Here is a 113,135-nt window from a genome sequence, read left to right as displayed (position 1 = left end):
ACGATCGTCGGCAGCTTCCAGGGCACCGCGCAGGCGTTCCAGCAGTCGATGAACGATCAGCCGATCCTGATCCTCGCCGCGCTGCTGGCCGTCTACATCGTGCTCGGGATCCTGTACGAGAGCTACATCCACCCGATCACGATCCTGTCGACGCTGCCGTCGGCCGGCGTCGGCGCGCTGCTCGCGCTGCTGCTGTTCAAGACCGAGTTCAGCATCATCGCGCTGATCGGCGTGATCCTGCTGATCGGCATCGTGAAGAAGAACGCGATCATGATGGTCGACTTCGCGATCGACCAGACGCGCAACAACGGGAAGTCGTCGTTCGACGCGATCCACGAGGCGTGCCTGCTGCGCTTCCGCCCGATCATGATGACGACGATGGCGGCGCTGCTCGGCGCGCTGCCGCTCGCGTTCGGCAGCGGCGACGGCGCCGAGCTGCGCGCGCCGCTCGGGATCGCGATCGCCGGCGGCCTGATCATGTCGCAAGTGCTGACGCTCTATACGACGCCGGTCGTGTACCTGTACATGGATCGGCTGCGCGTGTGGGCCGAAAAGCGGCGCAATCGCCGCGGCAACAGCGGCGGGCCGGCCGTCGCCGGCGAGTGACGAAAGCGGCCGCCCTCGGGCGGCCGTCTTTTGCGCTTGATTGCCGGGTTTGATTGCAGGACTTGGTGGCCGGACGTGGTGGACGGACTTGTTTGCCGGCCGCGATCGGCTATCGTGTATCCATGCCCACCCCATTCCCGTCCCGGAATCTCGCCATGAACGTCCAGCTCAACCATACGATCGTCTGGTGCCGCGACAAGCATGCGTCGAGCCGCTTCCTCACCGAGTTGCTGGAATTGCCGCCGCCGACGCCGTTCGGCGCGATGCTGGTCGTCGCGCTCGACAACGGCGTGTCGCTCGATTTTTACGAACAGGCGGGGGAGATCCGGTCGCAGCATTACGCGTTCCTGATCGACGAAGCCAGCTTCGATCGCGTGCTCGCGCGCATCCGCGAACGCGGGTTGCCGCACTGGGCCGATCCGGCGAAGCGGCAAGCCGACGACATCTACCGCCACAACGGCGGACGCGGCGTGTACTTCGACGATCCGGACGGCCACTTCCTCGAAGTGATGACGCGACCGTATGCGCTGAACGGTTAGTGGAAGAAGGCCGGCATCGCGCCGGCGACGGGGCGGCGGGCCTCGCAACCGCGCTGCTTCATGCGAACGCGCGGCCTGTGCCTGCGCCCCATCCGGCCCGCACTTCGCGGCGGCGCGACGGATGGCGCTTCATCAGGCAGGTCCTTACTCGGCAGCCTCGGCCGTCTTGCGCGGCCGCCGCGCGCGCGGCGCCGCCTTGCGGGCCGGCTTCTTCGGCTTGGCCGGGGCCGGCGCGTCAGCGACCGCTGCGATCGGTTCGGCGTGTACGGGAGCATCGTGCGCGGGCTGCGCGACGGCATCGCCGCCGGTTTCACCGCGTGCCGGCGCCGCGCCGGCGGCTCGCCCGTCGTCATGTTGCGCGTCGCGATGCATCGCTTCGGCATGCTTGCCGCCGCCGCGCTTCGCGTCGCCCTGCGGGGCCTCGCCTTCCTCCACCGCCGCCTGCCGGCCGGCGCTCTTGCCGTCGCCGCCCTTCTTCGTACCGGCCTTCTTCGCGGGGGTCTTGCGAGCACGCTTGCGTGCGGTCTTCGCATCATCGTGCCCGCCCGCCGGTTCGCCGTGCGCGGCCGCGGCTTCGCCGACGGTCACATCGGCTTCGTCCGCGTCGGTGAATTCGACCGCCGTCTCGACCGGCTCGTTCTCCTGCACGAACGGCGTGCCGAACGGCGTGCCGAATGGCTCGCCAACCGGCTCGCCGTGCCGCCCGCGTCCGCGGTGATGGCGCGGCTCGCGCTCGGCCTGCACCGGCTCCGCCGGGCGCCGGCCGTGCTGGGCCGGTGCGTGTTCGGCCGCCACGGCGTGCTCCACGGCCGACTGGCGGGCCCGCGACACGAACGCGCCCGACTTGTCGTCGCGCCCCACTTCGAGCAGGCCGCGCGCCTGCGCCTCGTCGAGCAGGTTGCCGAACGCACGGAACCCGTAGTACGACTCGTTGAAATCCGGCTTGCGGCGCTTGATCGCGCTCTTGAGCACCGACGCCCAGATCTTGCCGACGTCGTCGCGCTCCGACGCGAGCGCGTCGAACGTCTCGACCGCCAGCGCGATCGCCTCGGCCTTGCGCGCCTCCATGTCGTGCTTGCGCGACGGCTCGTCGGGCCGCTTCGCGCCGCCGTTGCCCGCGCGCTGCTGCTGTTCGCGCTTCGCGAGCGCACGCTGCTGCTCGCGCACCAGATCGTCGTAGAAGATGAATTCGTCGCAGTTCGCGACCAGCAGGTCCGACGTCGATTTCTTCACGCCGACGCCGATCACCTTCTTCGCGTTCTCGCGCAGCTTCGACACGAGCGGGGAAAAATCCGAATCGCCGCTGATGATCACGAACGTATCGACGTGCGACTTCGTGTAGCAGAGGTCGAGCGCGTCCACGACGAGCCGGATGTCGGCCGAATTCTTGCCCGACTGGCGCACGTGCGGAATCTCGATCAGCTCGAAGCTCGCCTCGTGCATCGACGCCTTGAAGCCCTTGTAGCGATCCCAGTCGCAATAGGCCTTCTTCACGACGATGCTGCCTTTCAGCAGCAGGCGCTCCAGCACGGGCTTGATGTCGAATTTCTCGTACTTCGCGTCGCGCACGCCGAGCGCGACGTTCTCGAAGTCGCAGAACACGGCCATGCTGACGTTGTCCAAGGGTAATGCCATGTGTACTCCAACCGGTGGGCCGACGCGTTATTCACGCGTAGCGGCGAAAAATGCATCGCGCACATGATAGCCGGTCGGCGCGTCATTCCCGCATCCGGGCGAACGAATGCACGCCGGCATGCGTCGTGCCGGTACGCCCGCAGCCGGTCGCCCACGCCGGTACGCCCACGCCGGTACGCTCGCGCCGGTACGCCCGCGCCGGTACGCCCCTTATTACGCCCCCACCGCCGGGCCGATTCGACATTACACTTGAGTTATCGGTCGTCCGTCCCTATCTGCACGGATGACGCATCGAGCAAGGAGCGGTTTCATGACGACGAAGGTACTGCTGATTGGCGCGACCGGACGAACGGGCCAGGCCTGCGCGGATCTGCTGCTCAAGCAGCCGGAGTTCGAGGTCACGGCGCTCGTGCGCCGGCACGGCTATGCGCTGGCGGGCGCACGGGTCGTCGAGGCCGATCTGACGAACGATTTCTCGCACGCCTTCCAGGGCATCACGCACGTGATCTACGCGGCCGGCTCCGCCGAATCGGAGGGCGCGATCGAAGAGGAGCAGATCGACCGCGACGCGGTCGCCCGCGCGGCCGACTACGCGCTCGCGTTCAACGTGCAGAAGCTCGTGGTCGTCAGCTCGTTGTCCGCATACCGGCCGGAGCACGGGCCCGACGCGCTGCGCCACTATTCGCAGATGAAGCGCGAAGGCGACGACCGCGTGATCGCGTCGGGCGTCGACTACGTGATCCTGCGCCCGGGCCCGCTCACGGACGATCCGGGCGTCGGCAAGATCGCGCTGACCGACACGTGGCTCGATCCCGCGCCGCCCGTGTCGCGCCAGGACGTTGCATGGGCCGCGATCGAGGCGATCAAGCTCGGCATCTCACGCAAGATCGTCGGCTTCGTCGGCGGCGGCGTGCCGATCGAGCAGGCGCTGCGCGCGTAACGGCAACGGGCGGCCACGCACAGGCCGGGCGTTCCCGTGCCCGCGGCCCGCACGACGGGCCGTTTTCACGCGCGCGGGCAGCCGCCTACTGCTTCGGATGCGCGTCGGCCCACGCCTTCACGGCGGCGAGCGTGTTCTCGACGTGCTTGTCGGGCGACAGGCTCGTGTATTCGTAGAGAACCTTCCCTTCCGGCGAAATCACGTAGGACACGCGGTTCGCCCGGTCGAGCGCCGGCAGCTTCGCGTCGTATTCGCGGATGATCTTCGCGTCCGGGTCGGCCGCTACCGGGAACTTGCTGCGGCATTCGCTCACCGAGAACTTCGTCAGCGTGTCGATGTTGTCGGCCGACACGCCGATCACCGTCGCGCCGTAAGCCTTGTAACGGTCGACCGCGTCCGCGAACGCATGCGCCTCGATCGTGCAGCCCTTCGTGAACGCCGCCGGATAGAAATACAGCACGACCGGCCCCTGCTTCAGCGCGTCCGCGAGCGAGTACGTATACGTCTTGCCGCCCAGCGACGCCTGCGTCGTGAAATCGGGCGCCGCGGCGCCCGGCTTCAGTTGCGCCTGCGCCAGCAGCGCATGGCCGGCCACCAGCGCCGCCATGGCGCCCAGCAACAGTTTTCTCTTCATCTGCGTCCTCATTTCTTATAAAGTCAGCCTCGATGTAGGCCACGTGGGCGTTCGCCTGCCGAACACCGCATCGATGATCCGGACCCGCGGCAGCGCCGCGCGTGGCCGGCCCGTTAAAGATTTCTGCCAGTCTGCCGTTATTCCTTCCGGACAACCGGTTCCAGCCCTTCACGTCAGCGAGAAACATGGAAGCCAACAGGAAACAGACGTCACGCAAGGGCTCCTGGCGCAGCGCCTTGCATACGCTGCGCCGCTTCGCTCGGTCGGGCGGCGCGCTGATGCCCGCGCGCGCCGTGGCGCCGCGCCGCGACGACTCCGTGCGCGACTGGCTGGAACAGACGGTCGGCACGGTGGATTTCCTCGCCCATGTCGACCGCGAGCTGCGCTTTCTGTACGTGTCCGACGCGAGCCTGCGCTTCATCGGCTACCACCGCGACTACCTGCATACGCTGACGCTGCGCGACCTGATCGCCGAACAGGATACCCCGGCGCTCGAAGGCTTGCTCGCCCGCGCCGCACGCTCCGGCCAGGTCGAGAAGGCGACGATGTGCATCGTCAAGTCGCTCACCTACCCGCTGGACGTCGAGGTCCGCGCGTTCAAGAGCCGCCACCACGGCGTCGACGGCTTCGCGATCGCGGCGTTCGACGTGTCGTCGTGGCGCGCGCTCGAGGCACGCCTGACGTACGAAATGCACCATGACCCGATGACGGGGCTCGACAACCTGTCCGCGCTCGTGCCGGCGCTGATGCGCGCGCAGCAGACCGCCGACGAGGACGGCACCTGCGCCGCGCTGCTGCTGCTCGACCTCGACGACTACCAGCGGATCAACCGCGCGCTCGGCTACGACGCGGGCGACACGCTGCTGCGCGAAACCGCGCAGCGGCTGAAGGCGCTCGTCACGCCGAACGAGCAGCTCGCGCGCGTCGCGAGCGACAAGTTCGCGGTCGTGCTGGGCGCACCGGACCGCACGCAGGCGAGCCATGCAGCCGACGCGCTCGCGCGCCGGCTGCAGGCCGCCGTGCGCGAGCCGTACGTATTCCAGGGGCAGACCGTGCACCTGTCCGCGAGCATCGGCATCGCGCTCTACCCCGACGAACGTGCCGCGCCGCATCGGGCGCAGCATCACAGCCCGCTGCTGCGCCGCGCCGACCACGCGCTCGCGCAGGCGAAGGCCTCGGGCGGCAACGCGCTCGCGTTCCACGCGCCCGTCGACGATCCGGCCGACGCCGAACGGCTCAAGCTCGAAGCCGACCTGTACGACGGCGTGCGCAACGGCGAGTTTTCGCTCCATTTCCAGCCGATCACCCATAGCCAGTCGGGCGCGGTGGTCGGCGTCGAGGCGCTGATCCGCTGGCGCCATCCGGTGCACGGCCTCGTGCCGCCGGCCACCTTCATCCCGCTCGCCGAATCGATCGGCCTGATCAACTACCTCGGCAACTGGGTGCTGAAGGCCGCGTGCATGCAGCTCGTCGCCTGGGACGGCCAGGGGCTCGCGCTGCAATACGTGGCGGTCAACGTGTCGCCGCAGCAGTTCCGCGACCCGCGCTTCACGCAGAGCGTGCGCGAGGCGATCGCGCTGACCGGCATCGACCCGCGCCGTATCGTGCTCGAAATCACCGAAAGCCTGCTGATGCACGATCCCGCGCACGCGAAAATGCTGCTCGAGGAGCTGACCGATCTCGGCATCCGCTTCGCGATCGACGATTTCGGCACCGGCTATTCGAGCCTTGCCTATCTGCAGCGCTTCCCGCTCGCGAAGCTGAAGATCGACCGCAGTTTCGTCGAGAACCTGCTGACGTCGCGCAACGACCGCGCGATCGTGTCGGCGGTGGTCGGCCTCGCGCAGACACTCGATCTCGAGCTCGTCGCCGAGGGCGTCGAGACCGAGGCGCAGCGCGAGCTGCTGACGGAGATGGGCTGCAATCACATCCAGGGCTGGCTCGTCTGCCAGGCGCTGCCGTCCGAGGAGCTCGCGCGGCGCTTCGCGGCGCAGCAGCTGCACCTGCACGCCGCCGCCTGACGCGCGCGGCGAACCGGACGGATCCGTATGTCAATCACCGAACACCTGCCCCGCACCGCGCTGCTCGACAAGCTGTGGGCGCGGATGAACGAACGGGGCGATTTCCCGCTGCTGTCGGAATCGCTGCGCGCGACGATGGCCGCGATGAAGAACGACGATCTCGACTTCACCGCGCTCGTGCGCGTCGTGCTGTCGGATTTCGCACTCACGCAGAAAGTGCTGCGGCTCGCGAACTCCGCGATGTACATGGCGTTCGGCGGCAACATCACCACCGTGACCCGCGCGCTGATGGTGCTCGGCATGGATGCCGTCGGCCATCTCGTGGTCGGGCTCAAGCTCGTCGACCATTTCCATCAGAGCACGCCGCGGCGCATCGACGCGAAGCTGGAGCTGAACCGCGCGCTGCTGTCCGGCTGCGTCGCGCGCAAGCTCACCGAGCGCGCCGAACTGCGCGCGGGCGAGGAGGCCGTCGTCTGCACGCTGATGCGCCAGGTCGGCAAGCTGCTGGTGGTCTGCTATCTCGACAGCGAGTGGGACCGCATCCGCCGCCGCGCGGCCGAACTGAACGGCGACGAATCGGCCGCCTGCACCGACGTGCTCGGCGTCGGCTTCGACGAGATCGGTCTCGAGGCAGCCGCGCGCTGGCGGCTGCCCGACGTGATCCGCGCGGGGATGGCCGACGGCGACCACGCGGCGCACGCCGACGCATTCGACGACGAAGACGGCGACGCCCGCCACGCGGGCCCGGCCGCCGACGACGGCCCGGCAGAGCGCATCCGCTGGCTGCGCGCGGTGAGCCGCTGTTCGACCGACGTCGCCGGCGCGCTCGTCATGCCTGCCAGCGCGCAGCGCGACGCGCGCATCGCGGCGCTCGCGCAGCACTACGGCGCTGAGCTCGACATGGAATCCGAGGCGATCGTCGAGATCGCCGAGCGGCTCGCGCGCGAGGAAGCGAGCGACACGGTGATGCGCGAGATCGTCGAGCTGCGCGCGAACGCCGATGCGATCGCGCGCGCGCAGGCCGAACCCGAGGCATGCCTCGAAGCCGGTCTTGCCGACCTGCGTGCGCTGCCGTCCGAGCACGTGCTGACGCCGGTGCTCGCGCTCGCGTCGGAAAGCCTGCTGGCCGGCCTCGCGTTCACGCGCACCGTGATGTTCGTGCGTCACGACGACGGCACGTTCGCCGCGCGCCTGGGCTTCGGCCCCGGCGTCGATACGGCGCTCGACCGGCTGCGCTTCGACGAGCGCTTCGAGCCGGACGTGTTCCATCTCGCGATCACGAATTCGGTCGGCATCTTCATCGAGCAGGCACGGGAGCCGAAGATGGTGAAGCGCCTGCCTGCGTGGTATCTCGACGCGTTCGACGACACGCGCGCATTCGTGCTGCTGCCCGTACGCGTCGGCGCGACGAGCGTCGCGCTGCTGTACGGCGACTGGGCCGGCGCGCAGCCCGCGCGCAAGATCTCGCAGCAGGAGATGGCCGTGCTCAACGAGCTCGCACGCGAGCTGGGGCGGTTCTTCGCCGCGCAGCCGGGCTGACGGCCGGCCCGCCGCTGCCGTTTTCGCTGCCGAAAAGCAAACCGGCCGCATCGGCGGCCGGTTTTTTTACATCGTGCGCGCACGAAACGCTTACTTGAGCGTGACGGGCACGCTGAAGTACTTCTTCGCGAGGTTGTCGATCGTACCGTCGGCCTTCAGTTCCTTCAGCGCCTGATCGAGCGCGGTCTTCAGCGCCGCGTCGTTCTTGCGCAGGCCGAAGCCGACGCCCGAGCCGAGGATCTCGGCGTCGCTGACCGTGCCGCCCGCGAACCCGAAGCCCTGGCCTTGCGGCTTCGTCAGGAAGCCCTTCGAGCCGGCTTCCGAATCCTGGAAGGTCGCGTCGAGACGGCCCGACTTCAGGTCGGCATAGGCCAGATCCTGCGTCTGGTACGGCACGACTTCAACGCCGGCCGGCGCCCACTTCTTCTTCGCGTACGCTTCCTGGATCGTGCCCTGCAGCACGCCGACGCGCTTGCCCTTCAGCGCTTGCGGGGTCGGCAGCAGGCCGCTGCCCTGCTTCGCGATCAGCTGGTTCGGAATCGTGTAGATCGGATCGGTGAACGCGATCGCGTGCTTGCGCTGGTCCGTGATCGTCATGTCCGAGTTGATCGCGTCGAACTTGCGCGCCTGCAGCGCCGGGATCAGGCCGTCGAAGTCGTTCTCGACCCACACGCACTTCGTCTTCAGCTTCGCGCACACCGCGTTGCCGATGTCGATGTCGAAGCCGGTCAGCTTGCCGTCGGGCGTCTTGTATTCGAACGGGGCGTACGAGGCCTCGACGCCGAACCGGATCTCCTTCAGATCCCCGGCAAGCGCGCTGCCTGCCGCCACCGCCGATGCCGCCACCACCGCATGCGCGGCCACTTTACGCCAATCCAACTTCATCAGGTGTTCTCCTCGATACTCGAATGTTCCGAAACGACGGGCGCATCCATCATTGCAGGGTCGGATGACACCGGCAATGCCGACGCCGCGCCGTGATGCGGCGCAACAGCCGCAAGGCCGCGATTGTACCAATCCGCGCGGCCCGGCATGGCGGAGCGGGCGTCGGCGCGCGATGCTGCGCCGCGTGCCCGGCGGCCGCCACGCGACCCGCCGAACTTGCAAGACGGTGTCGCAAACCAGCAAGCGCGACGCACTCGCCGTCTGCGCGGCGGGCGGGCGTCATCGCCAAAATGAAGGGGCCGCGGGACGATGCGCGCCGCGCGTCGCCGCGGCCCGCACGATCGCGCCTCGATCAGACGAGTGCGGCCAGCGTCTCGCGCGTCGTGTCGATCACGAGCAGGCCCGCGCGCAGCCCGGGCTTCACGGTCGGGTTCGGAAACACGATCCGTTCCTCGTCGTGCGTCACCGTGTAGCGGTAGTCGCCGTCCCGTGCGAGCACGGTGCCGCGTGCGAATGCGGTGAAGTTCGCGACGTCGGCTGCGACGAACAGCTCGAGCGCGTCGCTCTGCTTCGTGATCTGGTCGATCACGGTGAACACGCGCGGCAGCGGCGGACGGCCGCCCTCGGCCGCGTCTTCACGCCGCTCGCCCGACACGAGCTTGCGCACCGCACGATCGGCCGGCGCGAAACGCGCGAGGTCGTTCTGGCCGAACGGCCGCACCTTGCCGAGCTCCAGCGTGCACGCGAGCGCACCGCACTGCTCGGCCGTGAAATGCGAATACGTGTTGCCCTTCGCGGTGTGCAGCAGCACGGCCGCGATGCGCGCATCGCCGAGCCATTCGACCATCGCGCGCGTGGGCGGCGTGCCCGTGTGCGGCAGCAGCGCGAACTGCTCGAATACCGACGCACGGATCGCCGTATGCATGTCGATGTGCCAGCGCGCGCCGCCCGCCGGCGCCGCCGCGAAGAAGGCGGATGCCGCCGCTTCGAGCCGCGCGGCGCGCGGCGCTTCGCGGCTCGCGGGCGCCTGCGCGTGACGGCCGCCGAACAGGCGGTTCAGGTCGTCGTCGAGATAGCGTTCGCCCGCGCGCATCGCCGGCACGTTGCCGAGCACGACGAGCAGCCGGCACGCGAGCGGCAGCGCGCCCGACGCGAGATCGCGCACGAGCATCGACAGCAGCTCGATCGGCGCGGTCTCGTCGCCGTGCACGCCGGCCGACACGAGCACGCTCGCGCGCGCCGCGGCGTCAGCGGCGGCAGGCTCGAACGCGATCAGCCCGTCGCCGAGCCATTGCCAGCGCACCGCGTCGCCCGCGCAGGCGCCGTGCGTTTCAGCCGGCGCATCTCCCGCCAGCGTGAACGCGAGAAAATCGTCGAGCAGCGCGGCGGCCGGCATCCGTGCCTCAGCGCTGGAAGTCATACAGCGAACCGACGCGCAGGATCTGCGTGAGCTCGTCGAGCGCCGTGCGCGATTCGTCGAGCAGCGCCGGATCGGCGAGGTCCTCCGGTGCGAGGCGATCGCGATAGTGCTTGTCGATCCACGCGTCGAGCGACGCGAACAGCGTGTCGTTGATCCACACGTTCGACGTGACGGCCGCGCGCTCCGCTTCGTTCAGCACGACGCGCAGGCGCAGGCAAGCGGGGCCGCCGCCGTTCTTCATGCTTTCGCGCAGGTCGAACACGAGCACGTCGCGGATCGGGCCGTTGCCGGCCGCGAGATGGTCGAGGTAGGCGGCGACCTTCGCGTTCTCACGGCATTCCTGCGGCACGACGAGCACCTGCGAGCCGTCCGCGCGCGACAGCAACTGGCTGTTGAACAGGTAGGACGTGACGGCATCGTTCACGCTCACGGCCGCGTCCGGCACCTCGATCACGTTCAGGCGCGCGCCGCGCGCGTCGAGCGCGGCGGTCAGCGTGTCGTAGATCGCCTGCTTGTTGACGAACGCGCGTTCGTGCGTGAACAGCGTGTCGCGGTTGCCGACCGAGATCACGTCGTTGTGGAACACGCCCGCGTCGATCACGTCCGGATCCTGCTGCGCGTAGACCGTCGCTTCCTCCGCAAGCCCGTGGCGATGCGCGACCGCGCGGCTCGCCTCGAACGTCTGGCGGGCCGGGAAACGCTTCGGCTCCGGCCCGCGACGGTATTCCGCGCGGCCGTACACGAAGAATTCGACGCCCGGCTTGCCGTACTCGGCGCAGAAGCGCGTATGGTTCGCCGCGCCTTCGTCGCCGAGCGCCGGCGTGCCCGTCAGCGCTTCATGCACCGCGAAGTGCGCGGGGTCCGCGAACAGCGTCGACAGCGTGCGGCGCGTCGCCTCATGCTCGATCGCGCGATGCAGCTTGCTGCACAGGTTCGCCGGCGTGAAGTGCACGCGGCCGTCGTTCGTGTCGGCCGACGGGCTGACGGTGGCCGCGTTCGCGGTCCACATCGCCGACGCCGAGCTCGCCGCGGCGAGCAGTTCGGGTGCCTGCTTCGCGGCCTTCGCGATCACGTCCGCGTCCTTGCCCGAGAAGCCGAGCTCGCGCAACAGGCGCAGCGACGGCCGCTCCTGCGGCGGCAGCACGCCTTGCGCGAAGCCGAGATCCGCGAGCTGCTTCATCTTGCGCAGCCCCTGCTTCGCGGCCGCCTTCGGGTTCGCGGCCGACTTCTCGTTGTTCAGCGACGCCACGTTGCCGAACGACAGCCCGGCGTAGTTGTGGGTCGGGCCGACGAGTCCGTCGAAATTGGCTTCTTGTGCGTTCATCGTCGCTCCCTCGATCAGAAATGCAGGCCCGGCGACAGGCTCGCGGGCAAGGTCAGTTGCGTGCTTTCCACCGACGCCATCGGATACGCGCAATAGTCGGCCGCATAGTACGCGCTCGGGCGATGGTTGCCCGAGCGGCCCGTGCCGCCGAACGGTGCGGCCGACGATGCGCCGTTGGTCGGGCGGTTCCAGTTGACGATGCCGGCGCGGATCGTGCGGCGGAAGTGCTCCCATGCCTTCGCGTCGTCGGCGAGCAGCCCGGCCGACAGGCCGAACGCCGTGTCGTTCGCGCGCTCGATCGCTTCGTCGAACGTCGCGTAGCGGACGATCTGCGCGAGCGGGCCGAAGTGCTCTTCGTCGGGCAGGTTCGCGACGCCCGTCACGTCGACGATCGCCGCATTCACGAAGCCGAGGCGCGGATCGCGCTGCGCCATCGCGATGATCGGCTTCGCGCCCTGCTCGACCAGGCGCGCCTGCGCGTCGACCAGCTTCGCGGCCGCGCGTGCCGAGATCACCGCGCCCATGAACGGCTGCGGATCGGCATCGAACACGTCGGCGGTGATCTTCGACGTGACGTCGGCGAAGCGTGCGAGGAAGCGGTCGCCGAACGCGCCCTGCGGCACGAAGATGCGGCGCGCGCACGTGCAGCGCTGGCCGGCCGACAGGAACGCCGACTGGATCGTGTGATGCACGGCCGCGTCGATGTCCTCGACCTCGCCGATCACGAGGGGATTGTTGCCGCCCATCTCGAGCGCGAGCACGATTTCCGGCCGGCCGCCGAACTGCCTGTGCAGCAGCGTGCCGGTATCCGAGCTGCCGGTGAAGAACAGCCCGTCGATCTGCCGATGGTTCGCGAGCGCGATGCCGGTGTCCTTCTCGCCCTGCACGAGGTTCAGCACGCCGGCCGGCAGCCCGGCTTCGCGCCACACCTCGACCGTCGCGCGCGCGACGCCCGGTGCGAGTTCGGACGGCTTGAACACGACCGTGTTGCCGGCGATCAGCGCCGGCACGATATGACCGTTCGGCAAGTGGCCGGGGAAGTTGTACGGGCCGAACACGGCCACGACGCCGTGCGCGCGATGACGCAGCACCGCGACGCCGTCGGCCATGTCCTGGCGCTTCTCGCCGGTGCGTTCCTGGTAGGCCTGGATCGAGATGGCGACCTTCGCGGCCATCGACGCGACTTCGGTGCGCGCTTCCCACAGCGGCTTGCCGGTTTCGCGGCCGATCGCGGTCGCGATCGCTTCCTTGCGCTCGGTGAGCAGCGCGGCGAAACGCTTGACGATGTCGCAGCGCGCGTCGAAGTCGAGCGCCGACCAGCCGGCGAACGCGCGGCGCGCGCTCGCGACCGCACGGTCGACGTCGGCCGCCGACGCGCTTTCGCCCTGCCATGCGATCGCGTCGGTGCCCGGGTTGCGCGAAGCGAAGACGGGGCCCGAGCCTGCGACCCAGGCGCCGTCGATGAAGAGTTCCGTCATGATTCGTTTATCCCTGTTTGACTTTGAGCGGCAGCACGCGAACCGGATCGCCGGCCTTCACGTCGAGCGCGGCGGCATCGTCGGCCGACAGCACGAACGCGCCGTTCGCGACCACGCCCGGCGCGACGCCGACGCGGAAATCGTCGAGCGACGTGTTCGACACGAGCGACTTCGGTACGTTGTCGGTTGCGTCCGGCGCGCCGATCGCGACCGGCACGACGACGCTCTCGCGCACCGTGCGCAGGTCGTTGACGTGGCATTCGAGCACGGGGCCCGCGTCGAAGATGTCGACGTGATTCTGGTAACGCAGCCCTTCGGCCTCGAGCATCTTGCGGGCCGGCAGCGTGTCGCGGTGCGTGAGGCCGACCGCGTCCTGCGCGTCCTGCGGCAGCAGGTCGACGTACACCGGGTAGCGCGGCATCAGTTCCGCGAGGAACGACTTGCGGCCGTGCGAGCTGAGGTAGTCGGCCGCGTTGAAATCGATCTGGTAGAAGTGCGAACCGACCGCACGCCAGAACGGCGACGTACCGTCCTCGTCGAAGTGGCCGCGCAGTTCCGCGCAGATGCGCTCCGGAAAGCGGTCGCGGAACTGCGCGATGAACATGAAGCGCGAGCGCGACAGCAGGCCGCCGACGCCGCCCGTGCGATAGCGCGGGCTCAGGAACAGCGAGCACACTTCCGCGTAGCCCGTCAGGTCGTGCGAGATGTTCAGCGCGGACATCCGCGTCCACACGCCGAGCTCCTGGCTCGCGTGCACGACCGTGCTCACGCGGTAGTTGTAGAACGGCTGCTCGAGGCCGACCTGCGTCTCGATCCCGCACACGCCCGCGATGTCGCCCGTCTTCGAATCTTCCATCACGAAGAAGTAGCCGGCTTCGCCCGGCGCCGCCTTGCCCTCCAGCGTGCGGCGCGAGCGTTCGATGCGCGCGGCGAGCGCGTCGCGGTCGGGCTTGAACGTGGTCAGGCCCGGCCCGGTTTCCTGCGCGAGCGACACGAGCGCGTCGACGTCGCCCGTTTGTACGACACGAACGACGATCATGCTGCGTCTCCCTTCGATTCTTCATCGTCGCGGCGATGCAGCGGCACGCAGCGCACGACATCGCCTTCCTTCACGTCGAGCGCCGCGCGCACGTCGCCGGCCAGCGGCGCCTCGGCGCCCCGCGCGTCGGCCGTCTCGCCCGGCAGGTCGGCCAGCACGCAGCGGAACGATTCGCCGCTGCCCGTCGACACCAGGTACGCGACGTCGCCCTGCTGATGCGCGGCCTCGCGCACGACGCGCTCCGCGCCGTGCTTCACGCACGCGGTGCGATCGACCTGCGCGGTCAATACCGGGCCCGCGTCGAAGATGTCGACGAAGCGGTCGGGCTCGAAGCCTTCCTCCAGATGGATGTCGTATGCGAGCAGCGCCGTTTCGTTCGGCTCGCCGAGCACGCGCTGTGCGGCTTCCGGCAGCAGCGGCACGTAGAGCGGATAGGCCGGCATCACTTCGGCGATGAACGTGCGGCTGCGGCCGCCCGATGCGATGTCGACGTCGGTGAAATCGCGGCCGAAGAACTTGCGGCCCACCGCTTCCCAGAACGGCGATGCGCCGTTGCCGTCGCTCACGCCGAGCAGCAGCGTGAATACTTCGGGCGTGAAGCGGCGGCGGTTCGCGGCGATGTACATCATCCGGGCGCGCGAGATCAGGTGCGCGGCCGCGTCGCCGCGCAGCGACGGATCGACGTAGAAGCCCGCGAGCCGGCTCTTGCCGGTCAGCTCGTGCGACATCGTGAGCGCATGGATCTTGCGGTTCACGTGCAGCTCGCGCGACGCGTGGATCAGCGCGTCGTTACGGAACGCGTAGAACGGTTCCGAGTAGCCGGCCGCGGCCACGATGCTCGCCGTGCCGAGCAGCTTGCCGGTCGACGAATCCTCGAGTACGAAGAGGTAGAACTCCTCGCCGGCGAAGTCGACGTCCGCGCGAAACGAATCTTCCGAGAGCGCCACACGCGCTTCGAGCGCCGCGCGGTCGTGCGGCAGCGAGTGCAGGACCGGCTGCGCGGTGCGCGCCATGTGCGCGAGCGCATCGAGATCCGTGAGTTTGCCGGGGCGAACAAATAGCATCGTCGTTCCTGTCTGCGATGGGGGCGCCGATCAGCGCGCGGTGGCTTCCTGGGCCGCGACCACCTGCTCGACTGCCTTCTCGAAGCGCTTCACGCCTTCGTCGAGCAGGTCGAACGGGATCACGAGCGACGGCACGAAGCGCAGCACGTTCGGGCCGGCGATCAGCATGATCAGGCCTTGCTCGGCGGCGGCGGTGACGAAGTCCTTCGCGCGGCCGTCGAATGCGGCGGTGAGTTCGGCGCCGACCAGGAGGCCCTTGCCGCGGATGTCCTTGAAGATGCCGAAGCGCGCGTTGATGCGTTCGAGCGCGCCCTTCAGGCGCACGCTGCGTTCGCGCACGCCTTCGAGCAGGGCCGGGTCGCCGATCAGTTCGACGACCTTGTCGGCGATCGCCGATGCGAGCGGGTTGCCGCCGTACGTCGTGCCGTGCACGCCGACCTTGAAGTGCGCGGCCAGTTCGTTCGTCGTCAGCATCGCGCCGATCGGGAAGCCGTTGCCGAGCGCTTTCGCGGTCGTCAGGATGTCGGGCGTGACGCCCGTGTCCATGTAGGCGTAGAACTGGCCCGTGCGGCCGACGCCCGTTTGCACTTCGTCGAAGATCAGCAGGGCGTCGTTCGCGTCGCACGCTTCGCGCAGTGCCTTGAGGAACGCCGGATCGGCGGGAATCACGCCGCCTTCGCCCTGCACCGGCTCGACGATCACCGCGCAGGTTTTCGGGCCGATCGCGGCCTTCGCGGCTTCGATGTCGTTGAACGGCAGGTGCTTGATGCCTTCCGGCACGGGGCCGAAGCCTTCCGAGTATTTCGGCTGGCCGCCGACGCTGACGGTGAAGAACGTGCGGCCGTGGAACGACTGCACGAACGACACGATTTCGACCTTGTCGGCGCCGTGGCGGTCGAAGGCGACGCGGCGCGCGAGCTTCAGTGCGGCTTCGTTCGCTTCCGCGCCCGAGTTCGCGAAGAATGCGCGGTCGGCGAAGGTCAGCGATTCGAGGCGCTTCGCGAGGCGCAGGACCGGTTCGTTCGTGTAGCCGTTGCCGATGTGCCAGAGCTTGCGGCCTTGTTCGTCCAGCACCTTCAGCAGTTCCGGGTGGCCGTGGCCGAGTGACGTGACCGCGATGCCGCACGCGAAGTCGATGTATTCACGGCCGGCCGTGTCCCATACGCGCGAGCCCTCTGCACGGTCCGGCACGAACGGCGCGGGAGAGAATACCGGCACCATCACTTCGTCGAATGTCTGGCGGGTCACGGTCGAGGTCGTCATGGTCGTTCCTTTCGGTTTCGTAAGAGGGTTCAACAGGATCAAGTTTAGGTAAGGGCGACGCAAGCGTCTTGCGCAATTGCGACGGGTTCTATCGGAAGGTTTGGGTTTTGCCCTTCCGGGCAGGTCGGTTGGTTGATGTGGGTCGGTATTTTGCGGCTTTTTCTCGCTGTCTCGGGGGCGCTTCCGGGGTCGTGAAATTCCTGTGATCGTGTCGGTCTATTAGCGTCGCCCCTGCGCGGGGCAGCGGTCACTTTTCTTTGTCTTGCCAAAGAAAAGTAACCAAAAGAAAGGCGCTCAGATAACGCATGACTTACCGGTGCCATGGCGCCCCAGAGTGGTCCGCACAAAAGTGTCCGCGCCAGTCAGGACCCCAGAGTGGTTCGAGCAATGGTTCTGACACCACTGGCCACCCCACGGAGCGGTATACCGTCCGCTAGCTCCGTCCTCGCTTCGCTCGGCCGACAGGTCCATCCATCCCCAGCCAGCTGCCATCGCTCGCCCCTGGACGAAAGACAACTTCCGAAATGCAGGAATTTGCCGCTCCGCCGCGAGAAAATTGGGGCCGCAAACACATCGCGGTCGCGAGAACATCTTCAAGAGATTGGGCTACCAATGCCGCGAAAAAAGTGCCTGGCGGCGGGTAGTCGTGCAGAGAAGCGTGAATGCAACCGCGCCCTTGAAGTACCTGTCGGCCGAGCGAAGCGAGGACGGAGCTAGCGGACGGTATACCGCTCCGTGGGGTGGCCAGTGGTGTCAGAACCATTGCTCGAACCACTCTGGGTTCGTGGCTGGCGCGGACACTTTTGTGCGATCCACTCTGAGTGCCATGGCACCGGGAGGTCATGCGTTTTCGGGCGCCTTTCTTTTGGTTACTTTTCTTTGGCAAGACAAAGAAAAGTGACCGCTGCCCCGCGCAGGGGCGACGCTAATAGACCGACACGATCACAGGTACTTCACGAGAGAGCAAACCGCACGACCGCTCACCACCCCGAACATCACCCCTTCTCGCGCTCGACGAGCGCCCCTCCACGAGGTTCACTGCCGCCGCCAGTCTGCTTCTCGAGCCACGCTCGCCGATCTTCCCGAGGCGTGACTCCGAACCTTTCGCGGTAAGCATTAGAGAAGTGCGCGGCAGAAGAGAACCCACAAGCGAGAGAAACCTGAACGACCGACTTGCTGGTCCGCTGCAACTGCGTCCGAGCCTTGAGCAGCCGAAGATTGAGGTAATACTTCGAGGGCATCGCCCCGAGATACTGCCGAAAGAGCCGCTCCAGTTGCCGGCGTGAAACGCCGACGAGCCCGGCGATCTCATCGGTCGTCAACGGATCTTCGATATTGGCTTCCATCAAAAGCAAAGCATCATTCAACCGAGGATGTCGCTCACCGGGCGCGGTAACAAAAGGAATCCGCTGCCGCTCCTCACCGCTGCGCAGCGTGCCGGCCCCAAGCGCATCGGCAATCCGCTCCGCGAGGTCCGCCCCATGTTCGCGGCCAATCATGGCCAGCATGAAATCGACGGTCGCCTGCCCACCGGCACAGGTCGCCCGATCGCGATCGATCTCGAAGATCTGCTGCGTGACGATCGACCGCTCGAACTGCTCGGCGAACTGCTGATACGTCTCCCAGTTCACGCTCACGCGATACCCGGAAAGCTGCCCCGCCATCGCCAGCCACCACACGCCGTGATGAATGCCGGTCACAACGGGCGTGCGCTGCCCGACCCGCGCGAGACTCGCGAGAAACAACCGATAATCGGCAAACTGCTGAAACCGCTCCGACACGACGATCAGCCAGTCGCACGCGATCGCATCGTTGAACGCCGCATCGGCATGCCACTGCGCGCCGCCCGCGAGCGGCACCGGCCGCCCATCCCACGAACACACCTGCCAGCGGTACAAAAGCCGCCCGTCGATCTCGTTCGCGAGATTCAGCGCATCGACGATCGGCCCCACGCCCGACATCGACACGGGCGGCAATGCAACGATCGCCACCTGCGTCGTGCGGGTGGCGCCTGCGGGACGAGACACCGGTACCACGTTGAAACCCGCCCTGTCGCGTTACTTGAGGCTGCCCGACAGGAACTGCTTGAGCCGCTCGCTCTGCGGACGCACCAGCACCTCCTTCGGATCGCCCTCTTCCTCGGTCCGCCCCTGATGCAGGAACATCACGTGGTTCGACACGTTGCGCGCGAATCCCATCTCGTGCGTGACGACGATCATCGTGCGGCCTTCCTCGGCCAGCTTCTGCATCACCTTCAGCACTTCACCCACCAGCTCCGGATCGAGCGCGGAAGTCGGCTCGTCGAACAGCATCACGTCAGGATGCATCGCCAGCGCCCGCGCGATCGCCACGCGCTGCTGCTGGCCGCCCGACAAATGCGACGGATACTGCTTCTCGACGCGCGGCGGCAAACCGACCTTCTCCAGATACTCGCGCGCACGCTCCTCGGCTTCCTTCTTCGAAATGCCGAGCACGTGCACGGGCGCCTCCATCACGTTCTCGAGCACGTTCATGTGCGCCCACAGATTGAAGTGCTGGAACACCATCGCAAGCTTCGTGCGGATGCGCTGCAACTGCTTGTGATCGGCGACTTCGAGCGCGCCGGCGCGGTCGGTCTTCGTGCGCACGGCCTCGCCGTCGACGACGATCTGCCCCGCATTCGGCCGCTCGAGGAAATTGATGCAGCGCAGAAACGTGCTCTTGCCCGACCCGCTCGCGCCGATGATGCTGATGACGTCGCCGGCCTTCGCGTTCAGCGACACGCCCTTGAGCACCTCGTTGTCGCCATAGCGCTTGTGGATATCGACCGCGGCAAGCTTGACGGAAGCGGACGCGCTCGTTTGAGTGATCTCGGCCAACTGGCTCTCCTCGAAGTAATTCAGTGACGGGCGGCCGCGAGATACGCGAGCCAGTGGCGCTCCGCGCGGCGAAACGCCGCGACGAGTGCGAACGATACCGCAAGATAGATCAGCGCGGCGATCCCGAATGACTGGAACGCCATGTAGGTCGCGGAATTGGCGTCGCGCGCGACCTTCAGGATGTCCGGCACGGTCGCCGTGAACGCGACGGTCGTCGCGTGCAGCATCAGGATCACCTCGTTGCTGTACAGCGGCAGCGCACGGCGCAGCGCCGACGGCAGGATCACGCGGCGGTACATCGTGAACGGCGACATCCCGTACGCGCGCGCCGCCTCGACCTCTCCATGCGGAATCGCACGGATCGCTCCGGCGAAGATCTCGGTGGTGTACGCGCAGGTGTTCAGCGCGAACGCGAGGATCGCGCAGTTGAAACCGCTGCGGAAAAACGCGTCGAGCAGCGAGTGCGAGCGCACGAACTCGAGGCTGTACATGCCCGTGTACATCAGCAGCAACTGCACGTAGAGCGGCGTGCCGCGGAACACGTACGTGTAGAACCGCACGGGCGTCGACACCCACTTGTTTCTCGACACGCGCGCGACCGCGAGCGGCACCGCGCACACGAAGCCGAGCGAAATCGATGCGACGAGCAGCCACAGCGTGACCGCGAGGCCGGACAGGCGCTGGCCGTCCCAGAAAAGGAACGCCTTGCCGAATTCCTGGAGGATCTCGATCATAGTTCTGCGTGCCGCACGCCCATGGAATAACGCTTCTCGAGCTGGATCAGCACGAGGTTGGAAACGGTCGTGATCGCAAGGTAGATCAGCGCCGCGACGAGGATGAAGAAGAACATGTTGAACGTGCTCTTGCCGGCGTCCTGCGCGGCCTTCACGACGTCCGCGAGACCGATGATCGACACCAGCGCGGTCGCCTTCACGAGCACCTGCCAGTTGTTGCCGATGCCCGGCAGCGCAAAGCGCATCATCTGCGGAAACATGATCCGCGCGAACACGCGCGCGCCGCTCATCCCGTAAGCCGCACCGGCTTCGAGCTGGCCGCGCGGCACCGACAGGAACGCGCCGCGAAACGTCTCGGTGAAGTACGCGCCGTAGATGAAGCCGAGCGTCAGCACGCCGGCCACGAACGGATCGATGTCGATCTGGTTCCAGCCGACGAGGTCGGTGAACTGGTTCAGCCAGATCTGGATGCTGTAGAACAGCAGCAGCATCAGCACAAGATCGGGCACCGAGCGGATCAGCGTCGTATAACCGGTCGCGATCGCTCGCAGCACCCGGTTGTGCGACAGCTTCGCCACCGCGCCGATCAGCCCCAGCGCCACCGCGGTGGCGAGCGACAGCACCGACAGCTCGATGGTCTGCACGGTGCCGGCCCAGAGGACGGGACCAAAGCCGTAAAGGAACACGCGCGTCTCCAGAGTTGAATGAATGCCGACGCGCATGCCTGTCCCGCGCCGGAGTGACGCGGATAGTCGCAAGCGAAATTATTTGCCTCAAATCACCATGCGCGCGATTGCTGCGTCGCAACAATTCGTCCCACCATTTCTGCACACGACCTACGCCGCTGTTTCAAAAGGAAAAAAACCGTTCCCTGACAGTCGGATGACATGCCGGGAAGCGGTTTTTTTGCAATTTTCCGGTCGCTTTTTCGATATAGCGCAGGACTGGCCATCGGGCCGAATGGGCAGGTCGGGACACACGCCACACAATCGCTTGCTCATGCCCGCGACGCGCTGCGCGCCGATCCGATGTCACTCGTGGCGGCCTCTACTTTTCGCATCCACAAAAACGGCTTGCCACTTCATGTTTTCGCATCCACAATTAGTCGAAATTCCGTTCGTTTTCGACGACGCCAAGGATCTGTCGAACCGGCTGAAACACGGCATCTCGCTGCGAATGGCGGAATTTGCCGAGTGGGAAGCCGTGCGCGCGTGGCCGGATACCCGCCGGGACTACGGCGAGGCGCGCTGGATCTGTCTGGTGCCGATCGGCCCGCGCCTCTACACGGCGATCGTCGTCCCGCGCGGCCGCACGCTGCGTGTCGTCAGCCTGCGAAAGGCCAACAACCGAGAGATGATTCGATATGAAGAAGGCCGTTAAATTCATCCGCAACACGCCCGAGGAAGAAGCGGCGATCGCACGCGGCATCGCCGCCGATCCGGACGCCCACGAACTCAGCGACGAAGAAATCGATGCGATGGAGCCGTTCGTCGAGGTCGTCGCGAAGAAGTTCGGGCGCCCGAAGCTCGAGCACCCGAAGGAACAGGTCAGCATTCGCTACGACGCGGACATCCTCGCCGCGTTTCGGGCCGACGGCCCCGGCTGGCAGACGCGCATGAACGACGCGCTGCGCGACTGGCTGAAGAAGCGCCGCGCGTGAGCGTCACCGCCCTTTCAGGATGTCGGAGCGCGAAGTCGTGTAGACGAGCCCGTCCGGGCCGAAATGGACGTTGAAGAACGCGTCGGTGTTGACGCCGTCCTCGAGCCAGCGCCAACTCCAGACCGTCTCCGGCTTCAGCGGATACTGCGCGATGTCGCCCGGCTTGCCGAGCAGGCGTCGCACCTCGTCCTCGTCCATCCCCGGGCGCACTTTCGCGAAATTCTCGGCGGTCAGTACCTGCGTCGCGCCCGTGTAGCGCCCGTTCGCATCGAGATCGACGAACCAGGTCTGGTTGCCCATCGGGCCGCGCGGATATTCGAGACGCTTCGAGCCGTCGGTGAACGTGCGCTCGGTCTCGGGCTTGCCCATCGTGCCGCGCACGTCGGCCTCGGTCGATTCGCCGACCTTCAGCCCCTTCAGCAGCAGCGGCGCGGGCTTGATCGCGTTGAAGAAATCCCTGATACGTTGCACGTCGAGATGGCCCTGGTCGTCGCAACCGGTCAGCGCCAGCGCGGCGGCCAGCATCGTCACGGAAAGCAGCCGGAAACGGAAAATCATCGGAAGAATGGCGCGTGGAGAAAACACGCGGCAAGGATACCCGCGCGACGCCAAAAGCGCGAGACGGGCCGCGCGGGCCGTCCGCTGTTCAATGCGTCGTTTCGGTTTCGGTCCGGGTTTCGGGCGCCCGATTCGCCGGCGCCGTCGCGCGCGGCCCGGCCGGCGGCGCGCCCAGGCGGCGGCGCGTGCGCACCAGCTCGGCAAGCTGCCACGAGCCGAGCGCGAGGCAGCCGAACAGCACCTCGCGGCCGCGCTTGACCACCGCGAGCGACAGCGCGGTCTCGCGGTCGACGCCGAACATCTGCGCGAGCAGCACGACGGTCGCCTCCTGCACGCCGAGCCCGCCCGGCACCATGAACGCCGCATGCCGCACGGCCTGCGTCATCGCCTCGATCGCGATCGCGCCGCCGATCGACACCGGGTGGCCGAGCAGCGCGAGCGCCCAGTAGATCTCGAGCGCGCCGAGCACGTAGCCGGCCAGTTGCCAGAAGAACGCGCTGAACAGCAGGCCCGTACGCGACATCAGCGAATCGATGTCGGCGTCGAGCCGGCGGCCGTCGACGCCCTGCAGCAGCCGGTGCGAATCGCCGAGCAAGCGGCCCGCGAAACGCTCGATCGCATGGAAGATGCCGCCGCGCCGCATCAGCACCACGCCGAGCACCGGCAACGGCAGCGTCAGCAGCAGCGCGAGGCCGATCGTGCCGCCGCCCATGTTGTCGGTCGTCGAGAGCAGCAGCACGAGGCCGAGCGCCGCGAACGCATACTGGACGACGATCGTCACGAGCACTTCGACGATCACCGACGCGGTCACACGGCTCGCGTCGGGCACCTGCCAGCGCGCGAGCCGGATGCCGACGATCTCGCCGCCGATGCCGACCACCGGCAGCAGCCGGTTCACCGCCTCGCGCACGGTCGCGATCCACCACAGGAACGGTAGCGAGCCGCGCCGGTCGAGCAGTTGGTGCCATGCGTACGCATCGAGCAACAGCGGCAGCGCGTGGAACGGCACGAGCCACAGCAGCGCGTAGCCGGCGCGCGCGAGCATCTGCGATACGTCATCGACGCCTTCGTGCAGCCCCAGCGCGAGCAGGATGCCGATGCCGATCGGCCAGCCGAGCCACTTGATCCACTTGCTCATGACGGCTGCGCTCCCGCTGCGCGCGACGCGTGCACGCCACGTCGTGCCGCGGGCCCGCCGAACACGTCGGCGAAGCCGCCGGTCGCGACGCCCGCCGCCTTCAGCGCGGCCGCGACGCGCGGCGACAGCAGCGCATCGAGTTCGTCGACCGGGCGATAGCCGGCCATCGTCGGCGTGATCGGGCCATCGCCCGCTTCGGCCGGATGGCAGTAGATCTCGCCGACGCCCGGCGGCAGCTTCGCGAGCGCGTCGAGCAGCACGGCCTCGTCCATCGCGCCCGTATGCTCGATGCCGACCACGTAGTCGTTGTGCGCGAGCCCCGCGCGGTCGAGCCGCGCGCGCACCAGCGCGATCCACGGCTTCAGCAGCGCGGGCGCGCTCGTTTCGTACGGCAGCCGTACCGCGCGCAGCCCGTAGTCGCGGCCGATCTCGACGATCATCGACAGCACGGTCGGATGCAGGTGGAAATGCTTGTGCGCGTTCACGTGGTCGAGCGGCAGGCCGCTCGCCGCGAACGCGTCGAACTGCGCACGGATTTCCCGGCGCAGTTGCGCGCGCACGTGCGGCAGGAAGAAGAAGCGACAACCGTCCTTCGCCATCGCGTCGCCGAAGCGCCCGTCGGGCCCGACGAGCGCGGGAATCTCATGCGCGGGCAGCGTGGCCGGGCCATCCGCGAGCACCAGATGCAGCCCGACCGCGAGCGACGGCAGCCGCCGCGCGCGCTCGATCGCATCCTGCGCGGCGGTTGCGCCCACCATCAGGCTCGCGGCGTTCAGCACGCCGTCGCGGTGCGCGCGCTCGACCGCCGCGTTGACGCGTGGGTGCAGCCCGAAGTCGTCCGCGGTGAAGATCAGCGCCCGCGTCGCCCGCTGCGTCGCCACGGATCAGGCCTCGTGCGCGCGCAGGAAGCGGAAGAACTCGACGCCTTCGCGCAGGCGCCGCTTCATCATGTCCCAGCTCGTCAGCATCTCGCGCACGATTTCCCAGATCTTCGACGGACGGAAGTAGAACTCGCGATAGAACTGTTCGAGGTGGTGATAGATCTCGTCGCGCGACAGGTGCGCATAGCCGATCGCCGCGAGCTGCACGCCCTCCTTGCTGACGAGGTTGATCGTCTTGTTCTCTTCCATCCAGCCGTTTTCGACGGCCTGCTTGTACAGCGTCGTGCCCGGATACGGTGCGGCGAGCGACACCTGGATCGTGTGCGGGTTGATTTCCTTCGCGTACTCGATCGTCTTCTTGATGGTTTCCTTCGTCTCGCCCGGCAGCCCGAGGATGAAGGTGCCGTGGATCTTGATGCCGAGCTTCTTGCAGTCCGCGCTGAAGCGGCGCGCGAAATCGGTGCGCACACCCTTCTTGATGTTCACGAGGATCTGGTCGTCGCCCGATTCGAAGCCGACCAGCAGCAGGCGCAGCCCGTTTTCCTTCATCACCTTCAGCGTCTTGTACGGCACGTTGGCCTTCGCGTTGCACGACCACGTCATGCCGAGCTTGCCCAGGCCGATCGCGATGGCTTCGGCGCGCGGCAGATCGTCGGTGAAGGTGTCGTCATCGAACATCAGCTCCTTCACTTCCGGCATGTTGTCGCGGATCCACTTCGCTTCCGCCAGCACGTTCTCGACCGAGCGCGTGCGGTAGCGATGGCCGCTGACCGTCTGCGGCCACAGGCAGAACGTGCAGCGCGACTTGCAGCCGCGGCCCGTGTAGATCGACACGTACGGATAGTTCAGGTAGCCGATGAAGTAGTTGTCGATCTTCAGGTCGCGCTTGTAGACGGGCGCGACGAACGGCAGTTCGTCCATGTTCTCGAGGATCGGACGCGCTTCGTTGTGCTCGATCGAGCCGTCCTTCGCGCGCCAGCTCAAGCCCTTGATCTCGGCGAACGGCTTGCCTTCGGCGAGCTCCTTGCAGGTGTAGTCGAATTCCTCGCGGCACACGAAGTCGATGGCGTCGCTCGCCGTGAGCGAGTTGTGCGGATCGACCATCACCTTCGCGCCCACCATGCCGACCAGCATCGACGGCTTCATCTTCTTCAGATCCTGCGCGAACATCGCGTCGGTCGGGAACGACGGCGTGCTCGTGTGGATGATCACGAGGTCGTAGTCGTTGGCGATCTTCAGCGTTTCCTCGACCGACAGGCCGTCGGCCGGCGCGTCGACGACGCGGCTGCCCGGCACGAGCGCGGCCGGCTGCGCGAGCCAGGTCGGATACCAGAAGGAACGGATTTCGCGCTTCGCCTGATAGCGCGAGCCGGCTCCGCCGTCGAAGCCGTCATACGAAGGGGCCTGCAAGAACAGCGTTTTCATGAATGCTCCGGTAGCCTGCATAGTTCGTTTCGTTACAACGATTCAGTCAAAAAATCCGCGGGCCGCCATGCCGGCGCCCGCCTCTTCGTCATGTCGCGCCGCGCGGCTGCGCCGTGCGACGCGTGTCGGCCCGCGGGCCGGGTCCGATCGCCAGCCCTAGCGGCCGTCCACTGCTTCCACGGCCGCCGTCGCGCGTTCGCCGCCGACGACCGTCATCCTCGCGCCGCGCCACACGACATGGGTGCCGAACACGGCCGCGAGCCACTCCAGCGCGAGCAGCGTGTCGCGCACCGGGACGAGCGGCAGGTCGCGCCAGAACGCGCGCCAGCCGTCCTCGCCGCGCGCGTGCAGCACGAGCCGCCCGAATGCGCCGAGCGCGGCCGCCCCGCCCGCCAGCGTGCCGGCGAAGGTGCCGTCGAGGCGCCACGCGAGCGCCGCGCCGATCGCGAGCCACGGCGCGGTAAACGTGATGAACAGGAACGCGAAGCCGGCCGGGTTCAGCGAACGGATCGTGCGCAGCCAGCGCGTCTCGCGGCGCCACAGCGGCCCGAACGACGGTTCGATCACGTCAGTCGCGACCTCGACCTCGGACAGCACGGTGCGCCGCCCGAGCCGACGCGGCAGCTCGGCCAGCCAGAAATCGTCCGCCAGTTCGTCCTTCAGTGCGAAGAGGCCGCCGATCCGCTCGAGCGTGTCGCGCGTGAGCGCGAGCGTCGCGCCGAAGCCGAAGCGGCTCGAGCGGCCGAGGTGCGTGATGCGCACCGACGGCGCGAACCAGGCGTCGACGAACTGCGCGCCGATGCGCGTCCAGAAGCCGCCGACGCTGCGCGCATGATACAGGCACGTGACGACCCCGACCGACGCGTCGGCGAGCGGCGCCGTCACGCGCTCCAGATAGTCGGGCTGCACCGCGATGTCGCTGTCCGCGATCACGATGCGTCCGTATTTCGCGCGCTCGGCGAGATTGATCAGGTTGCTGACCTTCAGGTTCTTGCCGTGCACGCGCGCGTCGACCACGAGCGTGATGTCGCACGCCGGATGAGCGGCGCGCAGCCGCTCGACGACGGCGATGGCCGGATCGGCCGGCGATGCGACGCCGAACAGCACCTCGTAGCAAGGATGGCGCTGCGCGCAGAAGGTCGCGAGGTTGTCGTACAGGTGCGGCTCCGCGCCGCACAACGGCTTCAGCACGCTGACCGGCTCGAAGCCGTCGCGCACCGCCGTGCGCGGCGTGCGCGGCCGCGGCGCGAAGGCCGCGACGAGCGCATAGCCGGCCGCGGCGAGCGTGAACGCGATCAGGAGCCAGTCGAGCAGCGTGACGATCGGCGTCATGCGCGACGCCTCCCGGCGACCTGGGCGCCACGGCAAACGCTCGAGCGTGATTGAACGTGATGCGGTATTCCGACTACGACGAACGCGGGCACGACCCGACTCCTTGTTCCTGCAGCGTCTGTAATGGGGGCGGCACGACCCGTCGTTCGGGTGCGGCCATGCCCGGCTTCGCGTGGCGTATCCCCGCGCAGCGCCCGGACGGCATGCGGGAAGACTCGAATGGCTCCATCGGCACAAGATGGGCAGGCGCCGGATTTTAACAGTCGGCGCGCGCCCGGCGCTCGGCGTTCCGGGAAACGGACTAGTGCGATTCCAGCAAAGCTGAGCGGTCGACGAACCCGATCGGCCCGGCCACGTTCACGTTAGCGTAAGTACTTTGCAGGCGTATTGCAGTCTTTAAAATCAGACATTTCGTGCAAATTTGTATGTCGATGCGGTTTCATTTCCAATCGCCGTAAAGTTTGGTAATTAACCAGCGATTAGATTGATTTTTGCAACGATCATCGCAAGGAACCCTGCGTCCCTGTAAGGCGCATGGGTATGCGCGCGCCGCCAGCACGTTCCGGAACCCTTTGGCAAAATCGTTGGCGTTTGTTGCGTCAGCGCATCACCACGCCACCCGTTTCGAAGGTCTTCCGATGACACCGTTTTCCGTACTCGATCTCGCCCCCATCCCGGCCGGCGCCGACGCCTCGCAAGCGTTCCGCAACACCGTCGATCTCGCGCAGCACGCGGAACGCTGGGGCTACCGGCGCTACTGGCTGGCCGAGCATCACAACATGCCGGGCATCGCGAGCGCGGCCACCGCCGTCGTGATCGGCCACGTCGCGGGCGCCACGCGCACGATCCGGGTCGGCTCGGGCGGCATCATGCTGCCGAACCATGCGCCGCTCGTGATCGCCGAACAGTTCGGCACGCTCGCGTCGCTGTATCCGGGGCGCATCGACCTCGGCCTCGGCCGCGCGCCCGGCACCGACCAGACCACGTCGCGCGCGCTGCGCCGCGACCTGATCGGCAGCGCGGATTCGTTTCCGGACGACGTCGCGGAGCTGCAGCGCTACTTCGCGGAGCCGGTGCCCGGCCAGCGCGTGCGGGCGGTGCCCGGCGCGGGGCTCGACGTCCCGGTGTGGCTGCTCGGTTCGAGCCTGTTCAGCGCGCAGCTCGCGGCGATGCTCGGGCTGCCGTTCGCGTTCGCGTCGCACTTCGCGCCGGATTACCTGATGCGCGCGCTCGAGATCTATCGCGCGCAGTACCGGCCGTCGGCCGCGTGGCCGAAGCCGCATGCGATGGTGGGCGTCAACGTGTTCGCGGCCGAGACCGACGACGAGGCACGGCGCCTGTTCACGTCGCTGCAGCAGCAGTTCATCAACCTGCGGCGCGGCACGCCGGGCAAGCTGCCGCCGCCCGTCGACGTGCTCGAGGCGAACGAACTCGAACTCGCGACCGTCGCGCATTCGCTGTCGTTCGCGGCGGTCGGCTCGCGCGACACGGTGCGCGACAAGCTGCGCGAGCGCATCGCGCAGACGGGCGCCGACGAGCTGATCATCACCGCGCAGATCTACGATCACGCCGCGCGGCTGCGCTCGTTCGAACTGGCCGCGCAGATCCGCGACGAGCTCGCGAACGAGGCAGGCTGACCGCCCGACGGTGCGCGGCCGGCGGCGGCCTGCTCCGCGTCACTGCGGGCGCACGGCCTCCAGCCCGTCGAGCAGCGCCTTGTGGAACGCGTCGGGGTCCTGGATCTGCGGCGCGTGCCCGAGCGCCGGGAATTCGACGAGCTGCGCGCCGGGAATCGCGGCCTGCGTGCGCTTCGCGAGCTCCGGATAGCGGCCGAGCTTCGCATGCACGTCGGGCGGCGCGGCGTCCTTGCCGATCGCGGTCGTGTCCTTGTCGCCGATCATCAACAGCGTCGGCACGCGGATCGCGCCGAATTCGTAGACCACCGGCTGCGTGAGGATCATGTCGTAGATCAGCGCGGAGTTCCACGCGACCGCGTCGCGGCCGGCGCCGCGATACATCCCGGCGAGCATCTGCACCCAGCGTTCGTACGACGGCGACCACTTGCCCGCATAGTAGGTCGCCTGCTCGTAGCGGCGGATGCCGTCGGCCGTGGTCTTCTGCTCGCGCGCATACCAGTAGTCGACCGACAGCGGCGGCACGCCGAGCGCCTTCCAGTCCTCGAGGCCGATCGGGTTCACGAGCACGAGCTGGTCGGTCGCCTTCGGATACATCAGCGCGTACCGGATCGCGAGCATCCCGCCCGTCGAATGGCCGATGATCGTCGCCGACTTCACGCCGAGCGATTCGAGCAGCGCGTGCGTGTTGCGCGCGAGTTGCTGGAAGCTGTACTGGTAGCGCTCGGGCTTCGACGACTTGCAGAAACCGATCTGGTCCGGCGCGATCACGCGATAGCCGGCGCGGCTCAGCACGTCGATCGTGTCTTCCCAGGTCGCCGCGCAGAAGTTCTTGCCGTGCAGCAGCACGACGGTGCGGCCGTTCGGGTGCGCGGGCTGCACGTCGAGGTACGCCATCTCGAGGGTTTCCCGCTGCGACACGAACGCGTACGCGTGCACGTGCGCCGGATACGCAAACCCTTCCAGCCGCGGGCCGTACGCGGGCCCGTCGTTGGCGGCGGGCGTCGCGGCAACGCCCGCAACGGGCAGCGCGCACGCGGCGGCGGCGCTCGCGCCGAGCACCGCGGCGCGCGCGACGGACAACATCTTGCAAATCGAAAGCATGGCGATCACGGTGATGGGGGACGCGCGCGGGCCGCCGGAGTGCGGCGGGACGGGCTCGCGCCCCGCGATTCTACGCGCTCGCGTGACGACGGCGCGCAACACTCCGGGGGCGCGCGACTTCCGCGCGTATGACGAACTCGGGTATCGTGTGACGTGACCCTGAAACGCGTGCAGGCGAATTCCCATGAAAAACGTCCTCAGCATTCAGTCGCACGTCATCTACGGCCATGCCGGCAACAGTGCGGCCGTGTTCCCGATGCAGCGCCTCGGCGTCAACGTCTGGCCGCTCAACACCGTCCAGTTGTCGAATCACATGCAGTACGGCCACTGGGCCGGCAGCGCGATCGATGCCGCGAAGATGGAACAGCTCGTCGACGGCATCGCCGCCATCGGCGCGCTCAAGCGTTGCGACGCGGTGCTGTCCGGCTTCCTCGGCTCGCCGCCGCAGGCGCGCGCGGCGGTCGAGATCGTGCGCGCGGTGAAGGCGATGAATCCGAACGCGTGGTACTTCTGCGATCCGGCGATGGGCCAGACGGGCGGCATCCGGCCCGAGCCCGGCGTCGAGGAATTCATCGTCCAGGAGGTGCCCGCGCTCGCCGACGGCATGTCGCCGAACCATACCGAACTGCAGAAGCTCGCCGGGCGGCGCATCGAGACCGTCGCCGAAGCCGTCGACGCCTGCCGCGCGCTGATCCGCCGCGGCCCGCAGATCATCCTCGTCAAGCACCTGCACGACCGCAACAGCCCGGCCGACCGTTTCAACATGCTCGCCGTCACCGAAACCGAAGCGTGGATCGGCCAGCGGCCGCTGTATGCGTTTCCGCGCCACCCGGTCGGCGTCGGCGACCTCACCAGTGCGATCTTCGTCGCGTGCCGGCTGCGCGGCGACTCCGTGCGCGCCGCGTTCGAACACACGCTCGCGGCCGTGCATGCGGTCGTGAAGGCCACCTACGACGCACGCCGTTACGAACTCGAACTCGTCGCCGCGCAGGACGAGATCGCCCGCCCGAGCGAATGGTTCGGCGCGTGGGTGACCGACGCCTGACGCGCCGGCACCGCGTTGCGCTGCTCCGCCGCGCTGCTTTCCTGCTTTCCCCGTTACACCACGACCGCCGGCGATGCGCATCCCGATACCGGTTCGCCGTCCATGCAAACGTTTCCGGACTTCACATGAATGACACCGATTCCTCGCTATGCTCGCGGCGGCACGCACCGACGCAGCCGCATCCTGCGATTCGGTGCGCGCCTTTCCCGCAGGTCCCGCCAATCGGCTCCCCCTTTACCGCACGATAACGACCATGACCCGATCGAACCGTCGTGACTTCCTGCGCGTCGCCGCCGGCACTGCCGGCGCCGCCGCGCTGAACCTGTTTCCGCCCGTGATCCGGGATGCGCTCGCGATTCCCGCGAACCGCCGCACCGGCACGATCCGCGACATCGAACACATCGTGATCCTGATGCAGGAGAACCGCTCGTTCGACCACTACTTCGGCACGATGCGCGGTGTCCGCGGCTTCGGCGACCCGCGCCCGTTGCGCCTCGCGAACGGCAAGTCGGTGTTTCACCAGCCGGTCGGCCCGGCCGAACTGCTGCCGTTCCACCCCGGCGCGGACAAGCTCGGCCTGCAGTTCCTGCAGGACCTGCCGCACGGCTGGCAGGACATGCACGCCGCGTGGAACAAGGGCCGCTACGACCAGTGGGTGCCGAACAAGGGCACCACGACGATGGCGTACCTCAAGCGCGACGACATCCCGTTCCATTACCAGCTCGCCGACGCGTTCACGATCTGCGACGCGTACCACTGCGCGATCCCGAGCTCGACCGACCCGAACCGCTACTACATGTGGACGGGCTACGTCGGCAACGACGGCACGGGCGGCGGCCCGGTGCTCGGCAACGAGGAAAAGGGCTACGGCTGGACGACCTATCCGGAAGTGCTCGAACAGGCCGGCGTGTCGTGGAAGATCTACCAGGACGTCGGCACGGGGCTCGACGCGAACGGCTCGTGGGGCTGGACGCAGAACCCGTACATCGGCAACTACGGCGACAACGCGCTGCTCTACTTCAACCAGTACCGCACCGCGCTGCCCGGCACGCCGCTGTACGACAAGGCGCGCACCGGCACCAACATCAGCGCCGGCGGCACGCTGTTCGACGTGCTGCAACAGGACGTGAAGAACGGCACGCTGCCGCAGGTGTCGTGGATCTGCGCGCCGGAAGCGTATTCCGAGCACCCGAACTGGCCCGCGAACTACGGCGCGTGGTACATCGAGCAGGTGCTGAAGGCGCTCGTGTCGAATCCCGACGTGTGGAGCAAGACCGCCCTCTTCATCACGTACGACGAAAACGACGGTTTCTTCGATCACGTGCCGCCGCCGTTCGCGCCGCAGTCGCGCGAGAACGGGCTGTCGACCGTCGCGACGACCAACGAGGTGTTCGCCGGCGATGCATCGCACATGGCCGGCCCGTACGGGCTCGGGCCGCGCGTGCCGATGCTGGTCGTGTCGCCGTGGACCAAGGGCGGCTGGGTCTGCTCGCAGACCTTCGATCACACGTCGCTGCTGCAATTCATCGAGGCGCGGTTCGGCGCGCAGTATCCGGTCACGGCCGCCAACGTGTCGCCGTGGCGTCGCGCGGTGTGCGGCGACCTGACCGCCGCGTTCGATTTCGCGACGGCCGATGCCGGCTGGCCGACGCTGCCCGATACGAGCGGCTACGCGCCGCCGGATCGCAATCGCCACCCCGATTACATCCCGGTGCCGCCGGTGCTGCAGAAGCTGCCGAAACAGGAAGCCGGGCTGCGCCCGGCGCGCGCGCTGCCGTACGAGCTGTTCGTGCACGGCCGCGTCGAAGCCGCGAACGGCCAGTTCCGGCTGACCTTCGCGAACACGGGCCGCGCGGGCGCCGCGTTCCAGGTCCAGTCGCGCAACCGCGTCGACGGCCCGTGGACGTACACGGTCGAAGCCGGCAAACGCATCGCCGATACGTGGAGCGCGGCCGCGTCGCTCGGCCTGTACGACCTCGACGTGTACGGCCCGAACGGCTTCTACTGCCATTTCCGCGGCCCGTTCGCGACCGGCGTCGGCAGCGCGAACGTGAACCCCGAAGTGATCTACGGCTACGACGTCGCGAACGGCAACATCACGCTGCGCCTGATGAACCGCGGCCACAAGGCCGTGCGGCTCAAGGTCACGAACGCGTACGGCCACGGTCACGCGCGTACGTTCGATCTCGCGCCGGGCGCGCACGTCGACGATTACTGGGACTTGCGCGGCAGCCACGGCTGGTACGACCTGACCGTCAGCGACGGCCGGCAGCTCGGCTTCCTGCGCCGCTTCGCCGGCCACGTCGAAACGGGCCGCCCGAGCACCAGCGACCCGCTGATCCGCACGACCGCGTCGCACGACGACGCCGAGGCCGCATCGGACGCCCTGTCCGACTGACGTCGGCCCACGCGCGGCGCGGCCCCGGCAGGCCGCGCCGCGCCCTTGCCCCGCACCGCTCCCCCCTTCTCCGCACCCGTTCCGTTCGCGACGGGAAACTCCCGATACCGGCCGTGGCCGGTCGCGCGGAAGCTATGCGCAAATCCGCATCGAATGCGCGGCAAATTTCCAAGACCCGCGCATATCGGCGACCTATATATCGAGGCAATCGGGGCTCTTCGCGGAGCCTGCCGGGAGATGTTTCCGAGGATCACGATGCCGACCTCCCCGCCCGATTCCGAGAAGCGGTCGAACCGCCCGCCCGTCGCACGCGCCCGGCCCGTCCTGGTGCGCGCGGTATCCACTCGCCGGTGTCGAACAAGAGGAACAACATGAAATTCCGTCATTCCCTGCTGTCGGTGTCCATCGCATCCGCGCTTGCCCTCCTCTCGCAACAGGCCGCGCAGGCGGCCGACACAACCGACGTGAAGGTCGGCTTCGCCGCGCCGCTCACGGGCGTGAACGCCGGCTACGGCAAGGATCTGCAAAACGGCGTCCAGCTCGCGCTCGACGATGCCGTCGCGCAGAAGGTGCAGATCGCCGGCAAGCCCGCCCGCTTCAATCTCGTCGTGCAGGACGACCAGGCCGACCCGCGCATCGGCGTGCAGGCCGCGCAGGCGCTCGTCGACCAGAACGTGTCGGTCGTGGTCGGTCACTTCAATTCGGGGACGACGATTCCGGCGTCGGTAGTCTACGACAAGGCCGGCATTCCGGTGATCGACCCGGCCGCGACCAACCCGACGCTCACGTCGCGCGGGCTCGCGAACATGTTCATGGTGATCGCGACCGACGGCCAGAATGCCGGCAACGCGGGCAAATACGCGGTCGAGGTGACGAAGGCGAAGCGCATTGCGATCATCGACGACCGCACCGCGTTCGGCCAGGGCGAGGCCGACGAATTCGAGAAGGCCGTGAAGGCCGCGGGCGGCAACCTCATCGGCCGCGAGTTCACCAACAACCAGGCGGTCGATTTCCGCGCGCAGATCACGAGCCTGAAGGCCAAGAATCCCGACCTGATCTTCTTCGGCGGCCTCGATTCGCTCGCCGCGAACTTCATCAAGCAAATGCGCCAGCTCGGGCTGAATGCGCAGTTCGTCGGAGGCGGCGGCGTGAAGGACAACGAGTTCATCAAGATTGCGGGCCCGGCCGCCGAAGGCGCGATGGCATGGGAATACGGCCGTCCGCTCGACGAGCTGCCGCAGGGCAAGGATTTCGAGGCACGCTTCAAGAAGCGCTTCGGCGTCGACGTGCTCTCGTATGCGCAGTTCGGCTATGACGCGGCGTGGGCGGCGATCAAGGCGATGCAGGCGGCCAACTCGACCGACCCGAAGGCCTATCGCCCGGCGCTCAAGAAAATCGACTTCGAAGGCGTGACCGGCCGCATCTCGTTCGCGAACGACGGCTCGCTGAAGAGCGGGATGTCGACGCTGTATCAGGTGAAGAATGGCGCGTGGAAGACAATCGTGACGAAGGGAGGCTGATCGGCGACGGAGGCGGCCGGCGGCGGAAACGCCGCCTCGCCGCTGAGACCGGCGCGGCCCGCATCGAGCTCGTATGACGACTGATGTTGAAGCGATCGAGCAGGTCCGCCGCCGCGCGGACCCCACGCCCAGCCAGCGGTCAGCCGGCCTCGGCCTCCGCCGCCTCGTGTGCGCGGCGTAGCCGCTCGCGACTGTTCGTAAGGTGCGTGCGCATCGCGGCGCGGGCCGCTTCCGGGTCGTGGCGCGCGATCGCCTCGTAGATGTCCTCGTGCTCGTGGTTCAGCCGGCCCACGTAACGCTCGAGGTCGTCGCCGGCAAAGCGCGCCGAGTTCACACGCGTGCGCGGGATGATCGACGTGCCGAGCTGCGTCATGATGTCGACGAAATAGCGGTTGCCGGTGGATTGCGCGATCTGCAGGTGGAACTGGAAGTCGAGCTGCGCGGTGTCGCGGCCGCCGCCCGCGCCCGTCGCGATCGCGTCGAGCGCGCGCCGCAGCGCGGCGAGGTCGGCATCGTTCGCGCGCTGCGCGGCCAGGCTCGCGCACTCGCTTTCGAGGCTGATGCGCAGCTCCAGCACCGCGAGCACGTCGCGCAGCGTCGTGATCGTCGCGGGATCGATGCCGAGCGTCTGGCGGCGCGACGGCTCCAGCACGAAGCTGCCGATGCCGTGGCGCGTCTCGACGAGGCCGCTCGCCTGCATCCGCGAGATCGCCTCGCGCACGACCGTGCGGCTCACGCCCTGCGCCGCCATGACTTCGGTTTCGGTCGGCAGCTTGTCGCCGGGACGCAGCGTGCCGTTTTCGATCTGCGCGGTCAGCGCGTCGACGACATCTTGTGCGAGGCTGCGTGCGCGACGGCGCGGCGCTGCGGGAAGCGTAGGCACGGACATGTGGCCGGTTCCTTTTTGAATGATCGTAATGTGAGCCGAGGGTTTACGCGGGGTTTGAGCGAAAGCCGATGATTCATTATACTGCGTCACAAGTCATCCGACGACTGATGATCGGCGCACGGATCTCCTGTCGACTCAGGTCGGCCGTTCCGCCCCGGTCCCGTGCGTGACAATCGGGCCGCGTTCGCGTTTCGCGCGCCGCCGGCCCGGTTGCCGCTTTCACCCCGTTTCGGGTTGCGTCGACATGCGGGCCTTGCGCGCCGCGCACGTCGGTTGTCGAATGATCGCACCTCCCGCCGCGCGCGGCAAAGCTTTTGCCGCACGGCATCGCCCACTCTCTCGCCATCGCCGCCCATGAACGCCGTCACTGCCTCGCCCTCCCCCGACACGCCGCGCATCGTCGACCTGCAAGCGATTCCGGTCGCCGGCCACGACAGCATGCTGCTCAACCTGAGCGGCGCGCACGGCCCGTTCTTCACCCGCAACCTCGTGATCCTGAAGGACAGCGCGGGTCGCACGGGCGTCGGCGAAGTGCCGGGCGGCGAAAGCATCCGCCGCACGCTCGACGACGCGCGCGCGCTCGTCGTCGGCCAGCCGGTCGGCAACTATCATGCGGTGCTCAACGACGTGCGGCGCACCTTCGCCGACCGCGACGCGAGCGGCCGCGGGCTGCAGACCTTCGACCTGCGCACGACGATCCACGCGGTCACCGCGCTCGAGGCCGCGCTGCTCGACCTGCTCGGTCAGCATCTCGGCGTGCCGGTCGCCGCGCTGCTCGGCGAAGGCCAGCAGCGCGAGCGTGTCGAGATGCTCGGCTACCTGTTCTACATCGGCGATCGCACGAAGACGGCGCTGCCCTATCGCGACGGCCGCGGCGCGACCGACGACTGGACGCGCGTGCGCGACGAAGCCGCGCTGACGCCCGAAGCCGTCGTGCGGCTCGCCGAAGCCGCGCATGCCCGCTACGGCTTCAACGACTTCAAGCTGAAGGGCGGCGTATTCGAAGGGGCAAGCGAGATCGAGGCCGTGACGGCGCTCGCCGAGCGCTTCCCCGACGCGCGCGTGACGCTCGATCCGAACGGCGCATGGTCGCTCGACGAGGCCGTGCGGCTGTGCCGCGACCAGCATCACGTGCTCGCGTACGCGGAAGATCCCTGCGGCGCGGAGAACGGTTACTCGGGCCGCGAGGTGATGGCCGAATTCCGCCGTGCGACGGGGCTGCCGACGGCGACCAACATGATCGCGACCGACTGGCGGCAGATGGGCCATGCGGTGCAGCTGCACGCCGTCGACATCCCGCTCGCCGATCCGCACTTCTGGACGATGCAGGGCTCGGTGCGGGTCGCGCAGATGTGCCGCGACTGGGGCCTCACGTGGGGTTCGCATTCGAACAACCACTTCGACGTGTCGCTCGCGATGTTCACGCACGTCGCGGCCGCGGCGCCGGGCCAGGTCACCGCGATCGATACGCACTGGATCTGGCAGGACGGCGAACGGCTGACGCGCGAGCCGCTGAAGATCGAGAACGGGCTGGTGGACGTGCCGAAGCGGCCGGGGCTCGGCATCGACATCGACATGGATGCGGTCGCGCTCGCGCACGAGCTGTACAAGCAGCACGGCCTCGGCGCCCGCGACGACGCGGTGGCGATGCAGTATCTGATTCCGGGCTGGACGTTCAACAACAAGCGCCCGTGCCTCGTGCGCTGAGCACGGACCGACCGGGCGGCAACGTCGCCCGGTCACGCCCGGGCGGCCGCCTCTAGCCGGGGATCCCCTGAGCGGGCGTCCCTAGCCGGCCGCGCCTAGCCGGCCGCACCAATCCCCCGCGCCATCCCCGACGCGGCGAACACGATGACGATCACCAGCACCGCCTGCCAGTGGCCGATCCGCACATAGGTGCGCGCACGGCCGATATCGGGCATCTGCTGCCGCCGCGCGGCGACACGCCAGCGGATCAGCCCCAGCATCGGCACGACCTCGAGCAGCAGGATCAGCACGAGCGCGGTCATCTTCAGGTGAAAGAGCGGTTCGTGCAGGTAGTACGCGGTCCCTTTTTCGAAACCGCCGAACGCACGCGCGAGGCCCGTCGCGATCAGGACGAGCGCGGACAGCCCCCAGAGCGCATCCGCCTTGAACACGCCGGGCAAATCGGCCGCCTGCGCCGACGCGACGAGCCGGCGCAACGCGCGGTTACGCGCCGCGATCGCGGCAAACGCGACGCCGAACGCACTCAGGTGAATGGCAGCCAGCAACCAACGGACGATCATCGCGCCTCCTTGTCGCCCGCGCCCGTGCGCGGGCCGTGTCAGACGATTTGCTTGAGCGCCGCGTCGAGCGCGAGCACCGCGACGCGGTCGCCTTCGGTCGCGAGCGGCGTGCGCATCACGATCTGCCGGTTGTGGCCGACAGCCGCCGGCGAATCCCACAGCAACTCCACCTTCGGTCGATTGAACAGGCTGCCGCGACGCGGCGGCACGACCGCCGGCTGCGCGCCTTGCACGCCCTGTTCGCCCGCGGCGGGCGCCGCGCGGCCGGGCCAGCGCACCGACAGTTCGCGCGCGTCGTACTGGCCGACCTTGCGGCTTTCCATCCAGACGATCGCGGTGCGCGTCAGCATGTCGAGCGAGATCGCATACCGGCCGACCGCGAAGCGGCGCGCGGCCACGTTGGTCCGCCACAGCGGCCGCGGCCGGCAGATCCACACGATCGCCGCGTACAGCGCCGGCGCGGCGACGAGCCAGCCGTTGGTGGCCGTCACCGCGTGCAGCGCGCGGCGCCAGCCGGCCGCCCACGTGAAGGCGCCGATCGACCACACCGCGAACAGGAAACCGATCAGCGCGAACGCGCGCAGCGCCTGGCGCAGCCACTGCGGCAGCGGATGGAACGGCCGCTCGGCCCGTGCGGCGGCACCCGGCAACGCGAGCAGCAGGAAGATCAGGATGAGGTAGATGAATGCCCACGGCGACGACACCATCGCCGACAGCGACGAGCGATAGCCCATCTGGGACATCGAGAACAGCCAGCGCGCGAGCAGCACGAGACCGATCGCGCGCAACGCGAAGATCACACCGGCGCCGGGGGCCGGCGCTGCGCGCGTGGTTTTCGTTCTCGCCAAGACTGCTCTCCTCTGGATATTCGTACCGGGCCGGATTTCACGGCACGGCCATTATAGGGACATTACCGTCTGGACAGACGGCCGGATGGCGTGCCGGGCCGCTTCGAAGGCGGTTCGCGGCGCCGGGCGCGGCGAGAATACAACACATCCGCGCCGCGGATGTGACAACGCCCCGCCGGAAGACCCGGACGGGGCGTCGTACGGTCGCGCGCCGCCGTGCGGCGGCGGCCCGCAATCAGCTTGCGTTGACTTCGCGGAGCACCGTGCGGCGCTTCTGGCGCAGCAGTTCCTCGTAGCCCTTCACGTAGTTCTGCGCCATCACCTTCGACGAGAAACGGGCTTCGAACGCGGCGCGAACCTTCTCGCGCGGCAGCGTATCGAGGCGCTTGAGCGCGGCGACGGCCGACAGTTCGTCTTCGACGACGAAGCCCGACACGCCGTTGTCGATCACTTCCGGCACCGAGCCGCGCTTGAACGCGATCACCGGCGTGCCGCAGGCCATCGCCTCGATCATCACCAGGCCGAACGGCTCCGGCCAGTCGATCGGGAACAGCAGCGCGTGCGCGTTGCCGAGGAATTCGGTCTTTTCGGCTTCGCTGATTTCACCGATGTACTCGACGTGCGGCAGCGCGAACAGCGGCTTGATCTTCTCTTCGTAGTACGCGCGGTCGGCCTTGTCGAGCTTCGCGGCGATCTTGATCGGCAGGCCGGCCTGCTCGGCGATGCGGATCGCGGTGTCGACGCGCTTTTCCGGCGAGATGCGGCCGAGGAACGCGAGGTAGCTCGGCTTCACGTTCGGGATCGGCGTCAGCAGGTTTTCCGGCAGGCCGTGATACACGGTCGACAGCCAGTTCGCCTGCGGCAGCGGGATGCGCTGGTTGTCGGAGATCGACACGACCGGCACGTCGCTGAATGCGTTGAAGATCGGCTGCAGCTCCGGCAGGTCGAGACGGCCGTGCATCGTCGTCAGATGCGGGACCGGCTGGCGCGAGAACAGCGAGAACGGGTAGTAGTCGATGTGGCAGTGCAGGACATCGAACTCTTCCGCGCGGCGGCGCACCTGCTCGAGGAGCAGCATGTGCGGGGCCATCACGTCGCGGATGGTCGGGTCGAGGCGCAGCGCCTGCGGCCAGCACGCTTCGAGCTTCGCGGAGGTCTGCGAATCGCCGCTCGCGAAGAGCGTGACGTCATGCCCCATCTCGACGAGTGCTTCGGTGAGGTAGGACACCACTCGCTCGGTACCGCCGTACAGTTTCGGGGGCACCGCTTCATGCAACGGAGCGATTTGGGCGATTCGCATGCGTAACTCCTAAAAAATCGGCAAAAAACCAGGTATGGGTCGGCAACCTGCCGGGGGCCGGGATGCATGTCGTCCGAAAGTCGGACGAATCAGCCTGCCGGGGCGTCGAACCCGCGCTGCTCAAGGAGCGTCGTCGACGCGACAGGCATAGAACGTTTGAAACGAAGACCCGTTGACAGGGGTTCGTAAAAAACCTGGAATCGAACCCGGAGCCGATTATCTAGGGTTAATCCCGATACGGCGCACGACATTTCAAACTCTTTACTTTGTTACAAAGGCGCAACACTTTGCAACCCGCGGACTCGGGCGTCCGTTCTAGAGTGGAAGGCCGTTTTGGCGATCCTCGTTAACCCGCAGTTGCCGGCAGCGTGATTTCGGCACACGCGGCAGGACGGGATGCCGGATTTTATCTCAAAATCGAACGCGAGCCCCTGGCCAAGGCAAGATTCGCGCAGCGCGACGCGCGGCCTTGTTTACAATGCCGGATTATTCAGTCCGAGCGCGCCGGCCTGCGATCCAGCCGCCACGCTCAATCACCGAATCACCGCACGCATATTTTGGAATCTCTCACCCCTGCCCAGCGCAACGCCCACAACGCGAAGCTGTCGAGCTACGCGCATCGGCCGATCGCGTTCCTGTTCCGCTACATCCGCCTCCATCCGGTCGCCCACCTGGTGGTGCTCTGCAGCGTGCTGGCCGCCGTCGGCTGCGCGCTCGGCTCCCAATATGCGATCAAGCACCTGATCGACGTGCTGGCGACCGGGCGGCATCATCCCGGCCCGCTGTGGAGCGCGTTCGCGCTGCTCGTCGGCCTGATCGCGGCCGACAACCTGCTGTGGCGCGTCGGCGGCTGGGTCGCCGCGCACACGTTCGTCGCGGTCACCGGCGACCTGCGGCGCGACCTGTTCCAGTACCTGATCGGCCATTCGCCGACGTATTACTCGGAGAAGCAGCCGGGCACGCTCGCCAGCCGCATCACGGCCACGTCGAACGCGGTCTACACGTCGGAGAACACGATGGCGTGGAACGTGCTGCCGCCGTGCATCGCGGTGATGGGCGCGATCCTGATGATCATCGTCGTCAATCCGCTGATGGCGGCCGGCCTGCTCGGCTGTTCGGCCGTGCTGTCCGTCATCCTGTTCAAGCTGGCCGGCCGCGGCTCGGCGCGCCATCACGCGTTCGCGGCGAAGGCCGCGGCGGTCGACGGCGAGCTCGTCGACGTGATCGGCAACATGGGCCTCGTGCGCGCGTTCGGGATGACGCTGCGCGAACAGAAGCGCTTCAGCGCGACGGTCAAGGCGGAGATGGATGCGCGCCAGCAAAGCCTGCTCTATCTCGAAAAGCTGCGCCTGCTGCACGCGGTGATCACCGCGATGCTGTCCGCCGGCCTGCTCGGCTGGGCGCTGTGGCTGTGGGACCAGGGCCGCGCGACGTCGGGCGACATCGTGCTCGTCAGCTCGCTCGACTTCACGATCCTGCACGGCACGCGCGACCTCGCGGTCGCGCTCGTCGACGTCACGCAGCACGTCGCACGCCTGTCCGAAGCGGTGAAGACGCTGCTCGAACCGCACGGGATGCCGGACCGTTCCGACGCGCAACCGCTGTCGGCCACGGGCGGCCGCGTCGACTTCGAGCGCGTGACGTTCGCGTACCCGCACCGCCGCGCGATCCTCGACCATTTCGACCTCCATATCGAGCCGGGCCAGCGCGTCGGCCTGATCGGCAAGTCGGGCGCCGGCAAGTCGACCGTGCTGGCGCTCCTGCAGCGCTTCTACGACACGCAGGACGGTGTCGTGAAGATCGACGGCCAGGACGTGAAGGGCATCACGCAGGACAGCCTGCGCCATGCGATCGCGCTGGTGCCGCAGGACATCTCGCTGCTGCACCGGACGATCTACGACAACATCGCGTACGGCCGCCCCGACGCGACCCGCGAGGAAGTGCTCGCCGCGGCGCGCGACGCGCGCTGCGCGGAATTCATCGAGGCGATGCCGGAAGGCTATGACACGATCGTCGGCGACCGCGGCGTCAAGCTGTCGGGCGGCCAGCGCCAGCGCATCGCGATCGCGCGCGCGATCCTGAAGGATGCGCCGATCCTGCTGCTCGACGAAGCGACGTCGGCGCTCGACAGCGCGTCCGAGGAAGCGATCCAGAGCGCGCTCGACCGCCTGATGGTCGGCCGCACGGTGATCGCGATCGCGCACCGCCTGTCGACGCTGCGCAACTTCGACCGCATCATCGTGATGAGCAACGGCAAGGTGATCGACGACGGCCCGCCCGACGTGCTGCGCAACCGTCCCGGCCTGTACCGCGACCTGCTCGCGAAGCAGCACGGCCGCCATCACGCGGCGCCCGCCGACGGCAACACGCCCACCGGCGAACGCGTGGCCTGACGCGCCGGCATACCGCCGACGAAAAAGCCGCCTTGCTTGCGCACGGCGGCTTTTTCAATTGCAGCGGGGGCAATCCGGTCAGACCTGCTGCAAATCGCGCAGGAAATTGTCCCGCCACACCGACACGTTGTTCTCGCGAAGCTGCGCGATCATGTCCGCGTAGCGCGCGCGCCGCTCGGCGAGCGGCATCGTCAACGCCTGCGACAGCGCATCTGCCATCCCGTCGATATCGATCGGATTGACGATCAGCGCACCGGTAAGCTCGCGTGCGGCGCCCGCGAAGCGCGACAGCACCAGCACGCCCGGATCGTCCGGATTCTGCGCGGACACGTACTCCTTCGCGACGAGGTTCATCCCGTCGCGCAGCGGCGTCACGAAGCCCACGCGCGCGAGCCGGTACAGCGCGGCCAGCAGCTGGCGGTCGTACTGGCGGTGAATGTAGAGGATCGGCGCCCAGTCGAGTTCCGCGTAGCGCCCGTTGATGCGCCCCGATTCCGCCTCGAGTTGCAGGCGGATGTCCTGGTATGCGCGCAGGTCCGCGCGCGTCGACGGCGCGATCTGCAGGAACGACACGCGGTTGCGAATCGACGCCTGGTGCTCGAGCAGCTTCTCGAAGGCCCGGAAGCGCTCGACGAGCCCCTTCGAATAATCGAGCCGGTCGACGCTCATGATCAGTTGCCGCCCGCGTAGCGACGTCGCGAGCGTACGCACCGCCTTGCCGTTTTCGCCCGCCTGCGCGAGCGACGCGATCTCGTCCGGATACACGCCGATCGGATAGGCGGCCGCGCGCAGCGTCTGGCCGAACGCATGCACGCTTACCGTATTCCCGTCGCGCTCGACGTCGCCGCCCGCCTCGAACTCGACGTAGTCGCAGAACGCGCGCAGGTCGGGCTCGGTCTGGAAGCCGAGCAGATCGAACGCGCACAGCGACTCGACGAGCTCGCGGTGCGGCGGCACGTTGACGAGCACCTGCGCGGCCGGAAACGGGATGTGCAGGAAGAAGCCGATGCGGTTCTTCACGCCGGCGTCGCGCAGCGCGCGCGCGAACGGAATCAGGTGATAGTCGTGCACCCAGATCACGTCGTCGTCCTGCAGCAGCGGCACTAGCTGCTGCGCGAGCCACACGTTGACGCGGCGGTAGCCGTCGAATTCGTGGCGATCGTACTGGATCAGGTCCGCGCGGTAATGGAACGCGGGCCACAGCGTCGCGTTCGAGAAACCGCGGTAATACTGGTCGTAATCGCGGCGCGACAGCCCGACGGTCGCGAACGTCACGGGCCCGCGCTCCTCGATGCGGATCTGCGGCTGCGGCGCGCCGGACGCGACCACGTCGCCGCTCCAGCCGAACCACATGCCGCCGGTTTCCTTCAGCGCGTCGTAGACGCCGATCGCGAGGCCGCCCGCCGCCGGTTCGCCTTCCGAGATCGGCGCGACGCGGTTTGAAACGATGATGAGCCGGCTCATGCGTGCGGCTGCCCCGCGCCGAGCCAGCGTGCGATCTGCTCATGCAGGGCATCGACCGAATCGAGCCGCATGCGCGCGGACGTCTCGCCCGCGCCGACCTTGATCGACAGGCCGCCGCGCGCATTGACCACCGCGAAGCCCTTCTCGTCGGTCAGGTCGTCGCCCGCGAACAGCGGCACGCGGCCCGCAAACGGCGGCTCGTCGAGGAACGCGGCCAGCGCGCGGCCCTTGTCGACGCCCTTCGGCTTGATCTCGAACACCATCTTGCCCGGTTGCAGCACGTACGCATCCGCATAGTCGGCGACGAGGCGCTCGGCCGCCTCGCGCGCCACCGCCTCGCGCTCGGGCGCATTGCGAAAGTGCAGCGCGACGGCCGCGCCCTTGATTTCGAGCAACATGCCCGGATGGCGGTCGACCACGTCGGCAAGCTCGCGCTCGATGCGCAGCAGGCGTTCGTCGTTGAAGCCGATGCGCTGCGTGTCGCCGTTCGCATCGCGGCGCTCCGCGCCGTGCAGGCCGGCGATCGGCAGGTCGGGCATCTTCAGGAACGTGTCGAGGTTGTCGATGCCGCGCCCGGACACGATCGCGACCGCGCCGTGCGAGCGGCGCGACAATTCGTCGAGCAGCGTCAGCAGCGACGGCGGAACGCGAATGCTGTCGGGCGTCGGCGCCAGCTCGACGAGCGTGCCGTCGAAGTCGAAGAAGAACGCGGTATCGGTCAGGGACAGGGAAGCCGGAACGGATTGCATCGATTCGATAGTCTGAGGGCCGGCCGGCACACGCCGGCCGCCACTGCGCGAATGGAGTTGTGCGCATCTTACCGCGCCTGCGCCCCCAGATGGGCGAAACCGGGGCAGCGCGAACCTCGCGCCGCCCCACCGCGTCAACTGCGACATATTGCCCCGCTGGCCGGCACCGTACCGGTTTCAAAAGGACGCAGGCGCGCGAATTGCGCTACAGTCGCAACCGCCTGCCGCGCGACGCATGGCATCGCGCCGGCCGGTCACCCATTTCGCCCGATCGAGCCCAGGATGCCGTCTCGCCTCTCCCGCCTCATCCGCAGGTCCGCGGCCCTCGCCGCCGCCGTGGCGCTCGCCGCGTGCACGCGCGACGAGCCGCGCTGGAACCTGACCAACGTCACCGGCCACCTGCCCGACCTGTCGTTCAGGCTGACGGGCGGCGACGGCCGTCCCGTCGACGCCGATGCGTTCCGCGGCCGGGTCGCGCTCGTCTACTTCGGCTACACGCACTGCCCCGATGTCTGCCCCGAAACCTTGGCGCGGCTGATGGACGTGCTCGCGAAGCTCGGCCCCCGGGCGGACAACGTGCGCATCCTGTTCGTATCGGTCGATCCCGCGCGCGATACGCCGCAGGCGATGCAGTCCTATGTCGCCGCGTTCGACCCCGCGCATGCGCGCGGGCTGACCGGCACCGACGGCCAGATCGAGTCGCTCGCCAAGCGCTATCGCGTCGCGTACCAGATGGAAAAACGCGATCCGTCCGGCGGCTACGAAGTCACGCACAGCTCGGCCGTCTACATCTTCGACGCGACCGGCCGCGCACGCCTGCTCGCGACCGATCGCGATTCGCCCGACGCCATCGCCGCCGATGTGCGCCGGATCATCGACACCGCCTCCACGACCTGAACCGCGCCATGACCACGAAAACGACACTCAAGACGTTCGCCCTCCTCGCCGCGCTGTGCGCCGGCGCCCACGCATATGCCGCCGGCGCGATCAGCGCGCAGAACGCGTGGGTGCGCTGGCTGCCGAACAAGCTGCCCGCCGGCGGCTACGTGACGCTCGTGAACACCGGCGACAAGCCGATCGACCTCGTCGACGTCGACAGCCCCGACTACGGGATGGCGATGCTGCACCAGACGGTATCGAACGGCTCGACGCAGAAGATGGAAATGGTCGACAAGCTGACGATCCCCGCGCGCGGCAAAGTCGACATCGCGCCGGGCGGCTATCACTTCATGCTTGAGGAGCCGAAGCACGCGATCAAGCCGGGCGACACCGTGCACCTGCGCCTGAAATTTTCCGACGGCGAAACGGTCGATGCGCCGTTCGCCGTGAAATCGCCGGCCAAGGCGAAGTGATGCGCGCGCGATGAACCTCCTGTACTGGCTCGATCCGTGGGAACCGTCGCCGACCGTGGTCATCGCGGTGCTGACGGCCGCCGTGCTGTTCGCGCGCGGCGTGAAGAAGGCGAAGGTGTCGCCGCTGCGGCAGTTCTCGTTCTGGTTCGGGCTGGCGGCGCTCTACATCGCGCTGCATACGCGGCTCGACTATTTCTTCGAGCACGAATTCTTCCTGCACCGCGCGCAGCACCTCGTGCTGCATCACCTCGGGCCGTTCTTCATCGCGCTGTCCTATCCGGGTGCGGCGATCCGGGCGGGCATTCCATTCCGCTGGCGGCAGCGCTTCGTGCGTCCCGCGCTTGCGTGGGCGCCGGTACGGGCGACGCTCGACGTGGTGTTCCATCCGGTCGTCGCGGTCGTGCTGTTCGTCGGGCTGATCTATTTCTGGCTGCTGTCGCCCATCCATTTCATCGCGATGCTCGACTGGCGCCTGTATCGCGTGATGAACTGGAGCATGGTGATCGACGGGCTGCTGTTCTGGTGGCTCGTCGTCGATCCGCGTCCCGCGCCGCCCGCGCGGCTGTCGCCGGGCCGCCGGATCCTGATCGTCGTCGCGGCGATCCCGCCGCAGATCGCGCTCGGCGCGCTGATCTTCTTCACGCCGCACGAGCTGTATCCGATCTACTCGATCTGCGGCCGCGCGTTCACGTGGCTGAGCCCGATGCGCGACCAGCAGATCGGCGGCCTGCTGCTGTGGATTCCCGGCTCGATGATGAGCGTGATCGGCGCGCTGATCGCGCTGCGGCACTGGCTGCGGCTGTCCGCGCGCGGGCGCCTGATCGGCGAACGGGCCCAGCGTGCGGACGAGCCGCCGGTCGCACGCGCCGCGCACTGACCGCCGCGGCGCGCGTCACGCGCGCGCGCTGCTCATCCACACGTGCGGAATGCCGTCCTCGTCGTGCACGCCCGAACTCGGCGTGAAGCCGAATGCCCCGTAGAAACGCTGCAAGTGGGCCTGCGCATGCAGGCTCACCGGCGTTTCCGGCCACTGCGCACGGATATGCTCGAGCGCGCGCGACAGCAGCCCGTTGCCGAGGCCCGCGCCGCGAAACGCGGCGGTCGTCAGCACGCGGCCGATGCGCACGTCGGTATGCTGCGCGTCGGGCAGCAGCACGCGCAGATAACCGGCCAGGCGGCCGGCCGGATCGAAGGCCGCCAGATGCCACGCGGCCTGATCCGCATCGTCGATGTCGCGATACACGCAGTTCTGTTCGACGACGAAGACGGCGCTGCGCGCTTCGAGGATCGAATAGATTTCGCGCGCCGTCAGCGCGTCGAAGGGTTTCCAGCGCCAGTCGAGATCGGCGGTGCTCGGAAGTGCGGCGGGTGCGGATGCGTTCATGTGGGGTCCTGATTCGGGCGCGCCGGCCGGCGCGCGGCAACCGTCGATTATGCCCCGAAGCACGTATCTCGCGCGACTGCCTGCCCGCACGCGAAAAAAAGGCCCCGCATCGCGCGGGGCCTGCCCGTCATGCCGTCATGCCGGCATCCGACCGAAGCGGCCGTTGTTGAAGTCCTCGATCGCGGTGCGAATCTCCGCTTGCGAGTTCATCACGAACGGGCCGTAACCGACGACCGGCTCGTCGATCGGCTCGCCGCTCAGGATCAGCAGCTTCGCGTCGCCGTTCGCCTCGATCTCGACGTCTCGGCCGTCGCGGCCGAGTTGCACGAACTGCGCTTCGCGCGCCACCGTCTCGCCGTTCACCTGTACGGTGCCGCTCAGCACGACTACCGCGAGCGTCCGCCCTTCGGCGATCGGGAACCGCGCGTGGCCGCCCGCCACGAGCCGCACGTCCCACACGTCGATCGGCGTGTGCGTGCGGGCCGGGCCGCGCCGCCCGTTGAGTTCGCCGGCGATGATCCGCGCCCGCCCGGCGCCTTCCGGCAGCTCGACCACCGGGATATCGGCGTTCAGCAGCGTCTGGTAGCCCGGCGCGCCCATCTTGTCCGCGGCGGGCAGGTTCACCCACAGCTGCACCATCTCGAGCGGGCCGCCCCGCTTCGTGAACGCCTCCGAGTGGAATTCCTCGTGCAGGATCCCGCTCGCGGCCGTCATCCACTGCACGTCGCCCGGGCCGATCGTGCCGCCCGCGCCGGTCGAGTCGCGGTGCGCGACTTCGCCGTCGTAGACGATCGTCACCGTTTCGAAGCCGCGGTGCGGGTGCTGGCCGACCCCGCGCGGCGCCGAAGCCGGCTCGAAGTTCGCGGGGCCGGCGTAGTCGAGCAGCAGGAACGGGCTCAGATGCGCGCCGTGAGACTGGTAGCTGAACATCGAACGCACCGGGAAACCGTCGCCGACCCAATGGCCGCGCGGCGCACTGTAGACACCCTGGATCTTCTTCATTGCCCTTCTCCATATTGCGGCGAAACCCGTGTTTCGCATCCTTGAATAACAATATAGAGATGGAACGATCCATCCGGTAGACTGCCGAAATCGCACTCAGCGTTCCATTTCATGAACGATAAAGCGCGGGATCTCAACGATCTCTACTACTTCGTGCAGGTCGTCGAACACGGCGGCTTCGCGCCGGCCGGACGCGCGCTGGACATGCCGAAGTCGAAGCTGAGCCGCCGCATCGCGCTGCTCGAGGCGCGGCTCGGGATGCGGCTGATCCAGCGTTCGACGCGCCGCTTCACGGTCACCGACGTCGGCCAGACCTATTACGCGCATTGCCGCGCGATGCTCGTCGAGGCCGACGCCGCCGACGAGGCGATCGCGCTGCTGCACGAGGAGCCGCGCGGCATCGTGCGCGTCAGTTGCCCGATCGTGCTGCTCGATTCGCTGGTCGGCACGATGATCGCCGCGTTCATGGCCGCCTGCCCGCGCGTCGAGATCCATCTCGAAGCGACCAACCGGCGCGTCGACGTGGTCGGCGAAGGGATCGACGTCGCGATCCGCGTGCGTCCGCCGCCGCTCGAGGACAGCGATCTCGCGCTGCGCGTGCTCGCCGAGCGCGGCCAGTGTCTCGTCGCGAGCCCTGCGCTGCTGCGCGAGCACGGCGTGCCGGCCGTTCCCGCCGATCTCGCGCGCCTGCCGAGCCTCGATCACGGCGTGCCGCAGTCCACCCACGTGTGGCGGCTGCGCGGGCCCGACGGCGCGCAGGCGGAAATCCATCACCAGCCGCGCCTGGTGACGGGCGGCATGCTCGCGCTGCGCGCGGCGGCCGTCGCAGGCGTCGGCATCGTGCAGCTGCCGACGATGATGGTGCGCGACGAAGTCGCACGCGGCGAACTGACGACCGTCCTGCCCGACTGGGCGCCGCGCCGCGAGATCGTGCACGCGGTGTTCGCATCGCGTCGCGGGCTGCTGCCCGCGGTCCGGGCGCTGCTCGACTTTCTGGCGGAGCGGTTCGCCGCGCTCGAACCCGACTGAGCGCACCGCGTCCCACCACATCGTGCACTGCAGACCGCCCGCGCGTGCCGTAGACTGCGGTACGCGCAGTGCGCCGTCAGTGCGCCTTTTGACAACCCCTATCGCTTTCCCGCCATGTTCACGCTGTCCAACGACCCCACCGCCTCCAAGGCCGATCAATACGCGACGCTCGTCGAGCAGGCCCGCGCGCTCGTCGAATCCGAACGCGACCTGACCGCCAATGCGGCGAATTTCTCCGCGCTCGTCTATCACTCGCTCGATCGCCTGAACTGGGCCGGCTTCTACTTCTTCGACGGCACCGAGCTCGTGGTCGGGCCGTTCCAGGGCAAGCCCGCGTGCGTGCGGATCGCCCTCGGCAAGGGCGTGTGCGGCACGGCCGCGCAAACCCGCGAGACGCAGGTCGTGCGCGACGTGCACGACTTCCCCGGCCATATCGCGTGCGATGCGGCGTCGGAATCGGAAATCGTCGTGCCGCTGGTGGCGGGCGACGGCACGCTGATCGGCGTATGGGATGTCGATAGCCCGGTCGCCGCGCGCTTCGACGACGAAGACCGCAAAGGAATGGAAGCGCTGTGCCGCGTGTTCGTCGAACACGCGTGGCGGAAGGCGCGCGGTTGACCGTCGCTGCGCGGCAGCGCCCGCCGCCGCGAACGACACGGGCCCCGCGAAGGGGCCCGTTTCATTGCAACGCCGCGCCGCCGCATGCGGCGCGCTGGCCGCATCAGGCCGCGTCAGGCTGCGTGCGCGCCGGAAGACGCGGCGAACGCCTGCGGCGTCGCATCCTCGGTCAGCACCTCGAAGCCCGTTTCCGTCACCACGACCATGTGCTCCCACTGCGCGGACAGCGAATGGTCCTTCGTGACGACCGTCCAGCCGTCGGCCAGCACGCGCGTATCGCGCTTGCCCGCGTTGAGCATCGGCTCGATCGTGAAGATCATCCCCGGCCGCAGCGGTACGCCGGTGCCCGGGCGGCCGTAGTGCAGCACCTGCGGCTCGTCGTGATAGACGTCGCCGATGCCGTGCCCGCAATACTCGCGCACCACGCTGAACCCTTCGCGATGCGCGACCTGCTGGATCGCGTAGCCGACGTCGCCGAGCGTCGCGCCCGGACGCACCGCGCGAATGCCGGCATGCATCGCCTCGTAGGTCGCCGCGACGAGCCGCCGCGCGAGTTCGTTCGGTTCGCCGACGAAATACATGCGGCTCGTGTCGCCGAACCAGCCGTCCTTGATCACCGCAATGTCGAGGTTCACGATGTCGCCGTCGCGCATCGGCCGCGACGTCGGAATGCCATGACAGACCACGTGGTTGACCGACGTGCACAGCGTCTTCGGATAGCCGTGGTAGCCGATGTTCGCGGGAATCGCACCCAGCTCGTCGACGATGTACTCGCGACAGCGCGCGTCCAGCTCGTCCGTTGTGACGCCCGGCTTCACATGCTCGGTGATCATCGTCAGCACCTGCGACGCGAGCTTCGCGGCTTCGCGCGATTTCGCGATTTCCGCGGCGCCGCGGATCGGGATTTCTCGCTTCGCCATTACGCCACCTGCTCGATGTGATGCGCGACCGGTTCCGCCGCCCTCGCGTCGCCGCCCCGCGCCTCGGCTTCGATCAACATCTTGCAGATGTCGCCGTAGGACAGCGCCGGGTTGAGTTCCGCCAGCATCCCGACGCGCAGCCAGTGTTCGGCCTGCGCGTTGATCGACCGGCTCAGCGCCGTGCTCGTCGAGCGCAGCCGTTCATGCATGTGCTCGGAAATCTTGATGATGCCCATATATCCCCAATTAAACGAAACGTAGCTGTTTCGTATATTACGCCGCACGCGACGCCCGGGCAAGTCATTCGACTCCCGCCTCGCTCGACGAGCCGCGGCGAATGCCGTTGACATCGAATTCCAGTTTGCTGGAAAATCAATCCATCATGCAAGAATCTGCGATCACCGCAGCCGACGATACCGGCATCAACGAACGCATTGCCCGGCGCGTGCGCGATCTGCGCACCGTTCGAGGCTACACGCTCGACGCGCTCGCCGCGCGCTCCGGCGTCAGCCGTTCGATGATCTCGCTCATCGAACGCGCGTCGGCCAGCCCGACCGCCGTCGTGCTCGACAAGCTCGCGGCCGGCCTCGGCGTATCGCTGGCCGGGCTGTTCGGCGGCGACCGGAACGATGCGCCCGCCCAGCCGCTCGCACGGCGCGCGCAGCAGGTCGAATGGCGCGATCCGGCGTCCGGCTATGTGCGGCGCAACCTGTCGCCGGCCGGCTGGCCGTCGCCGCTCCAGCTCGTCGAAGTCGATTTCCCGCCCGGCGCGCGCGTCGCGTACGACAGCGGCGGGCGCGAAAGCGCGCTGCATCAGCAGGTGTGGATCATCAGCGGCCGCGTCGACGTCACGTTCGGCGACACGCTTCACGAACTTCACGAAGGCGACTGTCTGGCCATGCGGCTCGACCAGCCGCTGATCTTCAGCAATCCGTCGTCGCATGCCGCGCGCTATGTCGTCGCGATCTGCGATGCATCCGCCGCCGTGCGGAGCGCGTGATGCGTGCATCGCGTGCGCAAGCGGTTTAAAGCCAACAGGAAGGAACCCGCATGAATTCCCCGACACCGCGCGACGACGTGCGCCTGATCGATTGCAGCGAGGCCGAACACGCAGCGGCCATCCTCGAGATCCTGAACGACGCGATCCTGAACTCGACCGCGCTGTACGACTACCGGCCGCGCCCGCCGGAAGCGATGGTCGCGTGGTTCGCGACGAAGCGCGCGGGCGGCTTTCCGGTCATCGGCGCCGTCGACGCGGCGGGCACGCTGCTCGGCTTCGCGAGCTGGGGCACGTTCCGCGCATTTCCGGCGTTCAAGTACACGGTCGAACACAGCGTCTACGTGCGCCATGACCAGCGCGGTCGCGGGCTCGGCGAACTGCTGCTGCGCGAAGTGGTCCGGCGTGCACGCGAAGCGCAGGTGCACGTGCTGGTGGGCTGCATCGACGCGGCCAATGCCGGCAGCATCGCACTGCATACGAAGCTGGGGTTCGTGCACGCAGGCACGATCGCGGAAGCGGGATTCAAGTTCGGCCGCTGGCTCGATGCGGCGTTCTATCAGTTGAAGCTCGAGACGCCGGCACAGCCGGCGGACGGGTGATCTCGCCTGGCGTGGCGGCCGTCGCACCCACCGCGACGCGGCAAAGGAAGTGCCCCGCGGGACTTTTCTCGTCCGTAAATGACAAGTCTTCGCGGAGTCACCGACGGCCCGAAACGAAAATAACTTCGACAATCCTCCGCGGGTAGGCCACCGTCAAACCGACGACTGAAAGGTGGAAACCTTGTTCCGACCGGTTGCCTTCGCGCAATACAACGCCTCGTCGGCCGCCTTGATGATCGCTCCAGGCTCGCCGTCCTGATCCGGCACCCAACTCGCCAACCCGATACTGGCGGTCACGCGCCCGTATTCGCTTCCGGCGTGCTCGAGCGCCAGTTCGTTGATCGCCGCGCGTATTCGTTCAGCAGTCTGGGCTGCCCCCGTCTCTGGTGTGTCAGGCAGCAGCACGACGAATTCCTCTCCGCCGTAGCGAGCCGCTGTATCGATCGGTCGGCGAATGTTGTCGCCGATGCAGCGCGCGACTGCAGCCAGCGCATCGTCCCCCGCCTGGTGACCATAGGTATCGTTGTAGGCCTTGAAACGATCGACATCGACGAACAGCAACGAGAAAACGGAATGGGCTCGCCGCGCACGGCGCCACTCCCGGTCCAGAACCTCGCCAAAGGTGCGGCGATTGTTGAGGCCGGTGAGCCCGTCGGTGCGAGCCAGCAGTTCGAGCTCGGATTCAGCGCGCATCCGACGCCGCAGCTGCGCGCTGAGAAATACGGATAGCGCAATGAAGGCTGCGCCGAATGTCGCGACGAGTAGACCGATCGTCGTGGCGCGGCGGCGCCACGCGGCATAAATGTCCTGCTCCGCCTCTGCGACCATGATGATCAGTGGCAGATTCGGAAAATTCTTGAAGTAGTAGAGACGGCGCACGCCGTCGATCGACGACGTTTCCGAGAACGAGCCATCGGGTGCACGCCGGAAGCGCTGAAAGGTTGCGGCCTTGCCGAGATCGCGGCCGATGGTCCGGACGTCGTACGGCTGCCGCATGATCATGATGCCGTCCTTGCCGATCAGCGATATCGAGCCATGTTGTCCCAATGACAATCCGGCGAACAGCTTGTGGAAATATTCGAGGTTGATCGCGATCAGCGCGATACCGGCAAACGAGCCATCCGGATTCGATATGCGCCGCGACAGCGCAATGCTGAGCATGCCGGCGCGCAAGCGCGACGCGAATGGGTCGCTGACATAGAGCCCCACGTTCGGGTTGTCGCGATGGACGGTGAAGTACTTGCGATCGGCAAAATTGCCCTTGCGCGGCACGTCGTTGGCCGAATCCAGAATGATGTTTCCGTCGGCATCGAGCACCAGTTGGGATCCGATGAATTGCGCCGTCATTGCATGATCGAACAACACGCCCCGCCGCAGCGCGGGCGCCGCTGCCATCACGTCGGGACGTTGCAGACCATGGATCAGCGCCTGCAAGGACAGATCGTAGAGTTCGAAGTTGCGCTCGATGTCGCGCTCGGCCATCAGGCCGAGATTGCGCGAGGTTTCGCTGGCCCGCTCCAGTGCGTCATGGCGGCTTTGGAACAGTTGCAGCACGCACAGGCCCATCAGCGCGCATGCGATCACGACACCGACTGCCACAACGAAATAAGGGGCTGCCGTCCGGGGTTGCATGAATCTCCTCGCTGCTCATTGTGCACGCCCGCACCGGGCGTGAGTGCGCATACAGGATCGGCTCGACGCATTGACGGGTGCAGCGCCAAACTGACCGAAAACCGGAAACGGCTAGAGTCTATCGAACGTGAAGCGCCGACAAAACAGTACCGGTGGCCCGCTCTTCCGAGATTATTAAATAATATGAGGAAACCATGTTCCCGACAGAATATGTGAGGCCCGCCACGGTCAGCCGGCCCGTGCGGCGACACATGCCGATCAGCGCATCATTGCACCACGCTTCCACCCTCGTGCAGTTTCGCTTCGCTGTATTTGCGGTGATCAGTTATGTCGGGACTAGCACCCGCAGGCGGGCGCCCATGCTCGGCGCACAAAAAGAAAAAGCCCTGATTTCTCAGGGCTTTTTCTTTTCTTACTTGGAGGCGCGAGCCGGAGTCGAACCGGCCTAAACGGCTTTGCAGGCCGTGGCGAAACTTGCAAATTCAATGATCTACGTTGATTAGCCACTCAAATTAGCCACTTTGCGAATGATCGGCGCAGCCCCCTAGAATGGGACGTCTACTACCGGCGAGTACTCCAGATCAACCCAATGGACGATTTGGGAAGCGCACACCGCCAACAGATCTGTTTCAGCAAGGCACCCGGCCACCGCCCATCATGCACCATCGCTGCGTCTCCTGTTGCGGAGGCGCATACGGTAGTCCGGTCCTCGGGTCGATGTGGTCATACTGCCCCGTGGGGTGTCGAGCCCTCCACGCGGCTTGATCGGCATACTGTTGCTCGATCGCGGCTTGCTCTCGTGCCAGATCGGCCTTCTGCGCATCGTCGAGTTTCTTCGTCATGGTCACGAGCCGCGCGAACTTTGGATCGCGAACATCCTGCAGGGGCGGTAACGGTGGCGCAGGCGGCATGATGAGCACAGGGCCGGTGTATTTCGGTATCGGCAACTTGGATGGTCGCCCGAACTTTGCCGCCATATTCATCTCCCACAAAGCAGCGTCCATTCCGAGCACATGTTCGTAGTCGCGATTGACAACCGCCAGCGTGACCGGCCCCGACGGCGTCGGCAATGGCTGCAGGGAAGGTGGAAGCGTCTGTCGAGCCTCGGGATAAATGGTGCGGGCATAAGCGATTGCTGCGGCGGAGTACTGCTGCAGCACTGCCTCGTACGCTTCCAGTATCTGCGCTCGACCATAGCCGCCAGGATTCTCAAACATCGGCTTATATGCCAACACTTTCTGGCTATACAACGCATTTGCATTCCGCTGCTCTGCGGCAGATCGTTGTTGAGGATCCATCGGCGCAGACGCCGATAGGGGCGCACACCCTGAAAACACGCTGGCGACAAGCAATATCCCGACTGTCGCGCGCACAAGCAACGAGCGTTGACGCGACATATCCGCGATCATCTGGTTGACCAAGGCGAGCGGCGACGAGAGTCGTGGGTTTGAAGGTGTAATCTTGTGGGCCCCTGCCATGTGCGTCCGTCTTTGTGAGATGTTAGTCCGCAGAGTTTAGCGGAAAGGTTGCTCGTACCGATGTAGGGGAAGTCGCCCACTCGCCCCTGCAGCGGCCACCTACACGTTCAGCACGAATGTCCGCAAACGAAATAGTACGGCTGCTCAAATTCTATCTTTCAATGGCGGTTCTTGGCTGAAATGCGAACTTCGCGAGAGAAGATCTGGGCCGACGCGAGCCCCCAAAGTAACTTTTCGCCTGCACCATGACGATCCTCTCGCCCGATGCGATTGCCCCGCTCCGTCAAGCACTTCGCAGACAGACTGGCTCGCACGCGAGGCCCAAAAATCCACGGCAGGTCAGTGGTGCATGTCCGCCGAGCGCTGCGGCTCATGGAAAAAATGGTCTGCGCGGCCGAGCTGGAGCTGAAGAAGAACGGCTATCCCGATCCGTTCGCGCTTGACCAGCTCCGCCGCATGATCGACGGCGCTCGCTTCGATTGACAATAGTTGACTGAGCGCGAGGTGGCCAACGATCAGACGTTCTCCCGGAAATGGTAAATTCATACGAAAACCAAACCTACGAGAGAACATATGGCCAGAGCCATGATCTGCGTCGGCGATACGACGACGCATGGCGGCCGCGTGCTGGAGGGCAGCGCGACCTCGACCATTGATGGAAAGCCCGTTGCCGGCGTCGGACACAAGCCGGGCGTTGGCTGGATGCTATATCTTCCGAAGGTCATCACGGCCCAGCAAGTCCCGGAAGCACGCGAATTGATTCCCGTTCCCGAAGCTGGTCGGCTGCAGACTGGGACGATCATTGTGAGCGTCCCGGATGCCGCTTTTTCAGTGGATAACTCCGAATACGTCGAGGTTGCCAACCGTATCGAAATTCGGCTCGTCGACCAGGATCTTCTGCCGACATTCGCAGATCTGTAAGCAGGATGCACTACGTTCGCTATGAGTGACAATATTGTTTGGGTCGTTGATGTCGAAGCAAGTCTTGATGAAGTGCCGATTCTCGTAGATCGAGGGATTTCATGGCTTGTCGAGAATTCCATCATGCAATCCGTGCCCGAAAGCGCAAATGCGCTGGGTGGTGGCGACCTCTATCGTCCCGGCTCGAAAGCTGCTGCTTGGTCAGAGCAAATTAGCATGGGGAATGTGTGGTGCGGTGTCGAGCTAAAGACGGATCGAACGGTATTTCATTCCGGCCCGGGACCTCACGATGTGCGTTGTCCTCACTGCGGTCGGTCTCATTCACTCGGTGACGTGCCGTGGAGTGACGCCGTCGGCGCGTGGTTCTCGAACGAAGCTGACGACACACTGGCCTGCCCTACATGCCGGCGCTCGGCACGCATCATCGACTGGACTTTCCTTGAGCTCGACTGGGCATTTGGCAATCTTGGCTTCGGCTTTACCAATTGGCTGATCGCTCCACGCCTCGCGGTCGAACTGGGCAAGGTTCTTGGGCATAGAGTCAAGATAGTGCACCAGCACATTTGATGGCGCCGCAAAGAGAGTGTTTCGAAGCAGACGCGGCGCGGTATTGCGAAGAGACGGAACCGATCCGCGCTTGCGCAGGTATTCCCGCACCAGATCCAGTGTCGTCGCGATCGCTTCGCGTTGCTGCACTACGTCGGCTGGCACAATGCCAGCAACGAGCAGATGCTCAAGACGAGCGACATACGCATCGCCCTCTTCCTCGGATTGAAACGTCAGGGAAAGTGGCCTTGGGAGGAGTTTCGAACGTCGCATGATGTATTCCCACGTTCCGGAGAGTCGCGCTCGCGTCGTCGCTATACGCAGATGTGTACTCGCCTATACGGCCAAAGAGCCGACTTAGGCGTGGTTACGCGTGTTTGAAGAACGAGAGCGCCGCAGAAAAAAGAAAAGCCCTGACGAATCAGGGCTTTATCTCGTTCTACTTGGAGGCGCGAGCCGGAGTCGAACCGGCCTAAACGGCTTTGCAGGCCGCTGCATAACCGCTTTGCTATCGCGCCAAAAGCGGACTGTCCGGATGCCGTGAGGCAAGCGACAGATTTTTATTCGAGGACCGGAAGTCCATCAAATAAAAAGGGAAGCGTGGCTTCCCATGACTTGGAGCGGGAGACGAGTCTCGAACTCGCGACCTCAACCTTGGCAAGGTTGCGCTCTACCAACTGAGCTACTCCCGCATTGTCCTGCATCTGCAGCGCTTCGCCGTACCACACGCTGCCGGAAAAATCTGGAGCGGGAGACGAGTCTCGAACTCGCGACCTCAACCTTGGCAAGGTTGCGCTCTACCAACTGAGCTACTCCCGCATGTGTCCTGCATCTGTAGCGCTTCGCCGTACCACGCGCTGCCAGAAAAAATCTGGAGCGGGAGACGAGTCTCGAACTCGCGACCTCAACCTTGGCAAGGTTGCGCTCTACCAACTGAGCTACTCCCGCGTATTGCTGCACTACTGCTTCTCCGTCACACATTCACTTCGTCGTGCAGCGGAGAAGCGAGATTATGTCGAAGGCACATTCGTATGTCAAGGGCTTTTCCAGCCCTTTTTACAAAAACCGCTGCCACCGAGACTGCGCGGAGGCAGACGCGCAGAGGCGACGCGGGTCACGCGCCGCCGCGCTCGCGAATCTGCGGCCACGCGAGCTTCATGTAGTACAGCATCGACCAGATCGTCAGCACCGCCGCGAGATACATCAGCCACTCGCCCCACACGCGCGTATCGATCGTCACGACGCCGAGCGGCAGCGGCCCGTAGAACAGCAGCATCGGAATCGCGACCATCTGGCACGCGGTCTTGAACTTGCCGAGCTGGTTCACCGCGACGCTCTTCGACGCGCCGATCTGCGCCATCCATTCGCGCAGCGCCGAAATCGCGATCTCGCGACCGACGATCACGAGCGCGATCGCCGCGTCGACCCGCGATATCTGCACGAGGATCAGCAGCGCGGCCGTCACCATCAGCTTGTCCGCCACCGGGTCGAGAAATGCGCCGAACGACGACGTCTGGTTCCACTTGCGGGCGAGGAATCCGTCGAACCAGTCGGTCAGCGCGGCGAGGATGAAGATCGCCGCCGCCGCGAGATTGCGGTGCGCGCCGCCCATCACCGTGTCCGGCAGATAGAACACGCCGACGACGAGCGGAATCAGCACGATCCGTACCCACGTCAGGAAAATCGGGAAATTGAACGGCATGGCATGCGGGACAGTAAAGGATTCGCAATTGTGCCGTGTCGACCGGCCTGCCACAAGAACGCTGGCAACGCCGCCGGCCGCACGGCCGCGTCAGTGAAGCTGCTTGTAGATCTGCTCGGCGAGCGCGTGCGAAATGCCTTCGACGCTCGCCAGTTCCTCGACACTCGCGGCCACCACGCCGCGCAACCCGCCGAAGCGCGCGAGCAACCGCTGCCGGCGCTTCGCGCCGACGCCCTCGAGCTCCTCCAGCCGCGACGTCTGGCGCGCCTTCGCCCGCTTCGCCCGCATGCCGGTGATCGCGAAGCGGTGCGCCTCGTCGCGGATCTGCGCGACGAGCATCAGCGCGGCGCTCTCCTTGCCGAGCTCGAGCGGCGCGCGGCCGTCCGCGAACACCAGCGTCTCGAGGCCGACCTTGCGCCCCTCGCCTTTCGCGACGCCGACCAGCATCGACGTATCGAGCCCAAGCTCGGTGAACACCTGACGCGCGATCTCGACCTGGCCCTTGCCGCCGTCGATCAGCACGATGTTCGGCAGCAGGCTCGACGCCTCTGCCTGGCGCGTCGACTCGCCGTCGATGCCGGCCGCTTCGTCGGCGGCGGCCGCCTGCGCGGCCTGCTCGACCATCTTCCCGTAGCGGCGCGTGAGCACCTGCCGCATCGCCGCGTAATCGTCGCCCGGCGTGATGCCCGTGATGTTGTAGCGGCGGTACTCGCTCGACTGCATCTTGTGATGGTGATAGACGACGCACGACGCCTGCGTCGCCTCGCCCATCGTGTGGCTGATGTCGAAGCATTCGATCCGCAGCGTCGCAAGATCGTCGCTGTCGTAGCCGAGCGTCTCCGCGAGCGCGCGTGTGCGCGCCTGCTGCGACCCTTGTTCGGACAGCAGCCGCATGAGCGCGATCCGCGCGTTCTGCTCCGCCATCGACAGCCACGCGCGCCGCTGCCCCTGCGGCTGCCGCACCAGCGACACCTTGTGGCCAGCCTGCTCGGACAGCAGCTCGAGCAGGTCGCGGCTCGCGGGCGCATGGCTGACGACGAGCACCGGCGGCACGCGGTTGCCAAGATAGTGCTGCGCGATGAACGCATCGAGCACCTCGGCCTCGACCGAGGCCGCCGCCGTGGCACGCGCGCCGCCGGCCTCTTGCGCGGGCTGGTCGGGCACCGCATCGGCCGGCGCGTCGATCGCCTCCGCCGGCTCGGCCTCTTCACCGAGCCCGCCTTCGGCGAGCGTCAGCGCGCTTTCGACGTGCGTCGGGAAATACGCCTTGTCGCCGAGATGCCGGCCGCCGCGCACCATCGCCAGGTTCACGCACACGCGTCCGCCCTGCGCGACGACCGCCAGGATGTCGACGTCGCTGTCGCTGCCGACCTCGATCGCCTGCTGGTGCAGCACGGTCGCGAGCGAGCTCATCTGGTTGCGCACGGCCGCCGCCTGCTCGAATTTCAGCTCGGCCGCGAACGCGTGCATTTTCTGCTCGAGTTCCTTCATCACTTCGGACTGCCGGCCGAGCAGAAACCGCGCGGCGTTCGACACGTCGACCGCGTAATCCTCGTCGGAGATCGCGCCGACGCACGGCGCCGTGCACCGCCCGATCTGATGCAGCAGGCACGGCCGCGTGCGGTTGTTGAAGACCGAATCCTCGCAGGTGCGCAACTGGAACACGCGCTGCAGGATCTGGATGCTCTCGCGCACGGCCCACGCGCTCGGGAACGGCCCGAAATACTGGTTCTGCTTGTCGACCGAGCCGCGGTAGTAGGCCATCCGCGGAAAGCGGTGCGCGGTGAGCTTCAGGTACGGATACGACTTGTCGTCGCGAAACAGGATGTTGTAACGCGGCGCGAGCGCCTTGATGAGATTGTTCTCGAGCAGCAGCGCCTCGGCTTCCGAGCGCGTGACGGTCGTCTCGATGCGCGCGATGCGCGTGACCATCATCGCGATGCGCGGCGACAGCTGCGTCTTCGTGAAATAACTCGACACGCGCTTTTTCAGGTCGCGCGCCTTGCCGACGTAGAGGACGGCGCCCGCCGTGTCGTAATAGCGATAGACACCCGGCATGTGCGGCAACTGCGCAAGGATCTTCTTCGGTTCGAACGGAGTATCGGAGGCTTCTGGGGATGTCATGCGTGATCCGGGCGCCTTGTAACGCGGAACGGGTCTATTAGAATCGCCAGTTTAGAGCATTCACCGGCCCGCTTCGATGCCACGCCCCACCGCCATCCCCCTCCGCGCCGTCCCGCTCGCGCCGGGCGAACCGATCGCCTGCGACCTCTTCTGCACGGTGATCGACAACTTCGGCGACATCGGCGTGTGCTGGCGCGTCGCGCGCCAGCTCGCGCACGAGCACGGCTGGCAGGTTCGCCTGTTCGTCGACGACCTGCACACGTTCGCGCGCCTGCTGCCGCAGGTCGATCCCGACGCCGCGCGGCAGACGGTCGACGCGATCGTGATCGAGCACTGGCATGCGGACGTCGGCGACGCGCTGGACATCGCCGATGTCGTGATCGAGGCGTTCGCGTGCGAGCTGCCCGCTCCCTATCTCGCGGCGATGGCACGGCGCGCGCGGCGCCCCGTGTGGATCAACCTCGAATACCTGAGCGCCGAGGACTGGGTCGCCGATTTCCATTTGCGGCCGTCGCCGCATCCGCGCTACCCGCTGCTGAAGACGTTCTTCTTCCCGGGCCTGTCGGCCGGCACCGGCGGCGTGCCGAAGGAGCGCGACCTCGACGCGCGCCGCACGGCCTTCGACGCCGATTTGGCAGCCCGCGCCGCGTGGTGGCGGCGCGCGACCGGCGGCCCGCCGCCGGCGCCCGGCACGACGGTCGTCAGCCTGTTCGCCTACGAGAATCCCGCCGTCGATGCACTGCTCGCGCAGTGGCGCGACGGCCCGTCGCCGGTCGTCGCGCTCGTGCCGGCCGGGCGCCTGTCGCCCGCCGTCGCGCGTTTTTTCGGGGCCGAATCGTTCGGCGCCGGCGCGCTCGCACGCAGCGGCAACCTGACCGCCCATGGGCTCGCGTTCGTTCCGCAGGCCGACTACGATCCGCTGCTGTGGGTCGCCGATCTGAATTTCGTGCGCGGCGAGGATTCGTTCGTCCGTGCGCAATGGGCGCGCAAGCCGTTCGTGTGGCACATCTACCCGCAGGCCGACGACGTGCACCTGCCGAAGCTCGATGCCGCGCTCGCGCACCTGTCGGCCGGCCTCGCCGATGCGCCCCGCGCGGCGCTCGAGCGGTTCTGGCACGCGTGGAACGGCGCCGGCACGCCGGACTGGGCCGATTTCTGGCAACACCGCGCCGCCCTGGACGCCAATGCGGCCCGCTGGGCCGACGCGCTCGCGGCCGTTGGCGATCTCGCCGGAAAACTGGCGGAATACGCAAAATCTCAGTTAAAATAAGCGGTTATCCGACGGCTGGCCACGAAAGCGCTCGCGTTTGAGCTTTGGGCGCCCACCGGAACGCATCTGCTTGGCGCCTCACCCGTTGTGCACCGCTCAGGCACTTATTTATTTGATTTGATCAGGACAGTTTTTTTATGAAAACCGCACAGGAACTCCGCGTAGGCAACGTCGTGCAGATCGGCAACGATGCCTGGGTCATCGCAAAGACGGAATACAACAAGTCGGGCCGTAACGCCGCCGTCGTCAAGATGAAGATGAAGAACCTGCTGACGAACGCGGGCCAGGAATCGGTCTACAAGGCCGACGACAAGTTCGACGTCGTCGTGCTCGACCGCAAGGAAGTGACGTACTCGTACTTCGCCGACCCGATGTACGTGTTCATGGACGCCGACTACAACCAGTACGAAGTCGAAGCCGAAATGATGGGCGAAGCGCTGAACTACCTCGAAGACGGCATGGCTTGCGAAGTCGTGTTCTACAACGAGAAGGCGATCTCGGTCGAACTGCCGACGATCCTCGTTCGCGAAATCACCTACACGGAACCGGCCGTCAAGGGCGACACGTCGTCGGGCAAGGTGCTGAAGAACGCGAAGCTCGCGACCGGCTTCGAACTGCAAGTGCCGCTGTTCTGCAACACCGGCGACAAGATCGAAATCGATACGCGCACGAACGAATACCGCAGCCGCGCATAAGCGCCAGCGATATCCGCGTCGAACAAAGCGCCCTTCGGGGCGCTTTTTGTTTGTCTGGCGCCAACAGCTGCCGCAGGCAGCAACCATGCGCAGCACAAAAGCCACCGGTAAAGATATTCAATTTGTATCATCGGTAACTGTTTTATAGCGCCGGAGAAATAATGCGCGTGACGCGTTCGGCGGGGCATAAAATCAATCTTTAATCCGACATGCGGCTGCGGTCCGCTGGCCGACAGCCCGCCTCTCTTGACTCGACTCGCGTCCACCATGCCACACGCCCTGATTGTCGAAGACGATCCCAACAGCCTGTCAGGCCTCACCGCGCTGCTCGCCGCGGACGGCTTCTCGGTCGACACGGCCACGTCGCTCGCCGAAGCGCGCACGGCGCTCGGCCGCTCGATTCCCGACGTCGTGCTCGTCGACCTGAACCTGCCGGACGGCAGCGGGTTCGACCTGCTCCAGCACCTGCCGCAGCAACAGCCGAACGGCTCGCTGCCGGTGATCGTGCTGACGGGCAACGCGACGGTCGAGAGCGCCATCGAGGGCTTGCGCCACGGCATCTGGGACTACCTGCTCAAGCCGATCAACATTCCGCGCCTGCGCAGCCTGCTCGCGCGGATTCCCCGCCCGTACGAGCTGATCGACGAAGTGCAGTCGCTGCGTGCGTCGCTGCGCCATCTCGGCCGCTTCGGCGCGCTGGTCGGCCGCAGCGACGCGATGCAGCACGTGTACGACATGATCGAGCACAACGCCCACACCGAAACGGCCGTGCTGTTCTCGGGCGAGGCCGGCACCGGCAAGAAGCTGGCCGCGCGCACGCTGCACGAGCTGAGCCGGCGCCGCAAAGGGCCGTTCGTGTCGTTCGACTGCCGCATGCTCGCGCAGGCCGGCCGGCACGGTGCCTCGCTCGACAGCGTGCTGTTCGGCCACGAACGCGGCGCGTTCGACGGCGCCGAGCGCCGCGAATCCGGCCTGTTCGAACAGGCCGGCGGCGGCACGCTGTTCCTCGACGAAATCACCGCGCTGCCGCTCGTGCTGCAGGAAGCGCTGCTGCACGCGCTCGATTCGCAGAACTTCATGCGGATCGGCGGCACGAGCTCGATCACCAGCGATTTCCGGCTGATCGCAGCCACGCGCCGCCCGGCGCGCGAAGCGGTGGCGAACGGCACGCTGCGCGAGGATCTGTGGCTGCGCCTCGACGCGGCGTCGATCACGATGCCGCCGCTGCGCGAACGCGACGGCGACGCACTCGCGATCGCGGATGCGCAGATCGACGAACTGAACCGCGAAGCGCGCGCGACCGGCCGCAGCACGACCGACAAGCGCGCGGCGCCGGGCTTCGTGCGCGAATGCCTGTCCTACGAATGGCCGGGCAACGTACGCGAGTTGCGGGAACGCGTGCGCTTCGCGTACGACGCATCGGGCGACTTCATCGAGACGCTGCGCGCCGGCGAGGCCAGCTTCTCCGCTGGCGCCGCACTGAACGGCAGCAGCGTGCAGATCAAGGTCGGCACGCCGCTGTCCGACGTCGAGGATCTGCTGATCCGGGCGACGCTCGACGCGGTCGGCGGTACGCGCCACCGCGCGGCGACGCTGCTCGGCATCAGCCCGAAGACGCTGTACAACAAGCTGCAACGGATGAAGGTGAACTGAGCGGACGCGCCCCTGCATGCGGGCGCTGGTCGAGTTTGACCGTTAGTTGCATCAAAGTCCGCTCCGGCGACTGCCCGACTCAGGGCTGTCGCAACGCGTAAAAAAGCCGCGCGACTGCGCGGCCTTTCGTTCGGGGAGACCGGAACGGCGCGACTCGCGCCATCCCTGCCCGCTTACGCGAGCGCGCTGTTCAACAGCGCCCGCGCCTGCCGATACTCGGGTTGCGCGATCAGCTTGTCCCACTTGAGCGCCTTGCCGCGCGCGCGCATCCGCTTGAGGCGCCGCACCGATTCGGCCGAGGCCCGCGCCTTCAGTCCGTTCAGCACGACCTCGGCCGCGTCCGGCTGGTTGCAGACGAGCACCATGTCGCAACCGGCGGCGAGCGCGGCGTCGGCTGCTTGCGTGAGCGTGCCGCCTTCGCGGGCGGCCTCCATCGACAGGTCGTCGCTGAAGATCGCGCCCGTGAAGCCGAGCCTGCCGCGCAGGATGTCCTGCAGCCACACGCGCGAGAACCCGGCCGGCCGCTTGTCGACCTGCGTGTAGATCACGTGCGCCGGAATCACCGCGGCCAGCGACAGCCCGAGCCAGTCGTACGGCGCGACGTCCTGTTCGAGGATCGCGTCGAGCGTGCGGTCGTCGGTCGGCAGCGCGACGTGCGAATCGGCTTCCGCGAAGCCGTGCCCCGGGAAATGCTTGCCGCAGTTCGCCATGCCCGCGAGCGACAGCCCGTGATTCAGGCTCTTCGCGAGCAGCGTGACGACGCGCGGGTCGCGATGGAACGCCCGATCGCCGATCACCTTCGAGTGCCCGTAGTCGAGGTCGAGCACCGGCGTGAAGCTCATGTCGATCCCGCATGCGCGCAGTTCGGCGGCCAGGATGTAGCCGACGGCAGTCGCGACCTTCGTCGCGAGCAGTACGTCGCGATCCCACAGTTCGCCGAGGCGGCGCATGGCGGGCAGCACGGTAAAGCCGTCGGTGCGGAACCGCTGCACGCGCCCGCCTTCGTGATCGACGGCGATCAGGATGTCTTCGCGCACCGCGCGGATCGAGTCGGTCAGCGCGGTCAGCTGCGCACGATTCTGGAAGTGCCGCGCGAACAGGATCACGCCGCCGGTATTCGGATGCGCGAGGCGCCGCGCATCGTCGCGCGACAAGGCCGTGCCGACGACGTCGAGCATGACCGGGCCGGGAGTCGTTTTCATCAGAATTTGCTCCGAGAAACTCCGCCATTGATGGCGGGAAGGAAAGGGGTGCTGTTGACAGGCAGCTTCTTCCACGGGTTAGGATCACCTGCATGATCCTTGTCTACCGCTACCGCGTGAAGTCGCTCAACGGACTGCTACGTTCGAGGAAGTCGACGAAAGCGGTTCGACCCAGTCCTGTTCGGCGTGCGGGTCGCAAGGCAGCACGGCGCGGCCGAAAGGTATCGCGGGACTGAGAATAAGAGAGTGGGCCTGCAGTGGCTGTGGTGTCGTGCATGATCGAGATACCAACGCTGCGCTGAACATTCTCCGATGCGGACATGCATCGCCAGGTGTGGGAATCCACCGCCTTTAGGCGGTGGATGACGTCAACGAATCGGGAATTCCGTCAGGAGGAGGTTCGGGAAACAGGTGCAGGGGCACGCGCGGCGGCCGTTTCAGCGTCCGTCTCGGCGATCACGAACGACACCGCGTAGTCGCGTTCGTCGCTGACCGTCACGCGCGCCGTGATGCCGCGCGCGGCCAGCCAGTCGGCCAGCTCGCCCGATGCGACCACGTACGGCTCGCCGCTCGGATGATTGAGCGTCTGCAGTGCACGCCACGTCATCGGCCAGTGCATGCCGAGCCCGATCGCCTTCGAGAACGCTTCCTTCGCGGAGAAGCGCGTCGCGAGAAACGCGATGCCGCGCGCCTCGGAGCGCGCGCGCCGGGCGTGGAACACGCGTAGCTCGTCGGGGCCGAGCACCTTCTCGGCAAACCGGCCGCCCGTGCGCTCGAGCACGGCCGCGACGCGGCTCACTTGCGCGATGTCGGTACCGATACCGTAGATCGCCATGTCAGTCTCCGCGGGGGTGGCCCGGCGAGGCCGGGTCAAGAGCGTCGCGAACGGCGTGCGGGGCGCGGCAGCCTCGCATCGTCAGCGCGCGCCGCCGTGCAGCGCGGCGACGCGTGCGGCGACCATGATCGCCTTCATCTCGCGCACCGCGTTGTCCCAGCCCGCGAAGATCGCGTGCGCGACGATCGCGTGGCCGATGTTCAGCTCGACGATGCCGTCGATCGCGGCGATCTGCTGCACGTTCGTGTAGTGCAGCCCATGGCCCGCATTGACCTTCAGGCCCAGCTGCGCGCCGGTCTGCACGCCCGCGACGATACGCTCGTATTCGCGCTGCTGCTGCGCTTCGTCGTGCGCTTCGGCGTAGCGGCCCGTATGCAGCTCGATCACCGGCGCACCTGCTTCGTGGGCGGCGCGAATCTGCGTGTCGTCCGGGTCGATGAACAGCGACACGCGCACACCCGCGTCGGCAAGCTGCCTGCACGCCGCCCGCACGGCCTCGAAGTGGCCGGCCACGTCGAGACCGCCTTCGGTCGTCAGTTCCGCGCGCTTCTCCGGCACGAGGCACGCATCGTGCGGACGCACTTCGCAGGCGATGTCGAGCATCTCGGCCGTCACCGCGCATTCGAGGTTCATGCGCGTCTTCAGCAGCGGGCGCAGCTCGCGCACGTCGGCGTCGACGATGTGGCGGCGATCCTCGCGCAAGTGCAGCGTGATCGCGTCCGCGCCCGCCTCTTCGGCGGCGAGCGCCGCGCGGATCGGATCGGGATAGCGCGTGCCGCGTGCATTGCGCAGCGTCGCGACGTGGTCGATGTTCACGCCGAGGTCGATGGCGGTGGGCGTTGTCAGGAAGAAGCTCATAGGTTTTGCAGGTCGATCAGGATCTGACGCGTGGCGAGCGGCGTACCGCCGAGATAGGTGTTCAGCAGGAAGCGCATCAGCGTCTTGCTCTGCGCGACCGTCTGGGCTCGATGGTAATCGTCCTGCTCCATGTCGAGCAACGTCTGCCCGGTGATGACCGGCCAGTGCGACGGCACGTCGTCGTCCGCGTTGCGCACGCCACGCTCGGGATCGAACACGTAGCGCCGGTCGGGTTCGACCGCACGGCGGGCGACCGTGCGGTTCAGCGCCATCGCATAGCCGGTCTCGCGCAGCAGCACGCGCTCGAACGAGCGCAGCACCTGCACGGCGGGCTCGCCGTGCGCGAGCCGCGTGAGGGTCAGCACGTAATGATTGAACAGCGGCGGCTGGGGATCCTCGCGCGCGCAGAATTTGACGAGCAGCTCGTTCGCGTAGAAACCGCACAACAGCCCGTCGCCGCCGAGCGGCAGCATCCCGCCGACCCATTCGGCGCCCGTCAGCGTGCGCACCTCGGATTTGCCCGACCACGACAGCAGCAGCGGCTGGAAGGTCTGCAATACGCCGCGCAACGCGGAGTGCGGGCGCTTCGCGCCCTTCGCGACGAGCGCGAGCCGGCCGTGGTCGCGCGTCAGCACGTCGACGATCAGGCTCGTTTCCCGATACGGATAGCTGTGCAGCACGAATGCCGGCTGCTCGGCGACGCGGAAATCGGACGTGCGAGACGTCGCGCGCCGCGCCTTGCGCGGCGGTTCGGGCGGTGCCGGCAGCGGCGCGTCGTTCGCGCCGGCCGTCACCGCGTCTTCGGTCGACGTCAGCGCGTCATTCGTACCCATAGGCACGCAGCCCCGCCTCGTTGTCGGCCCAGCCGCTCTTCACCTTCACGAAGGTCTCGAGGTACACGGGGCCGTCGAACAGCTTTTCCATGTCCATCCGCGCCTCGGTGCTGATCTGCTTGAGCTTCTCGCCCTTCTTGCCGATCACCATCGCCTTGTGCGAATCGCGCTCGACGAGGATCGTCGCGAAGATGCGCTTCAGGCGACCCTCCTCCTCGAACTTGTCGATCAGCACGGTGCTCGTGTACGGCAGTTCGTCGCCGGTCCAGCGGAACACCTTCTCGCGCAGGATTTCGGCCGCGAGGAAGCGCGAGCTGCGGTCGGTCAGTTCGTCCTCGCCGTAGATCGGCTCGCCTTCCGGCAGGTACGGCTTGATCGTGTCCAGCAGGCGCTTGATGTCTTCCGGCTTCTGCGCCGACAACGGCACGAGCTCGGTGAATTCGCGCAGCTCGCTCACCTTCTGCATGAACGGGAACAGCGTGGCCTTGTCGTTCACGCGGTCGATCTTGTTCGCGATCAGCAGCGTCGGCATGCCGGGCGGGATCAGGTCGAGCACCTTCTGGTCGTCGGGCCCGAAGCGGCCGGCCTCGATCACGAACAGGATCACGTCGACCGACGTCAGCGTCGACGTGACCGCGCGGTTCAGCGAACGGTTCAGCGCGGTGCTGTGACGGGTCTGGAAGCCGGGCGTGTCGACGAACACGAATTGCGCGTCGTCGAACGTGTTGATGCCGGTGATGCGGTGGCGGGTCGTCTGCGCCTTGCGCGACGTAATGCTGATCTTCTGGCCGACGAGTGCGTTCATCAACGTCGACTTGCCGACGTTCGGGCGGCCCACGATCGCGATCATGCCGCAACGGAAACCGGTAGGAGCGGGAGTGTTCATATCGTTTGGGAGACAGGTTCGGAAACGGCCGCGCGGCGCGCGGCACGATCGATGGGCAATTCAGTGGTCGGCATCGGCCACGCGCGCCTGCGCGGCAGCAAGGCTCGCGCCGCCGGGCGGCGTCTCGGCGTCGGGCGCCGCGGCATCGCGTGCACGCGCCGGCGTGCGCGCGGCGGAGTCGGCCCCCGCCGCAGGCTTGTCGGCCGGCGACGATGCCGGATCGGCTGCGTGGCAGGCCGGCTTGTCGGCTGCGCGAGGCGCGGCCTCGGCGGGCTTTTCCGTGGGCTTTTCCGCGGCCTTGTCGAGCCGCTCGGCCGGTTTGTCGGCAACTTTGTCAGCCGCCGGCTTCGCCGCCCGTTCGCCCTTGTCCACCGCCGGTTCGACATGCGCCGCGCGAATCGCGGCCATCGGCGCGACGGCCGGTTCGGCGCCAGCCGTCGCAGCCGTTACGGCCGACACCGCGCCGCCCGCCCTCGCCTCGCGCGCCGCCGCACGCTCCTTCCGCTCGGGCGAGCGCAGGTCTAGCGCTTCCTGCACGCCCTTCACGCCCGGCACGATCTCGGGTTCGACATGCTTCGACCCGCGCGCGTTTTTCGAGCGCTTCGGCTTCGCGGCCAGCATCGGCGCGGCCGCCATCACCTCGTCGAGCGCCTTCTTCGCGGCGGCCTGCTCGGCCGCGCGCCGGCTCGCGCCGGAGCCCGATACCTTCACGTCCAGCTTCGGCACCGTGCATTCGACCTCGAACTGCTGATTGTGCGCCGCACCATGCGTCGCGACGACCGTATAGGTCGGCAGCGCGATCTTGTGCCCCTGCAGGTATTCCTGCAGCAGCGTCTTCGCGTCCTTGCCGAGCGTGCGGGGATCGATGTGGTCGAGAATCGGGATATAGAGGCGCTTGATGACCCCTTGGGCGGCTTCGAAGCCGCCATCGAGGAACACGGCCCCGATGATGGCTTCGAATGCGTCCGCGAGGATCGACGGGCGGCGGAAACCGCCGCTGCGCAGCTCGCCCTCGCCCAGCCGCAGGCCGTCCGAGATATTGAGGGCCTGAGCAATTTCATACAGCGACTGCTGTTTGACGAGGTTGGCGCGTACGCGCGACAGGTCGCCTTCGTCCAGCTTGCCGAAGCGCTGGAACAAAAGGGCGGCCACCGCGCAATTCAGAACGGAATCGCCGAGAAACTCGAGCCGTTCGTTGTGCGTGGCACTGTGACTGCGATGGGTCAAAGCCTGGCGCAACAATTCCGCATTGCGAAATTCGTAGCGCAGCCGGCTTTCCAACTGGGATAGGGGCATGTGCAGGAGTATAACGCGGGCGCCCGGTCGGGCCGAAACGGCACGGCCGGACACGAAAAGGCGTGACGAGGCGGTGTTACCGCCGGTTCTTAAAGTAGTTCGGCAATACGCGACGCGGCCCGTGCGTCGCGTATTGCGTGTGAATCAATGCATCAGTTGAAGGAACCGATGCGCTTCAGGTCGCTGAAGTTCATCCAGATGAAGAACGCGCGGCCGACGATGTTCCGGTCCGGCACGAAACCCCAGTAGCGGCTGTCCGCGCTGTTGTCGCGGTTGTCGCCCATCATGAAGTAGTGACCGGGCGGCACCTTGCAGATCACGCCGCGGCTGTTGTACGTGCAGTTGTCGCGATACGGATAGTCGTATGCGCCCATCACGAACGGCGGCACGGCCGGGTTGTTGAGGATCGCGTTCTTCTTGTTGCCGATCGTTTCCTCGAACTGCTTCGCGTAATTCTGGCGCTCGTCGTCGAAGTAATCGGGCAGCGGCGCTTCGGGCACCGGCTGGCCGTTGATCGTCAACTGCTTGTCCTGATACGCGACCGTATCGCCCGGCAGGCCGATCACGCGCTTGATGTAGTCGACCGATTCGTCCTTCGGATAGCGGAACACGACGACGTCGCCGCGCGACAGCGGGCTGCCCTGCGTGATCTTCGTGTTGGTGACCGGCAGGCGCAGCCCGTACTCGAACTTGTTGACGAGGATGAAGTCGCCGACGAGCAGCGTCGGCACCATCGACCCCGACGGAATCTTGAACGGCTCGACGACGAACGAACGCACGACGAACACGGCCAGGATCACCGGAAAGAAACTCGCCGTGTACTCGAGCCACCACGGCTGACGCAGCTTTTCGTCACGCAGCTTCGAGCGCGTCTGCGCCGCGTTTTCGTCCGCGAAACGCTTGTCGATGCGCGACTGCTGGCGATCGAACTCCTCGATCGCCGAATCGGCCGCCTTGCGACGCCGCGGCAGGAACACCAGTTTGTCCAGCACCCACGCTACGCCCGTCACGACGACGAGCACAAAAAGAATCAGCGCAAAATTCATAAAAGGATCAGTCCTGTTATTTGTCTTCGACGCGCAAGATCGCGAGGAACGCCTCCTGCGGGATCTCGACCGAACCCACCTGCTTCATGCGTTTCTTACCTTCTTTCTGCTTCTCGAGCAGTTTCTTCTTCCGCGTGATGTCGCCGCCGTAGCACTTCGCGAGCACGTTCTTGCGCAGCGCCTTGATGTTCTCGCGCGCGACGATGTGCGCGCCGATCGCGGCCTGGATCGCCACGTCGTACATCTGGCGCGGAATGATCTCGCGCATCTTCGCGGCGACTTCGCGGCCGCGGTATTGCGACTGCGACCGGTGCACGATGATCGACAGCGCATCGACCTTGTCGCCGTTGATCAGCATGTCGACCTTCACGACGTCCGACGAACGGTATTCCTTGAACTCGTAGTCCATCGACGCATAGCCGCGCGACACCGACTTCAGGCGATCGAAGAAGTCGAGCACGATCTCGGCCATCGGGATCTCGTACGTGAGCTGCACCTGGCGGCCGTGATACTGCATGTTGATCTGCGAGCCGCGCTTCTGCTCGCACAGCGTGATCACCGAGCCGACGTAATCCTGCGGCATGTACAGGTTCACGGTGACGATCGGCTCGCGGACTTCGGCGATGCGGCCGGGCTCCGGCATCTTCGCCGGGTTCTCGACCATGATCGTCGAGCCGTCGCTCTGCACGACTTCGTAGACGACCGTCGGCGCGGTCGTGATGAGATCCATGTCGAATTCGCGCTCGAGCCGCTCCTGCACGATTTCCATGTGCAGCAGCCCGAGGAAGCCGCAGCGGAAACCGAAGCCGAGCGCCTGCGACACTTCCGGCTCGTACTGCAGCGATGCGTCGTTCAGCTTCAGCTTCTCGAGCGATTCGCGCAGCGCGTCGTACTGGTTCGCCTCGACCGGATACAGCCCCGCGAACACCTGCGGCTTCACTTCCTTGAAGCCCGGCAGCGGCTCGGCAGCGGCCTTGGTCGCGTGCGTGACGGTATCGCCGACCTTCGCGGCCGTCAGTTCCTTGATGCCGGCGATGATGAAGCCCACCTGCCCGGCCGACAGCGATTCGAGATTGCGCGACTTCGGCGTGAACACGCCGACGTGCTCGACCGGATACTGCGCGCCGGTCGCCATCATCTTGATCTTGTCCTTCGGGCGCAGCGTGCCGTTGACGATGCGCACGAGCATCACGACGCCGACGTAGTTGTCGAACCACGAATCGATGATCAGCGCCTGCAGCGGCGCGGCCGGATCGCCCTTCGGCGGCGGCACCTTCGCGATCAGCGCCTCGAGCACGTCCTCGACGCCGAGCCCCGTCTTCGCGCTGCAGCGCGTCGCGTCGGTCGCGTCGATGCCGATCACGTCCTCGATCTCCTCGATCGCGTTCTCGGGGTTCGCGGCCGGCAGGTCGATCTTGTTCAGCACGGGCACGACCTCGACGCCGAGCTCGATCGCCGTGTAGCAGTTCGCGACCGTCTGCGCCTCGACGCCCTGGCTCGCGTCGACCACGAGCAGCGCGCCTTCGCACGCGGACAGCGAACGGCTGACCTCGTACGAGAAGTCGACGTGCCCCGGCGTGTCGATCAGGTTCAGGTTGTAGACCTTGCCGTCGCGGGCGCGATACGACAGTGCTGCCGTCTGCGCCTTGATCGTGATGCCGCGCTCGCGCTCGATGTCCATCGAGTCGAGCACCTGCGCTTCCATTTCACGGTCGGCGAGGCCGCCGCATACCTGGATGATGCGATCCGCGAGCGTCGACTTGCCGTGGTCGATGTGCGCGATGATCGAGAAATTGCGAATATGATCCATTCAGTGCCGATCAAGCGAAAAAGGCGCGCTCGACGACTGCGGAGCACGCCTTGTGTAAGTCGGTGAAAAAACGGCTTATTTTAGCCGAAAAGGCTTACGCCGGGCGGGATTTCGGACGGCCCGCCACGCGGGGCGCCGGCGGGGGCCGCCCGCCGGATCAAGCCCCATGCAATGCGGCGCCGGCCGGCGGCGTGCCAGCATCGCGCCGGGCTGCCAGCGCGTCGCGCACCCGCGCGTCGTCGAACCGGTGGCGGCACACTTCCGCACCGTCCAGCAGCAGCACGGGCACGTCCTCGTCGTAACGCGCGACGAGCGCCGCATCGGTATCGATGTCGACGTAGTCGACCGCGACGCCGAATTCGGCCGCGACCGGCGCCAGTGCGTCGCGCATGTCGTCGCACAGGTGGCACCAGCCGCGGCCGTAGAGCGTGAACATCGGCGGGTTACTTCTGGCGCGGCCGCACGGGCACGAACTGCGTGTTGTCGCCGCGCCGCACGAGCACCGCGACCGCCTTCTGCGGGTCGAGCTGCGCGGTCACGTCGGCGAACTGCTTCGCGCTCGTGATGTCGGTGTCGCCGACGCGCAGCACGATGTCGCCGCGCTGCAGGCCCGCCCGGGCGGCCGGGCCGTCGACGCCGTCGATCTGCACGCCGTTCTTCAGCTTCAGCGTCTTCATCTGCTCCGCCGTCAGGTCGCTGACCGTCAGGCCGAGCGAATTGCTCTGGCGCGGCTTCTGCGGCGCGTTCTTGCGCTGCTCGGCCTTCGCCGTCGACTCGGCCGGCGTCTCGGCGATCGTGATCGGCAGATCGCGTGCCTGACCCTTGCGCCACACGCTGACCGTCGCCTTCGTGCCGGGCTTCGTGTCGCCGACCATGCGCGGCAGATCGGACGCCGCATCGACCGGACGGCCGTTGAACTTCAGGATGATGTCGCCCGGCTGGATGCCCGCCTTGTCGGCCGGGCCGCCCGGCTCGACGCTGCTGACGAGCGCGCCTTCCGCCTTCGGCAGCCCGATCGAATCGGCCACGTCCTTCGTCACCTCGCCGATCGCCACCGCGATCCGGCCGCGCGTGACCTTGCCCGTCGCCTTCAGCTGGTCGGCCACGCGCATCGCCTCGTCGATCGGAATCGCGAACGAAATGCCCATGAAGCCGCCGGTGCGGCTGTAGATCTGCGAGTTGATGCCGATCACCTCGCCCTGCATGTTGATCAGCGGCCCGCCCGAGTTGCCGGGGTTCACCGCGACGTCGGTCTGGATGAACGGCAGGTAGTCGCCCGTGTTGCGGCTCTTCGAGCTGACGATGCCGGCCGTGACCGTGTTGTCGAGGCCGAACGGCGAACCGATCGCGACGACCCACTCGCCGACGCGCACCTTGTTCGAATCGCCGATCGCGACGACCGGCAGGTTCGACGCCTGGATCTTGACGACCGCGACGTCCGTGCGATCGTCGACGCCGATCAGCTTCGCCTTGAATTCGCGCTTGTCGGTCAGCGTCACGTAGATGGTGTCCGCATCGTCGACGACGTGCGCATTGGTCATCACGTACCCGTCGGCCGACACGATGAAGCCCGAGCCGACGCCGCGGTTCTGCTCGGTGTCGGGCGGATTGTCCGGCGTCGGCGCGTTCTTCGGGTTGCCGCCGTTGCCGGGCGCCTGCGGCAGCGGAATGCCGAAGAAGCGCCGGAAGAATTCCGACATGTCGCCGTTGTCGAAGCCAGGCGGGAGCACGCCGCGCGGGCCGGGTACCGGCACGTTCGCGGTAGTCCGGATGTTCACGACCGCGGGGCCCACCTTTTCGACGAGGTCGGCGAAATCGGGCAGGCTGGCAGCGGGAGGCGTGACAGCGACCGCGGTTTGCGGGACGAGCGGCAGGCAGGCACACAGCGCCGCCGCCGCGAGCACTTTGCGCAGCGTGAGTTTCGTCATGTCGGAAGCCGTAGCGTTACTTGGAAGCCTTGTATTCTATGGCAGACGCGAACTGCTGCAACGTTGCCGGCGGCACTTCGCCGAGCACGGTGACCCAGTAGTCGCCGCGACGCTTCACGAGAACGTGCGTCGCACCGGTGCTGCCCGCGCCTTCCTTGCGCGTATTTTTCTCGGCCGGCTCGATGAAGACCGAGACCGTCGCGAGGCCGTCGGTGAAAACGGCCTGATCGACCGGGATCGGCGGATCGCCCGCATCGCGCGCGGCCATCGGCCGGCGCACTTCACGAATCTTCTGGAAGCCGGCCACGCTCGGCGCGAGCTGCCAGCCCTGCGCTTCCATGTCGACCGTCGCGACCGGCGGGCGCACGACCGTCCAGCCGTTCAGGTTGCGCATGCCGGCGGCAATCGCGGCCCTGTCGCCGCTTGCACCGCCCGTCTGCAATTGCGAGAACGCGATCTGCTCGAGCACGTGATCGTTCGCGTCGAGCGTCTGCGAACGCAGCAGCAGCCCGGTGCGGGCGTCGGCCCACAGCTTGTACGTGAAACGGTACGCATCCTTCGGCACGAGCTCGACGACCTGCGCGTCGATCCCGGCCACGCGGTCCTTGCCGAGCGGCTTCGCATCGTACACGGACATCACGTGCTCGCCGCTTGCACCGAGCAGCGCCGGAAACGAATCGCGCGTCTGGCGACGCTCGACCACGCACAGCTTGCGCTCGGGTACGAACGTGACCAGCTCGTCGTTATGCCGCAGCAGCTTGCGCGGCTTGCCGTCGAGCGTCTCGATCCGCTCGAACTCGCCGTCGCGGGACGCGACGTGCGCGATGCGCGACGACTGTACGTACCCGCCGCGCTGGTAGACGAACGTCCCTTCGTAGCTCTGCTGCTGCGCCGCCTGCTGGACGCGGTCGAGCCAGTCCGCGGCGCCCTTGCGGGTGGCGAGGGGATCGTCCGGTTGCTGGGCGCTGGCGGGAAGGGATTGAACGGACAACAGGGCGGCTGCGCAAAGCAGGAGGGCCGGCAGCCGCTTCCATCCGGAGATGGCGTGATTCAACTGCAATGTCCGCATCGGGTTTATTGGCCTGGCGTGGTGGTCACGGCAGCGCGGATCAGCGGCATCGAACCCGTGACGACGGGCTGCTGCGCGAATTGCTGGTGCGCTTCAAGGTATTGGTCGAGGCTGGCGTCGCGAATGATGTTGACGTCCTGCAGGCCCGGCTGGGCCGATGCCTGCGCAACCGTCACGCGCTGCAGGTTGCCGTTCTGCGGCGCGCCTGCCGATGCGACCTGGACGGCGCCCGGCGCACCGGCCGTCTGCATCTGCGGGACGACGATCCACGTCAGCGTGGCGGCCGCGGCGGCCACCGCGAACGCGGGCACGACACGGCGGCGCAGCGACAGCAGCTTGCGCGCGACCGGCGCGGCCGCCGGCGCCAGTAGATGCGGCTCGCTTTCGAGCGCGGCCGACATGCGCGCGGTGAACGCGACGCTCAGCGCAGGCGGCAGCGCGAGCTCGTCCGAGCGCAGCGCATCGCCGATCAGGTGGTAATGGGCCCACGCAGCGCGATCCGCGCGGTCGAGCTCAGCCAGAAACTGCCCGTGATCCGGGCCATCGAACATTTCGCCGTCGACCAGCGCGGAAAGGCGCTCGCCGCGCGAGCACGCCTGCGATTGCGTATTGACCGACCCCATGATGCTCCCCATCTTGCACACCCCGTCGTGACTTCACGACTCTATCCGTAACTAGACCCCGACCCGCGTCGTTCCGCCCGTCGCGCTTACCAGCGCTTGCCTTCGGGCGTATCGAGCAGCGGACGCAATTTGGCAGCGATTGCTTCGCGCGCGCGGAAGATCCGCGAGCGGACCGTCCCGATCGGACAGCCCATCATTTCCGCGATCTCTTCGTAGCTCAGGCCCTCGATCTCGCGCAGCGTGATTGCCTGACGCAGTTCCTCGGGCAGCAGAGCCATCGCAGCGTTGACCGTCTCGGCAATCTGCTTGCTCATCAACATCGACTCAGGCGTGTTGATATCCCTTAGTTGGTCTGCGTCGGAGAAAGTTTCCGCTTCCTCCGCATCGGCCTCGGTGGAGGTCGGCGCCCGGCGGCCTTGCGTCGCAAGGTAGTTCTTCGCCGTGTTGACGGCAATTCGGTACAACCACGTATAGAACGCCGATTCGCCGCGAAATTGCGGCAGCGCACGATACGCCTTGATGAACGCGTCCTGGGCCACATCCTCGACCTCGGCGGGATCCCGCACGAGGCGCGAGATCAGCCGAATGATCTTGCGGTGGTATTTGGAGACCAGGAGTTCGAACGCCGCCTTGTCGCCCTTCTGTACGCGCTCGACCAGAGCCTGATCGATTTCTTTTTCACTCACCTGACAAATCCGTTAACTAGGGATGCAACGCGGAGCGTTATTGTAGCGTTCCGGCGCCGGCCGCTGGTTACGGTCGGTAACCATGCCGTCGTCATGCACGCCCCGCCGCCCCGGCCGTTCTCGCCAGCACCGACAGCGCGCTGAACGACGCGGCATCGAGCGCGTCGGCCGGAATCAGCAGCGGCCGGGCGCGCCGGGCGCCCTGCCCGACCGACAGCACCAGCAGCAGGCTGCTCCAGTGCGCGTGGCCCGTCACGCGGCCGCGGGCCAGCAAGCGCCCGGTGCGGCCAAACGCCGCGATCTCCCCGAACGCATCGATCCGCAACTCGGCCGGCAGCCGGCGGGCGCAAGCCCGCACCGCGCATACGGCCAGCAGTGCAGCCGTCACGGCCGACACGCCCGCGCCGGCGGCAGCGCCCGCGCGCGGCGCCCAGAACAGGTACGCCGAGGCGGCAGCCGACGCGACGAACGCGGCCAGCACGAAATACGACACGGCCGAGGCCCGCAACGCAAAGCGCTGCGGACGCCCGGCCGGAGCATCGAATGGACTCGTCAAGCGATTCAGCGTCAGACGCGCTTGAACACCAGCGTGCCGTTGGTACCGCCGAAGCCGAAGTTGTTCTTCACGGCCACGTCGATCTTCATGTCACGCGCGGTGTTCGCGCAGTAATCGAGATCGCACTCGGGATCCTGGTTGAAGATGTTGATGGTCGGCGGCGACACGTTGTTGTGCAGCGCCAGCACCGTGAACACCGATTCGAGGCCGCCCGCGCCACCCAGCAGGTGGCCCGTCATCGACTTCGTCGAGTTGACCACCATCTTGTACGCGTGCTCGCCGAAGGCCGCCTTCACCGCGTCCGACTCGTTCTTGTCGCCCAGCGGCGTCGACGTGCCGTGCGCGTTCAGGTACTGAACTTCATCCGGGTTCACGCCGGCGTCGCGCAGCGCCGCGACCATGCAGCGGCGCGGGCCGTCCATGTTCGGCGCGGTCATGTGGTACGCATCGCCCGTCATGCCGAAGCCCGAGACTTCCGCGTAGATCTTCGCGCCGCGCGCCTTCGCCGCCTCGTACTCTTCGAGCACCATCACGCCGGAGCCCTCGCCCAGCACGAAGCCGTCGCGGTCCTTGTCCCACGGACGCGACGCGGTGGCCGGATCGTCGTTGCGCGTCGACAGCGCGCGCGCTGCCGCGAAGCCACCGATGCCGAGCGGCGACACCGTCGATTCGGCGCCGCCCGCGACCATCACGTCGGCGTCGCCGGCCTGGATCAGGCGCGCGGCGAGGCCGATGCTGTGCAGGCCGGTCGTGCAGGCCGTCACGGCCGCGAGGTTCGGGCCCTTCAGGCCGAACATGATGCTCAGGTGACCCGAGATCATGTTGATGATCGAACCCGGCACGAAGAACGGCGAAATCCGGCGTGCGCCGCGATCGACGTAGGTCTGGTGCGTATCTTCGATCATCGGCAGGCCGCCGATGCCGGAACCCACCAGCACGCCGATGCGTTCCGCGTTGGCTTCGGTCACTTCCAGCCCGCTGTCCCGCATGGCCTGGACGCCGGCGGCGATGCCGTAATGGATGAACGTATCCATGTTCCGGGCTTCCTTCGCCGGGATGTACTCCTCGGCGCTGAAACCCTTCACTTCGCCCGCGAAATGGCAGGCGAGGTTCGACGCATCGAACTTCGTGACGGTGGCGATACCGGACTTGCCGGCGACGAGATTGGCCCAGCCGTCGGCAACATTATTGCCAACAGGCGAAATCAGCCCCAGGCCTGTAACGACAACACGACGGCGGCTCACGGTAACCTCTTTTCCATTATTGGATGACAAAAACAAAAGCCACAGTGGCCACAGGAACCAGCCCTGCGAGCCCTGTGGCTGTTAGTCCGTCCGGCGCGAAGCCGGCAGGATGGCGCGTCAATCGCGAAGATCGCGGCGACGTGGCGGACAAGCGCGAAAGGCGCTTACGCCTTGACGTTTGCGCGAGCGTAGTCGATCGCTTGCTGAACGGTCGTGATCTTCTCTGCTTCTTCGTCCGGGATTTCCATGCCGAACTCGTCTTCGAGCGCCATCACCAGTTCGACCGTGTCGAGCGAGTCCGCGCCCAGGTCGTTCACGAACGAAGCCTCGTTCTTGATCTCGGCTTCCGCGACGCCCAGTTGTTCAGCGACGATCTTCTTGACACGTTGTTCGATGTTGTCCATTACCCCTCCGAGGGAAAGTTCAGATTTACAAGTGCGCGCATTTTATCAGGTTTGCTGACGCCAAAACGCGCGTTGGCTTGATGGTCGATCAAGCGCCGGTCCGCCTGAAAAACGGGATACGGCGCGGATGGTAAACGAAAACCGTTACGACATGTACATGCCGCCATTCACGTGCAGCGTCGTGCCGGTGATGTAACCGGCCTGCGGCGATGCGAGGAACGCGACGGCATGGGCGATGTCCTCCGGGCTGCCGAGTCGGCCGAGCGGAATCTGGGTCTTGAGCGCGGCCTGCTGTTCTTCCGGCAGCGTCTTCGTCATGTCGGTGTCGATGAAGCCCGGCGCCACGCAGTTCACCGTGATGCCGCGGCTGCCGATTTCGCGCGCGAGCGCGCGCGTCATGCCCGCGACGCCGGCCTTCGCGGCCGCGTAGTTGACCTGACCCGGATTGCCGGCCGAGCCGACCACCGACGTGATGTTGATGATACGGCCGCCGCGCGCCTTCATCATCGGGCGCAGCACCGCGCGCGACAGGCGGAACACCGACTTCAGGTTGGTGTCGATCACCGCGTCCCAGTCCTCGTCCTTCATCCGCATCGCGAGCTGGTCCTGCGTGATGCCCGCGTTGTTGACGAGCACGTTCAGCGCGCCGAATTCCTTCACGGTCGCATCGATCAGCGCCTCGGCGGCGGCCGCGTCGTTGACGTTCAGCACCGCGCCGCGGCCCGTGACGCCCGCTTCCGCGAACGCCGCGGTGATCGCGGCGGCGCCCGATTCGCTCGTCGCCGTGCCGATCACCGTCGCGCCCAGGCGCGCGAGTTCGAGTGCGATCGCACGGCCGATGCCGCGCGACGCGCCGGTCACGATCGCAACCTGTTTATCGAGAGTCTTGTCCATGAATCGAATATCCGTTGCTTGGGAAAAGGCGCCGCGTCAGGCGGTCGCGAGCTTGAGCGCTTCGTCGAGCGAAGCCGGATCGAACACCGACGCGCCCGTCAGATTGCCGTCGATGCGCTTCGTCAGGCCGGCGAGCACCTTGCCCGGACCGCATTCGATCACGTGCGTGACGCCCGTTCCCGCGATGTGACGCACGCACTCGACCCAGCGCACCGGCCCCGCGGCCTGGCGCACCAGCGCATCCTTGATCGCGGCCGGATCGCTGAGCACGGCGACGTCGATGTTGTTGACGACCGGAATCTGCGGCGCCTTCACGTCGACGTTCGCAAGGTAGTCGCGCAGCTGGTCCGACGCCGGCTTGAGCAGCGACGAATGGAACGGCGCCGACACCGGCAGCGGCAGCGCGCGCTTCGCGCCCTTCGCCTTCGCGATCTCGCACGCCTTTTCGACCGCGGCCTTGCTGCCTGCGATCACGACTTGCGCGGGCGCATTGAAGTTCACCGCTTCGACGACGCCCGCTTCCGCGGCCTCGGCGCACACCGCACGCACCGTGTCGTCGTCGAGGCCCAGGATCGCGGCCATGCCGCCCTGGCCGACCGGCACGGCCGTCTGCATCGCCTGCGCACGGAAGCGCACGAGCGGCACCGCGTCCTTGAATGCAATCGCGCCGGCCGCGACGAGCGCCGTGTACTCACCGAGGCTGTGGCCGGCGACGATCGACGGCGCCGGGCCGCCTGCCTGCTGCCACGCGCGATAGCACGCGTATGCGGCGGTCAGCATCACGGGCTGCGTGTTGGTGGTCAGGTTCAGCTCTTCGGCCGGACCTTCGGCGATCAGCTTGCCGAGATCCTGGTTGAGCACATCGGACGCTTCCTGGAGCGTCTCGCGCACGACGGCCAGATCGGCGAATGCGTTGAGCATGCCGATCGCCTGCGAGCCCTGCCCCGGAAAAACGAATGCAAATTTCATATCGTCCCCAATTGAATCGATGCGGACGGCGCGCACGAGCGGCGCGCCGACGGGATCCGCGCGCGGCAAATCGCGCGCCGCGGATCAGAAACGGAAGACCGACGCGCCCCAGGTGAAGCCGCCGCCGACGCCTTCGATCAGCACGTGCTGGCCGCGCTGGATGCGGCCGTCGCGCACCGCGGCGTCGAGCGCCAGCGGAATCGACGCGGCCGACGTGTTGCCGTGCTGGTCGACCGTCACGACCATGCGCTCCTGCGGCAGGCCGAGCTTGCGGCAGGTGCTGGTCATGATGCGGATGTTGGCCTGGTGCGGAATCAGCCAGTCGATTTGCTCGGGCGCGAGATTCGCCTTCGCGAGCGCTTCAATCGCGACCTTTTCGAGCACGTTGACCGCGAGCTTGAACACGGCCTGCCCGTCCATGTGCAGGAACGCGCTGCCGTCGATCACGCCGCGATTGACGTTGCCCGGCGTGCACAGGATGTTCGAGTAACTGCCGTCCGCGTGCAGCGCGCTGCCGAGCACGCCCGGCTCTTCCGATGCGGACAGGATCACCGCGCCCGCGCCGTCGCCGAACAGCACGCAGGTCGTGCGGTCCTTGAAGTCGAGAATGCGCGAGAACGTCTCCGCACCGACGATCAGCGCCGTACGGTGCTGGCCGCTGCGGATGAAGCTGTCGGCCGTCGCCATCGCGTACGCGAAGCCCGAACACACGGCCTGCACGTCGAACGCCGCGCCGCCGTTCTTGATGCCGAGCTTGTTCTGCAGCAGGCACGCGGTGCTCGGGAACACGAAATCGGGGGTCGAAGTCGCGACGATGATCAGGTCGATCGACTGCGGATCGACACCGGCCGCCTCGATCGCACGACGCGACGCCTCGAGCGCGAGATCGCTCGTCGTGACGTCCGGTGCGGCGAAATGGCGCGCATGGATGCCCGTGCGCGCCACGATCCATTCATCGCTGGTCTCGATGCCTTCCTTCGCGAGACGATCGGTCAACTGCTGGTTCGTGACGCGGTCGGGCGGCAGATAGCTGCCCGTGCCGAGCACGCGGGAATAGAGAGTCGATTGGGCCATTTATGCTTTAGAGGATTGCGCAGCGGAAGGTTCGGCGTGATGGCCTGGGGCCGGGCTTGCATGGCCCGAGCCGCCCGCGTCGTGTTCGCCATCGCCGAGCGACACTGAATTATCCGCCATCGCGCGCGCGAGGCGCTCCAGCACCCCGTTTTTGACGGCATCATACCCGCGTTTGATCGCCCACTCAAACGCGTAGGCGTCGGCCGAACCGTGGCTCTTGATCACGAGGCTCTTCAGCCCCAGCAGCGCCGCGCCGTTGTACTGGCGGTGGTCGACGCGCTTCTTGAAACGCATCAGCACGGGCAGCGCGAGCAGCGCCATCAGCTTCGACATCAGCGAACGGCCGAACTCCTCGCGGATGATGTCCGACAGCATCTGCGCGAGCCCTTCGGACGTCTTCAGCGCGACGTTGCCGACGAAGCCGTCGCACACGATCACGTCGACGGTGCCCTTGTAGATGTCGTTGCCTTCCACGTTGCCGCGGAAGTTGAGCGTGCTGGCGCGCAGCAGCTCGCCTGCGCGCTTGATCGTCTCGTTGCCTTTGATGACCTCTTCGCCGATGTTCAAGAGGCCGATCGTCGGGCGCTCCTTGCCTTCGAGCGCGGCCACGAGCGCATGTCCCATCTCCGCGAACTGCAGCAGATGCTGCGGTTCGCAGTCGACGTTCGCGCCGAGGTCCAGCATCATCGTGTAGCCGGTCGGGTTCGGCAGCGCGAACGCGATCGCGGGCCGCTCGATGCCGGGCAGCGTCTTGAGTACGTAACGGGAAACGGCCATCAGCGCGCCGGTATTGCCGGCGGAGATGCAGGCCTGCGCCGCGCCTTCCTTGACCTGGTTGAGCGCGACGCGCATCGAAGAATCCTTCTTCTTGCGCAGCGCCACTTCGACAGGGTCGTCCATCGCCACGACTTCGGTGGCGGGCACGATGGTCAACGCGGGATCGTCGAGGGCTTTCAGCTTCTTGAGCTGAGCGCGAATCGCGCTTTCGATGCCGACGAGCATCAGGTGCGCATCGGGATGCGCGCGGACGAACTTGACTGCCGCGGGAACGGTCACGGACGGGCCGTGGTCGCCTCCCATGCAATCGATTGTGAGCTTTACGGTCATGGAATGCGACGAATTTCAGGCACAAAAAAGCGGCAGTTGAATGCCGCCTTTTCGTTGAGCCAGGAAAGTGTCAAGCGAACCAATTGTCACGCGAACGGCGAACGTAGCGCGCAACGCGTGACTTGACGCTTAGTCGTTCTTCGTCTTGACGACTTTCTTGCCGCGATAGTAGCCGTTCGGGCTGACGTGGTGACGCAGGTGCACTTCACCCGTGCTCGGCTCGACTGCCAGCGGCGCTGCCGTCAGGAAATCGTGCGAACGATGCATGCCGCGCTTCGACGGCGACTTCTTGTTTTGCTGGACTGCCATGACTAACTCCTAAATAATTTTCCGGATTCTAACACAGCCCGATCCGGCGCTTAACTACCCTGGCCCAAAGCCCTTACGCCTTCCCGCGCCACGACTGCTTAGTGTTTCTTGGTGCCGTCACCGTCCTTCTTCAACGCTTGCAGCGCTGCGAACGGATTCGGCCGTTTGCCTTCGTCCTCGGCTTCGTCGGACGCCTCGTCCGTCTCTTCCGCGGGACCGCTCGCACCCGACACGAGGCTTTCGTGAACTGCCGGGCAAACCTCGTGCTTGGGCACGAGCGGCAACGAAAGCAGCAACTCCTCTTCGATCAAGTCGACGAGATCGAACTGGCGTGAGCCCACGATCACATCGGCTTCATCGTCGTCGAGCGGAAATTCCTCGGCTTCTTCTTCGGTCGCGACGATCCGGTACGTCATGTCGACGTCGAACGTCTGGTCGTACGGCGTCATGCAGCGCTGGCACGTGAGCCACGCATGGCCGTGCACCGCGAGGCGCAGATACGGCTGCTGCCCGTCGGTGCCGTCGTCCTGCAACTCCTTCTGCGTGAACCCTTCCGCCTGCCACGTAAACACCGTGTCGCGATCTGGCGCGTCCGCCGGCACTTCGTTTAACATGCGCGGCAGTTGCGACAGGTGCACCGCGCCAGCCGCCTGCCGCCCGCTGCGGGCGAACTCGAACAGGTCGACCGCCTGCGGGTCGAGCGTCGCCGCAGGTTTGCCAGAAGAAGTGTTCATGCGCGCTCCTGTCTACAGGCTGACTTGCGGGATCCGGCTTGGCGCCGGGCTCATCGAAGGATGACGTACCTTGCTTCCGAAGACCGGCAGGCGCCACCACAGCGAAAGCCTGCCGACGAAAAGCGGGAAAGCATACCTGTTTTACCTTTTGCGGTCAATCACTTAAGCTTGCGTCCGCGCAACGCCGCGCCACACCTGACGACTCACCGATCCAACCGACCATGCCGGATACCGTTTGCCGCCCGCCGCGGCTGATTCTTGCTTCCAGTTCCCGTTACCGCCGCGCGCTCCTCGAGCGCCTCGGCGTGCCGTTCGACGTCGTGTCGCCCGACCTGGACGAAACTCCGCTCGCCGGCGAAACGCCGGCCGCGACCGCGCTGCGCCTCGCCGGCGCGAAGGCACGCGCCGTGGCCGCCACGATCGATGCGCCGGACGGCGTACTGGTGATCGGGTCGGATCAGGTCGCGACCTTCGACGGGCATCAGATCGGCAAGCCCGGCACGCACGAGCGCGCACTCGCGCAGCTCATGTCGATGCAGGGCCGCGAAGTCGAATTCCACAGCGCGCTCTGCCTGTACGACAGCCGCACCGACGACGCGCAGGTCGAGGACATCGTGACGCACGTGCGCTTCCGTTCGCTGCCCGAGGCCGAACTCGACGCCTACCTGCGCGCGGAAACGCCGTACGACGTGGCCGGCAGCGCGAAGTCCGAAGGGCTCGGCATCGCGCTGCTCGACGCGATCGACTCGGACGATCCGACCGCGCTCGTCGGCCTGCCGCTGATCGCCCTCACGCGGATGCTGCGCGCCGCCGACTACCCGTTGTTCGCTACCACCCGAGGAGACCGCGCATGACCGCCGGCACGCTTTATCTCGTCCCGAACACGCTCGGCGAAGGCGACGAATCGATGCTCGCCGCCGTGCTGCCCGCCGCCGTGCAGGCGCGCGCCGGCACGCTCGGCTATTACATCGGCGAGAACGCGAAAACGACCCGCGCGTTTCTGAAGAAGATCGGTACGACGCGGCCGATCCAGGAAATCGAGATCAGCGAGCTGAACGTCAATACGCCGGCCGGCGCCATCGACCGGCTGCTCGCGCCCGTGCTGGCCGGCGCGGACGCCGGTCTCGTGTCGGAGGCCGGCTGCCCGGCCGTCGCCGATCCCGGCGCGCTGCTCGTGCGCCGCGCGCACGAGCGCGGCGTGAAGGTCGTGCCGCTCGTCGGGCCGAGCTCGATCCTGCTGGCGCTGATGGCGTCGGGCCTGAACGGCCAGAGCTTCGCGTTCAACGGCTACCTGCCGGTCGATGCGGCCGCGCGCGCGAAACGCCTGCGCGAACTCGAGCAACTGTCGCGCAAGGCGCGCCAGACGCAGATCTTCATCGAAACGCCGTACCGGAATCACGCGATGCTGGACACGCTGGTCGCGACCTGCGCGCCGTCGACGCAGATCTGCGTCGCGGCCGATCTGACCCTCGCGACCGAGACGATCGCGAGCCGCACCGTCATGGACTGGAAAAAGGCGCCCGCGCCGAATCTGCACAAGCGCCCCGCGATCTTCCTGCTGCTCGCGAACTGATGCCGCGACCGGCGATCGGCTGACTGAATGAAAGGCGGGCCATCGCGGCCCGCCGGGTACCGTCGATCGTCAGCGCAGGCTGACCGCCGCGCCGCCGGCCGTCAGCGCCTTCATCGCAGCGCCCCCGACGGCCGCGCCGAACTTGCGCGCGACCCGATTCGTCAGGCTTTCCTTCACCGTATAGTCGACCAGATCCGGCGCCTTCAGCACGTCGCGCGCGACCGTGTCGGTCGTGCCATAGCCGTCGGCGAGCCCGAGCTCGACGCTCTTCTCGCCGGTCCAGAACAGGCCCGAGAACATGTCGGGCGTCTCGTGCAGGCGCTTGCCGCGGCCATCCTTCACGGCCTTGATGAACTGCGCGTGCACCTGGTCGAGCAGTGCCTGCGCGTGTGCGTCCATCTTCGGCGTTTCCGGCGAGAACGGATCGTAGAAGCCCTTGTTTTCGCCCGACGTATGCAGGCGCCGCTCGACGCCGAGCTTGCCCATCAGCCCGGTGAAGCCGAACCCGTCCATCAGCACGCCGATCGACCCGACGATGCTCGCCTTGTCGACGAAGATCTTGTCGGCCGCGGACGCGATGTAATAACCGCCCGACGCGCACATGTCGGTCACGACGACGTACAGCGGCTTGTCCGGATACTTGCCGCGCAACCGCCGGATCTCGTCGTAGACCATGCCCGCCTGCACCGGGCTGCCGCCCGGGCTGTTGATCCGCAGCACGACGCCGACCGTGCCGTCGTCGTCGAACGCGGCGTCGAGCGCCGTGTTGATGTCGTCGGCGTTCGCGTTGACGCCGGCCGCGATCTCGCCGTCGATCGTCACGAGCGCCGTATGCCGCCCGCTCGACGAGAGCTTCGAATCGCCCGAGAAATCGATCAGCGCGAACGCGAACAGCACGAACACGCCGAGAAACGCGAAGCGGAAGAAGATCTTCCAGCGCCGTGCCGCGCGCTGTTCCTTGACGGCCGCGAGCGCGATCCGTTCGAGCGCCGCGCGCTCCCAGCTCGGTTCACGGCTGTCGGGACGGGCGGAGGAATCCGGGGAATTCGGTTGATCGGTCATGCAGTGGTGTCGTCAGTCGGTCGTGGCGGAAGTGGCGGGATGCAGATCGGCATCGGGCACCCAGAATACCGCACGGCCGTCGGGCGTGTCGCGCTCGTCGACCTCGACCGGCCGCAAGCGGCCGCCGCGGCACGGGCCGCCGACGCACTTGCCGGTATCCGGCGCGTAGATCGCACCGTGCGTCGCGCACATCAGATAGAGGCCCGACGACTCGAAGAACTGCCCTTCGGCCCAGTCGAGCTCCATCGGCACGTGCGCGCAGCGGTTCAGGTAGCCGTACGCGCGGCCGTCGTAGCGCACGAAGAACACGACGGCCTGCTCGCCGCGCAGCGTCGCGTCGACGCGCACGCCGGCCCCGCCGTCGGTCAACGCGCTCGATGCGCACACGCGCACGGCGTCCGGCGCCGCGCTCATGCGTGCTCCCGCAGCCATGCGGCCAGCGCGCCGACGTCCGGCGCGACGAAGCGCGGGGTGAGCGCCGCCAGCGCATCGGCCGTATGCGCGCCGTATGCCACGCCGACGCCGGCCGCGCCGGCGCTGGCGGCCATCTGCAGGTCGTGCGTGGTGTCGCCGATCATCACGGTGCGCGACAGGTCCTGCCCCAATTCCCGCGACAACTCGTGCAGCATCGCCGGATGCGGCTTCGAGAACGTCTCGTCCGCGCAGCGCGTCGCGTCGAACCAGCTCGTCAGCTTCGACTGGTCGAGCACGCGATTCAGCCCGACCCGACCCTTGCCGGTCGCGACGGCGAGCAGATAACCCGTGTCGCGCAGCTCGGCGAGCAGCTCGCGGACGCCGGCGAACAGCTCGATGCGCTGGTCGTCGAGCAGATAGTGATAGCGGTAGCGCTCGGCCAGCCGCGCGTAGTCGGACGGATCGAGGGTCGGGGCGGCGATCTGCAGCGCATCGCGCAGGCCGAGGCCGATCACGTAGCGGGACGCCTCGTCGGACGGCGCGGGCAAGCCGAGATCGCGGCACGCAGCCTGGATGCTGTGCGCGATGTGCGCGGTCGAATCCATCAGCGTGCCGTCCCAGTCGAAGACGATCAGGTCAAATTGCTGTCGTGCCATGCGGTTCAGGCGGTATCGCGCAATGCGCTGAGTTGATCGAGGAAGCGCCGGCATTCGGCCGGCAGCGGCGCATCGAACTGCAGCGCCTCGCCGGTCAGCGGATGCGCGAGCTTGAGACGGTGCGCATGCAGGAACATCCGTTTCAGCGACGGCTGCGCGTTCGCGCGCGCCAGCGCCTTGTTCAGTGCGAAATCGCCGTACTTGGCGTCGCCGGCGATCGGCAGGCCGAGATGCGCGAGGTGCACCCGGATCTGATGGGTCCGCCCCGTTTTGAGTTCCGCTTCGACGAGCACATAGTCGGACCAGCGGTCGACGAGGTTGAACACCGTATGCGACGGCAGCCCGTCGTCCTGCACGCGCACGCGGCGCTCCCCTTCCGGGGTCGAATACTTGAACAACGGCGCCTTCACCGCGCGGCGGCGCCCCCAGTCGGGCTGCCATTCGCCGTGCGCGCACGCGAAGTAGCGCTTGTCCATCCGGTTCTCGCGAATCTGCTCGTGCAGCCCGACGAGCGCCGTACGCTTCTTCGCGAGCATCAGGATTCCGGACGTCTCGCGGTCGAGCCGGTGCACGAGTTCGAGGAATTTCGCGCGCGGGCGCGCCTGACGCATCTGCTCGATCACGCCGAACGCGACGCCGCTGCCGCCGTGGACCGCGACGCCGGCCGGCTTGTCGATCACGAGCATCGCGTCGTCCTCGTACAGCACGTCGAAATTCGCGGGCGGCACGACGGGCGTGTCGGCGCGCGCGAGGTCGGCCGCCGCCACGCGCACCGGCGGCACGCGGACGAGGTCGCCCAGCTCGAGACGGTACTGCGCGTCGATCCGGCCCTTGTTGACGCGCACTTCGCCGCTGCGGAGGATCCGGTAAATATGGCTTTTCGGCACGCCTTTACAGACGCGCAACAGGAAGTTGTCGATGCGCTGACCGGCCGAGTTTTCGTCGATCTCGATCATCGATACCTGGCCGCTTGCGACCGAATTCTGGGATATTTTGCCTAACTCATTCATACTGAATATAATTTTGCCCAGCCTGACGTTGTGGGTGGCCTGACCGGCCGGCCCCGGCTGAATCGGGCAAGGCGCAAGCGCAAACCGCTATTTTACTTGCGCCGGGGGTCCGCTGCTCGCCCCTGATCAAAGAGATGCAGCAAGTTGCACGCACGGCGCCGCCCGTCGGCAAGGATCTCGCCCACAGGCGGATTCGGTCGGCAAGGCGCCGCGGTAACGGAAAGTTGGTTGAAAAGAATTCGATCGGCAGCCTGACGGCGCGAAGTGCGTCCGCAGGCTGCCGGTTGCGAAAATTACGGCGTTGCGCCCGATTTGGCCCCGCGAAGCGTGCGGGGCTTGGCGACGTCAAACCAGGGAAGTACACCCCAAGCGGGAAAGTCGGGCTGGATTCGATACTCCCCGCTGCGGCCCAAGCCGCAGCATCTGCCGCCCGTCGGCGCGCGCGACGCATTGCGCGCGCCCGTGGCGATGCCCGGATCAGGCTTAGCGCGCTTTTGCAGCGTGCGGTGTGTGAACGCCGTGCTTTGAAGCCGTATTCGCAGGTGCCCTATGGCCGCCGGCCCCGTCTTTCGGGCCCAAGCGCCTCTTCAGGCAATTCTCCCCGCCAGCATTCCCGCTCCAGCGTGCTCGTGACAACACAACAAGGTGCGGCCTGCCGTCGTTCCCGCCCTCGCGCCTGACAACCGCGAGGCGTCGGCAGCGGAGCCGCCTGGAGCCGTTCATGAAACGCATGCTGTTCAATGCGACGCAGCAGGAGGAGCTGCGCGTCGCCATCGTCGATGGGCAAAAGCTCATCGACATCGACATCGAAACCGCCGGGCGCGAACAGCGCAAAGGCAATATCTACAAAGGGGTCATTACCCGTATCGAGCCGTCGCTCGAAGCGTGCTTCGTCAACTACGGCGAAGACCGTCACGGCTTCCTGCCGTTCAAGGAAGTCGCGCGCCAGTACTTCAAGGACGGCGTCGACATGCGCTCCGCGCGCATTCAGGACGCGCTGCGCGAAGGCCAGGAACTGATCGTCCAGGTCGAGAAGGAAGAGCGTGGCAACAAGGGCGCCGCCCTCACCACCTTCATCTCGCTCGCCGGCCGTTACCTCGTGCTGATGCCGAACAATCCGCGCGGCGGCGGCGTGTCGCGCCGGATCGAAGGCGACGAGCGCCAGGAACTGCGCGAAACGATGGCGCAACTGCAGATTCCGGACGGCATGAGCATGATCGCCCGTACCGCGGGCATCGGCCGCAGCGCCGAGGAACTGCAGTGGGACCTGAACTACCTGCTGCAACTGTGGCGCGCGATCGAGGCTGCCTCGCAAAGCGGCAACGCCGGCCAGCCGATGCTGATCTATCTGGAATCGAGCCTCGTGATCCGCGCGATCCGGGACTATTTCCAGCCCGATATCGGCGAAATCCTGATCGACACGAACGAAATCCACGATCAGGCCCGTGCGTTCATGGACATCGTGATGCCGGACAACGTCGCGAAGGTGAAGCGCTATCACGACGACGTGCCGCTGTTCTCGCGCTTCCAGATCGAGCACCAGATCGAAACCGCGTACTCGCGCACGGTGCCGCTGCCGTCCGGCGGCGCGATCGTGATCGACCACACCGAAGCGCTCGTCGCGATCGACGTGAACTCGGCCCGCGCGACCAAGGGCGCGGACATCGAGGAAACGGCCACCCGCACGAACCTCGAGGCGGCCGACGAAGTCGCCCGCCAGTTGCGCCTGCGCGACCTCGGCGGCCTGATCGTGATCGATTTCATCGACATGGAATCGGCGAAGAGCCAGCGCGAAGTCGAGCAACGCCTGAAGGACGCGCTCAAGCACGACCGTGCGCGCGTGCAGATGGGCAAGATCTCCCGCTTCGGCCTGATGGAGCTGTCGCGCCAGCGCCTGCGTCCGGCGCTGTCGGAAGGCAGCCACGTGACGTGCCCGCGCTGCAACGGCACCGGCCACATCCGCGATACCGAATCGTCCGCGCTGCAAGTCCTGCGGATCATTCAGGAAGAAGCGATGAAGGAAAACACCGCGGCGATCCATTGCCAGGTGCCGGTCGAGGTGACCGCCTTCCTGCTGAACGAAAAGCGTCAGGAAATCAACAAGATCGAGTCGCGCTTCAAGGTCGGCATCGTGCTGATCCCGAACAAGCACCTCGATACGCCGCACTACAAGCTCGAGCGCCTGCGTCACGACGACGCGCGCCTCGACGATCCGCGCGCATCCTGGAAGATGGCCGAGGAAGCGGCGCGCGAGCTCGAGTCGGAAACCGGCTACAGCAAGCGCGCGGCCGAAGTGAAGCCGAAGCAGGAAGCCGCGGTCAAGGGCATCACGCCCGAGCGTCCGGCGCCGAGCCCGGCCCCGCAGCGTGCGGTCGAGCCGGTTCCGGCGCCCGCGCCCGCGCCTGTCGCGGCGACGAGCGGCGGCTTCATCGGCTGGCTGAAGGGCTTGTTCGGCGTGTCGCCGGCACCGGCGCCCGCACCGGTTGCCACGCCGGCACCGGCGAAGGAGCAGGCAGCCCGTCCGGCTCGCGAACGCACCGAAAAGACCGAGCAGCGCGGCGGCGATCGCAATCGCAACCGTCGCGGCGGCGCCCAGCAGGCGCAAGGCGGCCGCGACCAGGCGGCTGCCGGCCGTGGCCAGCCGCAACGCCAGGAGCGCGAAGGCAAGGAAGTGCGCGAACCGCGTGAAGGCCGCGAGCCGCGCGAGGGCCGTGAGCTGCGTGAAGGTCGAGAGGGTCGCGACGGCCGCGAAGGTCGTGAAAACCGCGAAGGTCGCGAGGGCCGTGGCCCGCGCGAAGGCCGCGAGCCGCGTGAAGGCCGTGAGCCGCGCGAGCCGCGTGAGAACCGCGAGCCGCGCGAGCGTGCCGAACAGCCGGAAGGCGTCGAAGCAGGCGGTCGTGGCGAGCGCCAGGAACGCGGCGAGCGTCGCGAGCGCGGCGAACGCCGCAAGCCGACCCAGCATGCGGCCACGCTCGAAACCGTCACCCGTGGCGAAAACCATCCGGAACCGGAAACCGACAAGGCCGCGGCAGAAGCCCTGCCCGGCGCGGACCTGGCAGCCGATGCGGAAGCCGGTGCGCGTGACGGCGAAGAACGCCGCCGTCGCCGTCGCGGCCGCCGCGGCGGTCGTCGCGAGCGCGAGGAAGACGGCGCGGTCGTCGACCAGGCCGAGCAAGGCGCAGATGGCGAAGTCGCAGCGCAAACCGTGACGGCGACCACACCGGTCGCAGCCGAACCGGCCTACACGGCCGCACCGGCAGTCGTCGCGGCCGTGGCCAGCGCGGTCGCCGTCGAAGCCGTCGCCGAGCAGCAGGCCGCACCGGCCGCCGTCGAAGCGCAGCCGGCTCCGGCACACACCGAAGCGGCACCGGCCGCGCCGGTTGAGCCCGTCGTCGCCGTCGAGGCAGCAGAACCGGCACCGGTCGCAGCACCGGTGGCCGCGGAAGCGGGCCCGACGCCGGTCGCGGTGTCCCCGACCGATGCGTTCGAAGTGCCGGCTGCCGCTGCGGCCGCTGTCGAGGCGCCGCAAGCCGCGCCCGTCGAGCCAGCCGCACCGGCCGCCGTGGCGATCGAAGCCGCGCCGGTGGCGGTCGAGGCGCCGGTCGAAACCGCGCCTGCGCCTGCGCCGGCCGAGGCCGTCGCCGCGCCGGCACCGGCACCGGCTCCCGCCCCCGCACAACCGGCAGCCGCGCCCGCGTCGGCAAGCCTGGATGTCGTGCTGGAGCAGGCCGGTCTCGTCTGGGTGAACACGGACGCCGACAAGTTCGCGGCCGCGCAGGAAGCCGCGTCGCGGCTCCCGCGTCCGGCCCGCGTGCCGCGCGAACGCAAGGTGCTGCCGCCGGTCGATACGGCCCCGATGCAGCAGGTCGAAACGACGCACCGTTGAACGGCGCATCGCCCGACCAGGAAAAGCCCGCCTTCCGGCGGGCTTTTTTACGTCCGCGCTGCGGGTTTCCGCTCACCGGCCCCGTCAGCCGGTTGCAGCTAAAATAGCGGTCTGGCTCGTACTTCTTTCAACATGTCCCGACGCATCATTCCTCTCGCCGACGTCAGCGGGATGCCGGACGTCTCCGGCGTCGCGCATGCCCCCGACGGCACGCTGGCCGACACGTTCGCCAGGCCGCTGCGCGATCTGCGCATTTCGGTGACGGACCGTTGCAATTTCCGCTGCGTGTACTGCATGCCGCGCGCGGTCTTCGACAAGGATTACCCGTTCCTGCCGCACAGCGCGCTGCTCACGCACGAGGAAATCGAGCGCGTGGCGCGGCTCTTCGTCGCGCACGGCGTCGAGAAGATCCGCATCACGGGCGGCGAGCCGTTGCTGCGCAAGAACCTCGAATTCCTGATCGAGCGCCTCGCGCGCCTGACGACGCACGCCGGCCGCCCGCTCGACCTGACGCTGACGACCAACGGCTCGCTGCTCGCCCGCAAGGCGCGCGCACTGAAGGACGCCGGGCTCACGCGCGTCACGGTCAGCCTCGATGCGCTCGACGATACGCTGTTCAAGCGCATGAACGATGCCGAGTTCGCGAGCGCCGACGTGCTCGACGGCATCTTCGCCGCGCAGGCCGCCGGCCTCGCGCCGGTCAAGGTCAACATGGTCGTGAAGCGCGGCACCAACGACAGCGAGATCCTGCCGATGGCCGAGCGTTTCCGCGGCACCGGCGTGATCCTGCGTTTCATCGAATACATGGACGTCGGGACGTCGAACGGCTGGAACATGACCGAGGTGCTGCCGTCGGCGGACGTCGTCGCGCGCATCACCGAACATTTCCCGCTCGTGCCGCTCGAGCCGCACACGGCGGCCGAAACCGCGCAGCGCTGGGGCTATGCGGACGGCCGCGGCGAGATCGGCGTGATCTCGAGCGTCACGCAGGCGTTCTGCGGCGACTGCACGCGCGCGCGGCTGTCGACCGAAGGCAAGCTGTACCTCTGCCTGTTCGCGTCGGCCGGCCACGATCTGCGCGCGCTCGTGCGCGGCGGCGCGAGCGATGCCGAGATCGCGACCGCGATCGCCCGCATCTGGCAGGCGCGCACCGACCGCTATTCGCAACTGCGCGGCAGCGCATCGGCCGCCGCCGCGCCCGACGGCGCGGGCAAGCGCGTCGAAATGTCGTATATCGGCGGCTGACGCACGCCGCCCCTTTCCGCCTTCGCACGATGCCCGCTCCCGCCTCCACGTCGATCGCCGGCCTGCTGCTTGCGGGCGGACGCGCCACGCGCATGGGCGGCGTCGACAAGGGCCTGCAACTGCTCGACGGTACGCCGCTCGCGCTGCACGTGTTGCGCCGGCTGTCGCCGCAGGTCGACGAGACGCTGATCAGCGCGAATCGTCATGCCGCTCGCTATGCCGAACTCGGTGCGCCGTTCGACGCGCGCATCGTCGCGGATGAAACTCCCGACTTCCCCGGGCCGCTCGCAGGCCTGCTCGCCGGCATGCGCGCGGCGCGCGCGCCGCTGGTCGCGTGCTCGCCGTGCGACACGCCCTATCTGCCCGCCGACCTCGTCGCACGGCTGCATGCGGCGCTCGACGCTCAGCAGGCCGACATCGCGATGGCGGTCACCGTCGACGCGCAGCGGATGCGCTCGCCGCAGCCGACGTTCGCGCTGCTGCGCACGTCGCTGGCCGACGATCTGGCCACCCGGCTCGCGGCCGGCGACCGCAAGGTGCGTGCGTGGTACGCACGCCACAAGACGGTCGAAGTCGAGTTTCGCGACGAGCGTGCGTTTTACAATGCCAACTCCTGGCAGGAACTCGCCGCGCTGGCCCGCCGCTGACGGCCCCGTGCCGTTCCCGCCCGGCGCCCGCCACACGCGACACCCGCGCCCAGGCACCCTCCTCGCGCCACCGGCCACGAACCCGATACGCCTCGCGGCGCAGTCCGACTGATGATCACGCAATCCTCGCCCGCCTCCCGAACCGCACCCGACCCCGACGCCCCGCTGTCGCTCGCCGACGCGCAGGCGCTCGCGTGCCGCTTCGTGGCGCCCGTCGACGCGTGCGACACGGTGGCACTGCGCGATGCGCTCGACCGCGTGCTCGCGGCCGACGTGAGCGCGCCGTTCGACATTCCCGCGTACGACAACTCGGCCATGGACGGCTATGCGTTCGACGGGAGCGCCACGGCGCTCGCCTCGGCGCAGGGCGAGATTGTGATGGCGGTCGCCGGCACCGCGTTCGCCGGCCATCCGTTCGACGGCGCCGTGGCGGCCGGCGCATGCGTGCGCATCATGACGGGCGCGCCGATGCCGGCCGGATGCGACACGGTGATTCCGCAGGAACGCGTGCGCGTCGACGGCGACACGATCCGCTTCGCCACGCACGACGTCACGCGCGGCGCGAACTGCCGCAAAGCCGGCGAGGATCTCGCGCGCGGCGCCTGTGCGCTCGCCGCGGGCCGCATCCTGCGGCCGTCCGATCTCGGCCTGCTCGCGTCGTTCGGCATCGCCGACGTCACGGTGCGCCGGCGCGTGCGCGTCGCCGTGTTCTCGACCGGCGACGAATTGCGCGAGCCCGGCGAACCGCTCGGCCGCGGCGCGCTGTACGACAGCAATCGCGGGATGCTGATCGCGATGCTCGAACGGCTGCACGTGGACGCGATCGACCTCGGGATCGTCCGGGACGACCCGGCCGCGCTCGAAGCCGCGTTGCACGACGCCGTCGCCGCGCAGGCCGATACGGTCATCACGTCGGGTGGCGTGTCGGTCGGCGAAGCCGACTTCACGCGCGACGTGATGGCGCGGCTCGGCGACGTGACGTTCGCGAGCCTCGCGCTGCGGCCCGGCCGGCCGCTCGCATGCGGCACGCTTGCACGCGCGGCCGACGGCGCCGGACACGCGCTGTTCTTCGGGTTGCCCGGCAATCCTGTCGCATCCGCCGTGACGTTCTACGCAATCGTGCGCCCCGCGCTGCTGACGCTGGCCGGCGCACGGACGCCACCGCCGGCCATGTACACGGCACGCAGCACGCAGCCGTTGAAGACGCGTCCCGGCCGCACCGAATACCTGCGCGGCATCGCGACGCGCGCCGCCGACGGCCAATGGCACGTCGCGCCGGCCGGATCGCAAAGCTCCGCGTCGCTGAGCGGTCTTGCCGCCGCCAACTGTTTCATCGTCCTGGGCCACGATACCGCGGCAGTCGACGCGGGCGCCCCGGTCGACATCCTGCCGCTCGACGGCCTGATCTGAATTCCACTATCGGTATATTTCTACGGGGGCAATTCGCACATGAAGAAACAAATCTCGTCGATCGCCGCGGGGCAGACCGCGAAGGCGCTGATTCTCGTCTACCTGACGTTCAGCGTACCGATCGTGCTGCTCGGCATTCTCGTCGCGTACATCCGCTACGGGATGGTCGAACTGAGCACGATCCTGAGCGCGCTGCTGCTGAACGCGATCCTCGGCTTCGTGCTGCTGTGGATCGCGTGCCACGCGTACAACTGGGTCGCGTCGCGCTTCGGCGGCATCGAGATCGTGCTGTCCGATCCGCCGGAGGAAGCGTGAGCGGCACGCCGCTGATCCGCGCGGCCGACCCGCGCGACGTCGGCGCGATCCTCGCGCTGATGCGCGAGCTGGCCGAGTTCGAGCAGCTCACGGCGCTGTTCGTCGCGACCGAAGCCGATCTGGCCGACGCGCTGTTCGGCGAGCGCCCGGCCGCCGAAGCGCTGGTTGCCGAGCGCGACGGTGCGATCGTCGCGTACGCGCTGTTCTTTCACAACTATTCGACGTTCCTCGGCCGCCGCGGGCTCTATCTCGAGGATCTGTACGTGCAGCCGTCGCAGCGCGGCACGGGCCTGGGCACCGCGATGCTGCGTCATCTCGCGGCGCTCGCCGTCGAGCGCCGCTGCGGGCGCTTCGAATGGTCGGTCCTCGACTGGAACCAGCCGGCGATCGATTTCTACGAGAAGATGGGCGCGACCGTGCTGCCGGAGTGGCGCATCGTTCGCGTGACGGGCGACGCGCTCGACACGCTCGCCGCGCATTGAGCGCGAGCCGGCCGCGCCGGCGATCGCCGCAAAGGAAAACGGGCGCCGCAGCGCCCGTTTTCTCTATCCGACGGCTATCGACGACGTGCGTCACGCGTCGTCCGCATCGGCGCCGTCGGCCCCTTCCGCGCCGAGCAGCCCGGCCGCCGTCTCTCCCGGCAGCGCCTCGACCTGCTTCAGCTTGCGGCTCATCACACGCGTGCGCTGCTCGGCGGACTCGATCGAGCGCGTGACCGTTTCGAGCTGCGCCTTCGTGCGCGCGAGCACGTCTCCGAACTTGCCGAACTCGGTCTTGACCGCGCCGAGCACCTGCCACACCTCGCTCGAGCGCTGCTCGATCGCGAGCGTGCGGAACCCCATCTGCAGGCTGTTCAGCAGTGCGGTCAGCGTGGTCGGCCCGGCGACCGTCACGCGATAGTCGCGCTGCAGCAGGTCGGTCAGCCCCGGGCGGCGCAGGATCTCCGCATAGAGCCCCTCGGTCGGCAGGAACAGCAGCGCGAAATCGGTCGTGTGCGGCGGCGCGACGTACTTCTCGGCGATCGTGCGCGCCTCCATCCGCACCCGCGCCTCGAGCGCACGCGCCGCTTCCTCGACGGCCACCGCGTCGGCACGCTCCTGCGCGTCGATCAGCCGCTCGTAGTCTTCGCGCGGGAATTTCGCGTCGATCGGCAGCCACACCGGCGGCGCGTCGCGCGTGCCGGCTTCGCGCCCCGGCAGCCGGATCGCGAATTCGACGCGCTCGGTGCTCTTCGGCACCGTCGCGACGTTCTTCGCGTACTGGTCGGGCGTGAGCATCTGTTCGAGCAGCGCCTCGAGCTGCACTTCGCCCCAGGTGCCGCGCGTCTTCACGTTGGTCAGCACCTTTTTCAGGTCGCCGACGCCGGCCGCGAGCGTCTGCATCTCGCCGAGCCCGCGATGGACCTGTTCGAGCCGGTCCGACACGAGCTTGAACGATTCGCCCAGCCGCTGCTCGAGCGTCGCGTGCAGCTTCTCGTCGACGGTGCGGCGCATCTCCTCGAGCTTCGCCGCGTTGTTCGTCTCGATTTCCTTCAGCCGCTGTTCGAGCGTCGCACGCACCTCGCCGATCCGGCGATCGTTCGCCTCGGTCAGTTGCGTGAGCTGCCGGTGCAGCGTGTCGCCGAACAGCCGCAGCGCGCCCGTCTGTTCCTCGCGCGCCTGCTGCGCCTGCCGCTGCAGGCTCTCGCGCATCGCGTCGAACTGCTGCGCATTGCCGGCGACGAGCTTGCCGAGCTGCTGCGCGAAGCCCACGATCTGGTTGTTCTGCACGGTCGCCACGCTCGTCAGTTGCGCGGCGAGCGTCTGCTGCAACTGGGCGAAGCTGCCGGCCAGCTCCGTACGCGAGCCGCGCGCGCTTTCGACGATCTCGCCGCGCAATTCGCGTTCGAGCCGCTCGACGGCACGCGCCTGCGCATGCGCGGCATCCTCGATCTGATCGCCGAGCACGGCCGCATCGTCGTGGCGGCCGCCGCGCACGAGCGCGACGATCGCCACCGCGAGCGCGACGGCCAGCACGACGACCGCCGCAAGCAACAACGTCATCGTCATGCGCGCGGCTTCCCGATCACGTCAGGGTTGATCGGATTCGGCGGCTGCCCCGCACGCGGCCCCTCGCCCAGCGCGGCGATCAGGTTGTCGGCGGCGAGATTCGCCATCGCGCGGCGGGTCTTTTCGGTCGCGCTCGCGATATGCGGCGTCAGCACGACGTTCGGCACCTCGAGCAGCGCCGGATGCACGGTCGGCTCGCCTTCGTACACGTCGAGGCCCGCCGCGGCGATCGTCCCGTCGCGCAGCGCGGCGGCCAGCGCCGCATCGTCGACGATCCCGCCGCGTGCGATGTTGGTCAGCGTCGCCGTCGGTTTCATCTTCGCGAGCTCGGCCGCGCCGATCGTGTGATGGTTCTCCTTCGTGTACGGCAGCACGAGCACGACATGGTCGGCGCGCGCGAGCAGCGCCTCCTTCGACACGTATTCGGCATTCAGCTCGGCCTCGATCTCGGGCGCGACCCGCGACCGGTTGTGATAGATCACCTGCATCCCGAAGCCGCGCGCACGGCGCGCGAGCGCCTGGCCGATGCGGCCCATGCCGATGACGCCGAGCGTCGAGCCGTAAATGTCGGCGCCGAGGAAACCGTCGTACGCCCACTTCTGCCAGTGACCGGCGCGCAGCCAGTGCTCGGATTCGGCGATCCGGCGCGCGGCGGCCATCATCAGCGCCCAGCCGAAATCGGCGGTCGACTCGTTCAGCACGTCAGGCGTGTTGGTGCCGAGCACGTTCGCCGCGTTGAACGCGGCCATGTCGAAGTTGTTGTAGCCGACCGCCATGTTCGCCACGACGCGCAGGCGCGGCGCCGCCGCGAGCGTCGCCGCGCCGACCGGGTCGCCGGCCGTCAGCGCGCCGTCCTTGTCGGCCAGGCGCGCGGCGAGCGCGTCGGGCGCGAGCGCGTCGCCATCGTTCCAGTCAACGTCGAAATACTGCTTGAGCCGTTCGATCACGTCCGGAAAGATCGGACGCGCGACCAGGATCTTCTGCATCGCCATCTCCGCATGCCGCGGGCCGATCGCGGCGCGCATCGCGCCGCCGGGACTGCCCGCGCTTGGTTGAAAGTCGTCAGGTTACGCCGGGAAGAAAATCACCGACGTCAGCAGGAACACGGGCACCAGGATAACGAGCGCCCAGCCGAGGTACGCGAAGAAGCTCGGCATCTTCACGCCGCGCGATTCGGCGATCGCCTTCACCATGAAGTTCGGCGCGTTGCCGATGTAACTGTTCGCGCCCATGAACACCGCACCGGCGGAAATCGCGGCGAGCGTCGACGCGCCGGCCGTCATCAGCGTCTGCGCGTCGCCGCCCGCGAGGTTGAAGAACACGAGATAGGTCGGCGCGTTGTCGAGGAACGACGACAGGATGCCTGTCGCCCAGAAGTACATCGCGTCGATCGGCTTGCCGTCGGCCCCCGTGACGAGATGGACGATCTGCGCGAACGCGCCGTCCGCGCCCGCGCGCAGGATCACGATCACCGGCGCGATCGTCACGAAGATGCCCGCGAACAGCTTCGCGACCTCCTCGATCGGCGCCCAGTTGAACGCGTTGCCTTCACGTGCGGAACGCGGCGTCAGCGCGAGCGACGCGAGCGTCACCGCCACGAGCGCGACGTCGCGCACGAGATTCTGCAGCGCGACGTGCGTACCCCACACGTCGAACGCGATGCCCGGCTTCCATACGCCGCTCATCAGCACGAGTGCGATCACGGCCGCCAGCAGCACGAAGTTGATCTTGCCGTCGATCGACAGCGCCGCGCCGTCGGGCGTCGGATCGAGCACGGCCGGCCGCTCCTCGCCGCCCTTCCGGTAGAAGTACGTATCGAGCGCGAAGAACAGCGTCAGCAGCACCACGCAGATGAACAGCATCGGCAGCGCGAGATGCGTGGTCGTCCAGAAAAAGCTCACGCCGTTCAGGAAGCCGAGGAACAGCGGCGGATCGCCGAGCGGCGACAGCGAGCCGCCCGCGTTCGCGACGAGGAAGATGAAGAAGATCACCACGTGCACGACGTGCTTGCGGTTGTCGTTGGCGCGCAGCAGCGGCCGGATCAGCAGCATCGCGGCGCCCGTCGTGCCCATCACGCTCGCGAGCAGCGTGCCGAGCGCGAGGATCGCCGTATTCAGCTTCGGCGAGCCATGCAGGTTGCCGTTCACGCAGATGCCGCCCGCGACCGTGTAGAGCGCGGTGAGCAGCACGATGAACGGAATGTATTCCTCGAGCAACGCATGCACGAGCGTGCCGAACGCGGCGCCGGCGCCGAACGCGACGGCGAACGGCGCGAGGAACACGATCGCCCAGCCGGCTGCGATCTTGCCGAAGTGGTGATGCCAGAACACAGGGGCGACGAGCGGGAACAGCGCGATGGACAGCAGGATCCCGGCGAACGGGATGCCCCAGAGCGCGGACAGCGTGGCTCCGTCGAGCGTGGCGGCCGATGCGAGCGCGGGCGCGGCGCCAAGCGCGATTCCCGACGCCATGCCCGCCCAGGCGGCATGTCGTTTCATGCAGAACTTCCTTGTTCGAGTAGCGATGGATGCGGCGGGTGCGTCATGCGCCCCGTACGACGATCGCGTGCACGCGGTACGGGCCGTGCGCGCCCAGAATGATCGTTTGCTCGATGTCGCCCGTGCGCGACGGGCCCGACACGAAATTGACCGCACGCGGCAGCTCGCCGCGCTCCGCGCGAATCAGCGCGAACGCGTCTTCATGACCGGCGACGATGCGCGACGCCGGCACGATCGCGATGTGGGTTTCCGGTAGCAGGCCGGCCGATGCATAAGTGTCGGGGCCGGACAGCAATACCAGCGACCCCGTTTCGGCGGTCGCGCAAAAGCAGCCGGTCAAGCCGACGAGATCGCCGTCGCGCGGCTTGCGGCACTCGACCGACAGGCCGGCGCCCGCCCAGTCGAAATCGGCCAGCGTGCGCCATGCGACGGCCTGCGTCGGCAGACCATGAGCGGCAAGATAACGGGCGGCGGCGGCAGGCACGTCGGCCAGCGTCGCGACTTCGTCGACCGTGGTCGACAGGCGTGCAGCCTCGTCGACGAAAGCGGCGACGAGATCGGCCGGCGCCGGCGGGCGCGGGCCCTGCGGATGACGGGCGAGATAGTCGGCGACGCCGTCGCGCTCCGCTGCATCGGGTTCGGCCGCGCGCCCCTGCGCCGCGCGAATGCGCGCGAGGATCTGGCGACGGGCAGCGGAAGTGTCCATGAACGGTCCTCGTGACGTTGGCGTGCAATACGTCGGATTATACCGGCCGCCCCTGCCGCGACGCACCTTCGGCCGAACGGCCAAAGCCTACTTCGACGCGTCTTCCTCGACCGGCTGCGCGATGCCGAAGACCTGCCGCAGGTACGCGAGATACGCCTTGTCGTCGCACATGCTCTTGCCAGGCGAATCGGACAGCTTCGCGACCGGCTGGCCGTTGCAGCGGACCATCTTGATGACGATCTGCAGCGGCACGTAGCCGAGATCGTTGGTGAGGTTGGTGCCGACGCCGAACGCGAGCTTGCAGCGGCCGCGGAACCGTTCGTACAGCTGCATGACCTTCGGAATGTCGAGCGCGTCGGAGAACACGAGCACCTTGGTGCGCGGGTCGCATCGGTTCGCCTCGTAATGGAGCAGCATCCGCTCGCCCCAGTCGAACGGATCGCCCGAATCGTGGCGCGCGCCGTCGAACAGCTTGCAGAAGTACATGTCGAAGTCGTTCAGGAACGCGTCCATGCCGTAGACGTCCGACAGCGCGATACCGAGATCGCCGCGATATTCCTTCGCCCACATCTCGAAGCCGTAGATCTGCGAATCGCGCAGCCGCGGGCCCAGCGCCTGGCACGCCTGCAGGTATTCGTGCGCCATCGTGCCGAGCGGCGTGATGTCGTGCTTCATCGCGTACAGCACGTTGCTCGTGCCCGCGAACTGCGGGCCGAGCCCGTCGCGCAGCGTGAGCGCGACTTCCTCGTGCCAGACCTTCGAGAAGCGCCGGCGCGTGCCGTAGTCGGCGATCTTGCAGTCGGCGAATTCGGGCTTCGCGCCGAGCAGCTTGATCTTCTCGCGCAGCCGCTCGCGGCCTTCGCGATAGTCGGGCTCGCGCTGCGTGTTGCGGAAATAGACTTCGTTGACGATCGCGAGCACCGGAATCTCGAACAGGATCGTATGCAGCCACGGGCCCTCGATCACGATGTCGATCTCGCCGTTGCCCTTCGGCGACGACGTGATCGAGATGTACTTCTCGTTCAGGTGGAACAGCGCGAGGAAATCGACGAAGTCGCTCTTGATGAAGCGCATGCGCCGCAGGTAGTCGAGTTCGACGTCGGAAAAGCGCAGCGAGCACAGGCCGCGCACCTCGTCGCGAATCTCGTCGATGTACGGGACGAGATCGACGCCGGGCGTGCGGCACCGGAAACGGTATTCGACGTTTGCGGCGGGGAAGTGATGCAGGACGACCTGCATCATCGTGAACTTGTAGAGATCCGTGTCGAGCAGCGAAGTGATGATCATGATGACGGCAGCGCCAATATCGTGACCGGCCCCGGCGCACCGCGCGCCGCCCGGTCTGTCGGTCATGTTACCCGAATGCGTGCCGGACCATCGTGAAACCGCCCCGCCGGCTCGCGCTTCGCGCCGCCGGTGCGTGTGCGGGTATCCGCGTTGCGCACCCCATAAACTAATCACGAAACGATATAAGCCGGATAGCCGACCACGACATGCGGGTTTTGCGCTTCAGTTACAATGCCGCTTTTGGCGCAAACGCCACCCCATATACCGCCAAGCAGGAGCGTTTTAATGACTCACGTTGTGACCGAAGGCTGCATCAAGTGCAAATACACGGATTGCGTGGATGTGTGCCCGGTGGATTGCTTCCGTGAAGGTCCCAACTTTCTCGCCATCGATCCGGACGAGTGCATCGACTGCGCCGTGTGCGTCGCCGAATGCCCGACCAATGCGATCTATGCCGAAGAAGACGTTCCGGGCGACCAGCAGCAGTTCACCGAGCTGAACGCCGAGCTGGCGAAGAACTGGCCGTCGATCACGAAGACCAAGCCGGCGCCCGCCGACGCGGACGAGTGGAAGGACGTGCAGGACAAGCTGCACCTGCTCGAGCGCTGATCGCGCGGCGGCCGCAAAAAATTTTTATGTGTCGCGGCTCCAAAGTATTGACAGGTTAGCGAACACTCCATACAATCTCGTTTCTCTGCTGTTGTTGTTTGTTCCCCGATAGCTCAGTCGGTAGAGCGCCGGACTGTTAATCCGTAGGTCCCTGGTTCGAGCCCAGGTCGGGGAGCCAAAAACGCAAAGGCCCGTTGAAAGTGGACAGGTTTTTTGTTGGAAAGCACAACACGCAGATGTACCGATTTATTCCCCGATAGCTCAGTCGGTAGAGCGCCGGACTGTTAATCCGTAGGTCCCTGGTTCGAGCCCAGGTCGGGGAGCCAAATAGCGAAAGGCCCGTCATTCGTGAACTGACCCCGCAAAGTTGGACAGTTAAAGGCTAGGCGCCCAAGGGCTGAGTCCTGTATTGCACGGGACTCAGCCCTTTCAACTTGAGCTTGATGCGTTCGTGGTTGTAGTAGTGGATGTAGCGCTGAACTCGAGCGTGTCGCGCAAATGCTCCACGCAAGTGAAGCGATGTCCCTTGTAGCACTCGGACTTGAGCGTGCCGAAGAAGCTTTCCATCGCAGCATTGTCGAGGCAGTTCCCCTTGCGCGACATGCTTTGAGTCAGCTTGCGTCGCTTCAATTGCCGACAAAACGCCGGCATTCGGTATTGCCAGCCTTGGTCCGAATGCAATAACGGTCTGTCCGTGCGTTTGAGTTTGGCCAATGCCTTCTTCAGCATGCTGCTGACCAGCTCGAAGCTTGGGCGTCGGTCCATCTGGTAGGCCACGATCTCGCCGTTGTACAGATCCATTACCGGCGACAGATACAGCTTCTGCCCGCCGACGTTGAATTCCGTCACATCCGTTACCCACTTCTGGTTGGCCTGCGTGGCGCTGAACTGACGTTGCAACAGGTTGGGCGCGACTTTGCCGACCTCACCTCGCCACGAACGATATTTCTTCGGGCGCAGCAGGGACTTCAGCTGCAATTGCTGCATCAGCCGCTGCACAGCCTTGTGGTTGACGAGATGCCCGGTTTGCCGAATCGCAGCCGTGACGCGTCGATAGCCGTAGCGGCCCTTGTGATGGTCGAACACCGCCCGGATCCTCGCCTTGAGATCGGCATGGCGATCGCCAACGTTCAGCGTCCCGAGTTGGTAATAGAACGTGCTGCGCGCCAGACCGGCCGCCTTCAGAAGTGCCGCTACCGGATGGTGTTGCCTAAGCTCGCGCACTATTTGCGCTTTTTCTTTTGCGCTGCCTGCTTCTTCGCCAGCAGCGCATCGAGCTTTTTTAGGTAGGCCACCTCCGCACGCAGATACTCGTTTTCCTTGAGCAATTCCTCGCGTGTGCGTTCATCCGGTGAGCCGGTTTCAGTGGGTTTGGGCGGAAGTGAAGTGGCCATCTTTCGGGGGCGCCCTCGTCGGCGAGGGGACAGTGCATCGATACCGCCCTCATGATACAGGCGCTCCCAGCCGGCGACGCAGCCCGCGCCACGAATGTCGAACAAGGCCGACACCTGGCCGTATGACAACTCGTCTCGCCACATGCGCTGCAGTACCGATAGCTTGAACTCAGCATCGTAGCAAACGTGTTTCTTGCGCAACCCCGCGTTGCCATGCTCCCTGTAACTTGCCACCCAGCGCCGGATCACCGTACGCCCCACGCCGTGCCGGGCAGCCAGGGACTGGATGCCAATTCCACCGGAAAAATACTCGTCAACGATGCGTTGCTTGAACTGCTCGTTGTACTTCGTCATGAAAAACACCCCAAAGGTTGGACGGGTGTCCAACTTTTGGGGTGCAGTTCATTCGACGGGCCTTTTGTTTTTCCGGCCACCGTTCCGTCTTTCTGCTTTTCGTGGCCCGGCCATGCGCATGCTAGAGTCTCTGTCCCGCATTCGCATCCTCCGGTTCCGTCGATGAAGCATCGCCTCCTCCGTTTCGCCCCCGTCGCCCTCCTGCTCTCCGCCTTCGCCGCCGCACCGCTCGCGCACGCGGAGGAAGTCGGCAGCGTCAACACCCATTTCCGCGTCACGGGTTCCGACCGCGTGGTCGTCGAGGCCTATGACGATCCGGTCGTGAACGGCGTGACCTGCTACGTGTCGCGCGCCCGCACCGGCGGCATCAAGGGTACGCTCGGCGTCGCCGAGGATCCGAGCGAAGCGTCGATCGCGTGCCGGCAGGTCGGCCCGATCAGCTTCAAGGAGCCGCTCAAGCAGCAGGCCGACGTGTTCAGCGAACGCATGTCGTTCATCTTCAAGACGCTGCACGTCGTGCGCGTGGTCGACAAGAAACGCAACACGATCGTCTACCTGACCTACAGCGACCGTATCGTCAGCGGCAGCCCGAAGAACGCCGTCACCGCGGTGCCGATGCCGGCCGGCACGACGATTCCGCTCAAGTAAGCCCGCACCCGCCGGGCGCGCGAGCGATACACTGTCGGTTCGACCGCTCCCGCGCCCGATCATGCCCGCCACCCGCCTTCCCGATTCCGCACGCTACTGGCGCACGCCGCTCGTGCCGGACGCGGATCTGCTCACGGCCACCTACCGCGATCACGCGTTCGCGCCCCACTGGCACGACGCGTACACGATCCCGGTGATTCTCGAAGGCGCGGAACGCTTCACCTACCGCGGCACCGGTTATGTCGCCGAGACAGGCACCGTGCCCGTGATCAATCCCGGCGAAGTGCATACGGGCTCGCGTGCCGCCGACGAAGGCTGGTGCTATCGCGTCAGCTACATGCCGGTCGAATTCATCCGCGAACTCGCGAGCGCGATCGCGGGCCGCCCGCAGGATGCACCGTGGTTCGCCCCCGGCGTGATTCGCGACGCCGATCTCGCGGCGCGGCTCACGCGGGCGCACCGGATGCTGGAAGCCGGCAGCGAGCGCGCGCTGTCGTCGCATGCGCGTGCGCCCGGGCAGCCGGTAGACGATCCGGCGGCCGGCGATCCGCGCCCGTACGATCCGCTCGCCGCCGAAACGGCAATGCTCGACGCGCTGTCGACGCTGATCGCGCGCCACGCCGACGCGCGGCCGCGACCGGCGCCGCTCGCGGCCGACGAACCGCGCGTCGACGCGATGCGCGAGCGGCTCGCCGCCGATCTGACGAGCACGGTGACGCTCCACGACGTCGCACAGGCGGCCGGCCTGTCACCGTTTCACGCGGCGCGCCTGTTCACGCGCACGACCGGCATGCCGCCGCATGCGTGGCGCAACCAGTTGCGGCTGCAGCGTGCGCTGGCGCCGCTGCGCGCGGGCGTGCCGGTCGCCGATGTCGCGGCGGCCAGCGGCTTCGTCGACCAGAGCCACTTCACGCGGCATTTCAAACGGATGTTCGGCGTGCCACCCGGGCGCTGGCAGGCAAGCTGACGCGCGGCTTCCCGCAGCCGGCCACCACGCTGCAACTCGCTCCGGCCCTCACTCGGGCACCGGCCCCGCTTCGGCGAGCGCAAGAACATACAAGCCGGCCCGCCAGCGGCCCGCTATCCTCCCGCTCATGGAGGAGCGCTTCTTGAACAACACACCCGCATCGCCCCCGCGCCGCCCGCTCAACGAATGGCTCGACGGCGCGCGCGACACGATTCCGATGATGATCGGCGCCGCACCGTTCGGCGTGATTTTCGGCACGCTCGTCGGCGGCGGCCCGCTCGCCGCATGGCACGGCGCACTGATGTCGCTCGCCGTGTTCGCGGGCTCCGCGCAGTTCATCGCACTCGGCCTGATCGCCGGCAGCGCGAGCTTCGTCGTGGTGCTTGCCACGACGCTGATCGTGAACCTGCGCCACCTGTTGTACAGCGCGACGCTCGCGCCCTATGTCGCGCACCTGCCGCTGCGCTGGCGCGCGACGCTCGGCGCGCTGATGACCGACGAAGTGTTCGCGGTCGCCTACGGGCACTACCGGCACCACCCGCCCGGCACGATCGGCCCCCACTACTTCTTCGGCTCCGGGCTCGCGATGTACCTGAACTGGCAGGTCTGGACGCTCGCGGGCATCGGCTTCGGCACGGCGTTCCCCGGCCTGCAGTCGCTCGGCCTCGATTTCGCGATGGCGGCGACGTTCATCGCGATCGTCGTCCCGCAGCTCGGCACGCTGCGCTATTTCGCGGCGGCCGCCACGGCCGGCACGCTCGCGTACTTCTGGCAGAGTTGGCCGTACAAGCTCGGGCTGCTCGGCGCGGTCGCCGCCGGCGTCGCGATCGGCGTCGTGCTCACGCTGCGGCACGATCGCACGCGCGCCCGCTCTCGCCCGGAGGCCGCATCGTGAGCTACGCGCTGTTGATCCTCGGCATGGCCGTCATCACGTACGCGATCCGCTCGACGCTGTTCCTGTTCGGCGAGCGGCTGACGTTCCCGCCGCTCGTGCGCACCGCGCTCGGCTTCGTGCCGGTCACCGTGCTGACCGCGATCATCGTGCCGATGACCGTCTCGCCGCATGGCGGCACGGCCGAACTGACGTGGCGGAATCCGCAGCTCGTCGGCGCGCTCGCGGCCGTACTCGTGTCGGCCGCGACCCGCCGCCCGCTCGTGACGATCGCCGTCGGGCTCGGCGTGTTCTTCCTGTGGCAAGGGGTCGTCCTCCCGCACTGGCCGCCGGCCTGAGCGCACGCTCCACCGCGCGCGCTCAAGTTTCCGCCCGGCGCGCCGATATAGGAGAGGAAGACCCGCCACCGGCCCCGGCGCGCACCGGTCAGTCGACGCTGCGCCCGCTCCGGTGCGCCGTGCCGGCGCCGGCTTGCGCGGGCCGCCATCGAGACGATTCATGGGCCAGATCACCCTTTCCCTCAAGGACGACACGCTCGAGTCCCTGCGCAAGGACTACGACGCGTTCGTGCGCGTGTCGCTGAAACTCGACCCGCAATTCGCGACGCCGTCGTTCGAGGATTTCCTGCGCGCGAAGCTGCTCGACAACATGGTGCCGCTGACCGAGCACGCCGTGCAGCGAATGCTGCAGGGCGGCCAGTACGCGTGGGCCAAGCGCACGCTCGACAAGGAATTCCCGGACGTCGTCGCGATCCTGATGCGGCAGGCCGGCGAATTCGGCTTCGGCTTCGCGTCGCGCTCCGAATGGACGCCCGACGAACTCGCGAAGGCGTGCCGCGACTGGGCGAAGGCGATCGTCGCCGAAGCGCAGGGCGACGCGTCGCTGATCGACCCGCTCGCGTCGCAGATCAAGGGCGCGGCGCAGGACATCCAGACGCTCGAGGAACTGATGCAGACGCCTGCGTGGCGGCTCGCGGAATCGCTGCGGCAGCGGATCTACGAGGCCAAGCTCGCGTGCGAGATGAGCGTCGGCAGCACCGCGCGCGACAAGCTCGGCGAACTACGCGGGCTGCTGCGGCTCGGGCTCGCGCACGGCTCGTTCCAGAAGCAGGAAGCGCAGCAGATCATGGAATACCTGCGGCTGCTGAAACCGGAGATCTTCGTCGAGGAACCGTACGACGTCTTCGCGCGGCTCGCCGCGTGGCTGCGCAGCGTGTTCACGCCTGCCGCGGTGCGGCCGGCCCAGGGGCAGGGGCAAGGCCAGCGCCGGCCGTAAGCGCGTCCCGCCGACCGTCTTACTTACCCCACGAAAACGGCCCGGCTCGCGCGAAGCGAACCGGGCCGCCGGACGATCGCCCGTCGCGACGCGTCGTCCGAAGGCGAGCATCGCGACGGCGCCGCGCACCGCTTACTGCGTGGCGCCCTGGGCCGATGCACCGCCCTGCGTGCCGACCGATGCGCCGCCCTCGGTCGCGTCGTCGGCCTTCGCCTTCGCCTTGGCCGAACCCGCATGGCTCTTGGCCGACTTCGCCGCATGCTTCGTGTGCTTCTTGGTCGAATGGACGGCCGACGACGTCGTGTCCTTCGCGCCATCGGCTGCCGCGCCGACCGCATCGGTCGCACCGGTCGTCGCATTGCCCGACGCGTTCGCGCCGGCACCACCCTGCATGCCTGCACCGGCACCTGCCGCCGGCGTCTGCGCCTGCACGCCGGCACCGGCCGCGCCTTGCGTGGTCCCGCCCGTCTGGGCGAATGCGGCCGAAGTGGCGAACGCCGTCAGCGCGGCACCGATCAGCATCGTACGAATCTTGGACATGGCAATTCTCCTCAAGAAGTTGTGCGCCCGGACCACGGCGATGCGGTCCGTTGCATGCCCCGCCGCAACACGCGGCAGGTACGACAGAAGACCGGCGGCCCGCGCGACCGGTTCGCGAATCTCTCAGACTGTTACCCACCGTTTCATTTGCTGACGAATCGCTCACAGTCCTTTACATCCGCCGGCGACGACCCCGCGCTCGCGTGCCGACGCGCGGTGCCGTATGATGCGGAGCGTTTCCTTCCGCGCGTTGCGCACCTTCCTCGTCATGCCCAATCTGGATTTCACGCTGACCGGCGAATACGTCGAGTTGCACAACCTGCTCAAGATCACCGGTCTCGCGGACAGCGGCGGCACCGCGAAGCTGATCGTCGCGTCCGGCGCCGTGAAGGTCGACGGCGCGGTCGAGCTTCGCAAGACCTGCAAGATCCGCGCGGGCCAGGTCGTGCTGCTCGGCGACACGCGCATCGCGGTACGCGAAGCGTAGCGACCGCGGCGGTTCCCCTGCCCGTGACATGGCCATCGGCGCACGCGTTCGACACGGTACGCATAAAGCCGTAAGCTAGCCGTCTCTCAAAATAAATACACAGAGCGCGGGCCCGCACCCGCGCGAGCGCCCATTCCATGTCGCATTCCGGTCTCACGCGGACGGCCGCCGCGCCGCCGTCCCTGTCCAGTCATGCCGCCGATACCGCGCGCCTCGCCGCGCCGCTCGCGATCGCGCAACTTTCCCAGATGGCGATGAGCGTCACCGACACGGTGCTGCTCGGTTCGCTCGGCCCCGATTCGCTCGCGGCGGGCGGGCTCGGCGCGAACTTCTTCTTCGTGATCGTGACGATCCTGCAAGGCGTGCTGTCGTCGGTCAGCGTGAGCGTCGCACATGCGCGCGGCGCGCAGGCCGAGGACCGCGTGCCGCACATCTACTGGACCGGCTTCGCGCTGTCCGTGCTGCTCGCGATTCCGGCCATCGTCGCGCTGTCGCTCGCCGAACCGATCCTGCTGATGTTCCACGAGCCGCCGCTGCTCGCGCATCACGTCGGCGAATACACGGGCATCCTGCGCTTCGCGGCGCTCGGCAGCCTGATCGGCGTCGGGCTGATGCGCGCGTTCCTGCCGGCGATCGGCGCCGCGCGACGGCTGCTGTGGGTGTCGATCGGCGGCGTCGGCGTCAACGGCGTGCTGAACTACGGGCTGATCCACGGCGCATTCGGGCTGCCGCGCCTCGGCTTTCTCGGCTCGGCCGTCGCGACGACGATCACGATCTGGCTCACCGCGCTCGCGCTGATCTGGCTGCTGCACGGCCGGCAGCGCTTTCGCCATTTCGTGACCGCCGCGCGCCCGAAGCTGCCCGTGATGGGCGAGTTGATCGGCATCGGCTGGCCGGTCGCGATCACGTATGGCGTCGAATCGACGCTCTTTCTCGCCACCGGCCTCACGGTCGGCGTGCTGGGCGCGACGTCGCTCGCCGCGCACCAGATCGCACTGAACGTCGCGTCGGTGTCGTTCATGGTGCCGCTCGCGATCGGCCAGGCGGCGAACGTGCGCGTCGGCTACTGGGTCGGCGCGGGCTCGCCCGTCGCCGCGCGGCACGCGGGCTTCGTCGCGCTCGCGCTCGGCGTCGGCTTCATGTCGCTGTCGGGCCTCGTGATGATCGTCGCGCCGCATACGATCGTCGGCCTGTACCTGCACCTCGACGATCCGGCCAATGCGGCGACGGTATCGCTCGCCGCGTCGCTGCTCGGCATCGCCGCGGTGTTCCAGATCGTCGACGGGATGCAGACCGTCGCGTCGGGTGCGCTGCGCGGCCTGAAGGACACGCGCATCCCGATGCTCGCCGCGACCTTCGGCTACTGGGGCATCGGCTTCCCGACCGGCTACTGGTTCGCGTTCCACGCCGGCCTGGGCGCGCGCGGCCTGTGGTGGGGGCTCGCGGCCGGCCTCGCGAGCGTTGCCGCGCTGATGGCCTGGCGCTTTCACCGCAAGACCACCTCGCTCATCGCGGCGGCGCGCTAGCGCCTGTTTGCGCGCGCAACGCGCCCTGGGCGCGACACGACACGAAATCGCGGCCGGCGCTATCCTTGTCGGCTGAGCACCTCGAGACGCCGCGCAAGCGGCGCGACTGCCTCACGATACGTCTGATTACGTCTGACGCCGCGCGACGACGCGCGGCCTTTCCCCTTTCCAGGAGGAGTGCATCATGAACGAAGCAGTTCGGATGGAACGCGACACGTTCGGCGAGATCGCCGTGCCGGCCGATCGGCTCTGGGGCGCGCAGACCGAGCGCTCGCTGCAGAATTTCCGGATCTCGACGGAGAAGCAGTCGCCCGAGCTGATCCACGCGCTCGCGATCGTCAAGCGCGCCGCGGCGGCCGTCAACCAGTCGCTCGGCGTGCTCGCCGACGACAAGGCACACGCGATCATCGCGGCCGCCGACGAGATCATCGCCGGCAAGCATCCGCGCGAATTCCCGCTCGCGGTGTGGCAGACGGGCTCCGGCACGCAGACCAACATGAACCTCAACGAGGTGATCGCGAACCGCGCGAGCGAGCTGATGGGCGGCGAGCGCGGCGAGGCGCGCAAGGTTCATCCGAACGACGACGTGAACCGCGGCCAGTCGTCAAACGACGTGTTCCCGACCGCGATGCACATCGCGGCCGCGTATGCGATCGTCAACCACCTGCTGCCGGCGCTGCGCACGCTGCGCGCGACGCTCGACGCGAAGTCGAAGGCATTCGCCGACATCGTGAAGATCGGCCGCACGCACCTGCAGGACGCGACGCCGCTCACGCTCGGCCAGGAGTTCTCCGGCTATGTCGCGCAGCTCGAC

Annotated in this window: 107 protein-coding genes, 6 tRNA genes and 4 pseudogenes (2 of these 117 running past the window's edge); 47 read left to right on the top strand and 70 right to left on the bottom strand. The window is 67.2% G+C overall.

All coding sequences use genetic code 11. From position 1 onward, the window contains the following. Positions 1-606: the final stretch of an efflux RND transporter permease subunit gene (locus CFB35_RS05720; RefSeq protein WP_059573949.1), read on the top strand. The gene continues 2,703 nt to the left of window position 1, outside the view; only the last 606 of its 3,309 coding nucleotides appear in the window; its start codon lies beyond the left edge, outside the window; it ends in the stop codon at positions 604-606. A 155-nt stretch (positions 607-761) separates the two neighbouring features. Continuing rightward, a complete protein-coding gene (locus CFB35_RS05715) occupies positions 762-1,145 on the top strand; it encodes a VOC family protein (protein ID WP_059573950.1) in 384 nt (127 codons plus the stop codon). Between the two features lie 144 nt (positions 1,146-1,289). Here CFB35_RS05715 and CFB35_RS05710 read toward each other — a convergent pair whose 3' ends face one another. Next, positions 1,290-2,780, bottom strand: coding sequence for an NYN domain-containing protein (locus CFB35_RS05710; protein ID WP_059573951.1), 1,491 nt, complete (start codon positions 2,778-2,780; stop codon positions 1,290-1,292). Positions 2,781-3,090: 310 nt separating this feature from the next. Between CFB35_RS05710 and CFB35_RS05705 the strand changes: the two genes are divergently transcribed. Further along, positions 3,091-3,720, top strand: coding sequence for an SDR family oxidoreductase (locus CFB35_RS05705; RefSeq protein WP_059573952.1), 630 nt, complete (start codon positions 3,091-3,093; stop codon positions 3,718-3,720). Between the two features lie 85 nt (positions 3,721-3,805). Here CFB35_RS05705 and CFB35_RS05700 read toward each other — a convergent pair whose 3' ends face one another. Continuing rightward, complete coding sequence (locus CFB35_RS05700) at positions 3,806-4,354, bottom strand: peroxiredoxin (protein WP_059573953.1); 549 nt, start codon at positions 4,352-4,354, stop codon at positions 3,806-3,808. Positions 4,355-4,632: 278 nt separating this feature from the next. Here CFB35_RS05700 and cdpA point away from each other — a divergent pair, with 278 nt between their 5' ends. Both cdpA and CFB35_RS05690 read left to right on the top strand, forming a co-directional pair. After that, entirely contained in the window at positions 4,633-6,375 is a 1,743-nt protein-coding gene (gene cdpA / locus CFB35_RS05695) for a cyclic di-GMP phosphodiesterase CdpA (protein ID WP_196485201.1), read from the top strand. A 27-nt stretch (positions 6,376-6,402) separates the two neighbouring features. Further along, a complete protein-coding gene (locus CFB35_RS05690) occupies positions 6,403-7,914 on the top strand; it encodes an HDOD domain-containing protein (protein WP_059573955.1) in 1,512 nt (503 codons plus the stop codon). A gap of 90 nt (positions 7,915-8,004) precedes the next feature. On the opposite strand, the gene CFB35_RS05685 is transcribed toward CFB35_RS05690, so the two are convergent. The 11 genes from CFB35_RS05685 to CFB35_RS05630 form a co-directional block, all read right to left on the bottom strand. Continuing rightward, positions 8,005-8,799 carry an ABC transporter substrate-binding protein gene (locus CFB35_RS05685; RefSeq protein WP_059573956.1) on the bottom strand — a complete coding sequence of 265 codons (795 nt, stop codon included), beginning with the start codon at positions 8,797-8,799 and terminating at the stop codon, positions 8,005-8,007. A gap of 352 nt (positions 8,800-9,151) precedes the next feature. Continuing rightward, on the bottom strand, positions 9,152-10,195 hold the full coding sequence (astE, locus tag CFB35_RS05675; RefSeq protein ID WP_059573957.1) for a succinylglutamate desuccinylase: 1,044 nt from the start codon (positions 10,193-10,195) through the stop codon (positions 9,152-9,154). A 7-nt stretch (positions 10,196-10,202) separates the two neighbouring features. Next, a complete protein-coding gene (gene astB, locus CFB35_RS05670) occupies positions 10,203-11,543 on the bottom strand; it encodes an N-succinylarginine dihydrolase (RefSeq protein WP_059573958.1) in 1,341 nt (446 codons plus the stop codon). A gap of 14 nt (positions 11,544-11,557) precedes the next feature. Then, on the bottom strand, positions 11,558-13,021 hold the full coding sequence (gene astD / locus CFB35_RS05665) for a succinylglutamate-semialdehyde dehydrogenase (RefSeq protein ID WP_059573959.1): 1,464 nt from the start codon (positions 13,019-13,021) through the stop codon (positions 11,558-11,560). Positions 13,022-13,028: 7 nt separating this feature from the next. Next, complete coding sequence (gene astA, locus CFB35_RS05660; protein ID WP_059573960.1) at positions 13,029-14,060, bottom strand: arginine N-succinyltransferase; 1,032 nt, start codon at positions 14,058-14,060, stop codon at positions 13,029-13,031. Then, positions 14,057-15,124 (bottom strand): arginine/ornithine succinyltransferase subunit alpha, encoded by a 1,068-nt coding sequence (gene aruF / locus CFB35_RS05655; protein ID WP_059573961.1) that lies wholly within the window; start codon positions 15,122-15,124, stop codon positions 14,057-14,059. Before aruF ends, astA begins: the two co-directional genes overlap by 4 nt. Positions 15,125-15,154: 30 nt before the next feature. Further along, positions 15,155-16,387, bottom strand: a complete 1,233-nt coding sequence (locus tag CFB35_RS05650) for an aspartate aminotransferase family protein (RefSeq protein WP_059573962.1) — start codon at positions 16,385-16,387, stop codon at positions 15,155-15,157. 995 nt (positions 16,388-17,382) lie between these two features. Next, positions 17,383-18,423 carry a GlxA family transcriptional regulator gene (locus CFB35_RS05645; protein WP_059573963.1) on the bottom strand — a complete coding sequence of 347 codons (1,041 nt, stop codon included), beginning with the start codon at positions 18,421-18,423 and terminating at the stop codon, positions 17,383-17,385. A 21-nt stretch (positions 18,424-18,444) separates the two neighbouring features. Continuing rightward, positions 18,445-19,245: an ABC transporter ATP-binding protein gene (locus CFB35_RS05640; protein ID WP_006488736.1), complete on the bottom strand. Its 801-nt coding sequence runs from the start codon at positions 19,243-19,245 to the stop codon at positions 18,445-18,447. A gap of 20 nt (positions 19,246-19,265) precedes the next feature. Beyond that, positions 19,266-19,979, bottom strand: a complete 714-nt coding sequence (locus tag CFB35_RS05635) for an ABC transporter permease (protein ID WP_059573964.1) — start codon at positions 19,977-19,979, stop codon at positions 19,266-19,268. Continuing rightward, positions 19,976-20,665, bottom strand: coding sequence for an ABC transporter permease (locus CFB35_RS05630; RefSeq protein WP_006488734.1), 690 nt, complete (start codon positions 20,663-20,665; stop codon positions 19,976-19,978). The genes CFB35_RS05635 and CFB35_RS05630 overlap by 4 nt, the downstream gene beginning before the upstream one ends. A gap of 397 nt (positions 20,666-21,062) precedes the next feature. Here CFB35_RS05630 and CFB35_RS05625 point away from each other — a divergent pair, with 397 nt between their 5' ends. Both CFB35_RS05625 and CFB35_RS05620 read left to right on the top strand, forming a co-directional pair. Next, positions 21,063-21,359, top strand: a complete 297-nt coding sequence (locus tag CFB35_RS05625) for a BrnT family toxin (protein ID WP_059573965.1) — start codon at positions 21,063-21,065, stop codon at positions 21,357-21,359. After that, a complete protein-coding gene (locus CFB35_RS05620) occupies positions 21,343-21,639 on the top strand; it encodes a BrnA antitoxin family protein (RefSeq protein WP_027783976.1) in 297 nt (98 codons plus the stop codon). The genes CFB35_RS05625 and CFB35_RS05620 overlap by 17 nt, the downstream gene beginning before the upstream one ends. Before the next feature lie 3 nt (positions 21,640-21,642). Here CFB35_RS05620 and CFB35_RS05615 read toward each other — a convergent pair whose 3' ends face one another. The 5 genes from CFB35_RS05615 to hpnI all read right to left on the bottom strand — a co-directional run bounded on the left by CFB35_RS05615 (position 21,643) and on the right by hpnI (position 26,973). Further along, the gene (locus tag CFB35_RS05615; RefSeq protein ID WP_006488732.1) at positions 21,643-22,197 is read right to left on the bottom strand and encodes a hypothetical protein; all 555 of its coding nucleotides are present in this window, start codon (positions 22,195-22,197) and stop codon (positions 21,643-21,645) included. A gap of 88 nt (positions 22,198-22,285) precedes the next feature. Next, positions 22,286-23,335, bottom strand: a complete 1,050-nt coding sequence (locus CFB35_RS05610) for a lysylphosphatidylglycerol synthase domain-containing protein (protein WP_059573966.1) — start codon at positions 23,333-23,335, stop codon at positions 22,286-22,288. Further along, positions 23,332-24,216: a hopanoid biosynthesis-associated protein HpnK gene (hpnK, locus tag CFB35_RS05605; protein ID WP_089464637.1), complete on the bottom strand. Its 885-nt coding sequence runs from the start codon at positions 24,214-24,216 to the stop codon at positions 23,332-23,334. The genes CFB35_RS05610 and hpnK overlap by 4 nt, the downstream gene beginning before the upstream one ends. 3 nt (positions 24,217-24,219) lie before the next feature. Then, positions 24,220-25,662, bottom strand: coding sequence for a hopanoid biosynthesis associated radical SAM protein HpnJ (hpnJ, locus tag CFB35_RS05600; protein ID WP_306427094.1), 1,443 nt, complete (start codon positions 25,660-25,662; stop codon positions 24,220-24,222). Between the two features lie 135 nt (positions 25,663-25,797). Continuing rightward, the gene (hpnI, locus tag CFB35_RS05595; protein WP_089464636.1) at positions 25,798-26,973 is read right to left on the bottom strand and encodes a bacteriohopanetetrol glucosamine biosynthesis glycosyltransferase HpnI; all 1,176 of its coding nucleotides are present in this window, start codon (positions 26,971-26,973) and stop codon (positions 25,798-25,800) included. Between the two features lie 638 nt (positions 26,974-27,611). On the opposite strand from hpnI, the gene CFB35_RS05590 reads away from it, so the two are divergent. Beyond that, positions 27,612-28,610 (top strand): LLM class flavin-dependent oxidoreductase, encoded by a 999-nt coding sequence (locus tag CFB35_RS05590; RefSeq protein WP_059573969.1) that lies wholly within the window; start codon positions 27,612-27,614, stop codon positions 28,608-28,610. A gap of 39 nt (positions 28,611-28,649) precedes the next feature. On the opposite strand, the gene CFB35_RS05585 is transcribed toward CFB35_RS05590, so the two are convergent. Further along, the gene (locus CFB35_RS05585; protein WP_059573970.1) at positions 28,650-29,711 is read right to left on the bottom strand and encodes an alpha/beta fold hydrolase; all 1,062 of its coding nucleotides are present in this window, start codon (positions 29,709-29,711) and stop codon (positions 28,650-28,652) included. Between the two features lie 184 nt (positions 29,712-29,895). On the opposite strand from CFB35_RS05585, the gene pdxY reads away from it, so the two are divergent. From pdxY to CFB35_RS05570, 3 genes are all read left to right on the top strand, one after another. After that, entirely contained in the window at positions 29,896-30,756 is an 861-nt protein-coding gene (pdxY, locus tag CFB35_RS05580; protein ID WP_059573971.1) for a pyridoxal kinase PdxY, read from the top strand. A 253-nt stretch (positions 30,757-31,009) separates the two neighbouring features. Then, positions 31,010-33,154, top strand: a complete 2,145-nt coding sequence (locus tag CFB35_RS05575; RefSeq protein WP_059573972.1) for a phosphocholine-specific phospholipase C — start codon at positions 31,010-31,012, stop codon at positions 33,152-33,154. Between the two features lie 371 nt (positions 33,155-33,525). Further along, a complete protein-coding gene (locus CFB35_RS05570; RefSeq protein WP_059573973.1) occupies positions 33,526-34,674 on the top strand; it encodes a branched-chain amino acid ABC transporter substrate-binding protein in 1,149 nt (382 codons plus the stop codon). Between the two features lie 139 nt (positions 34,675-34,813). Here the strand turns inward: CFB35_RS05570 and CFB35_RS05565 are convergent, their stop codons facing one another. After that, positions 34,814-35,563 carry a FadR/GntR family transcriptional regulator gene (locus CFB35_RS05565; RefSeq protein WP_011544971.1) on the bottom strand — a complete coding sequence of 250 codons (750 nt, stop codon included), beginning with the start codon at positions 35,561-35,563 and terminating at the stop codon, positions 34,814-34,816. Between the two features lie 354 nt (positions 35,564-35,917). Here CFB35_RS05565 and gudD point away from each other — a divergent pair, with 354 nt between their 5' ends. Further along, positions 35,918-37,270, top strand: a complete 1,353-nt coding sequence (gene gudD / locus CFB35_RS05555; protein ID WP_059573974.1) for a glucarate dehydratase — start codon at positions 35,918-35,920, stop codon at positions 37,268-37,270. Positions 37,271-37,365: 95 nt separating this feature from the next. Here gudD and CFB35_RS05550 read toward each other — a convergent pair whose 3' ends face one another. The 3 genes from CFB35_RS05550 to CFB35_RS05540 all read right to left on the bottom strand — a co-directional run bounded on the left by CFB35_RS05550 (position 37,366) and on the right by CFB35_RS05540 (position 39,978). Continuing rightward, entirely contained in the window at positions 37,366-37,830 is a 465-nt protein-coding gene (locus tag CFB35_RS05550; protein ID WP_059573975.1) for a DUF2214 family protein, read from the bottom strand. 38 nt (positions 37,831-37,868) lie between these two features. Then, positions 37,869-38,678 (bottom strand): hypothetical protein, encoded by an 810-nt coding sequence (locus tag CFB35_RS05545; RefSeq protein WP_059573976.1) that lies wholly within the window; start codon positions 38,676-38,678, stop codon positions 37,869-37,871. A gap of 235 nt (positions 38,679-38,913) precedes the next feature. After that, positions 38,914-39,978: a glycosyltransferase family 4 protein gene (locus tag CFB35_RS05540; protein ID WP_034186533.1), complete on the bottom strand. Its 1,065-nt coding sequence runs from the start codon at positions 39,976-39,978 to the stop codon at positions 38,914-38,916. A gap of 557 nt (positions 39,979-40,535) precedes the next feature. Between CFB35_RS05540 and CFB35_RS05535 the strand changes: the two genes are divergently transcribed. After that, the gene (locus tag CFB35_RS05535; protein ID WP_089464635.1) at positions 40,536-42,371 is read left to right on the top strand and encodes an ABC transporter ATP-binding protein; all 1,836 of its coding nucleotides are present in this window, start codon (positions 40,536-40,538) and stop codon (positions 42,369-42,371) included. Positions 42,372-42,449: 78 nt separating this feature from the next. Here CFB35_RS05535 and otsA read toward each other — a convergent pair whose 3' ends face one another. Both otsA and otsB read right to left on the bottom strand, forming a co-directional pair. Then, positions 42,450-43,835: an alpha,alpha-trehalose-phosphate synthase (UDP-forming) gene (gene otsA / locus CFB35_RS05530; RefSeq protein WP_059573978.1), complete on the bottom strand. Its 1,386-nt coding sequence runs from the start codon at positions 43,833-43,835 to the stop codon at positions 42,450-42,452. After that, positions 43,832-44,584, bottom strand: coding sequence for a trehalose-phosphatase (otsB, locus tag CFB35_RS05525; RefSeq protein ID WP_059573979.1), 753 nt, complete (start codon positions 44,582-44,584; stop codon positions 43,832-43,834). The genes otsA and otsB overlap by 4 nt, the downstream gene beginning before the upstream one ends. Positions 44,585-44,866: 282 nt before the next feature. On the opposite strand from otsB, the gene CFB35_RS05520 reads away from it, so the two are divergent. Genes CFB35_RS05520 through CFB35_RS05510 form a run of 3 tightly spaced genes read left to right on the top strand, consistent with a single transcriptional unit; the run spans position 44,867 to position 46,813 of the window. Beyond that, the gene (locus CFB35_RS05520) at positions 44,867-45,481 is read left to right on the top strand and encodes an SCO family protein (RefSeq protein ID WP_059573980.1); all 615 of its coding nucleotides are present in this window, start codon (positions 44,867-44,869) and stop codon (positions 45,479-45,481) included. 8 nt (positions 45,482-45,489) lie between these two features. Then, complete coding sequence (locus CFB35_RS05515) at positions 45,490-45,936, top strand: copper chaperone PCu(A)C (protein WP_059573981.1); 447 nt, start codon at positions 45,490-45,492, stop codon at positions 45,934-45,936. A gap of 10 nt (positions 45,937-45,946) precedes the next feature. After that, positions 45,947-46,813, top strand: coding sequence for a cytochrome c oxidase assembly protein (locus CFB35_RS05510; protein WP_059573982.1), 867 nt, complete (start codon positions 45,947-45,949; stop codon positions 46,811-46,813). A gap of 15 nt (positions 46,814-46,828) precedes the next feature. Here CFB35_RS05510 and CFB35_RS05505 read toward each other — a convergent pair whose 3' ends face one another. Then, a complete protein-coding gene (locus CFB35_RS05505) occupies positions 46,829-47,320 on the bottom strand; it encodes a GNAT family N-acetyltransferase (RefSeq protein ID WP_059573983.1) in 492 nt (163 codons plus the stop codon). A 135-nt stretch (positions 47,321-47,455) separates the two neighbouring features. Next, positions 47,456-48,322: a pirin family protein gene (locus CFB35_RS05500; protein ID WP_059573984.1), complete on the bottom strand. Its 867-nt coding sequence runs from the start codon at positions 48,320-48,322 to the stop codon at positions 47,456-47,458. 111 nt (positions 48,323-48,433) lie between these two features. On the opposite strand from CFB35_RS05500, the gene CFB35_RS05495 reads away from it, so the two are divergent. Next, positions 48,434-49,351 carry a LysR family transcriptional regulator gene (locus CFB35_RS05495; protein ID WP_059573985.1) on the top strand — a complete coding sequence of 306 codons (918 nt, stop codon included), beginning with the start codon at positions 48,434-48,436 and terminating at the stop codon, positions 49,349-49,351. 114 nt (positions 49,352-49,465) lie between these two features. Continuing rightward, positions 49,466-49,969 carry a GAF domain-containing protein gene (locus CFB35_RS05490; protein WP_059573986.1) on the top strand — a complete coding sequence of 168 codons (504 nt, stop codon included), beginning with the start codon at positions 49,466-49,468 and terminating at the stop codon, positions 49,967-49,969. A gap of 113 nt (positions 49,970-50,082) precedes the next feature. Here CFB35_RS05490 and map read toward each other — a convergent pair whose 3' ends face one another. Then, positions 50,083-50,889 (bottom strand): type I methionyl aminopeptidase, encoded by an 807-nt coding sequence (gene map, locus CFB35_RS05485; protein ID WP_059573987.1) that lies wholly within the window; start codon positions 50,887-50,889, stop codon positions 50,083-50,085. Next, entirely contained in the window at positions 50,889-51,125 is a 237-nt protein-coding gene (locus CFB35_RS05480; RefSeq protein ID WP_059573988.1) for a ParD-like family protein, read from the bottom strand. The genes map and CFB35_RS05480 overlap by 1 nt, the downstream gene beginning before the upstream one ends. Positions 51,126-51,271: 146 nt before the next feature. Between CFB35_RS05480 and CFB35_RS05475 the strand changes: the two genes are divergently transcribed. Both CFB35_RS05475 and CFB35_RS05470 read left to right on the top strand, forming a co-directional pair. Next, the gene (locus tag CFB35_RS05475; protein ID WP_059573989.1) at positions 51,272-51,889 is read left to right on the top strand and encodes a helix-turn-helix domain-containing protein; all 618 of its coding nucleotides are present in this window, start codon (positions 51,272-51,274) and stop codon (positions 51,887-51,889) included. Between the two features lie 50 nt (positions 51,890-51,939). After that, a complete protein-coding gene (locus tag CFB35_RS05470; protein ID WP_059573990.1) occupies positions 51,940-52,488 on the top strand; it encodes a GNAT family N-acetyltransferase in 549 nt (182 codons plus the stop codon). 153 nt (positions 52,489-52,641) lie between these two features. On the opposite strand, the gene CFB35_RS05465 is transcribed toward CFB35_RS05470, so the two are convergent. After that, on the bottom strand, positions 52,642-54,120 hold the full coding sequence (locus CFB35_RS05465; protein WP_059573991.1) for a sensor domain-containing diguanylate cyclase: 1,479 nt from the start codon (positions 54,118-54,120) through the stop codon (positions 52,642-52,644). A 194-nt stretch (positions 54,121-54,314) separates the two neighbouring features. Between CFB35_RS05465 and CFB35_RS34915 the strand changes: the two genes are divergently transcribed. Further along, positions 54,315-54,569, top strand: coding sequence for a hypothetical protein (locus CFB35_RS34915; protein WP_059573992.1), 255 nt, complete (start codon positions 54,315-54,317; stop codon positions 54,567-54,569). A gap of 180 nt (positions 54,570-54,749) precedes the next feature. On the opposite strand, the gene CFB35_RS05460 is transcribed toward CFB35_RS34915, so the two are convergent. Then, positions 54,750-55,418 (bottom strand): hypothetical protein, encoded by a 669-nt coding sequence (locus CFB35_RS05460; protein WP_179231716.1) that lies wholly within the window; start codon positions 55,416-55,418, stop codon positions 54,750-54,752. Between the two features lie 753 nt (positions 55,419-56,171). On the opposite strand from CFB35_RS05460, the pseudogene CFB35_RS35265 reads away from it, so the two are divergent. From CFB35_RS35265 to CFB35_RS05450, 3 genes and pseudogenes are all read left to right on the top strand, one after another. Then, a pseudogene (locus CFB35_RS35265) lies at positions 56,172-56,273 on the top strand (PAAR domain-containing protein); the annotation flags it as partial. A 9-nt stretch (positions 56,274-56,282) separates the two neighbouring features. Continuing rightward, a pseudogene (locus CFB35_RS05455) lies at positions 56,283-56,519 on the top strand (hypothetical protein); the annotation flags it as partial. A 21-nt stretch (positions 56,520-56,540) separates the two neighbouring features. Then, a complete protein-coding gene (locus tag CFB35_RS05450) occupies positions 56,541-57,086 on the top strand; it encodes a hypothetical protein (protein ID WP_060011455.1) in 546 nt (181 codons plus the stop codon). 423 nt (positions 57,087-57,509) lie between these two features. Here CFB35_RS05450 and CFB35_RS05440 read toward each other — a convergent pair. The 6 genes from CFB35_RS05440 to uvrC form a co-directional block, all read right to left on the bottom strand. Beyond that, a tRNA-Cys gene (locus CFB35_RS05440) sits at positions 57,510-57,583 on the bottom strand. Positions 57,584-57,681: 98 nt separating this feature from the next. Further along, a tRNA-Gly gene (locus tag CFB35_RS05435) sits at positions 57,682-57,757 on the bottom strand. Positions 57,758-57,808: 51 nt separating this feature from the next. After that, positions 57,809-57,884 (bottom strand) — tRNA-Gly (locus CFB35_RS05430). Positions 57,885-57,937: 53 nt separating this feature from the next. Continuing rightward, positions 57,938-58,013: transfer RNA gene (locus CFB35_RS05425), tRNA-Gly, on the bottom strand. Positions 58,014-58,179: 166 nt separating this feature from the next. Further along, positions 58,180-58,767 (bottom strand): CDP-diacylglycerol--glycerol-3-phosphate 3-phosphatidyltransferase, encoded by a 588-nt coding sequence (gene pgsA, locus CFB35_RS05420; protein WP_011544951.1) that lies wholly within the window; start codon positions 58,765-58,767, stop codon positions 58,180-58,182. 90 nt (positions 58,768-58,857) lie between these two features. Then, positions 58,858-60,891: an excinuclease ABC subunit UvrC gene (gene uvrC, locus CFB35_RS05415; RefSeq protein WP_059573994.1), complete on the bottom strand. Its 2,034-nt coding sequence runs from the start codon at positions 60,889-60,891 to the stop codon at positions 58,858-58,860. A gap of 76 nt (positions 60,892-60,967) precedes the next feature. On the opposite strand from uvrC, the gene earP reads away from it, so the two are divergent. From earP to CFB35_RS05400, 3 genes are all read left to right on the top strand, one after another. Beyond that, on the top strand, positions 60,968-62,161 hold the full coding sequence (gene earP / locus CFB35_RS05410) for an elongation factor P maturation arginine rhamnosyltransferase EarP (protein WP_059573995.1): 1,194 nt from the start codon (positions 60,968-60,970) through the stop codon (positions 62,159-62,161). Between the two features lie 137 nt (positions 62,162-62,298). Next, a complete protein-coding gene (gene efp / locus CFB35_RS05405; protein ID WP_059573996.1) occupies positions 62,299-62,856 on the top strand; it encodes an elongation factor P in 558 nt (185 codons plus the stop codon). Between the two features lie 267 nt (positions 62,857-63,123). Further along, positions 63,124-64,509: a sigma-54 dependent transcriptional regulator gene (locus CFB35_RS05400; RefSeq protein WP_059573997.1), complete on the top strand. Its 1,386-nt coding sequence runs from the start codon at positions 63,124-63,126 to the stop codon at positions 64,507-64,509. Positions 64,510-64,682: 173 nt separating this feature from the next. Here CFB35_RS05400 and nagZ read toward each other — a convergent pair whose 3' ends face one another. After that, on the bottom strand, positions 64,683-65,711 hold the full coding sequence (gene nagZ, locus CFB35_RS05395; protein WP_059573998.1) for a beta-N-acetylhexosaminidase: 1,029 nt from the start codon (positions 65,709-65,711) through the stop codon (positions 64,683-64,685). A gap of 136 nt (positions 65,712-65,847) precedes the next feature. Between nagZ and CFB35_RS05390 the strand changes: the two are divergent. Further along, a pseudogene (locus tag CFB35_RS05390) lies at positions 65,848-66,066 on the top strand (zinc ribbon domain-containing protein); the annotation flags it as partial. Between the two features lie 33 nt (positions 66,067-66,099). Here the strand turns inward: CFB35_RS05390 and acpS are convergent. From acpS to CFB35_RS05285, 21 genes are all read right to left on the bottom strand, one after another. Then, positions 66,100-66,546 (bottom strand): holo-ACP synthase, encoded by a 447-nt coding sequence (acpS, locus tag CFB35_RS05385; RefSeq protein WP_059573999.1) that lies wholly within the window; start codon positions 66,544-66,546, stop codon positions 66,100-66,102. Between the two features lie 81 nt (positions 66,547-66,627). After that, positions 66,628-67,404 carry a pyridoxine 5'-phosphate synthase gene (gene pdxJ / locus CFB35_RS05380; RefSeq protein ID WP_059574000.1) on the bottom strand — a complete coding sequence of 259 codons (777 nt, stop codon included), beginning with the start codon at positions 67,402-67,404 and terminating at the stop codon, positions 66,628-66,630. Further along, a complete protein-coding gene (gene recO / locus CFB35_RS05375) occupies positions 67,401-68,237 on the bottom strand; it encodes a DNA repair protein RecO (RefSeq protein WP_059574001.1) in 837 nt (278 codons plus the stop codon). Before recO ends, pdxJ begins: the two co-directional genes overlap by 4 nt. After that, on the bottom strand, positions 68,224-69,123 hold the full coding sequence (era, locus tag CFB35_RS05370; RefSeq protein WP_006476493.1) for a GTPase Era: 900 nt from the start codon (positions 69,121-69,123) through the stop codon (positions 68,224-68,226). The genes recO and era overlap by 14 nt, the downstream gene beginning before the upstream one ends. Before the next feature lie 60 nt (positions 69,124-69,183). Further along, entirely contained in the window at positions 69,184-70,419 is a 1,236-nt protein-coding gene (rnc, locus tag CFB35_RS05365) for a ribonuclease III (RefSeq protein ID WP_059574002.1), read from the bottom strand. 152 nt (positions 70,420-70,571) lie between these two features. Further along, positions 70,572-71,465: a signal peptidase I gene (gene lepB, locus CFB35_RS05360; RefSeq protein ID WP_059574003.1), complete on the bottom strand. Its 894-nt coding sequence runs from the start codon at positions 71,463-71,465 to the stop codon at positions 70,572-70,574. 16 nt (positions 71,466-71,481) lie between these two features. Beyond that, positions 71,482-73,275 carry a translation elongation factor 4 gene (gene lepA, locus CFB35_RS05355; RefSeq protein ID WP_021159691.1) on the bottom strand — a complete coding sequence of 598 codons (1,794 nt, stop codon included), beginning with the start codon at positions 73,273-73,275 and terminating at the stop codon, positions 71,482-71,484. A gap of 157 nt (positions 73,276-73,432) precedes the next feature. After that, complete coding sequence (locus CFB35_RS05350) at positions 73,433-73,711, bottom strand: glutaredoxin family protein (RefSeq protein WP_059574004.1); 279 nt, start codon at positions 73,709-73,711, stop codon at positions 73,433-73,435. A gap of 7 nt (positions 73,712-73,718) precedes the next feature. Continuing rightward, positions 73,719-75,203, bottom strand: coding sequence for a DegQ family serine endoprotease (locus tag CFB35_RS05345; RefSeq protein WP_059574005.1), 1,485 nt, complete (start codon positions 75,201-75,203; stop codon positions 73,719-73,721). A 16-nt stretch (positions 75,204-75,219) separates the two neighbouring features. Continuing rightward, positions 75,220-76,272: a MucB/RseB C-terminal domain-containing protein gene (locus CFB35_RS05340; RefSeq protein WP_059574006.1), complete on the bottom strand. Its 1,053-nt coding sequence runs from the start codon at positions 76,270-76,272 to the stop codon at positions 75,220-75,222. Between the two features lie 5 nt (positions 76,273-76,277). Continuing rightward, the gene (locus CFB35_RS05335) at positions 76,278-76,895 is read right to left on the bottom strand and encodes a sigma-E factor negative regulatory protein (protein WP_059574007.1); all 618 of its coding nucleotides are present in this window, start codon (positions 76,893-76,895) and stop codon (positions 76,278-76,280) included. An 86-nt stretch (positions 76,896-76,981) separates the two neighbouring features. Further along, complete coding sequence (rpoE, locus tag CFB35_RS05330) at positions 76,982-77,581, bottom strand: RNA polymerase sigma factor RpoE (RefSeq protein WP_006490873.1); 600 nt, start codon at positions 77,579-77,581, stop codon at positions 76,982-76,984. 91 nt (positions 77,582-77,672) lie between these two features. Beyond that, positions 77,673-78,137 (bottom strand): hypothetical protein, encoded by a 465-nt coding sequence (locus CFB35_RS05325; protein WP_059574008.1) that lies wholly within the window; start codon positions 78,135-78,137, stop codon positions 77,673-77,675. Between the two features lie 11 nt (positions 78,138-78,148). Next, positions 78,149-79,381 (bottom strand): beta-ketoacyl-ACP synthase II, encoded by a 1,233-nt coding sequence (gene fabF / locus CFB35_RS05320; protein ID WP_059574009.1) that lies wholly within the window; start codon positions 79,379-79,381, stop codon positions 78,149-78,151. A gap of 164 nt (positions 79,382-79,545) precedes the next feature. Continuing rightward, complete coding sequence (gene acpP / locus CFB35_RS05315; RefSeq protein WP_004197638.1) at positions 79,546-79,785, bottom strand: acyl carrier protein; 240 nt, start codon at positions 79,783-79,785, stop codon at positions 79,546-79,548. A 144-nt stretch (positions 79,786-79,929) separates the two neighbouring features. Continuing rightward, a complete protein-coding gene (gene fabG, locus CFB35_RS05310) occupies positions 79,930-80,679 on the bottom strand; it encodes a 3-oxoacyl-ACP reductase FabG (protein ID WP_059574010.1) in 750 nt (249 codons plus the stop codon). 36 nt (positions 80,680-80,715) lie between these two features. Next, on the bottom strand, positions 80,716-81,648 hold the full coding sequence (gene fabD / locus CFB35_RS05305; RefSeq protein WP_059574321.1) for an ACP S-malonyltransferase: 933 nt from the start codon (positions 81,646-81,648) through the stop codon (positions 80,716-80,718). A gap of 84 nt (positions 81,649-81,732) precedes the next feature. Then, on the bottom strand, positions 81,733-82,722 hold the full coding sequence (locus CFB35_RS05300; protein WP_006476506.1) for a beta-ketoacyl-ACP synthase III: 990 nt from the start codon (positions 82,720-82,722) through the stop codon (positions 81,733-81,735). Then, positions 82,723-83,829 (bottom strand): phosphate acyltransferase PlsX, encoded by a 1,107-nt coding sequence (gene plsX / locus CFB35_RS05295; protein WP_059574011.1) that lies wholly within the window; start codon positions 83,827-83,829, stop codon positions 82,723-82,725. It abuts the gene before it with no gap. Positions 83,830-83,958: 129 nt separating this feature from the next. Then, on the bottom strand, positions 83,959-84,138 hold the full coding sequence (gene rpmF / locus CFB35_RS05290) for a 50S ribosomal protein L32 (protein WP_006051932.1): 180 nt from the start codon (positions 84,136-84,138) through the stop codon (positions 83,959-83,961). A gap of 98 nt (positions 84,139-84,236) precedes the next feature. Further along, positions 84,237-84,872, bottom strand: a complete 636-nt coding sequence (locus CFB35_RS05285) for a DUF177 domain-containing protein (RefSeq protein ID WP_059574012.1) — start codon at positions 84,870-84,872, stop codon at positions 84,237-84,239. 221 nt (positions 84,873-85,093) lie between these two features. Between CFB35_RS05285 and CFB35_RS05280 the strand changes: the two genes are divergently transcribed. Together CFB35_RS05280 and CFB35_RS05275 are read left to right on the top strand one after the other, a co-directional pair. Next, positions 85,094-85,726 carry a Maf-like protein gene (locus CFB35_RS05280; protein ID WP_089464634.1) on the top strand — a complete coding sequence of 211 codons (633 nt, stop codon included), beginning with the start codon at positions 85,094-85,096 and terminating at the stop codon, positions 85,724-85,726. Beyond that, positions 85,723-86,445, top strand: coding sequence for an SAM-dependent methyltransferase (locus tag CFB35_RS05275; protein ID WP_059574014.1), 723 nt, complete (start codon positions 85,723-85,725; stop codon positions 86,443-86,445). Before CFB35_RS05280 ends, CFB35_RS05275 begins: the two co-directional genes overlap by 4 nt. Positions 86,446-86,514: 69 nt before the next feature. Here the strand turns inward: CFB35_RS05275 and CFB35_RS05270 are convergent, their stop codons facing one another. From CFB35_RS05270 to CFB35_RS05255, 4 genes are read right to left on the bottom strand one after another with little or no spacing between them, the layout of a single operon-like run. Next, a complete protein-coding gene (locus CFB35_RS05270; RefSeq protein ID WP_059574015.1) occupies positions 86,515-87,507 on the bottom strand; it encodes a S49 family peptidase in 993 nt (330 codons plus the stop codon). A 12-nt stretch (positions 87,508-87,519) separates the two neighbouring features. Then, positions 87,520-87,921 carry a Rieske 2Fe-2S domain-containing protein gene (locus CFB35_RS05265; RefSeq protein ID WP_059574322.1) on the bottom strand — a complete coding sequence of 134 codons (402 nt, stop codon included), beginning with the start codon at positions 87,919-87,921 and terminating at the stop codon, positions 87,520-87,522. Next, positions 87,918-88,577 carry an HAD-IA family hydrolase gene (locus CFB35_RS05260; protein WP_059574016.1) on the bottom strand — a complete coding sequence of 220 codons (660 nt, stop codon included), beginning with the start codon at positions 88,575-88,577 and terminating at the stop codon, positions 87,918-87,920. Before CFB35_RS05260 ends, CFB35_RS05265 begins: the two co-directional genes overlap by 4 nt. A gap of 5 nt (positions 88,578-88,582) precedes the next feature. Next, positions 88,583-89,587 (bottom strand): RluA family pseudouridine synthase, encoded by a 1,005-nt coding sequence (locus tag CFB35_RS05255; protein WP_059574017.1) that lies wholly within the window; start codon positions 89,585-89,587, stop codon positions 88,583-88,585. A 721-nt stretch (positions 89,588-90,308) separates the two neighbouring features. On the opposite strand from CFB35_RS05255, the gene CFB35_RS05245 reads away from it, so the two are divergent. The 6 genes from CFB35_RS05245 (at position 90,309) to CFB35_RS05220 (ending at position 97,572) form a co-directional block, all read left to right on the top strand. Beyond that, on the top strand, positions 90,309-93,473 hold the full coding sequence (locus CFB35_RS05245; RefSeq protein ID WP_089464633.1) for an Rne/Rng family ribonuclease: 3,165 nt from the start codon (positions 90,309-90,311) through the stop codon (positions 93,471-93,473). Between the two features lie 132 nt (positions 93,474-93,605). Then, complete coding sequence (gene moaA / locus CFB35_RS05240) at positions 93,606-94,718, top strand: GTP 3',8-cyclase MoaA (protein WP_089464632.1); 1,113 nt, start codon at positions 93,606-93,608, stop codon at positions 94,716-94,718. A 29-nt stretch (positions 94,719-94,747) separates the two neighbouring features. Next, positions 94,748-95,365 carry a molybdenum cofactor guanylyltransferase MobA gene (gene mobA, locus CFB35_RS05235; protein WP_089464631.1) on the top strand — a complete coding sequence of 206 codons (618 nt, stop codon included), beginning with the start codon at positions 94,748-94,750 and terminating at the stop codon, positions 95,363-95,365. 111 nt (positions 95,366-95,476) lie between these two features. Beyond that, entirely contained in the window at positions 95,477-96,775 is a 1,299-nt protein-coding gene (gene glp / locus CFB35_RS05230; RefSeq protein WP_089464630.1) for a gephyrin-like molybdotransferase Glp, read from the top strand. Between the two features lie 39 nt (positions 96,776-96,814). Then, positions 96,815-97,090: a hypothetical protein gene (locus tag CFB35_RS05225; protein WP_006476519.1), complete on the top strand. Its 276-nt coding sequence runs from the start codon at positions 96,815-96,817 to the stop codon at positions 97,088-97,090. After that, positions 97,087-97,572: a GNAT family N-acetyltransferase gene (locus CFB35_RS05220; protein ID WP_089464629.1), complete on the top strand. Its 486-nt coding sequence runs from the start codon at positions 97,087-97,089 to the stop codon at positions 97,570-97,572. Before CFB35_RS05225 ends, CFB35_RS05220 begins: the two co-directional genes overlap by 4 nt. Before the next feature lie 90 nt (positions 97,573-97,662). Here the strand turns inward: CFB35_RS05220 and rmuC are convergent, their stop codons facing one another. The 5 genes from rmuC to pncB all read right to left on the bottom strand — a co-directional run bounded on the left by rmuC (position 97,663) and on the right by pncB (position 103,629). Then, complete coding sequence (rmuC, locus tag CFB35_RS05215) at positions 97,663-99,138, bottom strand: DNA recombination protein RmuC (RefSeq protein ID WP_089464628.1); 1,476 nt, start codon at positions 99,136-99,138, stop codon at positions 97,663-97,665. Next, complete coding sequence (locus CFB35_RS05210) at positions 99,135-100,124, bottom strand: D-glycerate dehydrogenase (protein WP_059638337.1); 990 nt, start codon at positions 100,122-100,124, stop codon at positions 99,135-99,137. The genes rmuC and CFB35_RS05210 overlap by 4 nt, the downstream gene beginning before the upstream one ends. A gap of 81 nt (positions 100,125-100,205) precedes the next feature. Then, positions 100,206-101,636, bottom strand: coding sequence for a sodium:proton antiporter (locus CFB35_RS05205; RefSeq protein WP_089464627.1), 1,431 nt, complete (start codon positions 101,634-101,636; stop codon positions 100,206-100,208). A gap of 43 nt (positions 101,637-101,679) precedes the next feature. Continuing rightward, positions 101,680-102,342, bottom strand: a complete 663-nt coding sequence (locus CFB35_RS05200) for a lactate utilization protein C (protein WP_059574025.1) — start codon at positions 102,340-102,342, stop codon at positions 101,680-101,682. 87 nt (positions 102,343-102,429) lie between these two features. Next, the gene (gene pncB, locus CFB35_RS05195) at positions 102,430-103,629 is read right to left on the bottom strand and encodes a nicotinate phosphoribosyltransferase (protein WP_059574026.1); all 1,200 of its coding nucleotides are present in this window, start codon (positions 103,627-103,629) and stop codon (positions 102,430-102,432) included. 285 nt (positions 103,630-103,914) lie between these two features. Here pncB and fdxA point away from each other — a divergent pair, with 285 nt between their 5' ends. The 3 genes from fdxA (at position 103,915) to CFB35_RS05175 (ending at position 104,564) form a co-directional block, all read left to right on the top strand. Next, positions 103,915-104,238: a ferredoxin FdxA gene (fdxA, locus tag CFB35_RS05185; RefSeq protein WP_011544919.1), complete on the top strand. Its 324-nt coding sequence runs from the start codon at positions 103,915-103,917 to the stop codon at positions 104,236-104,238. A gap of 102 nt (positions 104,239-104,340) precedes the next feature. After that, positions 104,341-104,416 (top strand) — tRNA-Asn (locus CFB35_RS05180). Positions 104,417-104,488: 72 nt separating this feature from the next. Beyond that, positions 104,489-104,564, top strand: a tRNA-Asn gene (locus CFB35_RS05175). 56 nt (positions 104,565-104,620) lie between these two features. Here the strand turns inward: CFB35_RS05175 and CFB35_RS05170 are convergent. Next, positions 104,621-105,986, bottom strand: a pseudogene (locus CFB35_RS05170) (IS3 family transposase). A 162-nt stretch (positions 105,987-106,148) separates the two neighbouring features. Between CFB35_RS05170 and CFB35_RS05165 the strand changes: the two are divergent. The 5 genes from CFB35_RS05165 (at position 106,149) to CFB35_RS05145 (ending at position 109,768) form a co-directional block, all read left to right on the top strand. Beyond that, positions 106,149-106,634, top strand: a complete 486-nt coding sequence (locus tag CFB35_RS05165) for a CreA family protein (RefSeq protein WP_059574027.1) — start codon at positions 106,149-106,151, stop codon at positions 106,632-106,634. A gap of 61 nt (positions 106,635-106,695) precedes the next feature. Continuing rightward, a complete protein-coding gene (locus CFB35_RS05160; RefSeq protein WP_059574028.1) occupies positions 106,696-107,601 on the top strand; it encodes an AraC family transcriptional regulator in 906 nt (301 codons plus the stop codon). A gap of 127 nt (positions 107,602-107,728) precedes the next feature. Then, entirely contained in the window at positions 107,729-108,496 is a 768-nt protein-coding gene (locus CFB35_RS05155) for an AzlC family ABC transporter permease (protein WP_059574029.1), read from the top strand. Then, positions 108,493-108,831 carry an AzlD domain-containing protein gene (locus tag CFB35_RS05150; protein WP_059574030.1) on the top strand — a complete coding sequence of 113 codons (339 nt, stop codon included), beginning with the start codon at positions 108,493-108,495 and terminating at the stop codon, positions 108,829-108,831. The genes CFB35_RS05155 and CFB35_RS05150 overlap by 4 nt, the downstream gene beginning before the upstream one ends. 160 nt (positions 108,832-108,991) lie before the next feature. Next, on the top strand, positions 108,992-109,768 hold the full coding sequence (locus CFB35_RS05145; RefSeq protein WP_059574031.1) for a DUF4088 family protein: 777 nt from the start codon (positions 108,992-108,994) through the stop codon (positions 109,766-109,768). Between the two features lie 132 nt (positions 109,769-109,900). Here the strand turns inward: CFB35_RS05145 and CFB35_RS05140 are convergent, their stop codons facing one another. Next, positions 109,901-110,308 carry a hypothetical protein gene (locus tag CFB35_RS05140; RefSeq protein WP_059574032.1) on the bottom strand — a complete coding sequence of 136 codons (408 nt, stop codon included), beginning with the start codon at positions 110,306-110,308 and terminating at the stop codon, positions 109,901-109,903. A 268-nt stretch (positions 110,309-110,576) separates the two neighbouring features. Here CFB35_RS05140 and CFB35_RS05135 point away from each other — a divergent pair, with 268 nt between their 5' ends. The 3 genes from CFB35_RS05135 to fumC form a co-directional block, all read left to right on the top strand. Beyond that, complete coding sequence (locus CFB35_RS05135) at positions 110,577-110,795, top strand: RNA-binding S4 domain-containing protein (protein ID WP_006486208.1); 219 nt, start codon at positions 110,577-110,579, stop codon at positions 110,793-110,795. A gap of 137 nt (positions 110,796-110,932) precedes the next feature. Beyond that, the gene (gene norM, locus CFB35_RS05130) at positions 110,933-112,321 is read left to right on the top strand and encodes a multidrug efflux MATE transporter NorM (protein ID WP_059574033.1); all 1,389 of its coding nucleotides are present in this window, start codon (positions 110,933-110,935) and stop codon (positions 112,319-112,321) included. Between the two features lie 184 nt (positions 112,322-112,505). Further along, positions 112,506-113,135, top strand: partial view of a class II fumarate hydratase gene (gene fumC, locus CFB35_RS05125; protein ID WP_059574034.1) — the 5' portion only. It continues 765 nt past the right edge of the window; 630 of the gene's 1,395 nt are visible here — the first part of the coding sequence; it begins with the start codon at positions 112,506-112,508; its stop codon lies beyond the right edge, outside the window.

Origin of the sequence: Burkholderia sp. AU16482 (genome assembly GCF_002223285.1) — a bacterium.
In the GTDB taxonomy this organism is placed as follows: Bacteria; Pseudomonadota; Gammaproteobacteria; order Burkholderiales; family Burkholderiaceae; genus Burkholderia; species Burkholderia semiarida.
Note: the sequence above shows the minus strand (reverse complement) of the source record. Positions and strands in the feature narration are given on the sequence as shown.

Coding starts and splice junctions, on each gene's coding strand:
- CFB35_RS05140 (WP_059574032.1), bottom strand. CDS start 110,308: ATGTCCAAGATTCGTACGATGCTGATCGGTGCCGCGCTGACGGCGTTC.
- pgsA (WP_011544951.1), bottom strand. CDS start 58,767: ATGCCGTTCAATTTCCCGATTTTCCTGACGTGGGTACGGATCGTGCTG.
- plsX (WP_059574011.1), bottom strand. CDS start 83,829: ATGACCGTAAAGCTCACAATCGATTGCATGGGAGGCGACCACGGCCCG.
- uvrC (WP_059573994.1), bottom strand. CDS start 60,891: ATGACATCCCCAGAAGCCTCCGATACTCCGTTCGAACCGAAGAAGATC.
- CFB35_RS05155 (WP_059574029.1), top strand. CDS start 107,729: ATGGAGGAGCGCTTCTTGAACAACACACCCGCATCGCCCCCGCGCCGC.
- otsB (WP_059573979.1), bottom strand. CDS start 44,584: ATGCAATCCGTTCCGGCTTCCCTGTCCCTGACCGATACCGCGTTCTTC.
- CFB35_RS05200 (WP_059574025.1), bottom strand. CDS start 102,342: ATGGACACTTCCGCTGCCCGTCGCCAGATCCTCGCGCGCATTCGCGCG.
- nagZ (WP_059573998.1), bottom strand. CDS start 65,711: ATGAAAACGACTCCCGGCCCGGTCATGCTCGACGTCGTCGGCACGGCC.
- hpnI (WP_089464636.1), bottom strand. CDS start 26,973: ATGACGCCGATCGTCACGCTGCTCGACTGGCTCCTGATCGCGTTCACG.
- CFB35_RS05500 (WP_059573984.1), bottom strand. CDS start 48,322: ATGAAGAAGATCCAGGGTGTCTACAGTGCGCCGCGCGGCCATTGGGTC.
- CFB35_RS05275 (WP_059574014.1), top strand. CDS start 85,723: ATGACCGCCGGCACGCTTTATCTCGTCCCGAACACGCTCGGCGAAGGC.
- pdxY (WP_059573971.1), top strand. CDS start 29,896: ATGAAAAACGTCCTCAGCATTCAGTCGCACGTCATCTACGGCCATGCC.
- CFB35_RS05505 (WP_059573983.1), bottom strand. CDS start 47,320: ATGAACGCATCCGCACCCGCCGCACTTCCGAGCACCGCCGATCTCGAC.
- CFB35_RS05590 (WP_059573969.1), top strand. CDS start 27,612: ATGACACCGTTTTCCGTACTCGATCTCGCCCCCATCCCGGCCGGCGCC.
- CFB35_RS05210 (WP_059638337.1), bottom strand. CDS start 100,124: ATGCAGAAGATCCTGGTCGCGCGTCCGATCTTTCCGGACGTGATCGAA.
- CFB35_RS05710 (WP_059573951.1), bottom strand. CDS start 2,780: ATGGCATTACCCTTGGACAACGTCAGCATGGCCGTGTTCTGCGACTTC.
- CFB35_RS05700 (WP_059573953.1), bottom strand. CDS start 4,354: ATGAAGAGAAAACTGTTGCTGGGCGCCATGGCGGCGCTGGTGGCCGGC.
- CFB35_RS05690 (WP_059573955.1), top strand. CDS start 6,403: ATGTCAATCACCGAACACCTGCCCCGCACCGCGCTGCTCGACAAGCTG.
- CFB35_RS05550 (WP_059573975.1), bottom strand. CDS start 37,830: ATGATCGTCCGTTGGTTGCTGGCTGCCATTCACCTGAGTGCGTTCGGC.
- CFB35_RS05565 (WP_011544971.1), bottom strand. CDS start 35,563: ATGTCCGTGCCTACGCTTCCCGCAGCGCCGCGCCGTCGCGCACGCAGC.
- CFB35_RS05265 (WP_059574322.1), bottom strand. CDS start 87,921: ATGAGCGCGGCGCCGGACGCCGTGCGCGTGTGCGCATCGAGCGCGTTG.
- fabD (WP_059574321.1), bottom strand. CDS start 81,648: ATGAAATTTGCATTCGTTTTTCCGGGGCAGGGCTCGCAGGCGATCGGC.
- CFB35_RS05135 (WP_006486208.1), top strand. CDS start 110,577: ATGCCCAATCTGGATTTCACGCTGACCGGCGAATACGTCGAGTTGCAC.
- aruF (WP_059573961.1), bottom strand. CDS start 15,124: ATGCTATTTGTTCGCCCCGGCAAACTCACGGATCTCGATGCGCTCGCG.
- rnc (WP_059574002.1), bottom strand. CDS start 70,419: ATGCCCCTATCCCAGTTGGAAAGCCGGCTGCGCTACGAATTTCGCAAT.
- earP (WP_059573995.1), top strand. CDS start 60,968: ATGCCACGCCCCACCGCCATCCCCCTCCGCGCCGTCCCGCTCGCGCCG.
- CFB35_RS05280 (WP_089464634.1), top strand. CDS start 85,094: ATGCCGGATACCGTTTGCCGCCCGCCGCGGCTGATTCTTGCTTCCAGT.
- acpP (WP_004197638.1), bottom strand. CDS start 79,785: ATGGACAACATCGAACAACGTGTCAAGAAGATCGTCGCTGAACAACTG.
- pdxJ (WP_059574000.1), bottom strand. CDS start 67,404: ATGAGCTTCTTCCTGACAACGCCCACCGCCATCGACCTCGGCGTGAAC.
- astE (WP_059573957.1), bottom strand. CDS start 10,195: ATGCCGGCCGCCGCGCTGCTCGACGATTTTCTCGCGTTCACGCTGGCG.
- CFB35_RS05335 (WP_059574007.1), bottom strand. CDS start 76,895: ATGGGGTCGGTCAATACGCAATCGCAGGCGTGCTCGCGCGGCGAGCGC.
- CFB35_RS05255 (WP_059574017.1), bottom strand. CDS start 89,587: ATGAATGAGTTAGGCAAAATATCCCAGAATTCGGTCGCAAGCGGCCAG.
- CFB35_RS05400 (WP_059573997.1), top strand. CDS start 63,124: ATGCCACACGCCCTGATTGTCGAAGACGATCCCAACAGCCTGTCAGGC.
- efp (WP_059573996.1), top strand. CDS start 62,299: ATGAAAACCGCACAGGAACTCCGCGTAGGCAACGTCGTGCAGATCGGC.
- CFB35_RS05715 (WP_059573950.1), top strand. CDS start 762: ATGAACGTCCAGCTCAACCATACGATCGTCTGGTGCCGCGACAAGCAT.
- CFB35_RS05285 (WP_059574012.1), bottom strand. CDS start 84,872: ATGAACACTTCTTCTGGCAAACCTGCGGCGACGCTCGACCCGCAGGCG.
- CFB35_RS05540 (WP_034186533.1), bottom strand. CDS start 39,978: ATGCGAATCGCCCAAATCGCTCCGTTGCATGAAGCGGTGCCCCCGAAA.
- era (WP_006476493.1), bottom strand. CDS start 69,123: ATGAACACTCCCGCTCCTACCGGTTTCCGTTGCGGCATGATCGCGATC.
- moaA (WP_089464632.1), top strand. CDS start 93,606: ATGTCCCGACGCATCATTCCTCTCGCCGACGTCAGCGGGATGCCGGAC.
- CFB35_RS05480 (WP_059573988.1), bottom strand. CDS start 51,125: ATGGGCATCATCAAGATTTCCGAGCACATGCATGAACGGCTGCGCTCG.
- CFB35_RS05225 (WP_006476519.1), top strand. CDS start 96,815: ATGAAGAAACAAATCTCGTCGATCGCCGCGGGGCAGACCGCGAAGGCG.
- CFB35_RS05145 (WP_059574031.1), top strand. CDS start 108,992: ATGGGCCAGATCACCCTTTCCCTCAAGGACGACACGCTCGAGTCCCTG.
- CFB35_RS05270 (WP_059574015.1), bottom strand. CDS start 87,507: ATGACCGATCAACCGAATTCCCCGGATTCCTCCGCCCGTCCCGACAGC.
- CFB35_RS05510 (WP_059573982.1), top strand. CDS start 45,947: ATGAACCTCCTGTACTGGCTCGATCCGTGGGAACCGTCGCCGACCGTG.
- CFB35_RS05495 (WP_059573985.1), top strand. CDS start 48,434: ATGAACGATAAAGCGCGGGATCTCAACGATCTCTACTACTTCGTGCAG.
- CFB35_RS05465 (WP_059573991.1), bottom strand. CDS start 54,120: ATGCAACCCCGGACGGCAGCCCCTTATTTCGTTGTGGCAGTCGGTGTC.
- CFB35_RS05705 (WP_059573952.1), top strand. CDS start 3,091: ATGACGACGAAGGTACTGCTGATTGGCGCGACCGGACGAACGGGCCAG.
- CFB35_RS05650 (WP_059573962.1), bottom strand. CDS start 16,387: ATGACGACCTCGACCGTGACCCGCCAGACATTCGACGAAGTGATGGTG.
- CFB35_RS05520 (WP_059573980.1), top strand. CDS start 44,867: ATGCCGTCTCGCCTCTCCCGCCTCATCCGCAGGTCCGCGGCCCTCGCC.
- pncB (WP_059574026.1), bottom strand. CDS start 103,629: ATGATCATCACTTCGCTGCTCGACACGGATCTCTACAAGTTCACGATG.
- CFB35_RS05620 (WP_027783976.1), top strand. CDS start 21,343: ATGAAGAAGGCCGTTAAATTCATCCGCAACACGCCCGAGGAAGAAGCG.
- CFB35_RS05515 (WP_059573981.1), top strand. CDS start 45,490: ATGACCACGAAAACGACACTCAAGACGTTCGCCCTCCTCGCCGCGCTG.
- acpS (WP_059573999.1), bottom strand. CDS start 66,546: ATGGCGATCTACGGTATCGGTACCGACATCGCGCAAGTGAGCCGCGTC.
- CFB35_RS05575 (WP_059573972.1), top strand. CDS start 31,010: ATGACCCGATCGAACCGTCGTGACTTCCTGCGCGTCGCCGCCGGCACT.
- gudD (WP_059573974.1), top strand. CDS start 35,918: ATGAACGCCGTCACTGCCTCGCCCTCCCCCGACACGCCGCGCATCGTC.
- CFB35_RS34915 (WP_059573992.1), top strand. CDS start 54,315: ATGTTCCCGACAGAATATGTGAGGCCCGCCACGGTCAGCCGGCCCGTG.
- CFB35_RS05245 (WP_089464633.1), top strand. CDS start 90,309: ATGAAACGCATGCTGTTCAATGCGACGCAGCAGGAGGAGCTGCGCGTC.
- rpmF (WP_006051932.1), bottom strand. CDS start 84,138: ATGGCAGTCCAGCAAAACAAGAAGTCGCCGTCGAAGCGCGGCATGCAT.
- CFB35_RS05625 (WP_059573965.1), top strand. CDS start 21,063: ATGTTTTCGCATCCACAATTAGTCGAAATTCCGTTCGTTTTCGACGAC.
- CFB35_RS05570 (WP_059573973.1), top strand. CDS start 33,526: ATGAAATTCCGTCATTCCCTGCTGTCGGTGTCCATCGCATCCGCGCTT.
- rmuC (WP_089464628.1), bottom strand. CDS start 99,138: ATGACGATGACGTTGTTGCTTGCGGCGGTCGTCGTGCTGGCCGTCGCG.
- glp (WP_089464630.1), top strand. CDS start 95,477: ATGATCACGCAATCCTCGCCCGCCTCCCGAACCGCACCCGACCCCGAC.
- CFB35_RS05475 (WP_059573989.1), top strand. CDS start 51,272: ATGCAAGAATCTGCGATCACCGCAGCCGACGATACCGGCATCAACGAA.
- CFB35_RS05490 (WP_059573986.1), top strand. CDS start 49,466: ATGTTCACGCTGTCCAACGACCCCACCGCCTCCAAGGCCGATCAATAC.
- CFB35_RS05610 (WP_059573966.1), bottom strand. CDS start 23,335: ATGAGCAAGTGGATCAAGTGGCTCGGCTGGCCGATCGGCATCGGCATC.
- CFB35_RS05345 (WP_059574005.1), bottom strand. CDS start 75,203: ATGACGAAACTCACGCTGCGCAAAGTGCTCGCGGCGGCGGCGCTGTGT.
- CFB35_RS05165 (WP_059574027.1), top strand. CDS start 106,149: ATGAAGCATCGCCTCCTCCGTTTCGCCCCCGTCGCCCTCCTGCTCTCC.
- hpnJ (WP_306427094.1), bottom strand. CDS start 25,662: ATGCAGGCTACCGGAGCATTCATGAAAACGCTGTTCTTGCAGGCCCCT.
- astA (WP_059573960.1), bottom strand. CDS start 14,060: ATGATCGTCGTTCGTGTCGTACAAACGGGCGACGTCGACGCGCTCGTG.
- CFB35_RS05460 (WP_179231716.1), bottom strand. CDS start 55,418: ATGGATCCTCAACAACGATCTGCCGCAGAGCAGCGGAATGCAAATGCG.
- lepB (WP_059574003.1), bottom strand. CDS start 71,465: ATGAATTTTGCGCTGATTCTTTTTGTGCTCGTCGTCGTGACGGGCGTA.
- fabG (WP_059574010.1), bottom strand. CDS start 80,679: ATGGACAAGACTCTCGATAAACAGGTTGCGATCGTGACCGGCGCGTCG.
- CFB35_RS05470 (WP_059573990.1), top strand. CDS start 51,940: ATGAATTCCCCGACACCGCGCGACGACGTGCGCCTGATCGATTGCAGC.
- lepA (WP_021159691.1), bottom strand. CDS start 73,275: ATGGATCATATTCGCAATTTCTCGATCATCGCGCACATCGACCACGGC.
- fdxA (WP_011544919.1), top strand. CDS start 103,915: ATGACTCACGTTGTGACCGAAGGCTGCATCAAGTGCAAATACACGGAT.
- CFB35_RS05685 (WP_059573956.1), bottom strand. CDS start 8,799: ATGAAGTTGGATTGGCGTAAAGTGGCCGCGCATGCGGTGGTGGCGGCA.
- CFB35_RS05585 (WP_059573970.1), bottom strand. CDS start 29,711: ATGCTTTCGATTTGCAAGATGTTGTCCGTCGCGCGCGCCGCGGTGCTC.
- map (WP_059573987.1), bottom strand. CDS start 50,889: ATGGCGAAGCGAGAAATCCCGATCCGCGGCGCCGCGGAAATCGCGAAA.
- CFB35_RS05300 (WP_006476506.1), bottom strand. CDS start 82,722: ATGGCCCAATCGACTCTCTATTCCCGCGTGCTCGGCACGGGCAGCTAT.
- CFB35_RS05635 (WP_059573964.1), bottom strand. CDS start 19,979: ATGATCGAGATCCTCCAGGAATTCGGCAAGGCGTTCCTTTTCTGGGAC.
- CFB35_RS05350 (WP_059574004.1), bottom strand. CDS start 73,711: ATGTTCACGCTCTACGGCCGCGGCTGGTGCCACCTGTGCGACGACATG.
- cdpA (WP_196485201.1), top strand. CDS start 4,633: ATGCCCGCGCGCGCCGTGGCGCCGCGCCGCGACGACTCCGTGCGCGAC.
- CFB35_RS05450 (WP_060011455.1), top strand. CDS start 56,541: ATGAGTGACAATATTGTTTGGGTCGTTGATGTCGAAGCAAGTCTTGAT.
- CFB35_RS05160 (WP_059574028.1), top strand. CDS start 106,696: ATGCCCGCCACCCGCCTTCCCGATTCCGCACGCTACTGGCGCACGCCG.
- mobA (WP_089464631.1), top strand. CDS start 94,748: ATGCCCGCTCCCGCCTCCACGTCGATCGCCGGCCTGCTGCTTGCGGGC.
- astB (WP_059573958.1), bottom strand. CDS start 11,543: ATGAACGCACAAGAAGCCAATTTCGACGGACTCGTCGGCCCGACCCAC.
- CFB35_RS05205 (WP_089464627.1), bottom strand. CDS start 101,636: ATGAAACGACATGCCGCCTGGGCGGGCATGGCGTCGGGAATCGCGCTT.
- recO (WP_059574001.1), bottom strand. CDS start 68,237: ATGGGTACGAATGACGCGCTGACGTCGACCGAAGACGCGGTGACGGCC.
- norM (WP_059574033.1), top strand. CDS start 110,933: ATGTCGCATTCCGGTCTCACGCGGACGGCCGCCGCGCCGCCGTCCCTG.
- CFB35_RS05260 (WP_059574016.1), bottom strand. CDS start 88,577: ATGGCACGACAGCAATTTGACCTGATCGTCTTCGACTGGGACGGCACG.
- CFB35_RS05615 (WP_006488732.1), bottom strand. CDS start 22,197: ATGATTTTCCGTTTCCGGCTGCTTTCCGTGACGATGCTGGCCGCCGCG.
- astD (WP_059573959.1), bottom strand. CDS start 13,021: ATGACGGAACTCTTCATCGACGGCGCCTGGGTCGCAGGCTCGGGCCCC.
- otsA (WP_059573978.1), bottom strand. CDS start 43,835: ATGAGCCGGCTCATCATCGTTTCAAACCGCGTCGCGCCGATCTCGGAA.
- CFB35_RS05340 (WP_059574006.1), bottom strand. CDS start 76,272: ATGCGGACATTGCAGTTGAATCACGCCATCTCCGGATGGAAGCGGCTG.